Raw genomic sequence first — 115,343 nt, forward strand, 5'->3', positions numbered from 1 at the left:
AGGGATGGAAAGGATTATAAGACTGATAAAGGGAGAAAATTGAGTTTCATGAGGGGCATTTTTATAAGTTGTTGGATAAATCACAAAAAAAGAAAAAAGTTAGAGGGTACCCTTTTCGGACACCCTCTTTGGTTTACTGGAGCTTCTATTCTTATCATAAGAGTCTGATAATTTGCTTTTTGCAGTATAATATAGAGATGCTTACTAAATTCCTCATTTGTAATTGTTGGATTTGGAAAAGCGGCGTTAAGTTGGCAGAAAGAAGCGGAAATGTTTTGAGCCGATGAAAGGGAGTGTAATGCGCCCTTTCATCGGCTCTTCGTAAACTGTCTTGTTCCGTTTAACTGTTAGGCGGTGGGATCATCTACAATATCACCACCTTCCTCTCCGGTAGCAGCATCTTTGCCTCCCCATTCTACCCAGAAGATGTTGTCACTAATGAGGGTGCGGGTCATTGTAGTGCTGCCTCCCTTGCGATGGGCTTCGGGGATAAAGCGTACACGTACGCCATTGATCTGGCTGGCTTTCACCAAGTCGGCGCTGTCTACGCCGTTACCACCCGCTTGGCAGGTGTAGTAGAACGTGCCCAACCCGTCTAGTTTTACAGTACGGCCTTGGGCCATATAGTCGCCCAACACTCCGCCAAGGGCTTTAAGTACGGCCAGCGTGTCGGCTGGGCTGACGGTGGATTCGGCGGCAAGGCGTTGCGATACTTCGTCGGTCGTGACCGGCTTTCCTACTGTAACAGTCTGCGGATACCATTTACTGTTGATCTTTTTCATTACTTTCTTAAAAAATGCCATAAGCTTTGGTTTTTAGTCTTCGAAACCTTTGTAGGGGCTTGTGGGGCGGGTCGCTCTCGATAGATGTCACTGTTGGGCAGAGAGATGGTCACTGTTGGGCAGAGATGTGGTCACTGTTGGGCAGAAGCATGATTATTGTTGAGCAGAGACGCATCTACGACCCGGTTATAGGTCCGAAGGGGTTTATACTGTAATTTATAATGATACCTCTGGGGGATTGTTCCCTTCGGGTATTGTCGGTTTTTAATCTTGATATACGCATATCTTTCGTCAGGTTTGCTGAAAGCGGCATACCGTTTTCAATGGTGTAGTTACAAAATTAAAAATAATTTGCTTATGGACAAGCGTTGAAGGCACTTTTTATGGCTGTTTTTTCATAGGAAAGATGGTTACTGAATATCTATTATTAGATAACTGGCAGAGTTTTGTTTTCCTGGGGGACTAAAAAGAATCTGTTTAACCTCTCCCATCATAAGAAATAGACGAAAGTGATACAGTCTATCGGCCGGATTGGACTAAGTAAACAAGAGCAATTTAAGGGCTTCTCTTTTTTTCTTTTCAGTATGGGCTATTTTTTTTGCAAATGTAATCCAGATTACATTTTTTTATATTAAAAATCCCTTTCTTTGCATAAATACATAGCATACATACTATGAAGGTAAAAGAATATATCCAATGGTTACTCCCTTCGCGTAAGTGGAGAGTACTTGCGATCATTATAACAGGTGTGATTGTAGGTGGAGGGGCTCTGACCCTTTATATGCTTCGGGCACATACCTATCTGACCGATGATCCGGCTGCTTGTGTTAATTGCCATATCATGGGACCGTATTATGCGACGTGGTTTCATAGTTCGCATAGCAGGAATGCTACATGCAATGACTGTCATGTTCCACACGAAAATGCAGTGAAGAAATGGGTATTCAAGGGAATGGACGGTATGCGTCATGTTGCCGTATTCCTCACCCATGGAGAAAAAGATGTGGTTCGTGCCAATGGTGAAAGCTCGGAGGTGATTATGAATAATTGTATTCGTTGTCATACACAACTGAACACTGAATTTGTAAGTACAGGACGGATAGATTATATGATGTCTCAGGTAGGTGAAGGGAAAGCTTGTTGGGACTGTCATCGGGACGTACCGCATGGAGGAAGTAACAGTGTCGCATCCACTCCTAATGCGTTAGTCCCTTATCCGGATTCTCCTACACCGGAATGGTTGAAAAAAATGATCGAATAATATAGAAAATCAAGATAACAGAATTATGGAAAAGAAACTGAAATCATGGCAAGGATGGTTGTTGTTCTGCGGAGCGATGGTAGTCGTTTTTGTGCTTGGGCTTGTTGTCTCGGCGCTGATGGAACGCCGGGCAGAGACGGTAAGCGTTTTCAATAACAAACGGGTGGAAATTACCGGAATAGAACCACGAAACGAAGTGTTTGGGGATAACTACCCACGTGAGTATGAAACATGGAAAGAAACGGCTAAGACCGATTTCAAGAGTGAATTTAACGGTAACGAAGCGGTAGATGTACTTGCACAACGTCCCGAGATGGTGGTGCTTTGGGCCGGCTATGCATTCTCAAAAGATTATTCGACTCCGAGGGGACATATGCATGCTATTGAGGACATTACACATTCACTCCGTACCGGTGCGCCGATGGATGATAAAAGCGGGCCGCAGCCTTCTACCTGCTGGACTTGTAAGAGTCCGGACGTTCCTCGCATGATGGAAGCTATTGGAGTGGATTCGTTCTATAATAATAAGTGGGGAGCTTTCGGTAGTGAGATCGTCAATCCGATAGGTTGCGCCGATTGTCATGAACCGACAAATATGAAATTGCATATCAGCCGTCCGGCTTTGCGCGAGGCATTTGCCCGTCAGGGGAAAGATATCGATAAAGCGACTCCGCAGGAAATGCGTTCGTTGGTATGCGCACAATGCCACGTGGAATATTATTTCAAGGGAGATGGCAAATACCTGACTTTCCCTTGGGATAAAGGATTTTCGGTAGAAGATATGGAAGCCTACTATGACGAGGCCGACTTTGCCGATTATACACATGCACTGAGCAAAGCCCGTATACTGAAAGCACAACATCCGGATTACGAGATCTCTCAGATGGGAATTCATGCCCAACGCGGAGTGTCGTGCGCCGATTGTCATATGCCCTACAAAAGCGAGGGAGGCATGAAATTCAGCGATCACCACATTCAGAGTCCGTTAGCTATGATCGACCGGACTTGTCAGGTTTGTCATCGTGAGAGCGAAGAGACATTGCGGAATAATGTATATGACCGTCAGCGTAAAGCGAATGAAATTCGTGGCCGTCTGGAACAGGAGTTGGCTAAAGCGCATATTGAAGCTAAATTCGCCTGGGATAAAGGTGCGACGGATACTCAGATGGCAGAGGCGTTGAAGTTGATTCGCCAGGCCCAGTGGAGATGGGATTTCGGTGTGGCTTCACACGGTGGTGCGTTCCATGCTCCGCAAGAGATACAGCGCATTCTGGGACACGGACTTGATAAAGCTTTGCAGGCCCGTCTTGCCATCTCAAAAGTGTTGGCTCAGCATGGCTATACAGCCGATGTGCCGATGCCTGATATTTCGACTAAAGAGAAAGCGCAGCAGTATATCGGTCTCGATATGCAGAAAGAGCGTGAAGCGAAAGATAAATTCCTGAAAACAGTAGTACCCGAATGGTTGGAGAAAGCGAAGGCTAACGGTCGTCTGGCTAAACTGTAAACTATGTGGCAGAAACCTTGGGGATATAAAGAAGGGTTCGCCATCTGTGGCGGACTTTTTCTGACAGGCATTTTCCTGCAAATGACGGTGGGGAAGTGCACGCTTTCCATTCTTTCTTACCCTGTGAATGTGTGTGTAGGGTTGCTATATGTCGTTATCTTGTTATCGGCCTACACCTTTTCACAAAAGAGTTATTTTATCCGGTGGATGGGGAGCTGTCAGGCTGCCGTTTCATCCATGGTGTCAGTGGCCGTGCTCACTGTAGTGATGGGACTGATCCGCCAGGTGAAGTCCGATATACCTTTGTCCGGTATTGAAAACTGGTTGGGATTTTCGCAAATGTTGTCCGCCTGTTCGTTTGTGCTGTTGTTCCTCTGGATGGTCACTTTGTTGGGGTTGACCACCATTCGGAGGATTCATCATTTCCATTGGCGGGACGTTCCTTTTGTGCTGAACCATCTGGGACTTTTCCTTGCACTGACCGGAGCTGTATTGGGAAATGCCGATATGGAGCGTCTGCATATGACTACAAAGATAGGACAAGCCGAATGGCGGGCTTCCGATGAAAATCAGAAAATGCGGGAGCTGCCTTTGGCTATCGAGCTTCAGAACTTTACGATCGATGAATATCCCCCGAAATTGATGTTGATTGACAATGAAACAGGTAAAGCACTGCCGGTCGGGAAGCCGGAAAACCTGCTGATTGAAGATGATTTTCATGCCGGGCATTTGCTCGATTGGGAAATCCACATAGAGAAGAAACTCCCTTTGGCAGCCAGTGTAGCGACTCAGGATACTTTAAACTTTGTGGACTTTCCTTCAATGGGAGCTGCTTATGCTGTCTATCTGACGGCAGTGAATGATAAAACAGGCCGGAAACATGAAGGATGGGTGAGTTGTGGCAGTTTTATGTTTCCTTATAAGGCTATCCGTCTCGACGATCAGACCAGTCTGGTAATGCCCGAGCGTGAACCTCGCCGTTTTGCATCCGAGGTGAAAGTTTATACAGAGTCGGGACGCCGTGATTCGGCCACGATTGAGGTAAATAAACCTTTTGAGTTGGAGGGATGGAAAATATATCAGTTAAGTTATGACGAGTCGAAAGGTCGCTGGAGCGATATAAGCGTGTTTGAACTGGTTCGTGATCCGTGGTTACCGATGGTTTATACCGGTATCTGGATGATGATAGCCGGAGCTGTCTGCCTGTTCGCCCTGTCACAGAAAAGAAAGGAGGACAACGTATGAGTTGGGATCATTTTGTGATATTTGCCATGGCAGCTCTTCTGTGTTGGGCTATCGGTGCCGTTGCCGCATGGAAAGAGAAACGCCAGTTTGTTGTTTATGCAGCCACGTTGGCAGGACTGGCCGTCTTTTTTGCTTTTATCCTTGGGATGTGGATTTCATTGGAACGGCCTCCGATGCGTACAATGGGTGAAACCCGATTGTGGTATTCTTTCTTTTTACCTTTGGCGGGCATCATCACTTATAGCCGCTGGCGATATAAGTGGATTCTGAGTTTCAGCTTTGTTCTTTCGCTTGTATTCATCTGTATCAACCTGTTTAAACCCGAGATACATAATAAAACCTTGATGCCTGCTTTGCAAAGTCCTTGGTTTGCACCGCATGTCATTGTATATATGTTTGCTTATGCTATGTTGGGCGCAGCGGCCGTTATGGCGGTATACCTGCTTTGGATCAAGAAAAAAGCTACCGAAGAACGTGAGATGGAACTGTGTGATAATTTGGTCAATGTAGGACTATCCTTCATGACATTGGGAATGTTGTTCGGAGCTTTGTGGGCTAAAGAGGCCTGGGGGCATTACTGGAGTTGGGATCCGAAGGAAACCTGGGCGGCAGCCACGTGGATAGGCTATCTCTGTTATATCCACTACCGGATGAACAGGCGGCAAAAAGTACGTGTGGCACTTGTCGGGCTCCTCATTTGTTTTGTATTGCTGCAAATGTGTTGGTATGGCATTAATTATCTGCCATCGGCACAGGGAACCAGCGTACATACGTATAATTTGAATTGATAAATCGCTAACTACTAATTACTAATTGAGTTATGAGAATCACGAATCTAATCTGGGCAGCAATGCTTTTTGCACCGCTGTCCGCCTTTGCACAGCAACAAAAGGAGAATCAGTTTACAATTGATGCACAAATACGTACTCGTGGTGAATACCGCAATGGAGTGTTGAACCCCCGTCCCGAAGGCACAAGTCCGACTTTCTTTATCAACGAGCGGGCACGGCTATCCTTAGGTTATCAGCGCGATCGCCTGCAAATGAAACTTGCTGCACAGCATGTAGGGGTGTGGGGGCAGGATCCGCAGATCGATAAAAACGGACGGTTTATTTTGCACGAAGCTTGGGCACGGCTTGATTTTTCAAAAGGTCTGTTTGCGCAGTTGGGGCGTCAGCCACTCTCGTATGATGATGAGCGTCTGCTTGGCGGACTGGACTGGAATGTGGCAGGCCGCTTCCACGATGCATTGAAGTTGGGGTATGAAAGCAAGATGCACAAGTTGCATTTGATACTGGCTTTTAATCAGAATAATGAAGATCGCTCCTATGGTGGCACTTATTATGCTCCCGGTGGACAGCCTTATAAAACCATGCAAACGGTATGGTATAATGGCCGGTGGGCTAAAGATTTCACTGCTTCACTGCTTTTTATGAATACCGGATTTGAAACAGGGACGGAAGAAAAGGGTAAAACTGCTAATATGCAGACGATGGGTACTTATCTGGTGTATACACCCGGGGCATGGTTGCTGAACGGTAGCGTCTATTACCAGTCGGGTAAAAACAAAGCCGACAAGAAGGTATCTGCTTATATGTTCAGCTTGAAAGCCGGGTATAAGATTGATCCAAAGTGGAGTGTAAGCCTCGGCACGGACTACCTGAGCGGAGATCCCGACAGTAAGAAGGTAACTACTTTTGATCCGCTTTACGGGACACATCATAAATTCTATGGAGGAATGGATTATTTTTATGCATCGGCTTATAACAAAGGTTTGTGGGACAAAATACTCAGTGTTGATTTCAAGCCGACCCAAAAGATAGGGCTTTCACTGAATTATCACCATTTTTCTACGACTTATGACGTAACGGCCACAGACGGTAAAGAAGGACGTAGTCTGGGATCGGAGTTCGATTTGCAGGTAGATTATGCTTTGATGAAAGATGTAAAACTGACAGCCGGTTATTCGACCATGCTTGGAACTAAATATATGGACATTGTAAAAGGTGGCAGCCATAAGAGCTGGCAGGACTGGGGATGGCTGACACTGAACATCAATCCGCGTATTTTATTTACCAAGTGGTAGGATTGGTACGGGAGAAAATGCTATCTTTGCTAAAAAGACAAGCATTGTGGTAAAAGTAGAGTTTACAGACGAATATCAAAAAATCTTGTGGCAGATATCTTTATTTAAGGATATGGATGTCAGTTTGCAACGTCGGCTGCCTTTGGAACTGGAACTTTCGGTGTACGAGGTTGCCAGGAAAGAGGTCGTATTGAAGCAGGACACCTATTGCAATCATTTGTATGTATTGCTGAAGGGAGAACTGGAGGTCAATATCGTTGATGTGGCAGGAAATCTGGTGAAGGTAGAAGATATCCGTGCTCCCCGTGCTTTTGCCACACCCCATCTGTTTGGCGATAAAAATCTCTTGCCTGCTACGTTTACTGCCAGCGAAGATTCTGTTTTGCTGATGGCTACCCGTACTTCCGTTTTTAAGTTGATCAGTTCCGTACCCGATTTACTGCACCGTTTCCTGTGTGTCACAGGCAATTGTAACAAGTGTACGGTCACCCGTCTGAGGATTCTTTCTTACAAGATGCTGCGCAGCCGTTTGGTTTATTACTTCATGGAGCATAAGACTTCTCCGAATACGGCTATATTGGAGCATAATCAGGTCCAGTTGGCAGAATATCTGGGGGTAACCCGCCCTGCACTTTCGAAAGAAATAAATAAGATGATGAAGGAGGGCCTGATTTCAATCAATAAGAAAGTGGTGACGCTGGAAGATATGGCGGCACTTAAAGAATATATTTGAAAGGGCTGTGCCAAGAGTCTTTTCACCACAGATCACCACAGATTATCAATATTGATAATCAATGGCTTAAAATTTACTCTGTGCCTTCTGTGGTGAGTTTCGACACACCCTTCTCAATGCTTTGCTCCAAATCTTGTAGCCTTCCTCCGTCAGATGGAGTCCGTCCGTAGTCAGTTCTTTCCGCATCACATTGCTACCTTTCTCCGTAAATAGAGGGAAAAGGTTGATAAAAGGTATTTTCCTGTCTTTGGCAAGTGCTTCCAACTTACTGTTGATTTCGGGTATCAGGTCGGTTTTACCGGTCATTGTTTTGTATCGTCCGAACGATTCGTTAATGGGTAAAAGACTCTGCAGATAGAGTTCGGTGGATGGTGATCCGGTTCCTATTTTGTCTATGACCAGAGTAACCAGTTCTACCACACTATCGGCACTCAGGTTGTGTGACACATCGTTTATTCCTGCCATCAGGAAAATCTTCCGGGGAGTGCCGGGCAATATCTGGAAAAGACGTTGGTAAATTCCCATTGCTCCGTCACCGATGATTCCGCGGTTTCTTATATTCTTTTTATTCAGGCGTATGCTCCAGTCTCCGCCGTTTTCGGTGAGGCTGTTGCCCACCATTACGATATCCTTCGGCCCGATGGGAGCATCTGCTTCAAATTCCAGGAAACGTTTGTAATAATGATCCGTATATACTTGTGCGGGCGGGCAGATAGAAGCGGCTACTGCATTGGCAACCAGCGAACGGAGGCGGACTACACTGTGTCCGTCTTCAGGATGCACGGCGTTGATGAGCAGGATGACGGCCGTGTCGTTATCTGGGTCAATCAGGATGGAAGTACCCGTATATCCTGTATGCCCGAAGGTGTTCGGGCCGAAGAGATCGCCATGATTTGAGGCATAGGCTGAGAAGACATCCCATCCCGGAGTGCGTCCCAGTCCGGCTACTTCGCGGGGAACGGTACGCATGGTTTTTACCCCCAGTGGGCTGAGAATACGGCGACCATTATATTCGCCCCCATTCAGCAAGGCAGCTGCGAGAACGGCAATATCATTGGCGTCCGAGAAGACCCCTGCATTGCCGGAGATTCCTCCGTTCAGGATGCGCGCCAACGGATCGTGCACCTGTCCGCAGAGTACACTTCCGTCTTTTTGCTTCTCGGTAGGTGCAATCAAATCCATCCAGGGGTAATCTACGGTATTTATCCACTTTCCGTCTTTCTGCTGTACGGTGGGCAGATAATCGGTGTGCTGCATGCCCAGGACATTGAAGATATTCTCTTTGGCAAAGTCTCGCAGGTTTTGTCCGGTAATGACTTCGATGACATGTTGCAAGGTGATATAGTTGAGGCAACTATACTGAAAATTCGTTTGAGGCTTGAAGTCACGTTTGCAAGTGGAAATATACTTCATGAGCCCTTCCGGATTGGGTGAACCGTACTCTTTCTGTAACTCGGCTACCGGTGCGTAAGGTGGAAGGCCCGAAGTGTGAGTCATAAGGTCTACAATGCGGATGTCCTGTTTCTCTCCGTTCTCTCCCTGCCATTCCCGGAAGTCAGGCAGGTAGAGGTTGACGCGATCGAGTAGGCGCAGTAGTCCGCGTTCAATCAGAATCATGGCAGAAACAGCAGTCGACATCGGCTTGCTGCAAGAAGCCATATCGAAGACGGTATTTATCTCCATCGGTTCTATATTGGGATAGATCCGCCGGTTACCATAAGCCTTGAGATAGGCCATTTTGCCATGACGGACCACGGCGAGTACGGCTCCCGGTATTTCTTTGTTAAGGATCGCCTTCTGAATAGCCTCGTCGGCATGCAACAGACGGTGAGAATCCATGCCTACTTGCTCGGGGGCAACGCGTGGCAGAGGTTGTGCGACAGCTTGCAGACTGCAGAACAGAAGCGCCAAAGCGGTGAGCAGAGATTTCGTCCCTTTTCTTTCCTGCAGGGAGATGGGGGAGAAGTGAACTTTGTTTTTCGTATTCATGGTATTGTAAGTTTAGGAGGGTTCGGTTTTGTTATCCGGCTTTATATGCATCTACCGCTTTTTTCACGGAACCGTGCATCAGCAACAGTGCTTTAGCCTTGTCATATTCTAACCCGAGTTCTTCGACAATCATGCGTGTGCCGCGGTCCACCAACTTCTGGTTGCTAAGCTGCATATTGACCATCTTGTTGCCTTTCACGCGTCCCAGTTGAATCATAACCGAGGTTGTGATCATGTTCAGAATCATCTTCTGTCCTGTTCCTGATTTCATGCGCGAACTGCCTGTTACATATTCGGGACCTACGATCATTTCGATGGGTACATCGGCTTCTGCGGCCATCGGCGAGTTCGGGTTGCTGGTGATGCAACCGGTGAGGATGCCGTGCTCGCGTGCCGCATGCATGGCTCCGATCACATAGGGAGTCGTACCTGAGGCTGCAATACCGATGACGGTATCTTTACTGTTGATGTTATGTTCCGTCAGTTCTTCCCACCCCCGGGTGGTATTGTCTTCGGCATTCTCTACCGGATTACGCAAGGCGGTATCTCCGCCTGCAATCAGCCCGATGATCAATGTGGGAGGCATCCCGAAAGTGGGAGGGATCTCTGAAGCATCGAGAACCCCGAGGCGTCCGCTGGTTCCGGCCCCCATGTAGAAGATGCGTCCCCCCTGTTTCATGCGGGGGACAATCTGTGTGACTAACTTTTCAATTTGAGGAATAGCTTTCTGTACGGCAAGAGCCACCTTTTGGTCTTCAGTATTGATATCTTCCAGTATTTCGCGGACCGACTTCTTCTCAAGATCACTGTAGAGCGAGGGTTGCTCGGAAATCTTGACGAAGGATGTTTTATCTGATTTTTCTATATTACTATTCATGTTTTTGTTCTATAATTCGTATACGTTACTCGTGAAATTTAATCAGTCCTTCCATCGGACTCTTGATAATCGTTCCCAGGTGAATCCCCATTGCCTTACACGCCTCCGACAGTAATTCTTTGTAGTAGAACGCTACTGAACCGATGAAATGGACCCGGGCATGCTGGTAGTCGTATTGCATTACATTGCGTTTCAGGAACTTTTTAAAGCTGTTCAGAACCAGTTCGCGTATGGCCGGTTCATCGAGGTGTTCGACCAGGAATGGAGAGAAACTTGCCAGGAAACGATTTGGAAACGGTTGGCGATATACCCGGTCGATAATTTCGGCAGGCGTCAGGTTGTATTGTTCCAGGAACTTTTCTTTAAGTCCCGGAGTCATTTGATTCTTAAGGATATCGCCTACCAGCAGCTTGCCCAAAACCGCTCCACTGCCTTCGTCACCCAGAATAAATCCTAATGGCGATACATTGCTGACTATGTTTTTACCGTCATAATAACAAGAGTTCGATCCTGTGCCCATGATGCAGGCGATGCCCGGTTGATGGCCACACAGTCCCCTGGCGGCAGCAAGCATGTCCGTACTGACCTCAATCTCTCCGCTGACTTGCAGATGCGCAGCTATGGCTTTGCGCACCGTTTCTATTTTGTCGGGGAAAGCGCAACCGGCTCCATAGAAGTGAACAGTCTCGAACTTGTTTGTCTTTAATTGAGGAATCAGGGCGGTTGCTATTTCATTACTGATTTCCTCTTCAGACTGAAAGAAAGGGTTAGTGCCTTTCGTAAAAATCTGCTGGACTAACTGTCCATGCTCTACTACACACCAATCGGTCTTAGTAGAACCACTGTCTGCTATTAGTATCATATCTTTATATATATTTTTTTCTTATACAGGATGTATCCGATACACCAGTTCAGCCCTACGAATAAGATGGCGAATGCTAAAGAACCGGGATAATCGCCGAGCAGGGGGTGGAGGATGATCTTATACACAAATCCGTGAAGGCTGATGGTATGACCGTCATAAGGTATCAGTATGTTGCCCAACAGAATAGAGAGAACGGCTCCGGTCACATAGATGAATAGTGGGTTGACTCCGAACGATTCGAAGAACCGGCTCCATCGTGTATAACCTTTCACGTCGATAATCCATACGAGGAGTGCCAGGAAACTGGATGCCAGTCCGCAAGTGACAATCGCGAATGTCGGTGACCAGATCTTCTTGCTGATTGGACAGCCGTAGCTGAGTAGGAAACCCGCAAAGGTGAGGATAGTGCCAACCAGGAACAGGCGTTCTATTTTTTCATTGATGTCTTTTACTTCCATCAGCAGTTTGCCTACGCAGAAGCCTATCAGCACATGGGCTATCGAAGGTATGGTGCTTAATACACCTTCCGGATCGATGCCGTTGTCTTTGTACATATGTGCCTCGCCCAATACGGCACGGTCCACCACCGCCAGGATGTTGGTACTGTTGTATTCAAATCCGTTTCCGGTGATCAGGATGATGAAGTAACCGATTAGCAAGGCGGCTATCAGGTATGGGATGTATTTATGCTTCATGATTAAAGCGATGATAGCCGTTGCGCCGTAGCAGAGGGCCAATCGCTGCATGACACCCAGGATGCGAATGTGACCGAAAGTCCAGACTGATTCCCCCAGACGGGAGAAGAATGGAATATCTTCGCCGGATAGTGAATTCCAAGTGTGGCAAAACATGGAGAACCATGCGATTCCCAAACCGATGGCAAAGATCACAATGGTTCTTTTAAGTATTTTCAAGGCTGCAGAATGACTGAATTCGAAGTTATACTTTCTTAATGATATATAGGTGGAAATGCCCATGATGAACATGAAGAAAGGAAAGACCAGGTCGGTCGGAGTCAGGCCGATCCATGCCGCATGACCGAGGGGAGCATATACGTAGCTCCAGCTGCCGGGATTGTTGACCATAATCATTCCTGCGATAGTGATACCCCGCAACACATCGAGGGCAAGTAGACGTTTGTTGGCTGTTTGATTCATTGCATTCTTATTTAAGTGTTAAGTTATTCTTTTGTTTCACGTGGACGAGTGCACTGATCCACCAGATAGGCAATCGATACATAGGGGATGCCGGTGTTAGTGGCTAAACCGATTTCACAGGTGCGGCTGTTTGAATAGCCGATACTGATTCCTGCTTTCTCCAGTTGCGGACGTAGTTTGCGTAAAGCATAAGTGTTGAGTTCCGGCCGGGTGAATCCTTTATCTCCGGCAAAGCCGCAACAACCCACCTCTTCTGGAACAAGCACTTGCGTTGAACATAGTCCGGCCAGTGAAATCAGTGTATTCGACAATCCCATTTTACGCATGGAACATGTGATGTGTACGGCTACGGGACGGTCTGTGGGAGTGAATTCCAGTTTATCCCGCAGGAACGTATAGATAAATTCAGCCGGTTCGTATAGCTTCATCTTTTGGATAGTGGCACGCATACGGTGCAGACAAGGGCTCTGGTCGCAAAGTACCGGATACCGTCCCTGTTCGCTGGCCTCCCATAAGGCGGCTTCCAGTTCAGCCGATTTGCTGTCGGCTATATCCAGCATACCTTTGCTTTCCCAAATGGTTCCGCAACAGAGTTTCTCCATCTTGGGCGGGAAGATGACTTCGTATCCCGCTTTCTGAAGCAGAGAGAGCATTTTGTTAATCAAAGGTTGCTCTACGGGAGAATTTTTTGCCAATCCCATAGTTTGGTTGATGCAACTGGGGAAGTAGACCACCTTGTTCTTTGCATCCGGTGCCTTGTTGTTGTCCTTCTTGTGTATCTTATAGCTCATAGGCATGGCCGGTGTCCATTGCGGAAGTCCCCATACGTTGTGCATCTTTCGAGTAATGGAAGTCATCCTGGAAGTTCCCAGCAGGCTGTGTGTCGTATTGGCAAGTGACAGTACCGGTCGCAGGGCATTTTTTATTCCTGCGAAATGATTGGCGGCAAATTTCCCCGCCTTATAACCGGTGCTGTTGGACGGTAGCTCTGCCTGACGCAGGAGGTGGGTCAGGTCACCGGTATTGATACCCATCGGACAAGACGTGGCACACAGGCCGTCACCGGCACAGGTCTGATTACCCGGATACCGGTATAACTTGGACAGTGTTTCCAGTAACTGCGGATTTTCCCCGCTTTTTTTCAGGCGTGAGATTTCCCTCTGTATGACAATACGCTGGCGTGAGGAGAGCGTGAATCCGCACGAGAGACAGTTCACTTCGCAGAATCCGCATTCGATACACCGGTCTATCTGGCGTGTCACTTCGGAGCCTTCTCCTATTGCCAATGGTGAGAGAGGCTTGAAATGTTTGATATGGCATTGAGGGTCGTCGTTGAAGATAACGCCCGGATTAAATAATCCTTTGGGGTCAAAGAGTTGTTTTACCGCCTTCATGATAGCGAAAGCTTCTTCTCCCCATTCCTGCTTTACGAACGGAGCCATGTTTCGTCCTGTGCCGTGTTCTGCCTTTAATGAGCCGTCATATTTGTCCACTACCAGTTCTTTTATGTCGTTCATCAGGGCTTCATACCGTTTTATTTCAACTTCATTACTGAATGACTGGTTGATAATGAAGTGGTAATTGCCTTCTAACGCATGACCGTAAATGCAGGCGTCATCGTATCCGTGCCGGGCAATGAGCTGTTGCAGTTCGGCTGTCGCCTCGGGGAGGTCTTCAATGTGGAAGGCCACATCCTCAATCAGACAGGTTGTTCCCGGAGGACGGGTTCCTCCTACAGAGGGGAAAATGCCCGAACGGATTGCCCAATATTTGGAATATTCCTCGGGACGGTCGGTAAAGTGGACCGGGATGTAGGTTTTAAATGCCTTTAATGTATCTTCGATGACAGTGATGTTGTGGTTGAGCTCTTCCTGTGTGCGTGCTTTGGTTTCGGTCAATACGGCTGTTAGCCCTTCTCCCGTCGGATCATTCACAGAAGCCAGGGATTTCCAGTCGAGCAGTTCCGCACCTTTTACAATCCACTCCCCATCTGTGTTGACGAGTTTTTTCATGGCTACCACTGCACGGCATGCTTCTTTGATGTCGCTGAAATAGAGCATGGCGCTTGCCTTGTGCGGATAGTCGTATTCCGTTTTCATAGTCACACCGGAAAGGAAAGCTAATGTGCCCTCCGAGCCTACCATCAGGTGGGCAATAATATCGAACGGATCATCGTATACGAGGAAGGGAAGAATATTCAACCCTGTTACGTTCTTGATTGAGTATTTATAACGGATACGTGCACTCAGTTCTTTGTTGCTACGTACCTGGTCACGTAGCTCGCAGATGCGGCGGAGGAAATCGGGATGATCTTCTTCAAAGTTTTCTCGGGATTCCTGGCTGGCGGTATTAAGATAATATCCGTCAGGGAGTATGATACGTACCGACAGCAGCATCTTATCACTGTTGGCATGTGTCCCGCAGTTCATGCCCGAAGCATTGTTCATTACGATTCCACCTACCATGGCGCTTTTTATGGAAGCCGGATCGGGAGCAAATTTACGTCCGTAAGGTGCGAGGATCTCGTTTACCCGTTGTCCGATGATACCGGGCTCCAGGTAAATCTGTTCGTGATCGGGTGAGAGTTCGTAGTGATCCCAGCCTTTGCCGGCTATAATCAGAACAGAGTCACTGATGGACTGTCCCGAAAGACTGGTTCCGGCAGCGCGGAAAGTTACCGGTATATTATATCTGTCGGCCAGATAGATCATTTCGAATACTTCATCGTCGTCGATCGAGTTAACTACAATTAGAGGAATCAGTCGGTAGAAACCCGCATCTGTCCCCCATGCCAGGCGATGGAGCTCGTCGGTAAATATTCTATCCTGTGGGATAAATCGGCTGATGTCTCGCAGGAATTCGTCATAGTTTCTTTCCGTTTTCATTGTTTCTTTGTTTGTCGGGCACTCCTCGGTCCCAGTTTTTATTTATACAAATAATACTTCTTCGACAGCCGGCGGAAGTCGTCAACGTCTTTGTACCAATAATCGCGGACGTCTTCCCAGCGGTTGCGCTGACTGAAACGTTCGCGTACTTCTTTGGAGCCGCTGACGAGATCGAACATACGGAAACGTCCTTTATCGGCATGGTCGAATACGGCCCGGCCCGGATAGAGTACAGCTATCTCCTGCATCACGTAAAACTGTATCTCGCTTAGTGCAGCTTTATTAAAGTCCACAATATGTACTTGTACGCCTTGCAGATGTTCCCCTTTGCCTACCGAATAGAAGGGTTTGAGGTGCATCGGACGGAATATCACTCCCGGCAGGTTCAGACGGTTCAGGTTATCAGCCAATCTGTCTGCCTCTATCCAAGGAGCGGCAAACATTTGGAACGGAATGGTATAACCCACACCAATCGACATATAGCCCAGTTCGCCGAGTATCCCCGAAACGGGATAGAAGAAAGCGGAATGCGGATGCGGGATGTGTGGGGACGAAGGAATCCATTGGAGTCCTGTCTGTACATAATCCATTTTTCGCTTCCACCCCTTCATTTTCACAACATGCAGGTTGCATGGCCTGCCCAACATTTGTTCTCCATTGAGCATCAGTGCAAGCTCGCCACAAGTAAGTCCGTAAAGGTACGGAATTTTAAATTGGCTGACAAAAGATATGTATCCATCTTCTACGAGATTCCCTTCTATTTTTAATCCGCCTATCGGATTGGGGCGGTCAAGGACAATAAACTCTTTACCATTTTCGGCGGCAGCTTCCATAGCCACTCCCATGGTGCTGATATAGGTGAACGAGCGGCAGCCGATGTCCTGTATGTCATATACCAATACATCAATGTCTTTTAGCATTTCAGGGCTCGGTTTACGCGTTTTGCCATAGAGTGAATAAACGGGTAGTCCGGTAGTGGGGTCGTTCGTGTTATCCACTTTGTCGCCGGCATGCACATCACCCCGTACACCATGCTCCGGTCCGTACAGAGCCACTAAGTTGACATTGGGCGCTTCATGAAGAATGTCGATAGTGGACCGCAACTGATTGTCTACACCGGTCGGGTTGGTGATCAGTCCTACACGTTTTCCTTCAAGACATTTGAAGTTTTGTTCTTTTAGGACTTCAATACCTGTTTTGATACGGATTCCCGGAGGTTTTACACCTGGTTCCATCCCTTGGGAAAGGGGAGTATTGGAAACAAGGATAAAAAGAATGAGCAAAAGTCTCAATATACTTCTTTTATGTGTCATAATCTTATCTTTTTTTAGTTATCCTACCAATGCCTGGAGTAACTTTATTTCTTCTCCTCGGCAATATTCTCTTTTTTCTTCCCATAATCGGGGTCTATCTTGATGAAGGCACATACGGCAATTGTGGCGGCACAACAAGCCATTACCCAGATAAAGAAGTTTTCGTATCCGATCAGTTCCTGTAACCAGCCGGCGGCCATGCCCGGCAGCATCATGCCTAATGCCATGAAAGCAGTGCAGATGGCATAGTGCGCCGTCTTATGTTCTCCGTCAGAGTAGTAAATCAAGTAAAGCATATAGGCTGTGAATCCGAACCCGTAACCAAACTGTTCGATAAATACGCACAGGTTGATGATCACAAAGTTCTGTGGCTGGAAGTAACCCAGATATACAAAGGTGAGGCAGGTCAGCGACAGGCTCCATGCCATTGGCCACAACCATTTTTGCAGTCCTCCTTTGGCTGCACAAATACCGCCGACGATGCCTCCTAATGTCAGTCCGATGATGCCGATGGTTCCGTAAACCAATCCTACTTCGGCGGTAGTCAGTCCTAATCCGCCTTTCTCGACAGGATCGAGCAGGAATGGGTTGATGAGCTTCACTAACTGTGCTTCAGGGAAGCGATAGAATAGCATAAAGAGGATGGCTACTCCAGCCTGTTTTTTGCGGAAAAAAGAGGCAAAGGTTTCTATGAATCCATTGAAAATGGCGCTTGCGCTGTTCTCACCTACTACTGCTTTGTCACTGTCAGGTTTCGGTAATACACATTTGTGGTAGAGGCAAAAAGCGAGGAACAGTCCTGCAAGGATAAAGAAGGTGATGCTCCATCCGTATTTAATACTGCCTGTCCATATTTCCAGGCCGCCGGCAAGCATCACCAACAAACCTTGCCCGGCAATTGTGGCAATGCGGTAGAAGGTACTGCGTATCCCTACATAAAGTGCCTGGTCTTGTACGTTCAGTGCCAGCATATAAAATCCGTCGGCAGCAATGTCATGCGTAGCCGAACTGAAGGCCACCAGCCAGAAGATGGCAAGGGTGGTCTGGAAAAAATTTGGCATGGGTATGGTGAAAGCGATTCCTGCCAGTCCGGCACCAACCAGCAACTGCATGCTGATTACCCACCAGCGCTTGGTTTTCAATAAGTCGACGAACGGGCTCCAAAAGGGCTTGATGACCCAGGGCAGATAGAGCCAGGAGGTGTAGAGTGCAATATCCGTGTTGGAGATACCCAGATTCTTGTACATAATTACCGAAATAGTCATTACGGCTACATAAGGTAATCCTTGTGCAAAGTACAGGGTCGGAATCCATGCCCATGGTGATATGGTCTTGTTTTTCATGATAAGAGTGTGTGTTTAATAAAGTTTATCTATCGTTGCACCGATGTAGTAATGCAATAAAATAGTATCGTATGGGTAACCTTGTTCGCCCATGACGGCTGCTCCTATTTGGCAAAGTCCTACTCCGTGCCCCCATCCGGCACCGGTGAGGATAAACCGTCCCGGTACGTCATCCACGATATCTGCCTTGTCGATGACGAAAGCGGAACTGTAAAGGTGAGATGTAGAGAGTGTACGGCGTATTTCCAGTTCCTTACCGATAGTCATGGTCCGTTTGCTCCCTCTGATTTTTAACTTGACAAGCCGTCCGGAGGTTCCCCGTTCCACCGGAATCAGGTCGAGTATCTGTCCATAATCAATGCCCGAACGTTTCAGGATAAGCTCGGAAAGTTCGTCTTGTTTATACTCTATTTTCCAACGATAGAAGTCGGTGGTCTCCTGATCGTAGTTATTTAAAACCTGAGACAATATTTTCTTGTCTTTTGTGTTACAGAAAGATTCGGGTGAGGTTCGAATCCATTGGTCGGCTTCGGACTCTACCCGTAGATCGGGCAGTCCGGATCCTGTTTTGCTGTCTCTTTGCTTGGAAAGATACGGATGCTTGATACCTTCCCAACAATATTGGAACTCTTCGAAAGCACCGCCGCAACATTTTGAGAAACGGGCGTCACAAATGTTTCCTTCCCACATAAGTACTTGTCCGCAGGTGGCAGCGATGGCTTGCCTCACCATTTCGGTTGAGGCACGGGTGATGCCTTGGTAGCGCTGGCAATGGTCGTCGGCGCAAACGTCGAAGTGGGTGTGATCTTCACGGTCGTACCATCTGATAAGCTCCTGGTCGGTCTGTGTGAAAGCTGAATAGAGGCTTTGAGATGCCGTAATTGCTTTGTTCTTATGAATTTGGGCCAATAACCAGCTTCTTGAGATCACTGCATGGGCCTTCAGCAGTTCGAGGCTTGCCGTTGCACTCATCTCCGATGAGATGACACTGGTCAGGTAGTCTTCCACATGAATTACATTGATCCCTGTCAGCTTTTCGTTCTCGACAATGATTTTCAATGCTCCCATAAAGCGTTGGTCTTCTTTCCGTTCCCAATGGAAGTTAATGCCGATGGTGACATTCAGTAATTCGAAAGCATCACTTTCTTCGTGCATGGGTTCAAACAGCAATTCGTCATAAAGGTGTCCTTGCCAGCGGATTTGTCCGTCAACATAGGTCACGACCTGTCTGCCGGCAATCTCTTTTCCTTTGATATGGTAAGAGTTCAGCAGTATGAATTCGATTTGAGGTTCGGACAAAATTCCGACCTGTACTTTAGGCTCTTTCATGATCGTTGTTTTATGCGTTCTATCAATGCACGGAAGTCTGCCGGTTTCAAGCATACCTCACTGAGAATGTCGGCAATATCATTTGCTGTGATTTTCTCAAAGTCCTTCTCCAATGGGGTGATGAAAACGCCACCCATATCTACTGAAGCCGGGCTGATCAGTATATTGGTATCCCCTTGGGCCATATAACATGCAGGGCGGTGTCTGGCGCGGGGAAAGATACAGACAATCTGTTTGCCTCGTTCTTTCCATGCCAATACATTCATCATCGGCTCCTCTTCGCCGGATTTGAGATTCATGGCTCCGTATACGGCGTTGAACAGTGTGACGGCTGCCTCTTTACTTTCCGATTCAATTAAGAGTGTTGTACGGGGAGAGTCGTCCAGTGCCCATAGAGTGGCAGCTTCATTGGTAATTATTTTCTCTGCCCTTTTCTCCTTCCATTCTTGTTCGATGGGAAGGAAGCCTTTGCTACCGGCCTGGAAATGCATATGGTCCGGGGCTGATGCGCCACATTGGGGGCCGTTGTAGAAGACAATATAATCTTCCGCACAATCAGCCAGATCGAGCATATCAGCAAAACGGTACAAGATGCGCTGGTCGACGTGCTGTAGTTCGGAAACTGTCAGGTGCCTGGGGAATATGGGAAACGGATTGACCAATATCTGATAATGGTCTCCGAAAGGAATCCCCTTTTGCATTGGCGGAAGATGGGCCGGACACAGAAAACACTTACGTTCCTGAATCGACTTGTTGTCTACTTTGGCTGCCGATGAAACAATGCGTGCCGGGTTGAACTGCACTTTGTAAAGACAGCCATTCACTTCTACCTCTTTTACACGTACACGCTTCAACGCATCGTAATTCTTTTGCGCCATTTCCCACGAGGTGAGCTGCTCATTCAGCAGGTTCTGTAATTCCTTGTTCATCTTTGTTTTTTGTTTAATGCGATCCGTGCCTGCAATTCCCAGGTACGGATGCGATCTTTGTAAAGGTTGTGTCCATTCATCTTCACAATGTCGAGTGAGGCGTCCGAGTTATCGTCCCATCGGCGGCAGAGGTAGACAACTTCGTATATACGGCCGATCTGGTAGCGGCGTGAGAAATTCAGTCCCAATGCGTAATCTTCACCATAGCTGGTATTGGGGACTTTCACTTCGCGGAGCATCGGTGTATAGAATGCACGGGGAGCACCCAGACCATTAATACGGAGCGCATTGTTGCGTCCGTTTTCCGGGGTCCACTCTTTATGGTCAATGACGCCCGGCGGAATCATGTTCATATCGAAGTCTGTCATCATGTAGGTGCCTACTACCATGGCACAGTTCTGTTCGTAGAAGGCATTGACCATCAGTTGCAGCGCTCTCTCGTGAGCATATACATCGTCACTGTCCAGTTGCACGGCAAACTTGCCGCACAGGGGATGGTACACGCCCAGGTTCCAGCAACCGCCGATACCCAGATCGTTACGCTCGGGAATGAGGTGAATCAGGCGGTCATCCTCTTTATATTCGTCGATGGCTTCGGTAGTGCCGTCGGTAGAATGATTGTCGATAACGATCAGATTGAACTTGAATTCTGTTTTTTGGCTGAGCACCGAACGGATGGCATCGCGTATGGTGCGGATGCGGTTACGTACCGGGATTATCACGGAAGCTTCATATTCAAAGTTATCGGCACTGAACTCTATCTTTTCAAACTCCGGTTTCAGATAACCGCCTATCTCTTTCAGGTGTTCGGTGCAAGTTGCTTCCATTTCGATCTGCCGTTCACGATTCTTCGGGTCTACATAATCGAATATTTTTTCACCACTCTTGCGGGTATCATTCTCTATTTCCGAGTAGAGATATTCGTTGATGTGTACCAGCGGATATTTCTGCGATAGTTTGAGGCGCAGGTCATAGAGACCGGCGAAGTCGTAACTGGTTTTCATCCTCTTGACAGTCTCTTTCAGGGCTGAGGCCTTGAATAGGAGTACAGAGCCGAAGTCAAAATCGTCACGGAGGCTTCCGAACTGATAGTCGATGACAGGGGCATTGCTCTGCTTACCTTCCGTCACCTGATAGTGGTCGGCATATACCATGCCGGCTCCCGAGTCTTTGGCGATATGAATCATCCGTTCGAGTGCGAACATGCCCAACTCGAGTGTGGTATGTTTGGTATAGAGTAATGCATAGTCTGCATCGGAACGCTCAGCAATGGCGTACATGGCAGCACTGTCAGTGAGTTTGTCCACATAGAGCAGTTCGCATCCCGGCAGTGGATCGATGTCGGGAGAGGTGGCGAGGAGGTAGATTTTCTTCACTAAATCTGTAGCCTGTAATCCTTGAACTGTTTTTTCTGCTTGTGCCACTCCCGCATAGGGGATGAAGCAATTGATTGTTGATTCCATAAGCGATTGACGGTCTCTCCCAAAATCTCTCCTACATTGGAGGGGCGGAGGGATACTGCCGATTATTATTGTTATTATTTCATTTTTTTCTCTCTTTATTGTCTTCCGGCCTGTCACTAAGGCAGGTAGTCTCTTTTTTTATTCATCCGATAGATGCATAATTCCGATAATCGGAATAAAGCGTTCGTTTCTTTTCACGATCACTCCATTTACATACCGGAGTAAAGAGCTTTACATACCGGGGTAAAAGGTTTTACACGCTGGGGTAAAAGCCGTTACACGCCGAGGTAAATGCTTTTACATCCGTTCGAAAAAGCCGGTAAATGTAACGCGTTGATAAATAGAGTCATTTATTAAACTACGCATTTACCGGATGAACCTCTCTATTCTCCTCATTACGGGAGGGGAGAACAGTTGAGTCTTCCCACTTCGCCGCCGGTAGCTGTAAACAGTACCTGGTGGCGACTGACGGGAATCACGGTATTAATCAGTGAATTACCGATCTTATGTTTCCACAGTACCTGCCCGGTGCTTGCTTCCAGTGCAAAGATAAGTCCTTCTTTGGTACTACTGAACACTATGCCGTCTTTTTCCATCTGCATGGATGGGGCATGTTCATAGCCGAAACCGACATTAGAGGCCCAGAGCTTTTTCGGGACGTGTCCGATGGTGGAGTAACAGACTACGCTGTCATTCATTGTTTTGCTATAGATCCTTTTTTTGTCGGCGGATAATCCGATGGTTTCGCGTACCATCGACTGGAAGGTACGCCATACAGTTTCTCCTGTCTCCAGGTTGATGGCAGTCATGGCACGTTGCGGGTCGGTGATGAATACTTTTCCGTGTGCAGCTACCGGCCATACGGCAGCGGGTGAGAAGTGCATGCGGGTGAGTCCTCCGGTCCATTTCCAGAGTTCCTTGCCGTTAGTCTTGTCAAGGGCATAGAGCGTATTGTCCCATGCACCGAATATGACTTTGTTTCCTTCTATCAGAGGTTTTGTCTCAACATAGCCCTTGATGCCGGCATAGCTCCACAACACCTTTCCGCTTTTGATGTGGATGGCACGGAAGGTGGAGTCGCTGGCACCGATATAGGCAACTCCTTTTTCAATGGTTACGGCTCCCAATACCGGTTCTCCTGCGGTCACTCGCCAACGTTCTTTACCGGTTCGGGCATCCAGACCGTAAATGTTATGGTCGGCAGAGCCAAAGACGACGACTCCGTCGGCTACATCGGGAGTGCCTACAATACGTTTCCCGGATTGGAAATTCCACAATTTCTGTCCGCTTTTCAAGGTATAGCAGGTCAGAAACCCCAAGTCGTCACCGACATAGACTTTGTCTTTCCAGACAGCAGGTGAGCAGTAAATACCGGCTCCGGTCTGCACTAACCAGTCTGCTTTCACTTGTGGATATTCTTCGTTCACCGCGAAACTGGGATATTTCACTGCTTTTCCGGAACGGTCGTAATAAGGTTTAGTGAGTGACAAGGCAGCCCATCGTTTCATCGGTTCACCGATACGCTGTTCGTAAGTGATAATAGAATCCGGAGTGACATCAAATATGCCATAACCGCCTATGCCATCTTTGTCCCGCAGGTTCGAGCGGGTGAGAATGCCCGGAATCCCGTCGTACGAGAGGAGACGGTTACGGTGATAGTGCCCTCCGATAAAGGTGCGGATATTGTAGGGACGCACGGCATCGGTGACATCATACCAGTTGTCAACATCTCCATCCAGCATGGGGTAGTGGGTGACCAGAATCACAGGCTTGTCTTTCCCTGCTTTGTTCATTTCCTGTTTCATCCATGTGATGTCTTGCGGCACTACATGCCCGTAGGCCATGCGCATTAGCGGACCGGAATTGAATCCAAGGAACAGGAAGCCTTTGTGTTCAAATTCAAATCGCTCTCCTCCGAAAATATCGCTGAATGCGGTGCATCCGGAGTCGCTCCATTTGGTTTCGTGATTACCCAGTATGACATAGTATTTCACCTTCAACTGGTCAAGTATGGACTTTACAAGCAACATGGTGGCACGGTCACCTTCTTCGGTGAGGTCTCCGGTGACTAATACAAAGTCTATTCCCGGCGTGGTGTTAATCTGTTCGACAGAACGCTTCAAATCTTCTGCCGGTTTCGGGTTGTTGGGACTGAGGTGTATGTCCGTCAGTTGTGCAAAGCGGAAAGAACCTGTTGCCTGTGCCTGCACGGCGGCAGGCAACAGGAAAAACAAAATGATTACGAATATAGAAAGCCTTCTATTCATAGATGATGATTTTATTTGTTATTACTACACTTTTCAGTTTCTTGTCAGTGGAACGGTTGCTGCCTTGATGAGGGTATGCACCCTATACGTGCAGTTACTCCACCTGTGTTATCATTGTTCAAAGAAAGCTAGTATGGCTTTCATTAACTGTTCTCTCTCTTCGGGGGTACGTACCGATTCGAACGGGAATCCCAATACACAGGTCTTATAATCTCCTTTATAGGCTATACCGGCACTCAGGTTGTTTTCCGAATATCGCAATACGGTGAATGCTCCCCGGACGGCCGGTTCGATGGCATCGGGCGACTCTACGACATACGATTCCGGATTCAACTCCTGATGGTATGTGTAATTTCCCTTGATTGCAGGGAATGGGGAAGCAACGCCTTTGACTTTTCCGTTACGGGCGGCTTGTCCTGTGCGCCATTTGTATTTCAATACTTCCATCGCGAACTTCTTGTCTTTTTCGTCCGCTTTCGCTAAACGATTATCCCATAGGTCCGATGCTACATAGGCTCCCGATACGAAGAAATTACCCCCTGTCCGGCAATAATCTGAGATGGCATTCTGCATTTCTTCGCTAAAAGTCTTAAACTCCAATGGTTTTATTCCTTCCCGTCCCATCTTGCTCTGACATTGTTTACCCAAAATCAGGTCTACGTATTTGTAGTCGTTCATCCGCAAGACCGGAATGCCCCCTGACGCAGCATCCGTCTGGTTGGCGATACTATCTCTCCCGTTTTTCTTCTTGAGTGAGGAGCAGGGAGTGAGACCACACGATACAAATGAATATCCTGCTTTCAGAATCGCCTCTCCATGTACAGCCGGATAGTCGAATGAGTTTCCGGCAATTACCATTGTCTCGTGCGTACCATAGCTGTCGCCGAATCCGGAGGCGTCGTCGTCCATCCATGGGATCTGTCGACGAAACTCTTTCATCGGACCAATATAGCTGATGTCTGTCTGGTAAGGTACTCCGTGGTCCAGTTCGTCAAGGAATCCGGCCAGGGTGTCTGCATCTGCCGTAAAGTCTGCCGGACCACTGACTCGGCTAAACCCGTTCACTACCAGTACTGTTCCCTTTTCGTTGAGGGCTTTCCCGATAGAAAGAATTTCGGACGGGAAACTTTCACCTCCCTTGTTGAGGGCGGTTACTTTGAAACTGCAAACTACGCCTGAAGGGATGTTTGTCTGGTAATCCGGAGTGTCTACAATCACGCCATTATCAAAGTCTCCTTCTCCAATGCGGGTATATACGATGTATTGGTCTGCTTTTGCGGTAGGTTCCAGCGGATCGTCTACCGGTTGCCATGAAAGCATTATCCGGTTGCCCTCTATGAAGCGCAGGCTTATAGAATCGACGGGCAAAGGCTGTACCACATAATCCATTTTATATTGGGAACAGAGGAATTGCAGCATTCCTTTGTAGATGGCACGGCTGACGGTGAAACGAAAACGAGGATCCAGTCCGTAACGCATGTCGGCAAAGTTCTGGTGAGACAGGAGTTCAAGCAACATGGTTGGTACTCGTGGCACACGGGCCTCATAATAGGACTGGTTCCACATTCCCCGGCGGGTCCATTCCGGTTCATGCAAAGTGCGGATGTCTTTCACGATGTTGGACTGTATCAGGTCGCACAAGTCCCGGGAGGCATACCGTGAAGTGCCATTTGCATATATCCCGTCATAGGCAGAGGTTTGGAAAATACCTAATGTGCCGATAATGGTGTCACCATAGGTGGTGCCGGCATCTGAATGGAAGGCGAAAGCCATGTCTATGGGAATATTCAGTCCTTTTTCAGTGGGGTTGGCAGCCGAACCTCCGGCGAGATAGTTCACCCAAATTCCACGTGATTTATAGTCATCGGTATAATCGTTCTTACCGCGACTGTCTGAGTAAACGCTATCCGGTATGCCTGCCCATTGCATCCAGTAGCGTGCTGCTTCGCAGAAACGAGGGTAGTTACTGATCTCATAGGGATAATCTACACCCCCTTCTTCAGAGATGCTGCGGGCGATGTTTCCATAACCACCGCCTATTTTTACAGCATCGGCTGTCACCAGACGGCCCGCTTTGGAGGATTGGTTGCTGAGGACGACTTTGTGATCGGTTTTGCCTGCACTGAAACTAAAAGTGCCTAAGTAGATCCAGGTTCCTCCTCCCATCTGCTGGTTTACTTTGAACTGTGATGTGCCGCCTTGGTGATAGACGGTGTATAGGGCATCGTCTGTACTGTTGTCCACCGTTTTATAGGAGACATAAACAGCATATCGGCCTGACCGGGGGATTTCGGGGATCCATTCGGCAATGCTTGCGGTTCCTTTCTTAATCGTTTCTGTCTGGCGGTAACTGCCTTCGCAAAAGGGATTCTCAAAGTCTTTGTACGTTGCCCTCAGGTGGGCGAATCCTGTTTTGGCTCCGTTGCTCCATGCCTTACTGCCGTTTTGTTCTGTATAAATTGAGTGTCCGTCTCTGCATCCATCGTTGTCGACAATAATTTCAGTTGTCTGCCAGTCTCTTTCACGAGGAAGAAGGACAGTCGCTCCGGCATTTTCTAACATCGGAACAAGGAAAGGGAGTACATAGCTTTGAGTGTAGAGATCTTCTACGGTCTGAAAAATACGTGCACGCTGCCACTCCCAACGGGTTAGCTTCGGTTCGTAATAAAAGCCGTGACTTTGCCATAAAGCGATGTGCCGGTTCTGTAATCCGTTTGTGGGGGCATACGGAGCAGATAACCGGGTAATCAGGGGGTTGTCTACTTTGTGGCTGAATGTCAGAGTTTTCATCTTGCCCTTTTTACTTCGAAGTGCCAGGGGGATCAGTTCTTCGATGGCATGGTGGTCTGTCCGGATCTGTAATTTCCGTTTGCTCAACTCTGGGGGGAGCAGCGCTTTTACGCTCTGATAGATTTCGGCTACGTTGTTTTCGCGGAAAGGAATGTATGAACAGTTCATGTTAGCGAAAAATATCAGTTCGTTTTTTTCCATACTGATAGAATCGATACGGATTTTCCCGATAGAAACTTCTTTCCGGGCAGTTTCATTCAGGAGCTCACCTACTTGGGAGCGTAGGTCTTTGGGCAGGTCTTGCGCTGCTGCGGCTTGTGGGAATAAGCCGGCTGCAAGCAGCAGAATCAGGGAAGTGCGAATTGGTTTCATTGTGATGTTAAGTTAATTGGTTTTCTTAATCAGGAGGCATAGTCCTATAAAAGTGAACAAAGCATTAAATATCAGTAGTTCGTAACTGAATTGATAACCATTGAACCAGGTCTCCGAGTTCTTTTGCAAAATGAAACAGAGGATGGGTGAGAGGATGGCTACCAGGGGGATATATCGGTCACGTACTTGTTTTTTAGTAAAAATGCCAAAGGCGAACAGGCCTAAAATAGGGCCATATGTATAGCTGGCAAGGATGTAGACAGCATCAATAACGCTGGTATTATTCAGTAGATTGAATACGAAGATGACAATTCCCATGACGACCGCCATGCCGATATGTACTCGTTTACGTATCTTTTGTACAGTATTTTCTGTTTTCCCTTTGCTTCCCAGTATGTCTACGGTGAACGAGGTAGTCAGTGCTGTCAGGGCTGATCCTGCTGCGGAATAAGCTGCTGAAATCAACCCAATGATGAACAAGATGCCCACAATGGCTGGAAAATATCCACCTGTAGCGATCATAGGGAAAAGCTCGTCACTTTTTGCCGGATTTGCGATGCCCTGGCGTGACGTGAAGATGTAGAGCAGTACTCCCAGCATCAGAAATAAGAGGATGATGAAAAATTGGGAGATGCCGCTGGTAATCATATTCTTTTGTGAGTCTTTGAAGTTTTTGCAGCTTAGGTTACGCTGCATCATGTCTTGGTCGAGTCCTGTCATGGCTATCATTGTAAACACACCGGCAAGAAACTGCTTGAAGAAGTAACGTTTGTCATTTACGTCGTCAAAAAAGAACATACGTGACAGGGAACTGTCGGAGATACTGGAAATCATCTCTGTGAAACTGAGCCGCAGATCGGTGGCAATGTAGTAAATACATAATACGACGGATACTACCAGACAGAATGTTTTCAGTGAATCAGTCCAAATCAGTGATTTCACTCCTCCACGGAATGTGTAGAGCCAGACCAATGTTACTGTGAGAATGACATTCAGGATGAAAGGCATGTGAAAAGGTTCGAAAACCAGAAATTGTAATGTGAGGCATACGAGGAATAACCGTACAGCTGCTCCCAGCATTTTGGAGATGAAGAAAAACCATGCTCCTGTCTTATAAGAAGAGGTCCCGAAACGGCTCTCCAAGTACTCATAAATGGATACCAAATTCATCCGGTAGAACAAGGGTATCAAAACAAAGGCTATAACGATTTGTCCGGTTACAAAACCAAGTACCATTTGCAAGTATGAGAAATTACTGACTCCAACCATGCCGGGAACCGATACAAAGGTGACTCCGGATATGCTGGAACCAATCATGGCAAAGGCTACCACATACCAAGCCGACTTGCGGTTACCCACAAAGAATCCTTCGTTATCAGCTTTTCTTCCTGCAATGTATGAAATGGTAAACAATATCAGGAAATAAGCAGCAATAGTGATTAATACCGCTATAGGTGTCATGCTTTTCAGATTAATGAATATAATATTTCCGGTTAAGAGTTAATCAATTGTCTGGATAGAGTAGATAAGGCTTTCGCTGTACTTTGAACTTTTCGACATCCTCTTTCCATCTTGCTTTTATTTCGTCGGCATTTTTGCCCTCTTCTATCATTTTACGTACATAGTCCGTACCGATCAGCAACTCAAAAAATGGTCTGAAGAAATGGTCCCCCATATTTAGATTACGATAGGCATCGATTATGTAGGTTAGGTTTACTCCTTTTTTCCATATATCTTCGTCGCTGAGATTGCTTAGATTTACTCCATGACACAATTTATTGAGTTGTGGTGGGTTCTTTGCTCCTGGGACACTTCGAGGAGTAAAACTGTAGTTGTATCCGGTCATATTAGGATGTCCGTAAACTTGGAAAGGTAAACTGGTCCCACGTCCCAAACTTACCGGGGTCGCTTCAAAGAAGCAGGTAGAAGGATATAGGTAGATCGCTTTCATATTCGGCAGATTAGGTGAAGGAGGAATGGGCAGGCGATACATCGTCTGGTGAGTGTAGTTCTTACAAGGAATGACTGTCACATCACAAGTCCGTGAGGAGGGCAACCAACCCTCACCGTTGACCATCAGGGCTAACTCACCCAGTGTCATTCCATGTACAATGGGAATAGGTAATCCGCCTACTCCTGATTTATATTTCATATCCAATATTGGTCCATCGACATAATGCCCGTTCGGATTGGGGCGATCCAGGATAAGAACCTTGCGGTTGTATTCAGAACAGGCATCCATCAGCCGTACCATGGATATGTAATAAGTATAGAAGCGCAGCCCTACATCTTGTATATCTACAATCAATATGTCGAACTTTCGTATGGAACTCTCACTGGGTTTCTTGGATTTTCCATCGTAGAGAGAAAGAATGGGGACTCCTGTTTTTGAATCTACTGTACTGGATACATGCTCACCGGCATCGGCATTCCCTCGGAAACCATGTTCGGGAGAGAAAATAGCGACTACATTGAACTTGTTTTCCAGCAAAACATCCAGAAGATGCTTGTTTCCTATCATTCCGGTATGATTGGAAAAAATAGCTATTCGCTTATTTTTCAGGATAGGAAAGTATTCATTGGTTTGCTCGGCACCTACAATTACCTCCTTCTTTTGTGCCTGACAAAAGAGAGTACTGCATAATAAAGTGAGTATAAGTAGGATCTTTTTCATAAAAATAGTATTAGCAGGAATTTCTTTGTAGCAAAGATAGTCTTTATTTTAATATCAAAAACATATATTTAGATATATTTTATATTATAATCAATAATTTGCAAATTGAATCTTTATCTGAAGCTATAAGGTAAAATATAAAACTCTTCCTATTTCTATGGTTCAAATCGTTATAGGAATAGAATGGGCTTTGTATTTTGCTGAGTATCCCTGATTACCAACCGGGGATGTTGAGGCCTAATTGCGGATTTTACGCAATTGATAATGTCTTAAAGTATAATTCTCCGCAGCCTGTGCCATTATCATATCCTAAGAGTTGTTCATAAAATGTATTCACATAGCCGGATATATTTCTTTCATTGGGGCATTTAGTTCATGAGAATTGTCACGTACTGAGTTCTGATCTACTCTGCATCTTCATTGACTTCTGTTGGGGGGAGAAGTATTTATTTTTTTCTCCCTGGGAATTTCAATACACTGTCGGCAATCTACTGGTTTAATGGCTGTATTATTGAGGTTAAATATATAGTTGACATTTGAAGTTAATCCTTTGATAGTATTTGCTTTAAGGAAAGCTTCTATACGGGTATAAGAACTGTTGGTTTAGTCATTTACTGTTTGCTTGAGGATATGAGGCAATGTTCTTTATGCCAACTTCCTGATAAGTTCCATTAGAACTTATATGAAAATTAGTGTACTTATATATCTGCACCTGTTCTGAGTAGTGAATCTTCTAATTAGCACTAATAATATGCGTCCAATCCAACACAGGTCCTGTAAGTATCTGGCAACCTGTTTTTTGATATTGATAGTTCTAAAATAAGTCATAATATATCAATGTTATGTTAAATCAAAGTGTCTTTTAATGAACTGATGACTTCTATTGCATATAGATAATCATCACATTATTATATATATAAAAGATTCTCGGATATTAGGTTATGGATAAAAGAGTATATTAAATAATATTGTTTTTGACGATCTCAAATATTCGGCATATGCAGAAAAAACACATGGATTTTTCTACCAACTATAAATAAAGTTTTGGGGTGGTTATTGCGTTATAGAAAAACTTTCCGATCAAAATAAATTAAATTACAAAAAATGTTATATATTTGTATCCAAATCAAAAAAAACTGCGAAATGAAACTTATTGCGGAAAGTGGTTCTACAAGAACAGAGTGGGCATTGGTTGAAGACAATCATCTCGTACAACGTGTGTTTACCGAGGGGTTAAACCCTTTCTTTCAGACCAGAAGAGAAATTAGCAGAAGTGTCAGACTGGGATTACCGGAGTCTTTCTTCAAAAAGAAACTGGACCAAGTATATTATTATGGTGCCGGATGTAGTTCATATGAAAAGAAAAACATTTTAGGTGCTTCCTTAGTAGCACAGTTTAAAACTCCTATCCAAGTTGAAAGTGACTTGTTGGCGGCGGCTCGAGGACTATTCAAATGTGAATCTGGAATTGCCTGTATTTTAGGTACCGGATCAAACTCATGTTTTTACGATGGTAAAATCGTTGTCAAAAATGTGAAAGCTGCAGGATATATTCTCGGTGACGAAGGCAGTGGAGCTGTTCTCGGAAAACTATTTCTGGCTGATCTTCTTAAAGGGTTAGCTCCCAAAGAATTGGCGAGTGAATTCCATGAAAAATTTCGCATATCTGCCAATGATGTGATGGAATCTGTATATAATTTACCTTTCCCTAACCGTTTTTTAGGTACGATTGCATATTTTTTAGGAGATTATATGGACAATGAATACGTATATAATTTGTTAACCAATAATCTGCGAAGCTTCTTTAACCGTAGCGTGTGCCAATACGATTATATGAATTATCCCATTCGGTTTGTAGGATCACTTGCCTATGCGTATTCAGATACTTTGCGTAAAGTAGCCAGAGAATTTGGAGTGGAGATTGACGTTATAGAAGAAACTCCAATGAATGGCTTAATTGAATTTCATTCAATGAACATTGAAGAACCTTAAAAATACACAGCTATATCTAAATAATAGTTTCGAACTCTTAAATACCGCATTTTTATCTGTCAGTATGAGCCAAAACTCTTAAAGTCATATCACTCTCTATGTGAATATATAGATATAAATCTAAAATATAATAAATATTTGTTCTTGATATTAAAATAATATATATCTTTGCTATGATGAAACTCGGAAGGGTTTTGAACCTTTGTTAATAATGGACAATTTATCTCTTAAAAGAACCATAAAGCTAATTGACATTAATTAAACTGGCGAAAACCAAAGTTCTAATGGAACTTTAACTCAGTCAATAATAGAGATAATATAAAAATTAAAACCTTTAAATGACAAGAAGCCTATGATGAATAAACAACCTCTTGTGGTGGGATGATTCCCACTTCCTAATTTTACCTTACCTGCATTTTGAGAAATCAATCGATTAACAAACAATTTAATCATCTATCTTTTATGAATGAAGATCGCAAGAAACGAGGACTAGCAAATAGCAAGCTCCTTACGGCCGTGGCAATAACTGCTTTGTTTATAGGCAGTGGTAATGCGGTGGCTGCTTCAACTGCTTCCGGCAGTGCTTATGAAGTGACAGAACAATTACAGTCGCAAGCTATTAGTGGTGTAGTGACTGATGCAAACGGAGAGCCTGTTATTGGTGCCAGTGTTTCAGAGAAAGGGACAACAAATGGTACTATTACAGATATTAATGGCAAATTCAGTTTAAATGTTAAACCCGGGGCTGTCTTGAAAGTCACATTTGTGGGCTATAAGCCACATGAAGTGAAAGCTACAAGAACAATGAAAATCATTTTGACAGAAGACAGTGAGCTTTTGGATGAAGTTGTCGTTGTAGGTTATGGCACTCAAAAGAAAGAGAACCTGACAGGTGCAGTAGCATCGGTAGATGTGAATAAAACGTTGAGTAGCCGCCCGATTGCGGATGTCGGACGTGGTCTACAGGGGACGACTCCAGGACTTTCTGTTGTAATCCCGAGTGGAGAAATAGGTTCGGATCCTACTATGAAGATCCGTGGCCAGATTGGGTCTATTAACGGAGGTTCCGCTCCGCTTATTTTAATGGACAATGTTGAGATTCCAAGTATTCAGATGGTCAATCCGGACGATATTGAATCTATTTCGGTTTTGAAAGATGCGGCAGCATCTTCTATTTATGGTGCAAAAGCTGCGTTTGGTGTTGTATTGATTACTACTAAAAAAGGAGCTAAGCAGGAAAGTATAAATGTGAGTTACTCCGGAAACTTTTCTTGGCAGAATATTTCCAAGAAAATGGAGATGGGAGGAATTGATGCCTTGGAGTATTCGGTCGAAGCTTTTAAACGTGTGGGAGGAACCGTAGCCGGTGCATTTGTTCAGATTACTGAAGAGGGTCTTGTCAAAGCCAAAGAGTGGGACCAAAAGTATGGTGGCAAGTTAGGTCCTAATGATCCTTACGTGTATGGTCGTGACTGGTATGTAGACGCTAATAACCGTAAGATTGGTTTGAGAACTTTCGATCCATATGATTATATGATTAAAGAGTGGACTCCCTCAATGACTCATAATCTCTCGGTTAATGGTAAAAGCGGACGTACGACTTATAATATTGGCTTCGGTTATCTGGATCAAACAGGACTGATGAAACCGGCGAAAGATGATGATTTTAAGCGCTATAATGGTTCTTTGAGAATCAGTACCGATATTAATAAATATGTCACAGTGAGAGCTGGAGCCATGTATTCTAAACGTGAAAAGAGATACGCCTATGCTACCTCCTCTACTACTGCTGATCCTTGGTTGTATTTATACCGCTGGGGACCGAACATGCCGATGGGGTATGATGATGAAGGAAATATTATCCGCAGCCCGCATTCGGAAGTAGCTCAAGCCAATACGGCATCACGTGCATACAACTATATAAATGTAAACGTAGGGGCTACGGTCAATATTATGAAAAACTGGAAGTTGGATATTGACTATACACATGCCGCCAATGAATATGTACTTAAAACTCCTGGTACCCGCTATACAGCTCTTAATTCATGGGGTGGAGCAGTAGCTAAAAATGATGCCAGTGGTAATCGTATTTATGTCAATGAAGCCGGCGAAACAGTTGCTGCCGGAACTTCGGGAGCAATGCCTGCCTATAAATTAGGTATGACAGAGTATACGGCTCATGGAGCGAATCCCGACCATATGTATCGACGTTCTGAGACAACGAATCAGGACACTTGGAATATTTCTACTACATATGACTGGAAAGTAGATAAGAATAATGCGTTTAAGTTCTTGGTCGGCATGAACCGGGTGACTTATGATGAAGAATACAACTGGTCGCGGAAAGGTGACTTATCTGATATTACCAATCCACAGTTTGACCTCGCTGTAGGTTTACAAGAGGCAAGTGGAGGATACGATTGGGAGGGTCAACTCGGGTTCTTCGGACGTATCAATTACGCTTTAAAGGATAGATACTTATTGGAGGCTAATCTCCGTTATGATGCAACTTCCAAATTTCCGGATAACTTGCAATGGCGATGGTTCCCATCTTTTTCAGCCGGATGGCGTGCAAGTGAAGAAGCTTTCATGCAGTGGATGAAACCTGCTGTCACATCATTGAAATTCAGAGGGTCGTGGGGTATTATCGGTGACCAGACTGTATCCAATTCTTTATATATCCCCACCATGTCTACCGGTCAACTGAATTGGCTGGACGAGAGTGGAAATAAGCTGGTTTATGTAAGTACACCCAGTGCAGTGGCAAGTAACATCACTTGGCAGGACATTCAGACTGTCGATGTTGGCTTGGATGCACGTTTTCTGGATGGCGAACTCGGTTTAACTGTTGACTGGTATCAACGTGATACAAAAAATATGATTGTCCCGGGTGCCGGTGTTACTTTGGCGTTTGGTACCGGAGCCCCGAAAGGAAATTTTGGATCTTTGAGAACCAGAGGATGGGAAATCGCACTTGATTACAATCACCGTTTTTCTAACGGATTAGGTATAAATGCGATGGCTACCCTGTCTGATGCTGAAACAGAGATTACAAAATATAGTGATACCCGGGTCGTTAGTGATTGGTATGTTGGTAAAAAGTATGGAGAGATCTGGGGATATCAGACGGAACGTCTATATCAGAAAGATGATTTCGTATATAATGGAGATCAGATTGTGACAACTTGGGCTTTGAATGGTAAAGAGGTTGCTCAGGGAACTAAAGGTGCTAAAAAAGTGAATAAACTGAAAGGGGATAATCCTGTTTATCAGGACTTTTTGCAGAGTGGCAACTTTGTTTTTGGTCCGGGTGACGTAAAATTTGCTGATTTGAATGGCGACGGATTGATCGATTCCGGAAGTGGAACTGTCGATGATCCGGGTGACCGCAAAGTAATCGGTAATTCTACTCCGCGCTACGAATATGGTTTCCGTTTGGGAGCCGACTATAAGGGGTTTGATTTTTCTGTATTCTTCCAAGGTGTTGGCAAACGCGAAGTTTGGGGTAATGGTTTTCTTGCTATTGCCGGATATAACTCTTCGGATGGTGCCATGCCTCAGGCTATTGCCGGAAATTATTGGCGGGAAGACCGTACTGATGCTTTTTATCCGCGTCCTTACAATTTAGCCGGTTCCAATAACTCTTTGAATATGGTAACTCAGTCGCGTTACCTTCTCGATATGTCTTATTTGAGAATGAAAAATATCACGATAGGTTATTCCATACCTGCCGATATCCTACGAAAAGTGCGGATGCAGAAAGCGCGTATCTATATGTCTTTAGAGAACTTTGTGACTTGGGATAATTTGAATGGTCTGCCTATCGATCCGGAAGAGGTACAAGGATTTTCGATGTTTAATACAGATAATTATAATTCGGGTCGTACCGGTGTCGGAACTCCTACTTTTAAGAGCTTGTCCGTTGGTATTCAGTTGAATTTCTAAAATAAAGAAGAATATGAAAAAATATATATTTACTTTACTTTCACTTGCCGCACTGAGTTTCACCAGTTGCGATGATGTGTTAGACCGTCCTCAGTTGACGAAACCGGTTGATACGAACTATTGGCGAAGCGAAACAGATTTCCGTCTGTATGCCAATGAATGTTATCCTAATTACTTTGTTGGCTATAACAATACATGGGGAGTGGATTATGCTCCGTTGCGTGGATATTATTTTTCGGATGATAACGCATGGGCAGGAAAGCAGTCTGTGATGGAAAATGCCGTTCCGTCCAGCAGGGGATCGAGCAGCTTGTCTACCGGTAGCGACCTTTGGTTGACTAAGTATGGAAGTGCAACTTGGAATTTTGCATGGGTACGTAAAATTAATACGATGATCGACAGACTTGATATGTATGGCAAAGTAAACCTGACAGAAGAAGCATACAATCACTGGATGGGGGTTGCCCGCTTCTTCCGGGCATTCGAATATCATCGTTTGGTCTGGTCTTTTGGAGACGTCCCCTATTTTGATAAGGTTTTTGTGGAGACAGACGCAGCTCAAATGTATAAAGACAGGACGCCGAGAGCTGAAGTCATGGAGAAGGTTTATGACGATTTGAAGTTTGCTTTTGAGAATCTTCGTTTGTCAGACGGTGCGATGTATTTGAATAAAGACATAGCAGCCGGCTTTATTACCCGGATTATGTTGTATGAAGGCACTTGGCAGAAATATCATAATTTAGATCAGGCATTGGCAAAAAAATATCTGGAATTTGCCAAGGAAGCGGGTGATTATGTGATTGGTACCGGGAAATATGCGATTTCCGGAGATTTCAGAAGCCTGTTCGGTTCTCAGGACTTGAAGGGACACAAAGAGATGTTGATGTACAGGCACTATGATGCTGCGAATGCGACACATCACGTGGCTTCTTATTCGAATGGTTACGAGGGGCAGTCCCCGTCTCCTAATCTGGCATTGGCTAAGTCATTCTTATGTAATGATGGTAAACCGTATGAAGCATCAGCAGTGCCTGATGCCGCGAAACTGGATATCAAACACATGGTTAAAACCCGTGATCCCCGTTTTGAAGCTACCTTCTGGGATGAACCGAGAGTACAGGCCAGTACGCTTTTATACGCTTGCAAATTTATCGACCGCACCGGGCCAACATACTGGAATGCTGCAACTATACCACCCCAGTATGGGAGTATGACCAACACCAACGATGCTCCTGTTATGCGTTATTCCGAAGTGCTTTTGAACTGGATAGAAGCTAAAGCAGAGTTGGCAATCATGGGAGAAGCGGCAGTCACACAAGGTGATATTGATATTTCAATCAATGCGATTCGTAATAGAGATCTCGACGTTGAGGCTATTGCTAAAGGGGTACAGAAAACAGCTCCGATGAAACTTGCCGATATCACTGAAGCTTTTGCACCCGATCGTGATGCCGATGTGCCTGCTTTGATTTGGGAGATCCGTCGTGAACGTCGTATGGAATTTGTATACGAGCATACTCGTTTGGCTGATATCAGACGTTGGAAGAAACTCGACTATATGGATAATAATAAATACCCGGATACAATGTTAGGATTGTGGATTAATCTGAAAGAAGAACTTCCTTCATATCTGGAACAGGGTAAAGACGGAAAGTATACCGCTTATCAGGTTCGCAAGATGGACGGTACCGTGGTTACTTATGATGGTAGTAATGCTGACGATATGGTTGGCTTCTTTGTTCCGCTGAAGGCGGTAGCCCGTGATGTGTTTGGCGATGAATGTTATTTGGCTCCTGTGGGCAAAGCACAAATCGATCAGTATGCCGATCAAGGCTATAAATTGAGTCAAACTCCCGGTTGGGAGAATAAGTAAATAAAAAGGGGAAGCAATTGCTTCCCCTTTTTTGATATGAATATTTTGGCTTATCCGATATTTCCTTCTTTAATCAGGTATTCGGCAATCTGAACAGCGTTCAGTGCGGCACCTTTCTTAATCTGGTCACCTACAATCCAGAAAGTCAGTCCGCAGTCATTGGTCAAGTCTTTGCGGATACGGCCAACGTAAACAGGGTCTTTGCCTGCCAGGAACAGCGGCATCGGATAGTCTTTTTCTGCCGGATTGTCCTGAAGTACCAATCCTTCGCCTTTGGCAAAAGCTTCACGAGCCTCTTCTACGGAAATAGGACGTTCTGTTTCTACCCAAATGCTTTCAGAATGTGCACGAAGTGCCGGAACACGTACGCAAGTAGCACTAACCTTTACGTCAGAATGCATGATTTTGCGGGTTTCGTTAAACATCTTCATTTCTTCTTTTGTATATCCGTTTTCTGTAAATACGTCAATCTGAGGAATCAGATTGAAAGCCAGTTGGTATGCAAACTTCTCAACAGTGACAGGTTCATTGGCCAAAACCTGGCGATACTGTTCATAAAGTTCGTCCATAGCGGCTGCGCCGGCACCACTGGCTGCCTGATAAGTAGATACATGCACGGTTTTTATATGAGAAAGCTCTTCGATGGCTTTCAGTGCGACAACCATCTGGATGGTTGTGCAATTCGGGTTAGCGATCACGCCGCGCGGACGATCTTTAGCATCGGCTGCATTCACTTCGGGCACCACCAAAGGTACATCTGCATCCATACGGAAAGCGCTGGAATTATCGATCATTACCGCACCATATTGGGTAATGGTTTTCTCGAATTCCTTGGATGTGCCTGCACCGGCCGAAGTGAAAGCAATGTCCACCCCTTTAAAGTCATCGTTGTGTTGCAGAAGTTTGACCTCGATCTGTTTACCGCGGAAAGTATATTTGGTCCCGGCACTACGTTTAGAGCCGAACAAAACTAACTCGTCCAACGGGAAATTTCTCTCATCGAGCACGCGCAGGAACTCTTGTCCTACGGCTCCGCTTACGCCAACAATAGCTACTTTCATCTTTTTCTTTTGTTTTATGTGAATACTCATCCTCTACAATTTAAATCAATCGTAAGGATTTGGCTGCAAAATTATAACATTTTGCAATATAATAAGCATTTTAGGGAGAAGATTTCTCATTGAAAATCTCTTTCCTAATGAATTGGCGGTGTGATAACTTTTTTGTTATTTTGCAGTTAAATACAAAAATCCCGATATATGCACTGGTTTGATCTCAGTTTACAACTTCCGATAACAGACCCTACATGGGTGTTTTTCTTGGTTCTGATCATTATTCTATTTGCGCCGATGATACTGGGACGCTTGCATATCCCCCATATCATTGGTATGATTCTGGCCGGGGTAGTTATTGGTGAATATGGTTTCAATGTTCTCGAACGGGATAGTAGTTTTGAGCTGTTTGGGAAAGTGGGACTCTACTATATCATGTTTCTGGCCGGGCTGGAGATGGACATGGAAGATTTTAAGAAGAACCGGACCAAAGGGCTGGTCTTCGGGTGGTTTACATTTATTATTCCGATGGCATTGGGCGTATGGAGCAGTATGGAGTTGTTGGGGTATGGATTTACCACAGCTGTGCTCTTGGCCAGCATGTATGCTTCCCATACATTGATTGCCTATCCCATTATCAGTCGTTATGGCCTATCTAAGCTAAGAAGTGTAAATATAACGATTGGGGGGACAGCCGTAACCGTTACTTTGGCTTTGATTATTCTGGCTGTCATTGGAGGTATGTATAAAGGGACTGTCGACGGCATGTTCTGGATTCTGCTGGTGGCAAAGGTTGCATTCCTGAGTTTTTTGATCGTATTCTTTTTTCCGCGTATCGGCCGTTGGTTTTTCCGTAAGTACGATGATAGCGTGATGCAATTTGTTTTTGTACTTGCAATGGTGTTTTTGGGTAGCGGCTTGATGGAGTTTGTTGGCATGGAGGGCATTTTGGGGGCTTTCCTTGCAGGGTTGGTACTGAATCGTCTCATTCCGCATGTCTCTCCTTTGATGAATCGTTTGGAATTTGTCGGAAACGCTTTGTTTATTCCCTATTTTCTTATTGGTGTGGGGATGATTATTGATGTCCGCACTTTGTTTGCCGGAGGCGAAGCTTTAAAGGTTGCGGTAGTGATGACCGTATTCGCTACTTTGAGTAAATGGCTCGCTGCCTGGATTACACAGAAGATTTATCGTATGCAGCCCAATGAGCGGAGCATGATGTTCGGTTTGAGCAATGCGCAGGCGGCTGCTACTCTGGCAGCAGTGCTGATAGGGCATGGCATTATAATGGAGAATGGGGAACGTTTGCTGAATGACGATGTGCTGAACGGTACGGTGGTGATGATTCTCTTTACATGCGTAATCAGCTCACTTGTGACCGAACGCTCTGCACGACGTTTCGCTTTGCATGAAGAGATGCAGTTCGAAGATAACAAGGAGAAAACAGAACAGGAACAAATCCTGATTCCGGTAGCGAATCCGGATACTATTGAAGATCTGATTAACCTCGCATTGGTTATCAGAGATACCAAACAGAAGAAAGAACTGATTGCACTCAACGTAATTAATGATAATAACAACTCGGAAAATAAGGAGTTACAGGGTAAACGGAATCTGGAAAAAGCAGCGATGATTGCTGCCGCTGCCGATGTTTCGGTTAATATGGTGAGTCGTTACGACCTTAATATTGCTTCAGGCATTATCCATACCATTAAAGAGTATGATGCGACGGACGTAGTAATCGGTCTGCACCGTAAGGCAAATATTGTCGATTCATTCTTTGGTAATCTGGCTGAGAGTTTGCTGAAAGGTACTCACCGGGAAGTGATTATTGCCAAGTTCCTTATGCCGGTCAATACACTTCGGCGGATCATTATTGCCGTACCCCCAAAAGCTGAATACGAGACCGGGTTCTCTAAATGGGTGGAACATTTCTGCCGTATGGGAAGTCTGTTGGGTTGTCGGGTACATTTTTTTGCCAATGAGCAGACCCTGATGCGGTTACAGCAGTTAGTGAAGAAGAAGTATGGAAGTACTCCCACCGAATTTTCCAGACTGGATGAATGGGACGACCTGCTTTTGCTGACCGGGCAAGTGAATTTTGATCATTTGTTAGTGATTATCAGTGCGCGGCGCGGATCTATTTCGTATGATCCTGCGTTTGAGCGGTTACCCAACCAACTTAGCAAATATTTTTCTAACAACAGCTTGATCATCCTGTATCCCGATCAGTTTGGCGAGCCTCAGGAGATAGTTTCTTTTTCTGATCCACGGGGGTACAACGAGTCTCAGCATTACGATAAGGTAGGTAAATGGTTCTATAAATGGTTAAAAAAGAATTGATGGAAAACTGGCAGCAGAGAACTAAACTTCTTTTAGGAGAAGAGAAAACGGAACGTTTAAGAAAATCACATGTGTTGGTTGTTGGGTTAGGTGGAGTAGGCGCTTATGCGGCCGAAATGATTTGCCGTGCAGGTGTAGGCCGAATGACGATAGTGGATGCCGATACTGTGCAACCTACTAATATCAACCGCCAGTTACCGGCTACGCATGCCACCTTGGGTATGGAGAAAGCAAAGGTGCTGGAAGTAAGATTCAGGGATATTAATCCGGAGATAGAGTTGAACGTATTGCCTGTTTATCTGAAAGACGAAAATATACCGGAGTTGCTGGATGCCTCAAAATACGATTTTATAGTTGATGCCATTGATACCATCAGTCCGAAGTGTTACTTGATTTATCACGCTCTTCAGCGCCGTATAAAGATAGTATCGAGTATGGGTGCCGGAGCGAAAAGTGATATCACTCAGGTGCGTTTTGCCGATCTTTGGGATACGTATCATTGCGGTCTTAGCAAAGCTGTCCGCAAACGTCTGCAAAAGATGGGAGTGAAACGTAAGTTGCCCGTCGTCTTTAGTACGGAACAAGCCGATCCGAAAGCAGTGTTGCTGACGGAGGACGAGAGAAATAAGAAATCGACTTGTGGAACAGTGAGTTATATGCCGGCTGTGTTTGGCTGTTATCTGGCAGAGTACGTTATAAAAAGATTGTAAGATTATGATTCATTTAGAAGGTATAACCAAGAGTTTCGGTTCGTTGCAGGTGTTGAAAGGGATAGATCTGGAGATAGCCAAAGGAGAGATAGTAAGTATCGTAGGTCCCAGCGGAGCCGGAAAGACCACACTGCTTCAGATTATGGGGACTTTGGATAGTCCGGATACAGGTACGATAAATGTTGATGGTACGAACGTAAGCAAGATGAAGGAGAAGGAACTTTCTGCTTTCCGGAACACACACATTGGCTTTGTGTTCCAGTTCCATCAATTACTGCCTGAGTTCACGGCATTGGAAAATGTGATGATCCCTGCATTTATTGCGGGTGTGTCTACCAAAGAAGCTTCTATACATGCCATGGAGATACTTGATTTTATGGGATTGACGGAGCGTGCATCACATAAGCCTAATGAACTTTCGGGCGGAGAAAAACAACGGGTGGCTGTAGCTCGTGCATTGATCAATCAGCCGGCGGTTATTCTGGCCGATGAACCTTCGGGAAGTCTGGACACCCATAACAAGGAAGAACTGCATCAACTCTTTTTTGACCTGAGAAACCGGTTTGGACAAACCTTTGTGATTGTGACACATGACGAAACATTAGCAAAAATCACCGACCGTACGATTCATATGGTGGATGGAAAGATCATCTGATTATTCAAAACAGACGTAATGACTGATCCGTTCCAGATCCTGAGTCGTGAATTCTTCGTAAAGGGATAATTGTTTCAGGCTCTTCAATGTTCTTTTTTTCTTTCTGTATTCTACGATTACTTTGGCTTGATAAAAGTTGATATAGGGATGAGCTCTGAGTCGTTCAATGCCGGCTTTGTTGAGGTTTATTCGTTGAGTCGTTCCGGCTGTCACACAGAGCCAGGGACGGAGTTTATCCACATCGAGATGTATCTCTTCCAACTGGGCTATATCGTAGAATCCACCTAATCGTTTGCGATATCCTGTTATCATACGCGCAATCCCACTACCGATGCCGGGAATCTTTTTCAATTCTGTAGTATCTGCCTGGTTCAGTTCGACTACTGTTCCGGCTTCGTATTTAAAATCTTTCAGTGTATCCTTCTCCGCTTTCCGGATGTAGAGGTGAAATGTATCTTTTTGTTCTATGATCGGAGCTATACGGATATAAGGCTGGAGAGTGGCGTATTGTTCTTGTGTCAATCCATATACTTTCCGGAAGTCTTCTACCCGGCGGAATTTTCCTCCTTTATTTCTGTATCTGAGTATATTCTTTGCCATCCATGCAGGAATCCCTAAGTTGAGAAATCCTGTAGAATCTATTGTGTTAGGATCGAAAGGTGCCAGAACTATTTCCCGTCGGTGCCGGAAGTGGCTGTTGTGTGTATATCCTCTTTCTTTTTTTTCTTGTATGGAGGCCATGAACTCTGCATATTCCTTTTTGAATTTCTCAGTATCGTTCGTGGCGGTATTCTCTTTGTCGGGTATCAACCATCCGCCAATGAATATCAGCATACACAAAACGGCAAGTATCAGGATACCTTGCCGTTCTGTACGTGTAAAGTAAAAGAAGTCTTTCCACATTTTTATTTTAGCAGCCCCAGTTCATTGATGAAGATTACTGAAATGGCAATCGGGGCTACATATTTCAGAATAAAGATAATCAGTTTATAGATAGGTACTTTCAGTGTACCATTATTGGTTATTTCCGACCAGACAAGCTTCTTGTCCAGATACCATCCGGTAAAGATGGAGATAAGCAATCCTCCCAACGGCAACATCAGTTTGGCGGTCACGAAGTCAAATAAGTCAAACATGCCTAATCCGAATATGGTGAAATCTTTGGTAACTCCCAAAGAGAGTGAACAGAGTATCCCCAGCAGAATACAACCGGCAGTCACCAACCGGGCCGCTTTTCCCCGGGTAAAGTTGAATTCTTCGTGTAAGTAGGCCGTTACTACTTCATGCAACGAGATGGTAGAAGTAAGGGCCGCCAATGCCAACAATACGTAAAACATCACCGAAAAGATGTATGCCAGGACAGGTATTCCACTGAAAGCCTGTTGGAATACATTGGGCAGGGTGATGAAGATCAAGCTTGGACCTGCATCCGGCTGGATGCCTACCGAGAAAGCCGCAGGGAAGATGATAAATCCCGCCAGTACAGCTACAAATGTATCGATAATGCCTACACTGAAAGCAGTCCGGGTTAGGTTGGTGTCTTTGCTGAAATAAGAAGCATAGGTACATAGACATCCCATGCCCAGACTAAGCGAAAAGAATGCCTGTCCCATAGCTCCCAGAAACACGTTACCGTCCACTTTGCTGAAATCCGGTTTCAGTAGAAATTCGATGCCTCTGCTTGCTCCGGGTAAAGTGACGGAACATCCCACCAATACAAGAATAATGATGAAAAGGGTCGGCATCATAATTTTGGATGACTTTTCGATACCCTTCTCCACTCCTTTTACAATGATGAAGTGGGTAGCGAGTAAAAACAGAGTGAGCCACAAGGCCGGACGCCAGGGATTGCTGGAGAAGCTTTGGAAAGAAGAGATGAACTCTGCCGGAGTTTTACCTGCAAAACTATTGCTGACAGCCTCAAATATATACTCTAATGTCCATCCTGCTACTACGGAGTAATAGCCAAGAATAAGGAATCCTGCCAAAACTCCCATTCGCCCTACCCAACGCCATTGAGTGCCTGGAGCCAGTATCTGGTAGGCACGGGCGGTGTTGGCTTGTGAGTGTCGTCCGATTAAGAATTCGGCTATCATAATAGGTAACCCCAGTAGAAGGATACATCCCAGGTAAATAAGGATAAAAGCTGCTCCTCCATGATTACCTGTTTCATAAGGGAATCTCCATATATTACCCAGCCCGACAGCTGAACCTGCAGAAGCTAATATCACACCTAATTTACTACCAAAATTACCTCTGTCTTTTTTTGTCATAGAAAGCGTATGTTATCTTACAATTCGATAGATTTTATTGTTTTAAACGTGCAAATATAGAAAATGTTCCTTATATTTGCGACTCATCTGTAATTTATTTAGGTATGCTATCTTATATTAAGAAATATCCCGTATCGCTCTTTATTATTCTTGCGGTCATCTATTTATCGTTCTTTAAACCTCCTTCAACGGAGATCAGTAAAATTCCTAATATCGATAAGATTGTTCATATTTGTATGTACTTCGGCATGTCCGGTATGTTGTGGCTGGAGTTTTTGCGGGCACACCGTAGAGATCATACCCCGATATGGCATGCATGGGTAGGAGCTTTCGTTTGTCCTGTATTATTCAGTGGATGTGTAGAATTGCTACAGGAATATTGCACTACTTATCGCGGAGGAGATTGGTTGGACTTTGCCGCCAATACCACAGGAGCGGTATTGGCCAGTCTGATAGGGTATTTTGTGGTTCGTCCACGGATGGTAGCCCCAAAGTAACTTATTATAGGAACTCTACGACCGTACTTAGCTTAATGCCATTTGAGCCTTTAATCAGGATGGTGTAGCCTTGGGGTTTTTCCGTTTGCAAGTCCTTTATTAATTCCTGTGCGTTAGCATATGTAGGATAGGGAGGATTGGTTGATGCAAATAATTCTCCTACCAGCAGGACTTTTTCAAACGAACACTCTTGCAGGTATTCTACGATTTTATGGTGTTCGGCTGCGCTTTCTGCTCCTAACTCGCGCATATCACCTAATATCAGCATTTTCCGTTCCACAGTCATGTTACGGAAGTTCTGCAGAGCGGCCATCATGCTGGTCGGATTGGCATTGTAAGCATCTATAATCAGTGTATTATCCGCGGTCTTTTTTAGTTGCGAACGGTTGTTGCGGGGAGTATATCCGGCCAAAGCTTCATCTATCTTTGAGGATTCTACTCCAAAGAATCGTCCGATCGTGACGGCAGCCAGTGCATTCGGAAAGTTATATTCACCGATAAGTTGTGTTTGTACCTGATGTAAATTTCCATCTTTGCCTGCTTTCCATTCGAAAGTCAGGTAAGGAGAATTACCGGTTACGTGGCCGTTGACGTACAGCGAATTTTCACTTCCGTAAGGAATCAGGTTCAGCCCCCGTGAGATGTCCATCAGATAAACATTATCATGGTGGATGAATACGGTAGAATCATCCTTTTCACGGAGGTAGTCATATAATTCCCCTTTTGTCCGAATCACTCCTTCGAATGAACCGAAACCCTCTAAATGGGCCTTACCCACGTTGGTGATGATTCCATAATCCGGTTCAGCAATATGTACCAGAAACTTAATCTCTCCCGGATGGTTAGCCCCCATCTCGATCACTGCCAGGTCGTGTTCCGCCTTTAGGCGAAGCAAGGTCACCGGTACGCCAATGTGGTTGTTCAGGTTACCTTCCGTGTAAAGCACATTGTGGGCTTTCGCCAGAACAGCAGAAATCAATTCTTTAGTCGTCGTCTTACCGTTGGTTCCGGTGATACCGATCACCTTCGTACCCAACTGCCGGCGATGGTAATTGGCAAGTTGTTGCAGGGTTTGCAGACAGTTGTCCACAAGTATGATGTGTTTATTATCTTCCGGAGCATATTTCGCTTCATCCACCACAGCATAGGCACAACCGTCCTTCAAAGCCTGGGCGGCAAAAGCATTTCCGTTGAACGATTCGCCTTTCAAGGCAATAAACAGTGAACCTTCAGGGCAGTTACGGCTGTCGGTGGTCACTACGGCACAATCCAGGAATATCTGGTAGAGAGCAGAAAGTTTCATAATAATCCGTTTTTACGGAGGGTGTTGCAAAAGCTCATCACAGACTTTAGTAACACCCTCTTCTGTTGTTGCTGCAAAATTACATTTTCTATTTCAGATTATCATTAAACAGGAACGAATTTCGTTTGGTATAAGAAATGACGAGCATCACAATGCTGATACATAAATTGAATACAAAAGCAAACTGTTGGGATTTGATATGAAACACGGTCGACTGGAAGAAATCGATAATGAAAGGGCACAACAGGATGGCGAGGTAATTCATCGCCATCACAAATGCCAATGCCAATGTCACTTTGCGGGGGATTGCCGTGTGGGTTGTCTGATTGTAGACAACAGGTTGAATGACTCCGTATCCCAATCCTACCAAGATACATCCCGGAGCTATCATCCATTCCTTGGGTGAGATCCAGATCAGTGCCAGCCCGATGCCGATACTGAGGAAGCTGTAGAATTTAGTTTTCTCCTTCAGTGTACCAACGATGCGACTTAAAAAGAAGCCGGGAGCCATGATGGCCAGAAAAAAGAGTGAGATCATAATGCCGGAGTTACCGCTGGTGAAATGATATTCTTCCATCAGGAACGGCAGGTTGAAACTGACTACCAGTACCAGGAAAGTGGCAAGCCCGTAAACAGACATGATTCCTGCAAGATGGCGGATATGAATGCCGTATTTACTGTTTCCCGTATCTACATCCTCCTCTTGGCTTGCCGTATCTTTATCATTGGTAAGTGAGGTGCTTCCTTCGCTTGCCATGCTGCGTTGCAGATATACTGACAGGATAAGTGAGACAATCGGCAACAGGTAGACCACAAATGGCAGATGCCAGTTGACTTCAGCCAGATATCCGGTGACCACCGTAGCTATCACAAGGGTTATATTCGTAATGGCGGAACTTAATCCGAACTGTTTCACACGATATGAACCGGTGAAGTATTTTGAGATCAGGCCGGTGGACAACGGAACGATCAGCCCCGATCCTACTCCCAGTAAAGCACTTACAGCAATCAGTTGCCACATTTGTCCCGAAAGTAGATAAAGTATTCCGCTTAAGGCAAAGATGGCAAGCCCGGCTTGTAATAGATGTATGAAATTGACCCGTTCGGTCAGTTTGCCCGCCAGAAGGATAAATGGGATAATCAGTAGTGAGGGCAGAGACGAAAGCATCTGTATGTCCAGTTCGGTGGAGTGTGGAAAGATGACGGATAGCTTCCCCAAAATAGGAGAAACCGCCAGACCGGGTAGGGCATTCAGGGCCGAGATAGACCAGATGCCGATAAGGGTGATAAGGGGTATAGTCCCTTGGCCAGTTTGAATACGCATAGTTGTATAGGTATTATAAAGTTTAGGTGTGTAAAGAACAAACGATTCGTCAGAATGTTCGGCATCTAAGCAGCAGAAAGTGTGTTGGGATATCTTCCTGCAGGATTGAAGATAACTTATTAACTTTTCCGTTTCCCTCCCTTTTTAATAAACGCCAAATAATGTAAAACCGAAGAACTTTCATATCCCTTCGATGTTGTTGTGGGAAATTCGACGGGGAAAATCCCCATCGCCTAAACCTAATTAAAAATAAGAGTAATTATGGAAGATTTAAATTTCAGAAAAGGTGATGCTAAAACCGATGTATTTGGTTCAAACAAAATGTTGCAACCCTCTCCGGTGGAGAAAATACCTGATGGACCTACGACTCCGGAAATCGCCTACCAGATGGTGAAGGACGAAACTTTTGCTCAAACTCAGCCCCGTCTGAATCTTGCTACATTCGTGACTACTTATATGGATGACTATGCAACGAAGCTGATGAATGAAGCTATCAATATCAACTATATTGACGAGACAGAATACCCGCGTATTGCCGTAATGAATGGTAAATGTATCAACATTGTAGCCAACTTGTGGAATTCTCCGGAGAAAGATACCTGGAAGACAGGTGCGTTGGCTATCGGTTCTTCAGAAGCCTGTATGTTGGGTGGTGTTGCAGCTTGGCTGCGTTGGCGTAAAAAACGTCAGGCACAGGGCAAACCGTTTGACAAACCAAACTTTGTGATTTCAACCGGCTTCCAGGTAGTTTGGGAGAAATTTGCGCAGTTATGGCAAATTGAGATGCGTCAGGTTCCTCTGACATTGGACAAGACCACACTCGATCCGGAAGAAGCCTTGAAGATGTGTGATGAAAATACAATTTGTGTAGTTCCTATCCAGGGTGTTACATGGACAGGCCTGAATGACGACGTTGAAGCGCTTGACAAAGCCCTCGATGCTTATAACGCCAAGACCGGTTATGACATTCCTATCCACGTAGACGCTGCCAGCGGTGGTTTTATCCTTCCGTTCCTGTATCCGGAAACCAAGTGGGACTTCCGCCTGAAATGGGTACTCTCTATCAGTGTATCCGGTCATAAGTTCGGTCTTGTATATCCGGGTTTAGGTTGGGTTGTCTGGAAAGGTAAAGAATATCTGCCCGAAGAAATGGCTTTCAGCGTAAACTATTTAGGAGCTAACATTACTCAGGTAGGTTTGAACTTCTCACGTCCGGCTGCTCAGATTCTGGGACAGTATTATCAATTCATCCGTTTAGGATTCCAGGGTTACAAGGAAGTACAGTATAACTCTCTGCAAATAGCTAAATATATCCACAGCCAGATCGCTAAGATGGCTCCGTTTGTCAACTACTCTGAAGATGTAGTGAACCCGTTGTTTATCTGGTACATGAAACCGGAATATGCAAAGAACGCCAAATGGACTCTTTATGATTTGCAGGATAAACTGGCTCAGCACGGCTGGATGGTTCCGGCATATACACTGCCTTCTAAACTGGAGAATTATGTGGTTATGCGTGTGGTAGTTCGTCAGGGATTCAGCCGGGACATGGCCGATATGCTGTTGGGAGATATCAAGAATGCTATTACCGAACTTGAAAAACTGGAATACCCGACAACCACTCGTATCGCCCAGGAAAAGAATCTGCCGGTAGAAACCAAAGTGTTTAATCATACCGGTAAACCGCAAGTTGCTAAGAAATAAATAACATTATTGGTATGGACAAAAAAATATCTATTTCCCAAATAAAAGAGGTAGTACAACAGGCCTATGAGCAAGTCAAGGGTAATACCGGTGGTAAGAATGCCGATTATATTCCCTATCTTGCTAATATTGACAAGAACCTTTTTGGTATCAGTGTCTGTTTGCTGAATGGTCAAACTATTACCGTAGGGGATTTTGACTATCGTTTCGGTATCGAATCCGTATCTAAAGTACATACAGCCATTCTGATTCTCCGTCAATACGGGGCGCAGAAGGTGTTGGAAATGATTGGAGCGGATGCTACCGGACTGCCTTTCAATTCTATCATTGCCATCTTATTGGAAAATGATCATCCGTCTACTCCGTTGGTCAATGCCGGAGCCATCTCTGCTTGTTCCATGGTGACGCCGATTGGTAATTCCGATAAGAAGTGGGATGCGATTGTGCAGAATATTACCGATCTTTGCGGCTCTGCTCCACAGCTGATTGAAGAACTCTATAAGTCGGAAACAGCTACCAACTTCAACAACCGTTCCATTGCCTGGCTGCTGAAGAATTATAACCGTATCTATGATGATCCGAATATGTCGCTCGACCTCTATACCCGTCAGTGCTCTTTGGGAGTTACTGCACAGATGTTGTCGGTGGCTGCCGGTACGGTTGCCAATGGTGGTGTGAATCCTGTTACCAAGAAGCAGGTATTCGATGCCGAACTGACTCCTAAAATCACTTCTATGATTGCCACCGTAGGTTTCTACGAACATTCGGGTGACTGGATGTATACTTCTGGTATTCCTGCCAAGACCGGTGTAGGTGGTGGTGTGATGGGGGTATTGCCGGGCGTATTCGGTATTTCTGCCTTTGCACCTCCTTTGGATGGTTCGGGCAACTCTGTGAAAGCACAGTTGGCCATTAAATACATCATGAACAAGTTGGGGTTGAATGTATTCAATGGTGCAAGAGTAACCATTGTTGAGTAGTAGCGGTAACGCTTTACCGTTTTTTTGTTTAGGTTGCTCCGAGGGCGGTTTCCGCCTGAGGGGCAACCTTTTTCTTTTCACACATTGGCCCGGATCAAAGGAAGGGTGAAGATAAAACGGCATCCTCCTGTATAGTTCTTATCTATGATGAGGCTGCCACCTAACTTTTCTGCGATAATACGGCATATAGGGAGTCCCAGTCCGGTACCTTGAGAAAAGTCGTTCAGTTTGGCAAAACGCTCGAATACATATTCCTGTTGTTCTGCAGGAATGCCTTTTCCCGTATCGGTAACGGTGTATATGATCCGGCTTGGACTTTCCGCTATAGTGTAGGCCAGAATAATGCTTCCTCTATCCGTAAATTTAGCTGCGTTGTGTAGCAAATGGGTCAGCACTTGCGCTACTCTTGTCGGATTAGTCAATATGGTGAGCTGTCTGCATTGTGGCTCAAAGTAAAGGCTGACCCCCGGTTTCACAGAATCTCTTGACCGCTCGATACTTGTCTGGCAGCAATTGTTGATGTCGTCGGGTTTATTGTATGGCAATTCTTCCGACTGATCAAGATACGAAATGTCGAGTACGTCACTCACAAGCCGCAATAAGTTAGTGCTGCTTGTCTCTATGATAGAGGCATACTCTTTTGTTTCATCTTCGTTTTTAAAGTAAGCACTCAGTACTTGCGAGAATCCTACAATCGCATTCAACGGCGTACGTATTTCGTGTGACATACTTTGGATGAATGTTGTTTTCATCTGGCTTGCAGTTTCCGCACGTTCTTTGGCTTTGCGCAGCTCCTCACCGTTTTCTGTCAATTCCTTGTTCTGTTGTACCACAATTGCTTCCGACTTCTTTAATTTCTGATTCAGTTTAGAAATGCGGCAGAACATCATTGCTACTACTAACAGGACGACAACGAGTGAGATCAGGATTGTATAAATAGTCTGTAGCTTTTCCTCTTGCATGTGAAGCAGCAAATCGCTTTTTTCTTTCTGTAACTGTTCTACCTCCAGGATGGCGTAGAACTCACTGGTAGAGTTCTGTATTTCCTGGGTGCGTATCGAATCTGTAGCCAGGATGTAGTCCCGGTAAAATTGGGCCGCCCGTGCTCTGTCGTTCATTGCCCAGTAAATATTTCCTTCTTTTTGAGTGATGCTGTAGTTCAAGTATTTGTTTGAAGAGAGGGAGTCAGCTTTGATCCGGTCGATCACTTCGAGCGCTTTATTATATTCTCCGGTAGCCAGGTAATACTCAGTCTGTACATAGTATAATCCGTTTCTGTAGATGGTAAGTGTTTTGTCCTCTTCGAATAGTTGTTCCATCTTCCGAAGTATTTTCTTCGCTTTATCGTATTCTTTCGTTTCGATGTAGTACAGAATGTAAGCCTTGTTTATTGTAAAATTCTGATAGGCACTTTTTATCTTTTTGCTTCCTTCGTCCAGCGCTTTTTTGGCATCCTCAGGTTGGTGCAATTCAAGGGCACACTGGGCAAGCGATGCGTATTGGGTAGGCAGGTTGATGTCTTCTATTCCGTTTTGCTCGATAAGCTCTATTTGTTTTTTGAAATTCTCATATGCCAGTTTGGGATTCGACTGAGTCATATAAATGGTTCCCAATGCCCGATAACACTGTACGATTCCGGGGATGAAATTATCAGCTTCGGCCGACCGGAGCATTTTTTGCGCCTCATAAATGGCCGTACTGGTTTGATGTTGCTTTATGTAATAAGTAATCAGCCGGCTTCCCCAGGCAAAATAGAAGTATTTCAACTGGCCATTCTGTTTGCTTATCTTTTTCACGTTCTCTACTTCAATCAGAATGCTGTCGAGATCATTTTTATAATAATAATAGTCCAGCTTCAGCGAAGCGGCAACAGCTTCCATGTGTCTGTCCTTTTTCTGTTTTGACAGGCGGGCAAGGGTATCGTTTATTTGCAGGAAGGCCGGACTGTTGATTTCTGCCTTACATTTTAAGAAGTAGCTACGCAAAACGCTGTCCGTCTTTGTAAGCGTGTGTTCAGCTCTTGTCTGATATTGAAAGCAGAACAAAACCAGTATAGGTAATATGATGTGACGGCATAATTTGATAAACATTGTTTCAGTAGTCTTGATACCTGCAAAGATAACTTTATTTTTAGTGTGCAGATAGCATAGGGACATTTATTTTTCTTTATCTTTGCGACAATCAACTGTAAAAACAGAAAATGGATTCAACGATTCTCAAAAGTCTGAATGTAAACGGACGTTTACTCGATCTTTCCACTCCGCAGGTCATGGGAATACTCAACGTCACGCCCGATTCTTTTTATGCAGGCAGCCGTAGCCGGACTGAAGCCGAGATCGCTGCGCGTGCATGTCAGATATTGGATGAAGGTGCATCAATTATTGATATCGGTGCTTATTCGTCACGTCCCAATGCCGAGCATATCTCACCGGAAGAAGAGATGCAAAGGCTGCGTACCGGGCTGGAAATATTGAACCGTAATCACCCGGATGCTATTATTTCCGTGGATACATTCCGTGTCGAAGTGGCGCGGCAGTGTGTCGAGGAGTATGGAGCCGCCATTATCAACGATATTTCGGCGGGTGAGATGGACGAGCAGATGTTCCCAACCGTAGCCCGTCTGAACGTACCCTACATCATGATGCATATGCAGGGCACTCCCCAGAACATGCAGAAGGAACCCCACTATGAAAACTTGTTGAAAGAGGTTTTTATGTATTTTGCACGGAAAGTCCGGCAGTTGCGTGATTTGGGAATGAAAGATATTATTCTTGATCCCGGTTTCGGTTTTGGCAAAACACTGGAGCATAATTACGAACTGATGGCACATCTGGAGGAGTTCGGTATCTTCGAATTGCCTTTGTTGGTAGGAGTCTCGCGCAAATCGATGATTTATCGCTTGTTCGGAGCTACTCCGCAAGAGGCACTCAACGGGACGACTGTGCTCGATACGGTGGCATTGATGAAGGGAGCCGATATACTACGTGTCCATGATGTACGTGAAGCAGTGGAGGCGGTCCGGTTGATTGAAAAACTGAAAAGCGTATCGTTTCATTCCTGATATCCGAATATTTAACTCTTAATATTTTAATCCGTGTTTTTTGAATTTGGCATAAAAGATTTTATTGATATCCTGTTGGTGGCTTTCCTGCTTTACTATACATACAAGCTGATGAAAGCCTCCGGATCTATCAATGTGTTTACCGGTATTCTGGTGTTTATCCTTATCTGGCTGGTTGTTTCGCAAGTGCTCGAGATGAAACTCCTCGGTTCTATTTTCGATAAGTTGGTAAGCGTGGGAGTATTGGCACTGATCGTTTTGTTTCAGGATGAGATCAGGCGTTTCCTTCTCACGCTCGGTTCGCATCAACATGCCAGTGCCTTGGTACGTTTCCTTACCGGAAATAAAAAAGAAAAACTTCAGCATGATGATATCATGCCCATCGTGATGGCCTGTATCAGTATGGGAAAGCAGAAGGTGGGGGCCTTGATCGTGATGGAACGTAATGTCCCTCTTGACGATGTCATTCGTACCGGTGAGATTATCGATGCCAATATCAACCAGCGCCTGATAGAGAATATTTTCTTTAAGAACAGTCCTTTGCATGACGGTGCAATGGTAATCAGTAAGAAGCGTATCAAAGCTGCCGGATGTATTCTTCCTGTGTCACATAATTTGGATATACCCAAAGAACTGGGACTCCGTCATCGGGCAGCAATGGGCATATCTCAAGTCTCGGATGCTTTAGCCATTATCGTTTCCGAAGAAACCGGAGCAATTTCTGTAGCATGGCGCGGACAGTTCTATCTTCGCCAGAGTGCTGAAGAACTTGAAAGTCTGCTGACAAAGGAAAGCTAAATATCACGCTCTCATACAAAAAATGCATTTCGATCTTCCATCTTCCACCTTTTAAGAATCTTGGTTCTGATAAACAGACTCTTAGCGGGTGGAAGATGCTGTTTTTAAGGGCTTTTATCTTCCACCCCTATCTTCCATCTTCCACCCTTCATTTTAGTAAAGGAAATAAGCGTAATCTATTTATATATAGCATGATGGGTGGGCTGTTCTTTCTGCTTATACCTATAAAAGCATTTTGTTTTCCTTAGTATCTTTAGCGAAAATGGTCTGAATCTTATCCGGGCCCGCATGTCTGTGCCCATGAGCCCGGGTACGTGGGCCGATAAGCCCCGGTATGCGGGCCCATGAGCCCACGTATGCGGGCCGGAGTAAAGATCGTATGAAAAATGGTAATTATCTTGTTCATAAAGGTTTATGATATGGGGGAAATCAAGTTGGTCTCTTCCTTATTTGTGCAGGGGGAAAGGTCTTTGGGAAATTGTGTGAAGAGTAATGAATCAATAGTGTATTTGCATGTAGCTCAGTTGGATAATGCCGGACTGTTATTGATAAGATTTATAGATGAAACTGGAGGTAGAAAAATTATATTTTATTTGCAATCAACTCTTTTTTTGATTTTCTTTGCAAAAGAAAATGATGAACAATGAAATTTATCTATAGTATCTTATTTGCTTTACTTTGGATAGGGGTTACAATTACTTTTGGATCCTATCTTTATCGTATGGGTCTGCCTATTGTAAATGCAAGTGCACAAAAACTCTTGTTGCGTACAATTGATGAAGACTTGGAATGTAGATTCCGAAAATTGAATCCCAATCATGCGTACGCTACCGGAAAGAAACAAACAAAGCATAAGAAAGTAACCCTTACAGATAAAAGTGGGACTTGCAATGTATGTCAATTTGCCATTGATACTGTTTATACGGATACATCTTTTATACAGAAAGCCAAGCAATCTTTCCTGATAGAACGAAACCCTATTCATGTAGATTCTCTGAATCAGAAATGGCAGTTGAAACTTCGTATGGATGGAATCTGTGCTAAGACCGGAATAAAACTAACAAATTCTCTAAAGAACGGAGAGCGGATATCAGTGTCGAGTGGGTTAAATGAACCTGATTGTTTTTTATTAGCCTATAGTACAGGAGTCGGTTATTGCATAAAAATGGATGCTTTTATAAGACCTTTTTGGGTGGACGTTATTTTAAAAGCGCATTGGAATAATATTCGTACTTGGTGTTATGTCCTTTTCTCACTGATCTTTTGTTTGTTTTATATTCCGAGTGTTCGTCTCTTTCTTGTTCGAATTTTATCCGGGTCCAGAATAGAAGATGATCATGTTGAATCGTCGCAACCACTTGCTCAACAAAAAAGTGAATTTGTTTGGGAAGTCAATGGACTTACATTTGATTATCTGCAGAGGAGTATCACTTATCGTAAACAGACTTGTATACTCCGAAAACAAGTTGCTGAGGTATTGCTGGCATTTCTTAAAGCACCCGGCCATTTGCTGTTGAATGAAGATTTGAAAAAACTATTCTGGAAAGAATTAGAGGATGTAGATTCTTGTATGGAACGCAGGAACCGACTGATTACTGATTTACGTACTGATTTAAGGAAAATAGGGGCTAATCTTGGTGTTACTTTGGTAAATGGAGGCTATCAACTCCACTTTCGTTCAGAAAATAGTAAGAAATCAGTGAAAAATCAGTGAGAAATCAGTCTTTCTCACTGGCGGTGGGCGGGATAAGCCATACCTTTGCAAAAAAACATAGAGTATGAAAAACGCAAAAATTACTATTGGACTTATCGGGCTATTGCTAATAGGTCTTGTTTCTGTGAGAAAAGAAGGAAAGGTACAAGAAGCCGGTTTACTATTGCAAAATGTGGAGGCTTTGGCTACAGGAGAGTCGTTTCCGGATGGAGAAATAGCCTGTTTCGGTGACGGATCTGTGGACTGTCCGTTCACATATCTGAAAGTTGAGGTAGTATACCGTGAAGAATAATGGGCCGTCCCATTAAACTTATCGGCTATTTATGCTTTCTGATGGCACTTTGCTCATGTAAAGAGACCAAAGAGCAGCAAATATCCCGTTTGATTCACGAATGGGAGGTAGAACGATTGTCTATCCCGCTGATTGATATAACATTCAGTGTTTTGGGAAAGGGCAGTGCCGACTATTCGTTTCCTCAAAATGAATATACCATAATGATTTGCATATTTCAAAGGGAGAAAAGGAAGCTTCAATACACATACACAGACTTGCAACCTTTGTTAATGAAGCTCCTCATACCCCATCATTATCAACCAATACGAAAGGAGGTGATGTGTGCAAAAGTAGCAAATTTTATCAAAACAGGAAAAAGTTTTTGATTCCACCTTAAGAGGAATGAGTGTCATGTTTTGGCACAAATGTCTATAATTTTTCCACATGTCGTTTAATAGTATGTAAACCTATGCAGAAACAGTTTTTTTTTATAGTAATTTTTTCATGCTTATTGTCGAGCTGTAATTTGAGGGATAATACGAATATCTCAACATTCGATAAGGTAATAGAAGTAAAATGCGAACAATCAGATACAGAATTATTGATTAATATGGGATGGATTGGTTGTGTTGATACTTTTTTAGTAATGACCCATATCGCCCAAAAGGACTTTTGCAGTGTATATTCGATACCTTCAGGAATGAAAAAAATATATGCTTATGGATCTTTAGGAAATGGTCCGGGTGAATTTCTTCAACCGATGATTACATACGCTCATGAAAACACATTTGGTTTGAACGATATCAATACGCAAACTTTGGCTGTAATGTCTTTGAATGATAGTAAAGATGGTATGGTTATTAAAGAGTTATCAAGAAATAGAGTACCTTATAAGCGTAAGAAAGGTGAACTAAATCCGGCAGATTATAACTTTGTGAAATTGGATGACAGACATTTTGTTTCGCTATTATGCGGAAAAGATGGAAGTTTCTTTTCGCTGTTAGATAGTAATTTACAACCATTACAAAGATTTGGAAATTCTCCTATTGAAGGAGAATTGTCTATGCAATCGTCACGAATGAATTTAAAGGGGTGTTTATCTGCTTATGAGGGCAATATGGTATTTACTCCTAACAAATTGCCATACCTTGCAAAATACCATTTGGAAAACGATGTCATGATAAAAGATTGGAGTTTTTATTTTGATAAATCTTTTTATGAATGTAAAAACAGCGACCTTCTGTTTAGTAAAGAAAGAAGTTTTGGACAAGTATTAGATTTAGCAATGGATGACAAGTATATTTATGTATTATATTTAGACCAGCTATTAAGTGATTATGATTTTAAAGACCCACATAAATCAATGGCAAACAAAATATTAATTTTCGACTATAAAGGATTGCCTATTGCAAAATTATTATTAGATAAAAGAATATACCGGATAGCTTTATGCACGAAGTTGCATAAAATAATAGGATTGGGTAATATGCCTGAACCTACTTTAGTATCGTTCGATAACATTCCATAATTTCAGAAGAGAGTGGGGCATTTCGCTGCGACTAAGTCCCTATATTCAAATTTATCATTTGGTCCTGTTAAGCATCATTTGTATCATTGTTAGGTATATCATGGTTTGTGAAGTTTCTGGAAGTACTTCGTTGTCTTTACTGAGCCTTCTAAAACTTTCGAACCATGAAAAAGTTCTGTCCACAATCCATCTTTTGGATGGTACTGTGAACTGTTTGGCGGCATCAGGCCTGAGTATGTTTGCAGTGTGAATAACTACCACCGGAATTATGCCAAGCGTATCAATGTGATGAGAAGTTCTTACAGTTTTGGAATCTATGGGGCTGATAGCTTTGCCAAAAGCTTTTCGGACCGATTCTCGGAGATGGTGCATCAACTCCTCAAAGACTCTTTCCAACTTCCATTTACGGAAATAGAAGTAAATGGTTTACCAAGGGCCAAATTCCTTGAGAAGCATTCGCCACTGACAGGCGGTCTTAGTAAGGTACAGCATAGCATTTATCATCTTACGTAAAGGATGTTTTCGTTTCCTTTCTTTGGTTTCTACTATATTTTTTATAACTTACCACTGTTTATCAGTTAGGTTGGTTGGATAATTACTCATAACTTATGTTTTGGTAGCCATAAAGTTAAGAAATGATATTTAATTAATCTGCTGATAAATAATATGTTATATTAATGTTTTATAATTCAAAAACAGCTTCTAAATATCTTAAAAACAATAATTGTGAATAGAAAGAATTGTCAGTTTTTTTTTTCGCTATCATGATAGTCGTTTGTTATCTGTTTTTTTATTCAGATGCAGTTCGGGTGTTAATGACGGAAGTGGTGAGTAAAAGTCTTGCTGCTTCTAAAGAAATTTATTTTCGATCGGCTAAAATTGATTCGGTATATAGGAAGCATGAGGGGTATAAATACTTTCGGTTTGTGAAGAAGCTTGATGATGTGGAATTATCAAGTAACCTTGTTGAAGGCTCAGACTTGGTACTGGTTATAGTTGATGATAGATATAAATTACCTGATTGTGAACATTTGGTTAGTCTTTCTGCCGATGCATTTCCATTTGTTCTCCTAGATAGTGAAGAGGATGTCTCTTTTGTTGTGTCATGTGTGGTGAAAGATTCGTTATATCGTTATCGGTTGAAAAGAGAATAGAAGGAAGGAAAGAGCTGACTGTTGTGTGGTGATGGCATTTACTGGTTGTTTTGAATTTATTGAATCATCACAACTGCCAGCTCAACAAAAAGGTGAATTTGTTTGGGAAGTCAATGGACTTACATTTGATTATCTGGAGAGGAGTATCACTTATCGTAAACAGACTTGTATACTCCGAAAACGAGTTGCTGAGGTATTGCTGGCATTTCTTAAACCCGATCATTTGCTGTTGAATGAAGATCTGAAAAAACTATTCTGGAAAGAATTAGAGGATGTAGATTCTTGTATGGAACGCAGGAACCGACTGATTACTGATTTACGTACCGATTTAAGTAAAATAGGGGCTAATCTTGGTGTTACTTTGGTAAATGGAGGCTATCAACTCCACTTTCGTTCAGAAAATAGTAAGAAATCAGTGAAAAATCAGTGAGAAATCAGTCTTTCTCACTGGCGGTGGCCGAGATAAGCCATACCTTTGCAATAAAAACATAGAGTATGAAAAACGCAAAAATTACTATTGGACTTATCGGGCTATTGTTAATAGGTCTTGTTTCTGTGAGAAAAGAAGGAAAGGTACAAGAAGCCGGTTTACTATTGCAAAATGTGGAGGCTTTGGCTACAGGAGAGTCGTTCCCGGATGGAGAAATAGCCTGTTTCGGTGACGGATCTGTGGACTGTCCGTTCACATATCTGAAAGTTGAGGTAGTATACCGTGAAGAATAATGGGACGGCCCATTAAACTTATCGGCTATTTATGCTTTCTGATGGCACTTTGCTCATGTAAAGAGACCAAAGAGCAGCAAATATCCCGTTTGATCCACGAATGGGAGGGTAGAACGATTGTCTATCCCGCTGATATGACATTCAGTGTTTTGGGAAAGGACAGTGCCGGTTATTCGTTTCCCCAAAATGAATATACCATAATGACTTACGTGGATTCGGTGGGCTGCACCAGTTGTAAATTGCAACTTCCTACATGGAAATATTTCATTTCTATGGTCGACACAATGGCAAATGGAAAGGTATCTTTTCTCTTTGCTTTCCATCCGAAAAACAAAAATGAAATCTCTTTTCTATTGAAAAGAGATCGATTCCTTTATCCGGTTTTTATCGATGAAAAGGGAGGTTTTGATGCTTTGAATCATTTCCCTTCGGATGTGAACTTTCAAACTTTCCTTTTGGACAGTCAGAACAGGGTGATTGCGATTGGTAATCCTGTCCATAATAAAAAGGTGCGTGACCTTTATTTGCAAATTATTACCGGACGGCAAACCGGAGTCGCTACCTCTTCCCAAACAAAAGTGGTTTTGGATAAAAACCTCGATGAAATGGGCGATTTTGATTGGAAAACTCCCCAGACTGCTACTTTTAGTTTGCGGAATCTTGGCGATCATCTTCTGATTATCGAGGACATAAATGCTTCGTGTGGCTGTACATCCGTCACTTACAGCAAGGAGCCTGTGCCTTCGGGGAAGTCTGCCGATATTCAGGTTACTTACCGTGCAGAACATCCCGAACATTTTGAGAAGACCATTACTGTATATTGTAATACTCCCACCTCTCCAATACGTTTGAAGATTCGGGGTAATGCAGTTGATAAAGAAAACTAATAGTTAACCTTAAAAAATTATGGAGAACGTTAGCCTATGGAAAAAGTTTGATTTAGAAGGCAATTGGATTGCTTTTCCGTGGAAATGATAAACGGAATAAATAAAATGATAATAAACTAAAGTAAGAAAATACAATGAAAATAAAAAAGAGAATTTTGACTGTGCTTGCAATTTATGCGGTATTATTTGCAGGTTATAATGTATATAAATCACAGAACATCCGTTTGTCTTCAGATATTTCTTTAGCTAATGCTGAGGCATTAGCGTTTGGTGAGTTTGATGAGTTAGATTGCACAAGTTATTTAGGTGTTTATCAAGGTGCCTCTTCTTCTTCTGGTAATACTTATATTCATAAATATCGTTGTGGAGGAACTGGGACAGAGTGTCATGCGAGGGATGAGATCCATTCTTATTATCAAGGAAAGTTATCAATAACAGTACAAAATGTAGCAGGCATTTGTAGGTAAGTAGAGATGATCTTTTAAACAATAATGCGAATAAGTAGTTGGTTTACTGATTCAGAAAGATAGACATAGGTTGCCTGATTTTAGATACGATACAACTTGTGAGAACAAGTCCCTGTGGCTTTCTCTTTCTTTATGGCTTGTACTTCTGCCTTAATCTCTTATGTGGTGTAAATATTTGTACTGGAAAGTTTTCATCAAAGAAAGAAAAATTATTATGTGTCTTATTTTTCAAGTCTGTTTTTTACTTAACTATCCTGCACATTCTCTTTTGAATACGGTCGGGGCATTTTCTGAAGCAGCTGTTAGAATAATCATTCCGGGAAAGTAATGATTCTTTCCTGATTCTTTCTTTTGTAGGTGATAATTGGTAGGAGACCAAGGATTGAGAGGACCACAATCTTCTGACTTGAATAATTGTATCGTGATTTCTGACGAAGTTTTAAATGCTTCTGAAAGTATGTTTAAATGATGTGTGTTGAATGTTTCTTGTAAGAAAACAACTGGCGTTATTTTTCTTATTTGTTGGTTTTTAAGTAGGCTCAAAACAGTGGGTTGATAAACTGAGTAATAACATTTTGAATCATGGATTAGAGGTAAATAACTCCTAATTCGCATTAATAGTCTAATTATTAGCTTATGAAGACAGTATTATTTTTAATTATAGGCTTTTGTCTATTCTCTTGTATAAACAAAGGAAGGATGGCGGGAGACAAAGCTATCTGTTTGGATTCTATCGTTATACAAAAGGAGCTTCGATTTTCAAGTCTTTTTGAAAAACCGGAAATTATTATTTTGGATGATGATACCATTGTTGGCAACATTGACAAACTGTTGGCAAAGGACTCTTTGCTTCTTATTTTAGATAAAGAATTGAATGCTCTCCACGTATTTGATCGAAGCGGAGAATTTAAGTATAATATCGGAAGCCAGGGGAGTGGTCCGGGAGAGTATACGTTGCTGTGTGATTTTACCCTTGATAAGGAAGGGAATGTCTATGCCTTAGATTTTACCAGGCAGATTGTGTATTGTTATTCTTTATCCGGTCAGTTTTTCAGCTCTTTATCGTTGAATCGTGATGAAGGTCAAAGCCATTATATACACTATAATCAGGGTGATTTATACACAGATTTACATTCAAAATCGGGTGAAGACGCCATGATGAGGAAAGTTGATTTGAAGGGGGGGCAAACAGAAAGAAAATATTTTTCTGTAAATGTTAATAATGAAGGATGGAGGCAGATTCAAGGGCATTCTCCTTTCTGTTTACCTTTGGAAAAGGAATTATGCTTTTCTCCTTTGTATTCAAAGGATATATTATGTTTACAGGGTGACCGGGAAGATATCTGGCTGAAATTTGTAACGGATGCTTGGATGGATAAAAAGACACTTGATAAAATAGATGTGAATAAAGGAGAAACTCTTCGGTATTTAGTAGAATCCGGTAAGGTACATAGCTTGATATTTTGGGCTCATGTGAAAAATGATTATCTTTTTAAGTATCAGAAAGGTTATCAAACTTATTATGGTTTATTGAGTGCGTCTCGGGACTCTTGTTCTATATTCAATGGGTGTGTTGATGATTGGGTGTACAGGGCGAAGGGGGACGATGTACATATCATTCCTAATTTGATAACTTATGACGAGAAGGGAGTGTATGGCTGTCTTGATATGTACACTATGCCTTTGTTTTTGTCGTTAGTGAGATCGGGGCAAGTGAATGAGAGTTTGGATAGGATTTTAGAACTGAAGAATTTGACAGAGAATTCTAATCCATTGATATTTTATTATCCTGCAAAAGAATAAATATCTTAGAAATAATAATTATGAAAAGAAAAAAGGATCTTTTGATTGGAGATTGAATCTTTAAATATTATCTTGGCGTTTGTTATAGGATTTATCTTTTTGCAATGGTAAGATAATGACTTCTAACTAAATAAACAAAAAGAACTATCCGGTTTTTGCTACAGCATTTTGTGAAAAAAAATAATAATATTGAACCATGATCAAACGACCGTACTTAAGCGTCACCCTACTTCTGTTGTCATCTATGTGTATCTTGGGGGCATGCGAAAAAGAGAAATCCCATACAGTTCTGGAATTGTTTTCTGAATCCCAATCTCTGTCTCAAAAGAAGGACTTTTATGTTAATGAAGATTCTATAGCAATAATAGAGGGATTAAGTTGTGACGGAAAGAATCTCATAGTTAATGACTATCACTCGGGATGTTGCTATACGCTGTTTGACAAAAAATCAGGTGAATATATCGCTCGTTTTGGGACTATCGGACAGGGTCCGGCTGAACTGCCTTCACCCTGTTATGGCTACTTAACGAAAAGCGGTTTCACTGTTTTTGATGACCAAACACGTATTGTGATGAAATACAGTCTCGACTCTTTACGCAACAGTCGCAAGAAGGATGGTTCACCGGTACGTCTGGCGCAATATAAAATTCCGGAGGCGCAGATTTCAAGGCTCATAGCGATAGACGATACGACTTTTTTGTGTACCGGGACATATAAATCCCGTTACCAATATCTGTTATTCAACAAAAATGACAGTGTGCTGGATTACGGTGTGGATGTGTATAATGCTGCGGATAGCGCTTTTCAAATATACACCAGATATCTTTCTAATCAAGGAAATTTAGTAATGAACCCTGAGAAACATACATTTGCCGGTTCAATTAACTTCTCGTCCAACATGGACTTTTTTGAAATAGTAAACAATAAAATTGAGTTGATAAAATCGTTGAGGTTGGGAGATCCAATCAACAAACCCGTTAATGAAGAAGGAATTTATTATGTAGATCTAACAGAAAATACTCAGGCGGGTTATATAGATCTTAGTGCTACCTCTAAGTATGTTTATGCTTTGTACTCTGATAAAAAAATGTACGAAAACAACCGAAGATCGAATACTGTATTGGTTTTTGACTGGGAGGGTAATCCGATTAAGAAATATTCGTTAGATACTGATGCTTATTATATTGCAGTGGATGGTACTCAACAGAGTTTGTTTGCTGCTGTGAAAAATAGTTCAAGTGGATGGAAAATAGTATGTTACACGTTAGATTAATGGTTCACACTATATATGAATTTAGTCTTCCTGCCGATACATTTCCATTTGTTTTCACAGATAGTGAAGAAAGTATTTCTTTTGTCGTTTCATGTGTGGCGAAAGATTCGTTATATTGTTATCGGTTGAAAAAAGAATAGGAGGAAGAAGAGAATTGGCTGTTTGGTTGTGACAGTATTTACTGGTTAAATTTTTATATTATGAAAGACTTCTGTTTAGTTGTATTGGTAATATTGTTTACGTGTTGTGTTTCATCTTGTCAGAAACAGATTGATAAGGGATTTGAAATGACGGTCGATCTGTCTATTTCTAATCCATATCTGCCGATGTCTGTATTGGTGGACACCATTGAGTCTGTCAGGCTGCAATTACCTTCTCCTTATTTTTGGGGTATGGTCGATAATGTAATTTCAAAAGATTCTTGTTATTACATTTCGGATAGAAAGCAGGAAATGGCATTCCGGTTTGATAAGAATGGTACTTTTTTGAATACGATTGGTCAGCGGGGTGAGGGACCGGGAGAGTATAGAGAGATGGACTCTTTTTTCGTAGGAAAAGATTGTGTTTATGTCTGTGATATGGGTAAACGAACGATTTATTCTTACAGTTTTGATGGAGAATTTCGTCATTCGTTGAGCTTCCCTTATTCTCTTGTTTTCAATGATGTTGTTGAGTTGCCGGATGGCCGTTTTCTCTGCCATCGTCCTTCTGAAGATGAGAATTGTAAGGGACTTTGGATTCTGGATCAGAAAGGGAGAAGAGTGAAGAATTTGTTAGAATATGAAAAGGGGATTCCTTATGTGCATTCTGCTTGGAATACACTGTGTGCTCAAGAGGATAGAACCATAAAAATCTATAATCCGGTGGATGGAAGCTATTATCAATATGATGCTGTGAATGATACAGTGGTAAGAACCATGAGGCAGAAGTCTAATTTGCCTATGTTGGCGGATTTTCACTGCTCGGACCGGGAATTGTACGAGACGAAAGAGGAGTGCACATACAGTCTTTTCACGGTGGATGGAAAGAATCTTGTTTTCTCTCTTTGGTCTTTTAATTCAGCAAATAAGGGAATGTGGTCTGTCTATTTTAAGAAGGATGGGCGGATAGAGCAAGGAAATTTGACCAAGATGGATATTCCGGGATATTCGGAAATGGGACGTCCGGTTTCATCTAATATCCCTAATACATTTGTCACAGTTTATACGGATGAATTCCCGGATGATGCATTTCCGTCCGCTTATCAGCAACAGGAGATAAATGAGCAAACTGCGATACTTAGTCTTTTGAGATTAAAATGACTATTCTGTTGATTTTTAAATAATAATCACAATATAAACTAAATTAAAAATATGCATATCATTAAAGTGATATTTAGTCTTGCACTAATATTGAATATTTGCGTTAGTTGTCATGAAAATGATGACACCGCATACTTCAATGGTAAAATTCAAACGATTGAAGATAGTATCAAAGACACGAAGAAAGCTACATTGAAAATACTTCCATTGGATGGAGCGAATTTTGGATGGCTATCCACATACGACTCACTGATGTTTTTTATGAATCCTAAATTACCGGATCGCTTTTATAATATATTTAATATAGACACCGGAAAAGAAATAGGCACTTTTTGTTATAGAGGAAGTGGTCCTGGGGAAGTTGCCGCTTTGGGTCCGATTTTTCATTTCTTTAAAGAAAAAGGGGATCTGAAAACTCTACTGTTCGCTCCTAATGAAGAGAAGCTATTTATCTGGAATATAACTCAGTCGATCAAGCGGGACACCACTGTTATGGATAAGCAAATCTCCTATCCCTGGAGAGAGGAGAATGGAGGTGCTCCATACTATTTGATGTTTCTGAAGGATGAAAATACATTAATTACAGAGTTACAGTCGTTCCCGCTTAATGATAAAGAAGCTACTTTGCCCGTTTATCAAAAACGGACACTTGACACGAATAAGTTGCTGAAGAGCTTTTCAAGCTATAAGAAGTCGATAAGGAATGATGAAGCTTCCATTCTGCCGGAGTCTTTTTTCTACTCGAATGATGCCATTAAACCGGATGGAACTAAAGTGGTGCAAGCTATGGTTCATCTTGCGCAATTGAATATTCTGGATCTTGAAACAGGTCATGTGAGCGGCTATCGTTTGGAAGGTGAACCGGACTTTTCTGTTTTTAAAAGTGATGAAAAAATAAAGTCGTATTTTACAAGGGTTCAGGCGGATGACAATTACATATATGCAGTATATTGGGAAAAAGAGCGTTGGGAACGTTTTGAGACTCCACACATGAATATCATTCATGTATATGATTGGGATGGGAATCTGATACAAAAAATAGAGACGGATTATAGCATTGGGCAGATGTGGATAGATCCTATCCGAAATAGATTATATGTGACAAATCCCCAAATAGATGACGTGCTTTATTTAGACCTGGATGATTTCTTGGTTCCTAACACAGGTTTATGAATTCATCAACTAAAATAATAGGATTGCCTCCGATGTCAAATTCAATCCTAAAACATGAATATCTTAGAAAGAATAAGTCTGAATAGAAAATAAGCATTTTTTTTACTATGAAATATATACTGTTTATCCTGTTAGTTTTAACTTTGGCAGCTTGTCAATCGGAGAAAGATAGGCGGTTGGAATATGCTTTGGAATTTGCCGGCGATAATCGCGTGGAGCTTGAAAAGGTATTAGAACATTATAGAACTGATCCGGAAAAATTGGAGGCAGCTCGTTTTTTAATTCGTAATATGCCGGGATGGTATTCTTATGAAGGAAATGAACTTGATTCTATTCACCATTTATTAGTTGGGGTTTGTGAAGGGCGTCCTATATCTAAAAGGGAGAAGAATAAATGGAACAGAATTTCCTTTGACTCTCTCTTCAAGATATATGACGCCCAAGTGATAACAGCGGAATATTTGATAGATAATATAGACCTGGCTTTTGAAGTTTGGAGGAAATATCCTTGGAATAGAAATTTGTCGTTCGATGATTTTTGCGAACTGATATTACCTTACAGAATAGCCGATGAACCTTTATCGGATTGGCGTAAATTGTATTATGAAGATTATGGAACTCTACTCGATTCTCTTTATAAGGGGGATGATGTTATTGAAGCTTCTAAGATCATTGACGGGAAACTGAGAAAGCTGTATTACATCTACAATACTGATTTTCGGATACCTCACTTGGATGCTGTTTTTCTTTATCATAATCGGATTGGTTATTGTCGTGAAGCATGCGACCTGACAATATATGCTATGCGTGCTTGTGGAATTCCTGTTGCGACCGACTATTTTGTTTATTCACCCGATTATCAACATTATCATTGTTGGACGATGTTGCGTGACACAACAGGAACTTTTCTTCAATTCGGATTTAATGAGTTTGAAGCGTCACGTGATACCTTACGGCATGACGGAAGGAAAAAGGGGAAGGTGTATCGCTATTGTTTTGGCGTACAACCTAAGAAAATCTCCGGGATTTCGGGCAATAAACGGTTGTATCCTGTGTTTAGAAATAGATTTGTGAAAGATGTGACATCTGAATATTTTGGAAGCAATGATACGACAATACCGATACAAATACCTGGAGAGCAATACATCTACTTAGGGATATTCAGTCCCGGCGGATGGATTCCTGTAGATATGGCACTTGGTAATGCGGGTAAGGTTACTTTCCGGGATATAGAACCCGATGTGATTTATCAGACTCTTTATCAGGGAGATGGAGGAAAACTTTATCCGGCGGGATATCCGTTCATATCTAAAAGGGGGGGTGAGTTTGTTTTGCTGAAACCCAATATCGATTTGATGAAGGAAGCTATATTAAGGCGGAAAATGCCTCAGCAAAAGACAATTGCGGAATGGGCTTATCGAGCAGTTATAGGGGCAAAGATTGAAGCTGCCAGTGATTTGTCATTTATACATGCAGATCTGTTATGGCAATTTGAGGATACGCTTACCACTAATTATTGCATATTAACTCCGCCTTCAAGAAAGAAGCATAGGTATGTGCGGTATGTTGCTCCGGCAGGGAAAAGAATGGAGTTGGCGGAACTGGCACTATTTAAGGATTCACTGTGTCAGGAGAAGATTCGGTTGAGGAGGATAAACAGTATAGAACCGATTGCAAAATTAGAGTATGTTACAGATGGCAATATATTGACTTATTTTCAGGCACGTGATACATCTTCTTATCTGGCCTATGATCTGGGAGAAAGTATGCCGATTGAAAGAATTGTTTTCTCTCCGCGTAACGATGATAATTACATTTGGCCCGGGGATAATTATGAGTTATTCTATCAAGACGGAATCAATGGATGGAAGTCATTAGGCAGGAAAGTGGCGACGGAAAGAAAAATTGAATTTTTAGTTCCGCAGAATGCCTTATTGTGGTTGAGAAACTGTACCAAAGGACGGGAAGAACAGGTTTTTATCTATAAAAATGGAAGGCAAACTTTTACGTTTGATTTATAAAAGTCGGGTGTGCGATGGTGTATGAGGAGGTTGTTTCCGGAAAAGGAAATATGAGATAATTGATGTTTTATTAGCTATATTCCCCAGGACTGAAAGGTTTAGTTCATCATCAGACTCATATACGGTTGCATCTCGCACAGTATTTTTTCTGATAGTTCACCGATGGTCATTCGGGTGTGTGCTCCCGGTAAGCGGACCTCACTGGTCATGCACTTTCCATTGCAAAGATAATAATATCCGTTATTGGCTGACAATTGTTCATCGGTCAGTTCAATGTTCATTTCTATTTCTGGATGACTGGCTGCATAGAGCTGAAGAACTGTCCGGGCATCAATGACACGTGCCATTCCTAATGTTTCGTTAGGCAGGGAGGCTACAGGAGGAAGTTGAAGAATGATCCGGTCGGTGCCGTTCCTTAGCCCGGCCCGGCAGAGCAATTGTGCCCGGACAGCTTCATTGTCAGCAAATAACTCGTTGATATACGAGGTATTATCGTGTTTATAGACAACAGCTATACCCGTTATTCGATTGTCCTTTCGGGCTACGAGAGCGGTATTTTGTGTCAAGGCAAGATCGGCAAGAACTACTTTGAAATCAGTAGACGTATGTTGTAAACAACAGGTACGTTCTGATAATTTGCCGTTCAAATATTGATAAACATCTTCTTGGTATTCTGTAACTTCCTCAATGCTGCCCGTTTCCGAATCGGCAGGTAATTCTGAAAGAGAGAAGGATTGGTGAGAGATGCGGAAAACCGGGGCATAACCTGCTTTTGCATAATAACCGAACAACCAGGGTTCAGCGGGAATAAGCGTACTAAACAGGACACCGTTGCGGAGCATACGTGCAAAACTTTGTGACAGTAGTTCGCGCATCACTCCTTTGCTTCGATAGTCGGGATGAGTGCATGCGCCGGATATGTATGAAGTAGGCACGGTTTGACCACAAAACGTCATGGGATAAGGGAGCATTTGGAGCGCAGCAATCACTTCTTCGCCACTTTGGATGGCTAAGTTGACTTCGTTGTTATAACGAAGCCGGAAGTAGAGTTCGATGAATGCTTCGCTATCATCGAAACACAATTTCCATAATGATTTTACCTGTTCTCTTATCATCAGTATGCTACCATTTTATCATTTCTACAGGTTGTTCTTTCAAACAAGCCATATATTTCTCCAGAATCGTTTCCGGGTGATATGAGAGCTTAGCTTTACGCAACCCTTCTATTCCCAAATCTTCTTCACGGTTGATGTAAATATATTGTTCGGGGATGTGGTTGGCAAATTCGTAATTGATCATGGCATAAGCTCCATCAATATTCGTATCTGCTTTTTCCACATGTACACCGAAGGTTTCTTTATTGATCGGCATGCCGAAAGTAAAAGCTACAATCTGACCATTGACATGCAGGATACCTCCCGTTAATCCTAACTCTTCGAAATGGTTGAGGGCATAGAGCAAAGCACGGCGCTCGTTTCCGGTTCCCTCCTGCTGGTCACAGTCATTGGCTTTGCACCATTTTGCTTCCAGTTCCAGACATTCCTGAATTCTGTCTTTGGTGATCGGAGTGTATTCGTAATCAGGGTATGTGTTGCGAAATTTGTTGATGTGATTCCGCTTTGACTGGAATTTTTTTCCCTTCAGTGTTGCGAGATCGCTGCGCAAATAAATGTAGTCGGCATAATCACGGTCAACCGTGAATCCGAACTGACCGGGCATGATAGCCTCAAGGTCTTCGCGCATACACGAACAGACACCCAGCATACAAAAAGGTTCGCCCTCCTGCCGGGCATCCTCAACCAGTTCGTTCAATACCTTTTCGAGGTTTCCTTCACCGACAGGCATCATATAAGCCAGTTCATCACCGGCCCAAAATTTGAAAACCAGAAAATTGTCGACTATGGCAAACTTGGTGTGATACAAGAACCGCCAGCTGCATAAGTTTGAAAAAGATAGGTCGCAGTTGCGGCGACAACTATTCATCGTGTAAGCTGTGATGGTATCCTTATCCTGGATCGTTATATCTTTGAATGCGATCATAAAGTTTTTGTTTCCTAATTAACTGTTTATATATAACAAAGATAAAACGATTTTGTTAGAGAATGCCTAACATTCGTAAAATAGTTGGAGTCAACAATGCGGTAAATATACCGTTGAGCGTTAAGCCAAGACTTGCATAGGCTCCGTATTTGCTACTGATGTCCATAGCCGTTGAGGTGCCGACGGCATGTGCGGCCGTACCCATGGAGAGTCCTTGAGCTATAGGACTACCTACGTGCATGATTTTCATGGTCTTGAAACCTAATACAGCACCCAGCAGACCTACACATACTACTACAGCTGCTGTCAGTGACGGAATTCCCCCCAATGTTTTAGTGACTTCCATAGCAATCGGAGTGGTTACCGATTTAGGAGCAAGTGACAGAATTACTTCCTGCGAGGCTCCCATTAACTTGGCTATCAATACTACTGATATCACACCGACGATACAGCCGGCCAATTGGGACAGAATGATGGGAAGCAGCTGCTTTTTAATGGTTTCAAGTTGCAGATATAAAGGAACTCCAAGCGCTACGACTGCCGGCTTCAGCCAAAATTCAATCAGATGTCCACCCTGATTGTAAGTCTCAAAAGAGATGTTTGTTATTTTGAGGAAGATAATAATGACTGCAATAGTCAACAGGATCGGATTTAGCAACAGAATTCCTGTCTTTTTCTGTAAAAGCTTGGCAAAGAAGTAAATCCCAAAAGTGATTGCCAACAGGAAAAATTCATTTTCTAAATAGTTCATTTGAGTTTACGTGTTAATTGATGAACCCATCCGGTGATGACAAGCACCAGCAGGGTACTGACTAAGGTAGCTATCACAATCGGCCAGAATTGCGCCGCAATGATGTCGAAATACAACATCAGGGCCACTCCCGGGGGGATGAAGAAGAAACCAAGATTAGCAACCAGAAAGTCGGACATTCCTTGCACCCAATGCAATTTGATCCAACCTAATTTTAAAAAAAGGGTGAGCAGCAACATCCCGATGATGCTGGACGGGAGCTTAATTCCCGTGAGATAAACAATCAATTCACCCAAAGCCAAACAGCCAAATAAAATGGCACACTGACGTATCATACTATTACCTATTGAATTTTGAAAACGTTGCAAAGTTATGAAAAATAGAGTTAGGGTATCAACTAATATGGTACGAAGATTCTTTTTTAACAGTGGGCAACTACAAAAAAATCAAGAAAAAGTAAACGAAATGGATTACTTTATCTATTTTTGCAAAATGAAAAACGAATATACATAACGAATATTAACTACTAAAAACAGAATTGACATGAAAAAGAGTTTATTAATCAGTGTTTTTGCAACACTGGCAATGATGATTTCTTTAAATGCATTTGCACAAGAAAAAGCGACAGGTAAGGCTTATAAAGCAATTCAAAAGGACGAAAAAGTAATCAACAAAGATTTGCAGAAAAAAGCGATTAAAGAAGCCCGCAAAGAGGCGAAAGCACTGGCAAAAGAAGGCTTCAAGACTCCGGTTGGAAAATTGCCGTTGGACAAACAGCTGGAAAATTCATGGGAAAAACAGATGGAAATTGATATGAATGGCAATCCATATTGGTATATAGCAACTGCAAGAGTGATTGGTGGAAATCAGTCGGCTGCGGCTATGCAGGCAACCAATACTGCTAAGATTGACATTGCCGGACAGGTTCAGACAAAGGTGACTCAACTGATTGAATCGAAGGTTGCCAATGACGATATGGGACAGGAAGAAGCGGCCAGCCTGTCGAGTGCTGTAGCTGCCGGAAAAAGTATTATCAGCGGAACATTGGGGCGCACTATTCCTTTGGTGGAAGTGTACAGGACATTGCCAAATAAAAATGTTGAGGTAATGGTTACCATTGGTTACAGTCTGGAGGCGGCAAACAAAGTTGCTGTCAAAGCGCTTAGCGAAGAATTGGCTAAAAAATCACCGGAACTGGCTAAAGAACTGGATAAACTTGCTCAGTGAGTTTTAATATAAAAAGGCAAACTGAATGAACGTAAACAGGCTATTAGGAATTTTAGCTGTACTTTTATTGACCGCTGCCAGCGCTCTTTACGCGCAGAAACCCGTAAAAGTGAAAGGTGTACAAGGGCGTTGGCAGGTCAGCGATGACATCACATTGAAGCAGGCGGAAGAGCGTGCTTTTATGGAAGCAAAGAAAGCTGCTTTGCAAAAGGCGGGCGTGATGGAGAATGTGTGGTCTGTTTTTGGGCAGATTACCCAGGAAGACGGACAGGAGCTTCACGAAGCTTATTCGCAAATGAATGTGCTTGCTATCGGAGGAATGGTGAATATTACTAATAAAAAGGTAGAAGAGGTTTGGGACACAGATACACGCAGCTTGTATAAGGTAATAACCATCGATGCCGAAGTGCAGAAAGAGGATAAACCGGACAGTTCGTATGCTCTCGAAGTGAAAGGGGTGGAGACACTCTATCGTGAGGGGGATGTGTTTCACTGTAAATTGACTGTACATGGTACGGATTCATACTTGAAGTTTTTCTGGTTCGACAGTAATGGGGGAGCTTTGCTTTATCCTAATAGTTACGAACCCAATACGTTGTTGAAAGCCGGCAAAGAATATTCGATTCCTTTCAGTAATGCTGTGGACTATCGTATGGAGAAACAGCATAACAAGGAGAGCGAGAAGATAAATATGATGATGGTGGCAACTAAAGAGGATATTCCGTTTACTAAAGAGGTCACTTATCAGAATGTATTAGAGTGGGTGTACTCTATTCCGGCAGTTCAGCGTTGTGCTTTTTATGATATGGTACTTATAAAATAGTGGTTCCCGAACTACTGACCGTTAATCATTAATCACTTATTATGATGAAAACGAAATATTACTTTTCTTTCGTTTTTGCGTCACTCTTTCTGGTTCCATCCGTTGCTATGGCACAGGATGTGAACTATCAGAAGGAGTTTGATAATTTCCAAAAGAAACAGCAGAAAGAATATAAAGACTTTAAAAATAAAGCAGACGAAGAGTTTGCCACATTTCTGAAGGAAGCGTGGCAAAAGTATAATGCCTCTGTGGGGGATTCAATGCCGACACGACCGGAACCGGTGAAACCGACACTTTTCGATAAAAAGAAACCTGTCCCTGCTCCGGTAGAGATTAAGCCGGCGGCTCCCAAAATACCTGTGTCCGATAGACCGGGAGTAGGGGATAAAGTAAATGTGGAAGTTAAAAAGCCGGATCTGCCTGCGGTAGCAGATAAGCCGGCACCCGGTGTCTATGTACCGGGTAAACCTTATACTCCTGTGAAAGTTGATATCCCGGTTCCGCTGCCCGGAAGTTCGGCCCGTCGCAATGTGATTGAGTTCTATGGTACTCATTTTGAGGTGGCTACGGATATTATTGAAGACTTTGTACTGGGGGGGACAAGCGAGAGTAAAGTTGCGGCTGCTTGGAGCCGGTTGTGTAAAGCCGATCACGAGCAATTGATTAACGATTGCGTCCGTTTGAAGAATGAGCACCGGATGAACGACTGGGCATTCTTGCTGTTCATTAAACAGTTAGGGGTACAAATGTGTGGTGCTGCCCGGAAAGATGATGTTGCTTTTTTACAGATGTTTATTCTCAATAAATGTGGATATAAGGTGCGTCTGTCTAAAATAAACGATAAGCTGAAGTTGTTGGTGGCTCCGGCAGGAACTATATTCGGTGTTCCGTATATTACTTTCAAGGGCGTCAAATACTATGTGTTTGAAGCAGATAAGGGCGGTTCGATGGCTGTTTATACCTACAGTCAGGATTTTGCCAATGCCAAGAATCTGGTGTGTATGGATTTGAACGCTGTGCCACAGTTCGGTATGCAAGAGTTGGGTAAAACAGTGTCTCCTTCGGAAAAATCTCTTCTTCAAATCAATGCGGTTGTCAATAAGAACCTGATGGACTTTTATAAAGATTATCCGCAATGTGAAGTTGCTGTCTACTATAAAACACCCATGAGCAAAGAGTTGAAGAGTGCCCTTTACCCGTCTTTACAAACAGCTATAAAGGGAAAATCAGAGAAGGATGCTGCGAACATTCTGATTGATTTTGTACAGAATTCATTTCAATATCAGACAGATGGTGAACAATTTGGCTATGAAAAGCCTTTCTTCATGGACGAGAACTTTTATTATCCGGCTTGTGACTGTGAGGACCGTGCCATCTTGTTCTCCAATCTGGTGAAAGACTTGATGGGATTGGACGCTGTGCTGCTCGACTATCCGAACCATATCGCTTCGGCTGTCCGGTTCAACGAAGAAATCTCGGGTGACTACATCTTGCTGGATGGTAAAAAATATCTTATTTGTGATCCTACTTATATCGGTGCACCGATAGGAATGTGTATGGATCGTTTCAAGAGTGTAGCTCCGGAAATAATCCGTTAGTGTTAAATATTATAATAATTGCAGGTTCGGGGTAAAAAATACCCCGAATTGCAATGTTGATATTGCAATATTGTGTACTTTTGCGGCGTGAAATAACACACCCTACTGAATTTATATACAATATTAAATATCTATGCTTAATTTAATTAACTCTATCGTTGCGCGTGCGCAAGCTAATCGCCAGCGCATTGTCCTTCCCGAAGGTACAGAGGAACGTACCTTGAAAGCTGCCAATCAGATTTTGACAGATGAAGTTGCAGATTTGATTCTTTTGGGTAATCCGGAAGAAATTAATGCTGCCGCTGCCAAATGGGGACTCGGAAATATCAACAGGGCCACTATTATTAATCCTGAGAATCATCCGAAGAAAGAAGAATATGCGCAATTGTTGTGCGAACTCCGTAAGAAAAAAGGTATGACTATCGAAGAAGCCCGTAAATTGGTACTCGATCCGTTGTATCTGGGCTGTCTGATCATTAAAAGCGGTGACGCTGACGGACAATTGGCGGGTGCCCGTAATACTACGGGAGATGTGCTTCGTCCGGCTCTCCAGATTATAAAGACATCTCCGGGGATTACATGTGTGTCGGGTGCTATGCTGCTGTTGACACATGCACCGGAATGCGGTCAGAATGGTCTACTGGTGATGGGGGATGTTGCTGTCACTCCGGTTCCGGACGCTTCACAACTGGCACAGATTGCCGTTTGTACAGCGCGTACTGCTCAGGCGGTAGCAGGAATAGCTGATCCGAAAGTAGCAATGCTTAGTTTCTCTACTAAAGGTTCGGCAAAGCATGAAAATGTGGACAAGGTGGTAGAGGCATTGAAATTAGCTAAAGAGATGGCACCCGATTTGAATATCGATGGTGAAATGCAGGCGGATGCCGCTCTGGTTCCTTCGGTAGGTGCGAGCAAGGCTCCCGGTTCTCCGGTTGCCGGTGAGGCAAATGTGCTGATTGTGCCGAGTCTGGAAGTTGGTAATATTTCTTATAAACTGGTGCAGCGTTTGGGACATGCCGATGCTGTAGGCCCGATTCTTCAGGGTATTGCCCGCCCGGTAAACGATCTTTCACGCGGATGTTCTATTGAAGACGTATACAGAATGATTGCAATCACAGCCAATCAGGCGATTGCTGCAAAGAATGGTAAATAATTAAATCGAAAATCAGATATGAAAGTTTTAGTGTTGAACTGTGGTAGTTCATCTATCAAATACAAGCTGTTCGATATGGACAGCAAAGAAGTGATTGCCCAGGGAGGAATCGAAAAAATCGGTTTGAAAGATTCATTCCTGAAACTGACTTTGCCCAACGGTGAGAAGAAAATCCTTGAGAAGGATATTCCGGAACATACTGTAGGGGTAGAGTTCATCCTGAATACCTTGGTAAGCCCGGAATATGGCGCTATCAAATCACTTGAAGAGATCAATGCCGTAGGTCATCGTATGGTACACGGGGGTGAACGCTTCAGTAAATCAGTATTACTGACTAAAGAAGTGCTTGAAGCTTTCGCTGCCTGCAACGATCTGGCTCCCCTCCACAATCCTGCTAACCTGAAAGGAGTTGATGCCATTACGGCTATTCTGCCGAATGTTCCGCAAATCGGTGTATTCGACACTGCATTCCACCAAACCATGCCGGAATATGCATACCTGTATGCTATTCCTTATGAATTGTACAAAAAGTACGGTGTACGTCGTTATGGTTTCCACGGAACTTCCCATCGTTACGTTTCACAGCGCGTGTGCGAATATCTGGGGATTAAACCGGAAGGACTGAAACTGATTACTTGCCATATCGGAAATGGTGGTTCGATCGCCGCTATCAAAGATGGCAAATGTATCGATACCTCTATGGGATTGACACCGTTGGAAGGTTTGATGATGGGTACCCGTTCTGGTGATATCGATGCCGGAGCTGTAACATTCATTATGGATAAGGAAGGCTTGACAACTACAGGCATTTCCAACCTGTTGAATAAGAAAAGCGGTGTGGCTGGTATGATGAACGGTTCAAGTGATATGCGTGACTTGGAGGCTGCCGTTGCAAAAGGTGATCCTCAGGCTATCTTGACAGAACAGATGTATTTCTACCGCATTAAGAAATATATTGGTGCATATGCTGCTGCTTTAGGAGGCGTAGACGTTATCCTGTTCACAGGTGGTGTTGGTGAAAATCAGGCAACTTGCCGTGCCGGTGTTTGTGAAGGACTGGAATTTCTGGGCGTGAAACTCGACGCTGAAAAGAATAAGGTTCGTGGCGAAGAGGCCATTATCTCAGCTGATGACTCAAGAGTGAAGGTAGTGGTGATCCCTACAGACGAAGAATTGCTGATTGCGTCTGATACAATGGCTATCCTGGATAAATAAAGGTTGATAAGTAATATAGAGGAAAGGCCGGAGGCGGAGATTTATTCTCTGTACTCCGGCTTTTTATATAGTTTGGGTGTGGAGGGAGGCAATCCGTTTTTGAGCGCTAAGCAGCCGGGGACGAGCTATTTAACAGAATATTCATATCCCTTTCTCCTTTTCTTCATTTTAAAAGTTTTATCTTTGCTATCACTAACTCAAATAAACTTAAATGATACAAGAATGAAACGACTTTTTTATTTCTTTCTTTTTGTCTGTGTGGCAGTTATTGCGAATGCTCAGGCAAAATATGTTTTCTATTTCATTGGTGATGGAATGGGTGTGAACCAAGTAAATGGTACGGAGATGTACCGTGCCGAAATCCAGAAAGGGCGCATTGGTGTGGAGCCTTTGCTTTTCACCCGGTTTCCCGTCGGAACGATGGCTACTACTTTTTCTGCTACCAACTCTGTGACTGATTCTTCTGCTGCCGGGACAGCCCTTTCAACCGGTGAAAAGACCTATAATGGTGCTATTGGCATGGATGATCAGAAGAATCCCTTACAGACTGTTGCCGAGAAAGCTAAGAAAGCCGGCAAGAAGGTTGGGGTTACTACCAGTGTAAGCGTCGATCATGCTACTCCTGCTGCTTTCTATGCACACCAGCCGGATCGTAATATGTATTATGAAATAGCTACCGATCTTCCTAAAGCCGGTTTTGACTTTTATGCCGGTGCCGGTTTCCTGAAACCGACTACTACTTACGACAAAAAAGAAGCTCCGAGCGTTTTCCCGATGTTTGAAGAAGCCGGTTACACCATTGCCCGTGGATATAACGATTATAAGGCTAAAGCTGCCACAGCCGGTAAGATGATTTTGATTCAGGAGGAAGGTGCCGATGCGGGTTCTTTGCCTTATGCTATCGACAGTAAAGAAGGTGACTTAACCCTCACACAGATAACGGAAAGCGCGATTGATTTTCTGACCAAAGGAAAAAATAAAGGTTTCTTCCTGATGGTAGAAGGTGGTAAGATAGACTGGGCATGCCATGGAAATGATGCTGCTACAGTGTTCCACGAAGTAGCCGATATGGATAATGCGATTAAAGTTGCTTATGAATTCTACAAAAAACACCCGAAAGAAACCCTGATTGTAGTAACTGCCGATCATGAGACAGGTGGTATAGCATTGGGAACCGGAAGATACGCTCTGAATCTTAAAGCACTTGAAAACCAGAAGGCATCTGCTGAAGAATTGTCTAAGAAGATCAGTGATTTGCGCAAAGCTAAGAACAACCATGTGGCTTGGGAAGACGTTAAAAATCTGTTGTCCGAACAGATGGGCTTCTGGTCTGTACTTCCTATCTCGTGGGAGCAGGAAAAGAAACTGCGTGACGAATATGAAAAGTCATTCGTGAAAAATAAAGTAGAATTTGCCGAGAGTATGTATGCCAAGACCGAACCGATGGCAGCCAAAGCCAAAGAGGTGATGGATCAGATCGCTATGGTAGGCTGGACCAGCGGTGGGCATTCTGCAGGATATGTGCCGGTGTTTGCTATCGGTGCCGGTTCTGATCTGTTCATCGGTAAAATGGATAATACAGAGATTCCGAGACGCATTGCAAAAGCGGGCGGATATAAGTAACCGGCAGGTAAGTTCACCATAGAGCACGCAGAGTATACAGAGGATTTGTTGATATACGTATTAATAAACTCTGTGTACTCTGTGTGTTTTGTAATGAACTTGCCTCGTTGACGTTAATTTATCCTCAATATTCTCTATCTTTCAAAGAATTTCTTTAGCTTTGTCTTGTAAACTTTCAAAGAAATATAGAAATGACTAAGTTTGAAATAGAAGAAAAGATAGTAGATATGCTCAAAACCGTATTCGATCCCGAGATACCGGTAAACGTATACGATCTGGGACTGATCTACAAGATAGACGTCGCCGAAGAGGGAGAGGTTTCTATCGATATGACCCTGACTGCTCCTAATTGTCCTGCGGCAGATTTCATTATGGAAGATGTACGGCAGAAAGTAGAGTCAATTGAAGGAGTGAATTCTGCCACTATCAATCTGGTTTTTGAGCCGGAGTGGGACAAAGATATGATGAGTGAAGAGGCTAAACTGGAACTGGGCTTTTTATAATCGTTACTGTTTTACCTCTATTCTTAAACGATCCATTCTTACAGTATGAAGAACGTATATTTCCTTTCTGATGCCCACTTGGGTTCACGTGCCATAGAGCACGGACGTACACAGGAGCGGCGCCTGGTCAATTTTCTCGACAGCATAAAACATAAAGCTGCCGCGGTATATCTGCTGGGTGACATGTTCGACTTTTGGTATGAGTTCCGTTTGGTGGTGCCCAAAGGTTATACCCGTTTTTTAGGAAAACTCTCTGAACTGACTGATATGGGAGTAGAGGTGCATTTCTTTACGGGCAACCATGATCTTTGGTGTGGCGATTACTTGACCAGGGAGTGTGGGGTGACGATTCACCGTGAGCCGGTGACTACGGAAATCTATGGGAAAGAGTTCTATTTGGCGCATGGTGACGGACTGGGCGATCCGGACAAAAAGTTTAAGTTACTGCGCACGATGTTCCATAGTCGTACGTTGCAGACTTTATTTTCCGCCATTCATCCCCGTTGGAGTATGGATTTAGGACTGAATTGGGCCAAACATAGCCGATTGAAACGTGAAGGGGGGAAAGAACCGGATTATATGGGTGAAGATAAGGAGTTCTTGGTGCTTTACACAAAGGAGTATCTGAAAAATCATCCCGATATAAACTTCTTCATCTACGGTCACCGTCACATTGAACTTGACTTGATGTTAAGTGCTACTGCACGTATACTTATTCTGGGCGACTGGATCAATTATTTCTCCTATGCGGTGTTTGATGGTGAGAACCTGTTTCTTGAGAATTACATCGAGGGAGAAACACAGCTTTAATTTTCCGGAGTCAGTTGCCGGAGACGAATCAGATAAGCCCTTCGTCAGCAAAACTATAAAAACAACCGTCGCAGACAATGATATGATCCGTCAGGGTAATGTTCATTGTTTGCGACGCTTTTTGTATAGCTGCCGTCAGGCGTTTGTCTTCCTGGCTTGGTTTTGCATTGCCCGACGGATGATTGTGAATCAGAGCTATCTGCGTGGCACGTCCTATCAGGGCTTCCCGCAAGATGGTACGTACATCGGCGTATGTTCCGTCAATCCCCCCTGTACTGATACGTAATTTGCTGATTACTTTGCATGCCTGATTTAAAAGTAGGATCCAGAACTCCTCTTGTGGCAGGTCGCACATTAATGGGTGGAACAGCCTGTAAATGTCCTCTGAGCATCTGACTTGTTCACGCTCTTTGCTTTCCTGTAGTTTGCGCCTTTTCCCCAGTTCAAGAGCTGCCATGATAGTAAGACTTTTGGCGGGTCCCATGCCCTTGAACGAGGAAAAGTCCCGTACTTCCCATTTTCCCAGTTCATTCAGGTTATTGTCGCAAGAGGCAAGTACCCTTCTCATCAGTTCAACGGCACTCTCTTCCGTATTGCCCGAACCTATCAAGATGCCCAACAGCTCGGCGTCGCTCAATGCTTCGGCACCTTTTGCCATCATTTTTTCGCGTGGCCTATCGGCTTTGGACCACTGGTTGATGTTTAGTTTTTGTTTGTTTTTCATAAGTCGGATAGAGAGTGTTTGTATTCTTTTTATATCAACAACTGAAAGACCGCCTTTTTTATTTATAGAAGTTCTTGCGGAAAGCTTCAAACTCGTTTTTTCCCAATACACAGCGTTCCCACCACGCACGCCAGAATCCCGTTCCGTATCCGATAAGTTGGATGAAAGAGGCAGCGATGGAATAGATGCCGATGCGTAAACTTTTGTTTTGCAGCGCAGAATCCAGACAGACCAGCAATGTATAAAGCAGAATCGGGACAAGACTGAACAGGCAGAAGGGAGTACATAATAGCAGAAGTGTAACTCCTAATGTGAATGCAGCCGGTAACAGGTGGACGACTTTCAACGATTCGGGATATTTTTTATAGAGGTTGATACGCGCAATGCCGGAGTTGTGTACCTGCTTGAAGAACTTCTTAAAATCTGTGCGCCGTTTGTGGTATACCCAGGCACCGGGAAAGAGACGGCATCGGTATCCTCCTTTGAAAATGCGAATGCTGAAATCGATGTCTTCGCCGAAGCGCATATTAGAGAAGCCTCCCAATGCCTGATAGACTTCACGGCGGACACCCATATTGAAACTTCGCGGATAGAACTTATCCATTTTCTTTTTACCCCCGCGTATGCCTCCGGTAGTGAAGAAAGAAGTCATCGAATAATTGATCGCTTTCTGTATATCAGTGAAAGAACTATGTGCCCGGTCCGGTCCGCCAAAGGCATCGGCCGGGGTGGCAGAAAGTTCCTGTTCCACTGCATCGAAGTATCCTTCGGGAAGGATACAGTCCGAATCTAATATGATAAGGTAGTCCCCTCCGCTGCGTTCGGCCCCGTAATTACGGGTCTGTCCCGGGCCGGAGTTTGGTTTGGCGTAATAATGTATGTCCAGTTTCCCTTGATATTTATTTACTATCGCTTCGCAAGGGACAGATGATCCGTCTTCTACCACTATGACTTCGAAATCCTTGAAATGTTGGGTAGTGAGGCTTTGCAATAATTCGTCCACTTCATCGGGACGATTGTAAACGGGGATAATAACGGAGTATCGCATAGGTTTAATGATAATCGGTTGTTGACTTGCAAATATATGCCATTATTTTTCGATAACCGTCATGGATGGTAATAAAAAAATGCGGCCCCTATTCCCGTAAGGGATAGAGACCACATTTTTTTCGGCAGTTAACCTGTTTATGCTTTTACACGACCTACATAAGAGCCGTCACGAGTATCGATTTCGATTGTTTCGCCTTCGTTGATAAATAGCGGAACACGAACGGTTGCACCTGATTCTACAGTAGCCGGTTTCAATGTGTTAGTAGCTGTATCCCCTTTCATACCCGGTTCTGTATAAGTAACCTTCATCTGAACTTTGATAGGCATATCAGCGTAAAGTACGGTTTCAGTAGAAGCATCAGATACTACTTCCAGAACGGCACCTTCCAACAGGAAGTCTACACCGTTGATCAAGTCGTGGGCAATCGGGTGTTGGTCGAAAGTTTCCTGATTCATAAAGATATAGTCTTCACCTTCTTTATATAAGAACTGGTAGGGACGACGTTCTACACGTACATCTTCCAACTTTTCACCGATGTTGAAGCGACGTTCGAGAACGTAGCCGCTTACCACATCTTTCAGTTTAGTACGCATGAAAGTGTTACCTTTTCCAGGTTTAACGTGGAGGAATTCGATACAGAAATACAGTTTGCCATCCATGCGGATACAAGTTCCGTTCTTGATGTCTTGAGCATTAATCATACTTGATATTCTTTATTTTATAGATTGTTATTGAGTTATCTTCGAACCTTTTCGGGTGCAAAAGTAATCTAAATCGGCAAAAAACACAAAATGTTTTGACTAAAAATGACTTAACTCTTGGTTTATTTAAAAAAAGTGCCTATTTTTGCAGCCCGAATCCGTAGAAATAATAACATAAAACAAGATACAGTAATGAAAAGAACATTTCAACCCTCTAACAGAAAGAGAAAAAACAAACACGGTTTCCGTGAGAGAATGGCTACAGCTAACGGTCGTAGAGTATTGGCTGCGCGTCGCGCTAAAGGTCGTAAGAAACTGACTGTTTCTGACGAATACAACGGAGTGAAGGCATAAGTATTAGCCATAGCAAACGAATAAGAAGAAGTGAAGGAGGATTCCTTTGCTTCTTTTTGTTTTAATAAGCTTTTATCAAAAACTCAGTGAAACTCTGTGATACTGTGTAGCGAAAATAGTATCTTTGTCCGGATTAACAGCTTATAATTATGACGATAAAAGAATTTTTTTCTTTCAAAGCCAATAGATTCTTCTGGGTAAACATCATAGCCATGGTTGTGGTGGCTGTGCTCATTGTGTTTGGCGCACTTAAAGGATTGGATATATACACACGCCATGGCCAAGCTGTAGTGGTGCCCGACGTAAAAGGGATGTCTGTAAGCGAGGCTGAAAAGATGTTCCGGGATCAGGGACTGACTTATGTTGTGTCCGATTCCAATTATGTAAAGAACAAACCGTCCGGCATCATTCTTGATCTTAATCCGTCGGTCGGGCAGAAAGTGAAAGAAGGACGAACGATCTACCTCACAATAAATACACTCAGTACTCCTTTGTGCGTAGTGCCCGATGTGGCCGATAACAGCTCCGTGCGTCAGGCACAGGCAAAGTTAATGGCTGCCGGCTTTAAGCTGACCGAGAACCGGATGGTGAGCGGAGAGAAGGACTGGGTATATGGTGTCATTTATCAGGGACGCCAGTTGCAGATTGGAGATAAAGCTCCTATTGGTGCTACTTTGACTCTGATGGTGGGTGACGGGGTGCAATCTGCCGGAGCCGATTCGGTCGATATGGTAGAAGATGCTGCCATTTCTGCTGATGATTCCGGTACTGAAGACGATTCCTGGTTTTAATGTAAGAAACGTATACGTAGAAAAAACGCATGATAGAAGAATTGCCTGACGAACTTGAACAGGACGAATTGGATGATATAGAACCTGTAGGTGACGAGAACCAGCTCTACGAGCATTTCCGTGTGGTAGTGGACAAAGGGCAGGCGATGGTCCGGGTAGATAAATATTTGTTTGAACGCATCGTCAATGCTTCGCGCAATCGCATACAGAAGGCTGCTGAAGACGGTTTTGTCATGGCTAACGGCAAGCCCGTGAAGAGTAGCTATAAGGTGAAACCGCTGGATGTGATTACGGTGATGATGGATCGTCCCCGCTACGATAATGAGATTATTCCTGAAGACATTCCCTTGAATATTGTCTACGAAGACAAATACCTGATGGTGGTGAACAAGCCTGCCGGGCTGGTTGTGCACCCCGGACACGGAAACTATCATGGTACATTGGTCAATGCCATCGCCTGGCATCTGAAAGATAATCCGGACTATGATGCTAACGACCCTCATGTGGGATTGGTACATCGCATCGATAAGGATACTTCGGGGCTGCTGGTCATTGCTAAAACTCCGGATGCCAAAACCAATCTGGGCATTCAGTTTTTCAACAAGACTACCAAACGCAGATACCGTGCACTCGTATGGGGAATTGTCGATCAGGACGAAGGTACCGTCGTGGGGAGTATCGCCCGTAATCCGAAAGACCGGATGCAAATGGCCGTTATGCCCGACCCGGCTCAAGGAAAACATGCTGTCACCCATTACCGGGTACTCGAGCGTCTGGGATATGTCACTCTGGTGGAATGTATTCTTGAAACAGGGCGTACGCACCAGATACGCGTACACATGAAGCATATCGGTCACGTACTCTTTAATGACGAACGGTATGGAGGTCACGAAATCCTGAAGGGAACTCACTTTAGTAAATACAAACAATTTGTAAACAATTGCTTCGACACTTGTCCGCGGCAGGCCTTGCACGCTATGACGCTGGGGTTTGTGCATCCCGTCACTGGTGAAGAGATGCATTTCACTTCGGAGTTGCCGGATGATATGACCCGGTTGATAGAGAAGTGGCGAGGCTATATTAGCAACAGAGATTTAGAATGAAACGCAACATTGCCATCGTGGCAGGAGGCGATACCTCCGAAATCGTAGTTTCCCTGCGTAGTGCACAGGGCATTTACTCCTTCATTGATAAGGAGAAGTATAATTTGTACATCGTAGAAATGGAAGGCCGTCGCTGGGAAGTGCAGTTGCCGGACGGAAGTAAAACGCCGGTAGACAGAAACGACTTTAGTTTTATGAATGGGGCGGAGAAGGTTGTATTCGACTTTGCCTATATCACCATTCATGGGACGCCGGGTGAAGACGGACGTTTGCAGGGGTATTTCGACATGATGCGCATTCCGTATTCGTGTTGTGGTGTATTGGCTGCTGCCATCACTTACGATAAGTTTGTCTGCAACCAGTATCTCAAGGCATTTGGCGTACGTATCTCCGAATCATTGTTGTTGCGTCAGGGACAGACTGTTTCCGATGAGGATGTGATAGAGAAGATCGGTCTGCCTTGCTTCATCAAACCCAATTTAGGAGGGTCCAGTTTTGGAGTGACAAAGGTAAAAACGCGCGAACAAATTCAGCCGGCCATCGCTAAAGCTTTCGGCGAAGCGGAAGAGGTAATGATAGAAGCTTTTATGGCCGGAACAGAATTGACTTGCGGTTGTTATAAGACGAAAGAAAAATCGGTCGTTTTCCCGTTGACTGAGGTAGTGACGCATAATGAGTTTTTCGATTACGATGCGAAGTACAACGGACAAGTAGACGAAATCACTCCGGCACGTGTATCGGAAGAACTGACCAAACGGGTACAGGCATTGACTTCGGCTATCTATGATATATTGGGATGTTCGGGCATTATCCGCGTAGACTATATCATTACGGAAGGTGAAAAGATTAATCTTTTGGAGGTGAATACCACACCGGGTATGACCGCTACCAGCTTCATTCCCCAACAGGTGCGTGCTGCCGGAATGGATATAAAAGATGTAATGACTGATATTATTGAGAATAAATTTTAACTGTAAGCTGTGAGCAATGGGCTACAGGCTGCACAAACCGCAAGTTTGGTGTGGTATAAGATAGCGTGGCTCTCGTAGCTTATACAAAGAATGAAAGCTATGAATACAACCGAGTTTGATGAAATCCGTCCTTACAACGACGAAGAGCTCCCCGGAGTTTTCGAAGAACTGATTGCCGATCCGGCTTTTCAGAAAGTGGTTGCCGGGGTGATACCGGATGTTCCCTTTGAGATGTTGGCACAAAAGATGCGTGCCTGCAAAACGAAACTGGAATTTCAGAAGACCTTCTGTTACGGTCTGCTGTGGAAACTGGCGGGGGAGTGTACTGATGGTATCTCATTAGATCATACGGCTATTCCGGACAAGAGTAAGGCATACACATACATTTCGAATCACCGGGATATAATCCTCGATTCCGGCTTCTTGTCGGTACTGTTAGTCGACCAGGGGATGGATACGGTGGAAATTGCCATTGGTGATAACCTGCTGATTTATCCGTGGATCAAAAAGTTTGTCCGGGTCAATAAATCATTTATCGTACAGCGCGCACTGACTATGCGGCAAATGCTTGAATCATCGGCACGTATGTCCCGTTATATGCACTATACGATTGGTCAAAAGAACCAGTCCATCTGGATTGCACAGCGTGAAGGACGTGCCAAGGACTCCAATGACCGCACTCAGGACAGTGTGCTCAAGATGCTTGCGATGGGTGGAGAGGGTGATGTAGTGGATCGTCTGATGGAGATGAATATTGCTCCTCTTGCTATTTCTTACGAATATGATCCTTGCGATTACCTGAAAGCACAGGAGTTCCAGTTGAAACGTGATATAGAGGGGTATAAGAAGACCATGGAAGACGATCTGAAAAATATGCAGACCGGTCTGTTTGGTTATAAAGGTAAGGTACACTTCCAGACCGGGGCCTGCCTCAATGATTTGCTTTCGACAGTGGATCGTTCTTTGCCTAAGCCTGAGTTGTTTACACGCATCTCTACATGGATCGACGAACGCATTCATGGCAATTATCGACTTTACCCGGGCAATTATGTGGCTCATGACTTGCTGACCGGCAAAAATGATTTTGAGTCCCATTATACATTGGCCGACAAACAACGTTTCGAAGCCTATATGGAGAAACAGCTTGGAAAGATTGAGATACCCGATAAGGATATTCCATTCTTGCGTGAAAAGTTGTTGCTGATGTATGCTAATCCGCTTGTGAATTACTTAGCTGCACGTCAATGAAAATATGGGTGCTGCATATCGCCCGACTTGTATTGCTCTCTGCTTTCCTGATCTCCTGTAATGAAGAAGAGGGAGCCTCTTACCCTCCTGTGAAACTGGAGTTTCTGACCGCTGAGGCGGGAGCAGACGGTACTTTGCAAACATTGGTAACGGATAAGGGAGAGCGTCTGGTGGTGGCAGAAGACCGCACCCGGACGGAATTATTCCCGAATGGAAGTAGCCGCGTGGTGAGTAATTATGAAGTAATCTCGTCCGCCGGTGGGCAGAAGGAGGTGCGGATTTATGCATTGGCCAATACTGTATCTCCTGCCCCGGTATCCGCTGCAAAGTTCGGGAATGGTTTGAAACTGGACCCGGTTGATGTGCTGAGTATCTGGATGGGGCGTGATTTTCTGAATATGACCCTCTCTATCAAAGCACAAAGTGAGAAACACAGGTTCCATTTCATTGAAGAGTCCGTTGTGAGGGATGCCGTAACAGGGCGGTTAACTGTCCGCTTGATGCTCTATCATGATAATGGAGGAGATATGGAAGCCTATACCAAGCGGGCTTATGTCTCGGTGCCGTTGGGCCGGTATGCGGCAAGTGCTGCCGAACCGGCAATGATTTATTTCAGCTTGCATACGTATGACGGGAAGGTGAAGACCTATCAGTTTGAGTACGTACCCAGTCACTAATCATTAATTACTAAATTATATGTCGAAAATGAATTCAATGCTTATGGGAATATGGTTTTTATTGTCATCTCTCTTTTCTTGCCAGCAGTCGAAAGGGGATTTCAAGACAGTGCCGGTAAAGGAGTTTGCTTCACTGATTCAGGACGAGAGCGTACAGCGGTTGGATGTCCGTACAATGGCCGAGTACTCTGAAGGCCATATCCCGGGGACTATCAATATCAATGTGCTTGATGATTCGTTTGCCGCTATGGCAGACTCTACGCTTCAGAAAGATAAGCCGGTAGCTTTGTATTGCCGTAGTGGTAAGCGCAGCAAGAAAGCGGCTGCCATCCTCAGTGAGAAAGGTTATAAAGTTTACGAACTGGATAAGGGATTTAATGCCTGGCAGGAAGCGGGAGAGAAAGTAGAGAAATAACGATCAACGATGAACAGCAATCATGTGCAACCCTGTTCATCGTTGATCGTTCATTGTTATTATAGATTTTCCAACAGTCTTTTCAATACTACTGTTGCTGATATTTCGCGGTTTGCAGCTTCCGGGATTACAATGGATTGCGGGCTCTCGATAACATCGTCCGTCACAATCATGTTCCGTCTTACCGGAAGGCAATGCATGAAGTAGGCGTTGTTGGTTACGGCCATTTGGCGTTCGCCTACGGTCCAGTTGCGGTCTGTACTCAAAATCTGTCCGTAGTTGTCACCTGTGTAGGCTGCCCAGTTCTTGGCATATATAAAGTCGGCTCCTTCGAATGCTTTCATCTGGTCATATTCTACCCGTGCGTTTCCTACAAACTTCGGGTCGAGTTCATAACCTTCAGGGTGGGTGATGACAAATTCATAGTCAGTGGCATTCATCCATTCGGCAAACGAGTTGGGGACTGCCTGTGGCAATGGACGCGGATGCGGTGCCCAGGTCATTACTACTTTCGGACGGGCAGTCTTTTTATATTCTTCGATGGTGATAAGATCGGCAAAGCTCTGCAACGGATGGTGGGTGGCCGCTTCCATGGAGAATACCGGGCGTCCGGAATGTTGTATAAACTGATTGATGATTACTTCGTTATAGTCGTACTCGCGGTTCTCGAAGCGGGCAAACGAACGTACACCGATAATGTCGCAATAACATCCCATGACCGGAATGGCTTCCAACAGATGCTCTGGTTTGTCGCCGTCCATGATGACGCCACGTTCCGTTTCCAGCTTCCAGGCTCCCTGGTTGATGTCCAGCACAATTACGTTCATACCCAGGTTAAGCGCAGCTTTCTGAGTGCTGAGGCGGGTGCGGAGGCTGGAGTTAAAGAAGATCATCAACAGGGTTTTATTACGTCCCAGTTCTACATATTTAAACCGGTCTTTCTTGATCTCGAATGATTCGGCCAGGGCTGATTTCAGGTCGCCGATGTCTTGTACGCAAGTAAATTTCTTCATAATTGTCTTTGTTAGAATGAATATACCTTTCCGCAAAGGTATGATAAAATTTTCAATTGGCAGACTGTGCCCATGAAAGATACTCCGTTTGCCGTGGGGACAGGAAAGTGCTGTTGGCCAGATAATCCTTATTATTGGCATAGATAAAGAGCACACTGCCCTTTTTAATCGTGTCGATTATCGGTTTGGCAAGTGCCTGCGGCAGGGCAGGACAACCCAGGCTTCGTCCCAGGCGGCCGGCAGAAGCGGCTATGTTAGGGTTGGCATAAGCGGCGCCGTGCATTACGATGGCACGTTGTTTGGCTTGGTCATTAATTCCTTTTTCCAGTCCGTTCAGTACCAGAGAGTAGCCGTTGCGCCCCTGATATGTATTTTCTGTCAGGTAAAAGCCAAGTGAACTTTTGTATGAACCGTTTTTATTGGAGAAAGAAGTTGCATAGTTCTCTCCGCTGTTTCTGCCATGTGATACGACAGAGGTATAAAGCAATTTCTTATTCTTCATATCGAGCACATAGAGGCGCTTCTCGGTAGATGGTTTAGAAAAGTCTATCAGCGTCATGATAGACTTGCTTTTCTGCTCGATTTTCCGGTAGCCGGTGACTGCCTGACGGAAGGCTGTATAGCTTACGATACCATCCAGGTACATATCGTCGAACAGTTGATCCACTTCGTCCGTTTCGGGAGTGGAGGCAACGGATACAGGTTCACTGACCGGTACACGGCTGGGTGTTTCTGCCAAAGGAAGAAGAAACAACAGGAGAAATAGAAATACTTTTTGCATAGGAAACAGAGAAAAATAACGGCGCAAAGATACGGATTTCTATTCCAAAACAAAAATAATTGTCTCATTTACAGGTGCCCAGTCGAAAATAAACTTCGAATGTGAGGTGGCATTCCGTACACACATGTGCGAACGGGGGGTGGTGCCCAGTGACGGACTGTACTCGATGAGTGCTTTGCGTGGCTCGTTTACCGGGACTCCGTGAATGTATCCTCCGTCCGAGAACCGGCTTGCGTAAGGTGCAAAGCCTCCGGTAGTGGTAGAACCGTCTTTGAGGAATATCATACGTGCTTTTTTCTCCTGCAATACGAAGATGCCTAACGGGGTTTCCTGTGCATACGGCGGGCGGTGTCGTCCGGTGGTGGCGGGGTTCATGCTGCGTACAGCCCATCGGGCCTCGCCGGTTTGTTCCAGTGTTGCTATGTTCTGGTCTCTCCGGTCTATCATGATTGCTTTGGTGAAACGGGTCGTATCCGGGAGTACTTTGACGTATTTCTTGGGTACATACCACTCTTCGCCTATGTAGATGGGAGATACCTTGACGAACTTTTCTCCGTCTGCCAGAAAACGTACCAGCGAACCGTCTTCTCCATAACGTTCGGGTACCAGTGTATCGGTGAGCAGATAGAGCGGAACGGACTGGTAACGCTCTATGCCCAGGGTGTCGGCAATGCGTTTGTAAGCATTCCGTTTGTAGTGGCGCACCAATGGGGCTTCACCGTTCCGATTCTTATAGTTTTGCAGGATACCCCATCGAGAGGGCTCTTGCTGGATATTTTCGAGCAGAGCCAGACGTTCTTTGATCTTATCCCACTGGAAACTGCGGGTGGTATCTTTGTACGGGTAAGTATCTTCAAGGGTATATTTGTCGTAGAGCAGGTCTTTCACAATCTCTATCTGCTCTGCCGAGATAGCCTTGGGCTTCTCTTCGGGAGGTGTTTGTTCCAGTGAATCTGCTACAGCAACCGTTTCGGGCTGTAGCGGATTTGTTTTGTTTTCTCTGTTGCATGCGCAGAAAAGGAAGAGGAGGGAGAACAAGTATATATGGGCTGTTTGCTTCATAATGGGATGGGTTAGGGGTTCATTTACAAATATAATATTTTTTATAAGGAATAGCAAAGCGTTTTGTTTTCGTATTATTAATAATTTGCATATTTACCCTTTGTTTTGTCAAGAGCAAGTTTACACTTCTTTAACGTGAGGCCCTGCCGGATTAAACTATTTATACTTTTCGGATTTTGCGCGGAGGAGTTATGCCGGATGTAACCGCGATAATAAGGTGAAGATGCCGTCTCCGTCTCCGGAAGCAACCGTCTTCGGGCCGGAACACCGGCTCTTCCGGCACGGAATACCGGCTCTGTTGAGGGGAAACACCGGCTCTGTCTTTCGGAAATGCAGCCTTTGAAAAAAAGAAAGGGGGAGGCAGCGGCCTCTCCCTTTTATCGCATTCTAAATAGAATGTAATGTATGATTGTATTTACAAAGATAGCATAATCCGGGGGCAAAGTCAAGTTTTGAACCGATTATTTTGCGGATTTCGCCTGAATAAAGATCATCGGCGCGTTTGTCCGTCACCTTCGATGATCCATTTATAGGAAGTGATCTCTTCCAGCCCCATCGGGCCACGGGCGTGCAACTTCTGTGTACTGATGCCGATCTCTGCTCCCAACCCAAATTGTGCTCCGTCGGTAAACGCCGTAGATACATTGGTATATACACATGCTGCATCTACCATCCGGGTGAAAAGGGCGGCGCGTTCCCGACTTTCAGTGACGATGCTCTCGCTGTGGCGGGAACTGTACTCTTGAATATGTCCGAGTGCGTCTTCAAAACTACAGACTGTCTTGATCGCCATTTTATAGTCCAGGAACTCTGTCCCGAAACTTTCGGGTGTAGCCGGTTTCAATCCTTTGGCAGGATAATGTCCTTCAAGTGCCTGATAAGCCAACGGATCAGCGTAGATAATCACATTGCTTGCTTTGAGCTTCTCGCATAGCGCAGGCAGGTCGGACAATCTGCTTTTATGAATGATCACACAATCGAGTGCGTTGCAGACGCTGACACGGCGTGTTTTGGCGTTGTGAATGATGGCTGCTCCCTTAGTAGTGTCTCCGTATTCGTCAAAATATGTATGGCAGATGCCTGCACCTGTTTCTATCACCGGTATGGTGGCATTCTGCCGCACGAAGTTGATCAGGCTGCTGCTACCGCGGGGAATAAGCAGATCTACATATCCGGCGGCATGCAAAAGTTCGTTGGTCGCTTCGCGGTCAGCCGGCAGCAACTCGACGGTGTGGGTGTCTGCATCAAACAGCCGGAGCACATTATGTATCACTTCTACGATGGCGCGATTCGAAAAGTCGGCATCGCTACCGCCTTTTAAAATACAGGCGTTACCACTTTTCAAGCAAAGCGAAAAGACATCGAAACTGACGTTAGGACGTGCTTCGTAGATGATACCGATAACTCCGAAGGGCACACTTACTTTTGTCAGCTTCATTCCGTTGGGCCGGATGCTTTCTTTCAGGACCCTGCCCAGCGGTGAGGGGAGTGTCGCTACGTTCCGTATGTCGGAGGAAATTCCTTTCAACCGTTCTTCGGTCAGTTTCAGCCGGTCGTATTTCGGATTGTCGGGTGACATCCGATCCAGGTCTTTCCGGTTTTCGGAAAGGATATACGGCGTTTGTGCCAAAGCAGCATCCGCTACGGCGTTCAATATCCGGTTTATTTGTTCGTCGGGCAATAATGCTAAACGACGGCTGGCTGCTTGTACGGCAGCAAATGTATCATTCAGGTTCATACGCAATTCGTTTATTCGATGTAAAGGTAGTCATAATGGACTACTGCTTTTTTCCCATGCTTTCCGATGGCGTCCCGTGCTTGTGTCGAGTCACAGTTGGCTTTGCCCACACCTATGGGAACGCCCCGGTTATCGATGATCCGCACGATGTCATCTTTCTCAAACTCCCCTTCGATGCGGGTGATTCCGATGGGAAGGATGCTGACTGCCTTGTCCGAGTTCAAAACTTCGGAGGCTTGTTCATTGATGTGTATCTCTCCTTTGGCGAAACCTTCGCTGTGGGCTATCCATTTCTTGATACTCGACACCGGCTGTGGGGCGGGGATGAAACGGGTGCAAATGGTTTCTTCCGGATGTTCCGTCAGGTTGATGAGTATATTGTCACGTTTGCCGTTGGCAATGATTACGGTAATACCTTCGTCTGCCACTTTGCGGGCAATGTTGGTTTTAGTCAGCATACCACCCCTCCCAAAACTCGATTTGCTGGTCTGGATATAGTTTGTCAGGTCTTTCCCTTGCCCTATTTCCCGTATCACGGATGAAGCCGGATCGGCAGGAGAACCGTTGTATATGCCGTCAATATTGCTTAGGATGATAAGAGCCTGCGCATCCATCATCGAGGCGATGAGTCCCGATAATTCGTCGTTGTCCGTGAACATCAGTTCGGTGACGGAGATGGTATCGTTTTCGTTGACAATGGGGATGACTCCGTTCTCGAGCATTACCGTCATGCAATTTTTCTGGTTGAGGTAATGCCGGCGGGTACCGAAATTCTCTTTGGTGGTGAGTACCTGGCCTACGGCGATACCGTGATCACGGAACAATTCGTAATATCGGTTGATGAGTTTGGCTTGTCCTACAGCAGAAAATAACTGGCGTTGGTCAACGCTGTCGAGTTTCCTGAGGGTGCGTATTTCACTTCGTCCTGAGGCGACAGCCCCCGAAGAGATAAGAATGATTTCCATTCCGGCTTTATGCAGGGCAGCTATCTGGTCGGTTAGGGCAGACATCCGGGTGACGTCCAGCGTTCCGTCTTGCCGGGTAAGTACGTTACTTCCCACCTTTACAGCTATTCGTGTAAACTCCTTTTTCATTATGCTAACGATTTGAAAGCACAAATATATGGATTTTTGTCGAAATGTAACCTAAGGGGTACATTAAATGAAAGGTCTTATCATCCGGGTGCCTAAAGAGAGGGATTAGGTGCCGGTAGTACATACCTCTCCCACGTGGGTATGCCTGACGGACATGTCTGCGTGGGAGGAGAAAAAATGTTTGGTGATTTATTCGTTCGCCTTTTCCCGGTTTCTCACTATTTCCATAGCCTGCTCATAATCGTCTTCATTGACGAGGACGGCTATTTCCTGTCCGATGTAGTAAGGTGCCAGAGCCGCAAGGCCGCCTCCGTCCTTCAGAATGGATTCTATTCCATTGCTTTCAAGTAATCCTTTGGTAAACTCTGCTTCCCAAGGTGAACCGGTGAAGACTTCTACTAAGCGGGTGTCTTTATCTTCTTTCATAATGGTAGGGATATTATGTGGTTATCTCCTACAAATATAACAAAAAGAACCTGGATAATGTTGTTTTACATATAGATTATTCCAAAGATATCCGTTGTACCGTAATGTCTTGGTTGAGGAATGTTGAGGCCGATTCAATAAATTTATCTTCGGCTTCTGTGGTACAAAAGCTGCAACTGCCTCCCCGAGTGCATTTCCGGTCCATTTCGGGGTGCCTGTAGAGGTAATCTTTCAGGCTGGCGGCTACATATTCTCCCTGTGCAACCACTTTCATACTTTGGGGCACGAACTGTTGTATCTTGGGCAGCAGCAGCGGGTAGTGGGTACATCCCAAAATGATAGTGTCTATCTGTCCGTCTTTGGCAAGCAGATTGTTGATGTATTTACGGATGAAAAAGTCGGTTCCCTTACCATTGGCTTCGTTGTTTTCGACCAGAGGTACCCACATTGGGCAAGCTTCTCCACTTACTTTTATGTCCGGAAAGAGTTTATGTATTTCGAGCGGATACGATTCCGATTTGATGGTGCCGGCTGTGGCCAATACTCCGACATGGCGGGTTTGGGTTATGCTGCCGATGCACTCTACCGTTGGACGAATGACTCCCAGGACTCTTCGGCTGGGATCGATATCCGGAAGATTGTTCATTTGTATGGTTCTTAATGCCTTGGCCGAAGCTGTATTGCAGGCAAGTATCACTAAGTGGCAACCCATCTCAAACAGTTTGTTAACCGCCTGCAGGGTAAATTCATATACGATTTCAAAAGAACGGGTACCGTAAGGGGTACGGGCGTTGTCGCCCAGGTAGATATAGTCATAATCCGGAAGAGCCTCCCGGATTTTACTCAGGATGGTCAGTCCGCCATATCCGGAGTCGAATACTCCGATAGGACCGGGTTTCTGGGAAAGGGATTGTTTCATAACGGAGATGGGTTAAAATGTTACGAGCTACAAGTGACAAGTCGTAGCGTATTTTCCGCATAGTACTTGTAGCTTGTAGCTCGTAACTTTATAGCTTCCGACTCTTATTTAATGCCCAATTGGGTCTTTACTTTCGGAGTCAGGTTGATGCTCTGATTTTCGTTAACGTAAGGTATCGGAGTACGTGCCATGTCGAAAATGTAGATAACACCTTCTGCTGCGCCTACTGCTTTGATAGCATCGTCCAGCTTCTTGTATACCGGAGCCATCAGGTCGTTATTGGCTTTCTCCATATCCTGTTGCGCCTTAGCCTGGAATTGTTCTTGTCTCTGCATCATGTCTTCCAGCTCTTTTTGTCTTCTTTCTGCAATCACAGTAGGAAGAGAGTCTTTCTGCTGCATGAACTCCTGATATTTTTTGTTGAATTCTTCTTGAGTTCTCTGAAGGTCCTGTCCGAGTTGTTTGTTCAATGCCTGCAATTCAGATTGTGCTTTGGTGTATTCCGGCATAGCCGAAACAATTTCCATTGCATTGATGTGACCGAATTTAAGATTTTGTGCGAATACGCCCATCGGGAGTACCAGCATCATTAAAAGTGCAATTTTTTTAAGCATAGTTCTATTATTTATTTGAATGATTACTTTTTAGTTATCGGCTGCAAATGTATGAAATTAATTTGAATATCCTAATTTCGCCAGCACTTCATTGCTCACATCAATGCGCGGAGTGGCAAAAATAATGCTCGAAGCTGAAGCTCTGTCCACTACTACAGCGTAGCCGTTTTCTTCGGCTACTACTTTTACGGCATTGTATATTTCATCCTGAATGGGCTTCATCAGTTCTTCTCTCTTCTTAAAAAGCTCGCCTTCGGGACCAAAGTACTTCCGTTTCAACTCTGAGGCAGCCTTTTCTTTTTCTACGATGGCATCTTCTTTTTGAGTTTTCTGCGCAGCCGTCAGCTTTGCAGATGCAGCTTGATATTCTTTAAACATGGTTTGTGCTTCCTTTGCCAATACTTCGACTTCACCCTGCCATTGTTTGGTGGCTTGGTTCAATTGTTCGTTGGCACGTTCGTAAGCCGGAATGTTCTTCAGGATATACTCCATATCGATCAGAGCAAACTTTTGTGCTTGAGCTGTCATACCTACGGCAAACAGCAAGATGATAAATAGAACAGACTTTTTCATAACGCTTAGTTTTTAATGAAACAATTAGAATTCCTGACCCAATACGAAGTGGAATCTGCTTCCGCCTGCGCTCTTGTCGCCAAGTACTTTGTCGAAACCGTATGCCCAGTCGATACCCATCATACCGATCATCGGGAGGAAGATGCGGACACCTACACCGGCCGAACGTTTCAGGTCGAACGGATTGAAGTTCTTCACATCATGCCATGCATTACCGGCTTCCAGGAATGTTAACGCATAAATATTGGTACTTGTTTCCAGCATCAGCGGATATCTTAATTCAAATCCGATACGAGTGTAGGCATATCCTTCCTGTCCACGGTACGGAGTTAACGAACTGTTTTCGTAACCACGAAGGGCGACACTCTCGGTTGCATAGCTTGAATATCCGGTCATACCGTCACCACCGACGTCAAATGTACCGAACGGAGATTTCTTATATTTGTTGTAGTGGCCCAATATACCGAATTCCACACGTGTCATCAGCACCGGAGTCTTTTTCACGGTTGTCGGGTTCAGCAACGGAATATATGTTTTTGCTTTGAACTTCCACTTATGGTATTCTACCCATTTGTGCATTTTGTTCATATCGTTCTGGTTGTACTCGTTATATTTACTGTAGTCTACTCCGTCGAACAGTGAGTAAGGCGGTGTGAACTGTACAGACAGAGAGAAGTCTGAACCACTACGCGGATAAATCGGGTTATCGTAAGAAGCACGGGCCAATGTCAAGCCGATGCTTAAGTCGTTACATTTACCGTTAGTTACCGGGAAGTACTGCCAGTCTTTCAAGATATATCTTTGATAAGAAAGCTCGGCTGAAAGCTGGAAGTAGTCATCTGGCCAGTTCAGGCGTTTTCCCCAACCTGCTGACAGACCCCACATTTTGATTGACTTGTCAGGGTCATAATAGTTTTCGTAGTTGTTATAGTTACCATAATTGTACATACCGTAACCGCCTAAGCCGCTGTAATAACTGTTGTAGTAATTGTTATAGTAGCTTGAGTTATAGTAACGGCTGCTGATATCAGTCTGAACTGAGAAGAATGCCGACAGGGAGAATGAATTCGGACGTTTACCTCCGAACCAGGGATCAAAGAACGAAATGCTATACTGCTGATAGTATTGTGCATTGGTCTGTCCACTGATGGTCAGTGTCTGTCCGTCACCCTGAGGCAGGATACCACGATAGTTTTCTCCCGGGTGCAATAGGTTTGCCAAAGAGAAGTTCGTAAATTTCAAACTTAATTTACCGATAACACCCGTCTGTCCCCAACCGGCAGAGAACTCTACCTGGTCATTTGCTTTGGATACCAGATCATAGGCAATATCTACCGTTCCGTTCACTTGGTCCGGCTGAATATCCGGTTTGATGTTTTCCGGGTCAAAGTGTCCCATTTGTTGGATCTCACGCATAGAACGCATCAGGTCCTCACGGCTGAACAACTCGCCCGGGCGGGTACGGAGTTCACGGCGAACAACGTTTTCGTACAAACGGTCATTACCATTGATCTTGATCTTATTGATGCTGGCTTGCCGGCCTTCGTAGATTCTCATCTCCAGGTCGATAGAGTCGTTGTCGATATTCACTTCTACCGGATCTAACGTGTAGAACAGATAACCATTGTTGTAATAGAGGTTACCGATAGCGTCTTCATCGGTTGACAAACGTTCATTCAGCAATTTCTGGTTGTATACATCTCCTTTCTTCATGCGGAGCATAAAGTTCAGTTGTTCTGAGGGATAAAGAGTGTTACCCACCCATGTTACGTTGCGAAGGTAGTATTTATCGCCTTCCTCCAATTCAATGTATACATCTACCGTTTTATCGTCAAATTTGGATACGCTGTCTTTCACGATACGTGCATCGCGATAACCCAGTTCGTTGTACTTATCAATAATCAGTTGCTTGTCCTCTTCATACTTCTCATTAACAAACTTCTTGGTGCGGAACAAGTTCAGCAGTTTTCCCTTTTCGTTTGTTTTCTTCATCACACGTTTCAGCTTCGATGTTTTGATAGCATGGTTACCGGCAAAAGTAATGGCATGGACTTTTACCTTTTCTTTCTTATCGATATCTATGTCGACCAATACTTGATTTTCATTTGCAGGATCATCTCTTTGAGTGATGGTTATTTCTGCATTCTTAAATCCTTTATCGTCAAAGTAACGTTTACTTAAAACCTTTGCACGGTCCACCAGATTCGGAGTGATCTGACTGCCTTTTATCATACCCAGTTTGGTCTGTAGGTCTTCACGCTCCGACTTTTTCACACCGTGATAACGTATGTCTGAAATGCGCGGACGTTGAGTCAGACTGATCTTCAGCCAGATTTTATTGCCTTCTACCTTTTCGGCTGTGATTGACACGTTGGAGAACAGACCGTGACGCCAGTAGCGTTTGATTGCCCCCGTGATCTCATCACCCGGTACGGTAATAGTTTGTCCTACAGAAAGTCCGGACAGTCCGATAAGAACATAATCTTCGTAGTTCTTGACACCTTCGACCTTGATGTCGGCTATTTCATATTTTTTCGGTGTCCCGGAATACATGATAACGGGTTTTGATTCGTCAGTGTTAGCATCTTGTGCTACGCCCGGCAATGCAAAGCAAAACAGGCTGATAAACGTTACGAATATGAAGGAAATACGATAATGCATTTATGTTATAATTAAGTTTTGAGTTAACTGATTTGTTCGCTGGTCTTTCCGAATCTGCGTTCGCGTCTCTGGTAGTCACAGATAGCCTTGTGCAATTCTTCTTCCTTAAAGTCTGGCCAGAAGGTTTCACAAAAATAAAGCTCCGAATAAGCACATTGCCAAAGTAGATAGTTGCTTAAACGAATCTCTCCGCCTGTACGGATTAAGAGGTCCGGATCGGGCATGAAATTGGTTGTCAGATGCGTCTGGATGCTTTCCGAAGTAATTTCTTCAGGAGTCATTTCTCCTTTCTGAACCAATGTGGCAATCTGCCGTGCGGCCTCGGTTATTTCCCATCTGGCAGAATAACTGAGGGCAAGTACCAGACACATTCCTGTGTTTTTGGAAGTACGTTCGACACAGGCATTCAAGCGCTTCCGTACATTTTCGGGTAGTTTGTTGATGTCTCCGATGATACGGAAACTTATATTGTTTTTCATAAATGTTTCCTCTTCGATAGAGTCGAATAGGAGGCTCATCAATGCAGCGACTTCGTCCGATGGCCGGTTCCAGTTTTCGGTTGAAAAGGTATATAAGGTAAGGAATTTGACTCCTAACCTGGCTGCCTCTTCAGTGATGATATGCACAGTTTCGGCTCCGGCCTGATGTCCAAAACTACGTTCGCGTCCGCGTTGTTTGGCCCATCGTCCGTTACCGTCCATGATAATGGCTACATGCTTAGGTATCCGGTTTAAATCTATTTGTTCTTTATAGGACATTTCTTTAATTATTTGTTCTGTCTGGCAAAACCAAATTTATTAAGTCGTCCACGCCATACTTCGTTGGCATCGCCGTTACTCCATATTACCCAGATAAAGTTATCTTTGTCCACTACAGTAGAGTAGTTGTTCCCTCTGTCTTTGAATTCAGTCGGTAAGAAGATTTTCTTATCGGCTTTATACCAGGCAAGTCCTGCTTCCGATGTGTAGATCGTTTCGAACTTTCCTCCGAATGTCCAGAAAGCGTTGCCATAATAGAAGAAAGACGGTTTGTCGAGCTTCGGACAATAGGCAGTGGTCGATGACGTTTTTAAAGGAATCCAAAGTAAACCGTCCTGTGAACTCCAGGCCACCGAAGTTGTATCGCTTGCATTGCGATTATTGCCCATTACGGCTATTGTCTGTATTCCTGTAGCATTGAGATAAGACGTTGCTGACAAATTATCCAGCGGGAAGTCAGAACCGACTTCTTCTGAACTGATATTCCATGCGGTTGCTTCAGGATTGCTTATCGCAAATGTAGATTGACTACCATTATTAATAATACCGGCAATTCCGGAGATATCCAGCAGATTGCCCTCATTCTTGGGGAAAGGAGCGATCAGCATCTCTACTTTACCGTTTTTATTCAAATCGGTTGCAAGACTCCATGATGCCCCATCTGAAGAAACATATACTTTCTCACCGTTTGTGGCATACAATTTTTCACCAAAAGCTATGAGGGAAGAGAGTTTTATGTTTTCCGGAAGCCCGGTAACAGATACCTGTGCCCAACTTCTTCCTTTGTTGATTACGTCTCCTGATGATTTGTAGGCAGTAGTGTTTGCTGTATACACAAGAATGTCTTCACCCAGAATTACGGACTTCTGATACCCACTGTAGTTAGCAAAGTTATCTGTCATTTTAGTCCAGTTCATGGAGTCCGGATCCTGTCGGTGTACGCGCACTGAAATGGTGTACTCTTTGGTATATTGCATATCCGCGGCCCATACCTTTATTCTCATGGGCTTTTCCATAGTGCCCCTGAAGTCAATAGAGTCGGAGTAATTAAACAAGGTGTCTTGACCCTCTGCGTTTTTAGCCGTGATTATTCCGGACGCTGTGGTCAATGTCTTTATAAGAATACGGTCAATAATTGTATCGGAGCCCACAGGCAGTGAATCCTGGTTATAAATAAGTCCAACTCCGTCAGGTCCAAATTGATCTATTGTAAATTTATAGTTTACCCCATGTACGGTATCAAGTGCAAATGCATGTATGGTAGCATCCGGGCTGTATTCAATTTCTTCAGTGTCAAGGCACGAAGTAACGGCAAACGATACAAGGAAGAAACTTACAATTACTGATAAAAACTTTATTCTCATTTGAAAGATTGTGTTTATTTACAAGTTGCAAAAATAGGAACATTTTTCTCTATATTGAACATTGAAGGGAAGTTTTATATAAAATTATAGATAATCTGCTCGATTTTGTCGATATAAAACTCCCTGAATGCTGCGAATTTAGGTATTTCTCTTTAAGTAATGCCTGAAGGTTGTAGCGAAATGTTTTTCTTCTGAATAACTAATTTTATCGCTTATTTCAGGTGCTTTAACACCGGAATAAAGCCGTTTGTCGCTTCTTTCTATAATAATTTCATCCCATATTCCGGAGCAGATAAATGATTCCAGCAATATCTTGCCTCCTTCGACCATCAAGGATTGTAGATTACGCTGATAGAGGGTTGCCAGTATTTGTGGCAGAATATCTGTTTGATAGTCCAAGGGGATATATTCCAGATTCTTTTTACCGGGGCGGTGGCATTCCGTAAAAATGAGTGTAGGCACGCTACCATCCAAAAGGTGTGAAGTCTGAGGAAGCGAATGATTACGGTCCAGAGCTATGCGTACCGGGTTATGTCCGTACCAGTGACGTACAGTTAATGCCGGATCGTCTAATAATGCTGTTCGGGTACCTACCATAATAGCATCCGATTCTGCTCTTTTTTTATGTACCAACATGGAAGTGAGGGGAGTGGATAATAGCACAGGATGTCCTTCTGTACGCTCTAAGTCGATGAAGCCATCAGCCGATTCTGCCCATTTTAAAACAATATAAGGGCGATGAAGGGTGTGGAAGGTGATGAATTTCTGTATAAGTTCGCGGCACTCCTTTTCCAGGACTCCCACTATGACCTCACGTCCGGCATTCCGTAATTTTTGGATGCCTTTACCCGCAACTTTGGAAAATGGGTCCTGGCAACCGATTACGATTTTGGGAATTTGCTTTTCTATGATTAGGTCAGCACAGGGAGGTGTCTTTCCATGATGGGAACAAGGCTCAAGGCTTACGTATATAGTACTGCGTTTCAGTAAAGAGGGGTCTTTAACAGAACGGATAGCGTTGACTTCGGCATGGGCTTCTCCACAACGGACATGATAACCTTCGCCGATGATTTGTTCATCACATACGATGACGGCCCCCACCATTGGGTTGGGAGATACGTTGCAAAGACCGTTTCTTGCCAATTGGATGCAACGTCTCATGTATTTTTCTTCTTCCATCTTTTAGGCTTATAGCTATATTATTTGTATTTTTGCACCCCAAAATAATGAGAATGAACTGCGTCACCACTTATATCCGCCAGTCTTTACACCATATTTATCCACCGGGAGAACTCAGGAGCCTCACAAAAATGATTTGTTGTGATCTGCTGGGGCAGGATGCTATTGACTATTATTTGGGCAAAGATATAATTTTATCTGCAAACGAACAGCGTGATTTAGAAAGCATTGTTGAACGGTTGAAGAAAAACGAGCCAATTCAGTATATTCAGGGAAGGGCAAATTTCTACGGATCCATGTTCCGGGTAGCTCCGGGAGTCTTGATCCCTCGTCCCGAAACTGAAGAACTGGTGGATTTAATAGTAAAAGAGTCTGCTACAGGTGTCCGTCTGCTTGATATAGGAACCGGAAGTGGGTGTATTGCTATAAGTTTGTCTAAGCATATTCCTGGAGTGGAGGTTACGGCGTGGGATGTGTCGGAAAATGCACTTGCCATTGCCAGGCAAAACAATCAGGAACTGAAAACTAAAGTGAATTTTGAGAAAGTGGATGTCTTTTCTACGGAGTTTTCTGGAGACAGACGATATGATATTATTGTAAGTAACCCTCCTTATGTGACAGAGAGCGAAAAACATGAAATGGAACCTAACGTCTTGGATTGGGAGCCCGGTCTGGCTCTGTTTGTTCCGGATAATGATCCTTTATTATTTTACCGGCGTATTGCCTCTTTGGGGAGAGAGATGCTAAGTCTGCATGGTAAACTCTATTTTGAGATAAATCGGGCGTATGGTGAAGAAGTTTTGCAAATGCTTGGCGGAAAGGGATATAGAGACCTTCGTTTGATAAAAGACATATCGGGTAATGATCGAATTGTAACTGCTAAACGATGAATATAATAACAGAAGAAGATGCGTTAAACCGCATGGCTGGCTATTGCTCTGCAGCCGAGCATTGTAAAGCTGAAGTGAGTGAAAAACTACAGAAGTGGGGCTTGCCTTATGAAGCGGTCAATCGGATTATTGATCGGCTTGTGGTTGAGAAGTTTATAGATGAAGAACGTTACTGTAGGGCATTTGTCAATGATAAGTTTCGTTTTGCCAAATGGGGTAAAATGAAGATTGCTCAAGCACTTTACATGAAAAAGATATCTCGTGAAGTGTCTTATAAATACCTGAATGACATTGATCAGGAAGAGTATCTTGCTATTTTGGGAGATTTGATGGCTGCTAAACGTAAAAGTATACACGCCAAAGATGAATTCGAGTTGAATGGGAAGTTGATCCGTTTTGCCATGAGCAGAGGATTTGAAATGGATGATATCCGCCGTTGTGTGCAAGTGGAAGAAGAGTAAGTGACAAATAACAAAAAAATAATACGGCTTCTTCTTTTTAGTCTCGTTCCATTTCCGTATTTTTGCATCCTGTAATTATCATAGTTAGTTTAGTTATGAAAAATTTAGAGAGATTATTCGCCGAGAAGTTGTTGAAGATTAAAGCTATTAAGCTTCAACCGGCAAATCCGTTTACATGGGCTTCCGGATGGAAATCACCGTTTTACTGCGACAACCGTAAAACCCTTTCTTATCCTTCTCTTCGTAGTTTTGTTAAGTTCGAAATTACACGTCTGATTCTGGAACGTTTCGGACAGGTAGATGCCATTGCCGGAGTTGCAACAGGTGCTATTCCTCAAGGTGCTTTGGTAGCTGATGCATTGAATCTTCCGTTCGTGTATGTCCGTTCTACCCCTAAAGACCATGGCTTGGAGAATCTTATCGAAGGCGAACTTCGTCCGGGTATGAAAGTCGTTGTAGTAGAAGATTTAATCTCTACCGGTGGAAGCAGTTTGAAAGCCGTAGAGGCTATCCGTCGGGATGGTTGTGAAGTAATTGGTATGGTAGCTGCCTATACTTACGGATTCCCGGTTGCCGAACAGGCTTTTAAAGATGCTAAAGTACCTTTGGTAACGTTGACTAATTATGAAGCAGTGTTGGATGTTGCATTGCGTACCGGTTACATTGAAGAAGAAGATATTGCAACGTTAAACGAATGGCGCAAGGATCCAGCTCATTGGGAAACCGGAAAATAAGACTGATTTTTTTGATGATTAAAATATAGAAAGAAGGGCCATTCGGACAGAGTTTGTTCGGATTGTTCTTCTTTTTTCTTTATAAGTAAGATAGAATAAGATGACTAAATTTGAGAGTAGTGTCAAGGTAATACCTTATAGCCAGGAACGTGTGTACGATAAACTTGCGGACCTTAGTAACCTGGAATCCATAAAAGACCGTTTACCACAAGACAAAGTGAAAGATATGAGTTTTGATACGGATACACTTAGTTTCAATGTAGATCCGGTGGGACAGCTAACCCTTAAGATTATTGAACGTGAGCCCTGTAAGTGTATTAAATTTGAGACGATTAATTCTCCTCTGCCTTTTAATATGTGGATTCAGATTGTATCTTCAGCCGATGAAGAATGTAAACTTAAAATAACCATTGGGTTGGATATTAATCCATTTATGAAAGCAATGGTACAGAAGCCTTTACAGGAAGGACTGGAGAAGATGGCTGATATGTTATCCATGATACAATATTAAAGAATATGGCACAGAAACTTTGGGAGAAATCTGTTGAGGTAAACAAGGATATAGAACGCTTTACCGTTGGTCGTGACCGTGAGATGGATCTTTATCTTGCTAAACATGATGTACTTGGTTCAATGGCACATATCACTATGCTTGAGAGCATAGGTTTATTGACAAAAGATGAATTATCTTTATTGTTAGCCGAATTGAAAGATATTTATGTTTCTGCCGAGAAAGGTGAGTTTGTAATAGAAGAAGGAGTTGAGGACGTTCACTCTCAGGTGGAGTTGATGTTGACTCGTCGGTTGGGAGATGTGGGTAAGAAAATTCATAGTGGTCGTTCACGTAATGACCAAGTATTACTTGACTTAAAGCTTTTTACCCGCACACAGATAAAAGAAGTGGCAGAGGCGGTGGAGCAACTCTTTCATGTTTTAATTCGTCAGAGTGAACAATATAAAGATGTATTAATGCCCGGGTATACTCATTTGCAGATTGCGATGCCCTCGTCATTTGGCCTTTGGTTCGGGGCATATGCCGAAAGTTTGGTGGACGATATGCTCTTTTTGCAAGCTGCATTTAGGATGTGTAACCGTAATCCTTTGGGATCGGCTGCGGGATATGGTTCTTCATTTCCTTTGAATCGTACGATGACTACCCAGTTGCTTGGTTTTGACTCTTTGAACTATAATGTAGTTTATGCTCAAATGGGACGTGGCAAGATGGAGCGTAACGTCGCTTTTGCACTGGCAACAATTGCAGGAACCATTTCAAAATTGGCTTTCGATGCCTGTATGTTCAATAGCCAGAATTTTGGTTTTGTGAAACTGCCGGATGAATGTACTACCGGTTCCAGTATCATGCCGCATAAGAAGAATCCGGATGTGTTTGAATTAACACGAGCTAAATGTAATAAGTTGCAATCTCTCCCACAGCAAATTATGATGATTGCCAATAACCTGCCTTCCGGATATTTTCGTGATCTGCAAATTATCAAGGAGGTTTTCTTGCCGGCTTTTCAAGAACTGAAAGATTGCTTGCAGATGACTACATACATCATGAATGAAATTAAGGTGAATGAACATATTCTTGATGATGATAAATATCTTTTTATCTTTAGTGTAGAAGAAGTGAATCGCCTTGCACGTGAAGGTATGCCTTTTCGGGATGCTTATAAAAAAGTAGGCTTGGATATTGAAGCTGGTAACTTCTCGCATAATAAGAAGGTGCATCATACTCATGAAGGGAGTATTGGTAATCTTTGTAATGATGAGATATCCGCTTTGATGCAAAATGTAGTGGAAGGCTTTAATTTCTACAGCATGGAACAGGCTGAAAAGACCTTGTTAGGGCGTGTTTGATAGATTATTGCTATGTGAAGATAACTTCTATCTTTACATAGCTTTTATGATAAAAATAGTTTTCCGTTTCTTTGAGAATTTTTTCTTTGGAAAAAGTTTGGCAGAAAGCAGGAAACTACTTATCTTTGCACCCGTTGAAAAAACGCGGAAATAGCTCAGTTGGTAGAGCATAACCTTGCCAAGGTTAGGGTCGCGAGTTCGAGTCTCGTTTTCCGCTCTCTTTGAAAGGATGCTCGAATGGTGGAATGGTAGACACGAAGGACTTAAAATCCTTTGGCCATTGCGGCTGTGCGGGTTCAAGTCCCGCTTCGAGTACTATAGTTGCATCCTAAAAAGCTCCATAAGTAATGAACTTATGGAGCTTTTACTTTATTCATGGAGATGTTATCTATATGCCGTTTAGTTATGCAATAAGGATAACATTCGCATGCATTGATGGACAGTTCTCTCTATGTTGCTGCAGGTCCTTGATTTTTCCATAGCTTGCTCTTGAGAAACCGGACCTTCTACAATAGGATATACAGCCAGAAAACCTGCATTATTCAGCAATTCGGTTTCATCCACACATCCGGCAATACCAATTACAGGAATATTTTTTCGTTGGGCTGCTTTGAGAACTCCCATAGGGGCTTTTCCCATTATAGTTTGGGCATCCATTTTCCCTTCGCCTGTAATCACAAGATCGGCTCCTTGTAGTTTTTCATTAAAATGGAGAGCATCCAATACAGTATCAATTCCCCGGGATAACCGAGCGTTGAAGAAGGCTATAAAAGCGCCACCCATGCCTCCGGCTGCTCCTGCTCCAGGGGTAGCATCAATATCCTTATATAGGGTTTGGGCAATCAACTGTGCAAAATGCTTCAGTCCTGTGTCTAATATGCGTATTTGTTTTGCATCGGCTCCTTTTGGGGAAGCAAAAATAAATGCGGCTCCTTGTGGTCCGGAAAATGGGTTGTTTACATCGCATGCGATGGTGAATGTACACTTTGCCAGTTTATCTTCCGGGAAATCGTTGCTATCAATCATCTCTATCTTTTGAAGTATTTCTCCTCCATACCCTAATAAATTCCCGGCTATATCCCGGAACTTCATGCCTAATGCCTGCAACATTCCCGTGCCTGCATCATTGGTGGCACTACCTCCGATTCCTATCAGAAATTTCCTGCAACCGTGTTCCAAGGCATCCTGTATTAATTCGCCTGTACCATAAGTGGTTGTTTTCATCGGATTTCTCAGATGGGGTTCAATCAATGTCAGTCCACTCGCGGCTGCCATTTCGATGACAGCAGTTTCTCCATCTCCCAAAACGCCATACCGGGCTTCTATTAACCGCATTAATGGATCGTGTACGTGACATGAATGTATCCGCCCATTTGTTGCACTGACCAGTGCTTCAATTGTTCCTTCTCCGCCGTCCGCTATAGGGAGTTTTATGATTTCGCATTTCGGAAATACTTTTCGAATACCTTTTTCACATGATACAGCTACCTCTGCGGATGACAGGGAACCCTTAAACGAGTCGGATGCAATGATTATCTTTTTCATGCTTGGAGAAAATTGTTTTTATTTAGAAGATGTGATAATAATCATAAGAAGCGTTGAAAATAAAAAGCCGGAATGTAACACGAATCATTCCGGCTTTTGTCCCTAATCAAACCTAATCTAACAAACCTATGAAGCTATTCTGTTGCTGATAACCCGCATTGCTGCAGTGTAATATTCACAGGGTACAGAAAGCAGTATGCAATCTATTCCTTTGTCCTTCATCACCACTTCGATAGATGCAGCCTTTAGAAGGGTTCTCACACTTGCCACTTCCCATGGGCTACCAGCGAATACTTCAACCTGAGAAATCTTTCTACTTACTACCATTTGCTTTTTAGTTATTAAATGAATATGTTGCAAATATAGCAGGTTGTTTTCTTTCAGAAGAGCAATTTTAGTTCATATTATAGCACTTATGTTGCAAACGTTTGCTGATTTGTTGGTTTGATCAATTTTTTATGTACGAATTTTGTATAATTGGGCTATTTCTCATCATTCTTACGGATTTCCACCCGCCGGATTTTGCCACTGATAGTTTTGGGTAATTCATCTACAAATTCAATGACACGTGGATACTTATAAGGAGCCGTTACTTTTTTCACATGGTTCTGGAGTTCTTTTATCAATTCTTCACCTGCACGTTCTTTATAATCTTTTGCCAGCACAATAGTTGCTTTTACCACTTGCCCTCGAATTTCATCGGGTACACCAGTGATGGCACACTCCACTACAGCAGGGTGAGTCATCAGCGCACTTTCTACTTCAAACGGTCCGATACGGTAACCGGAGCTTTTTATTACGTCATCGGCACGCCCTACAAACCAAAGATAGCCGTCTTCATCTTTCCAGGCCACATCACCTGTATAATAGATGCCGTCATGCCATGCTTCGTGTGTACGCGCAGAGTCGCGATAATACTCTTTGAACAGTCCCAACGGTTTACCGTTAGTAGTCCGAATAACAATCTGTCCTTGTTCGCCAGCCTCTACCGAACGGCCTTCATAGTCTATCAGGTCAACATCATATTGGGGGTTAGGGACTCCCATGCTTCCCGGTTTCGGTTCCATCCAGGGGAAGGTGGCAACCGTTAGTGTTGTTTCCGTTTGGCCGAACCCTTCCATCAGTTTGATGCCTGTCAGTTTCTTAAATGTATCGAATACTGCCGGATTTAATGCTTCACCGGCAATCGTGCAATATTCCAAGGAAGAAAGATCGTATTTGGTCAGATCTTCGTGAATCAGAAAACGGAAGATTGTGGGAGGGGCACAAAGTGAAGTAACATGGTAGTTTTGTATTTTCTCCAATATGTCGGCTGGAGTAAACTTCTCGTGGTCGTAGACGAAAACATTAGCTCCGGCTATCCATTGTCCGTACAGCTTTCCCCATACAGCTTTTCCCCAACCTGTATCAGCGATGGTGAGATGAAGGCTGTTCTCTTTCAGATTGTGCCAGAAACTACCGGTGACAATATGTCCCAACGGATAGGTGAAATCATGTGCAACCATTTTGGGCTCACCGGTCGTTCCGCTGGTGAAGTACATCAAAGAGATATCATCGTTGGAGTTGGGATGTTCCGGTTTAGCGAAAGGGGCTGCATCTTTAATGCCTTGATGAAAATCTTCGAATCCTTCTGCTATTTCAGGGCCAACACTTACCAAATGTTTCACTGTAGGAGAGTCCGGCATGGCATCTATGATATGTTTAGTAATAACCTCTTCTCCGGCTGCTACGATCATCTTTATATCGGCTGCATTGCAGCGATATACAATGTCTTTCTTGGTTAGCAGGTGGGTGGCAGGGATAACAACGGCTCCCAGCTTATGCAAAGCGATGATGCTGAACCAAAATTCGTAACGTCGTTTCAATATCAGCATGACCATATCACCATGTCCGATGCCCAGACTTTGAAAGTAGGATGCTGTCTGATCTGTATATTGTTTTATATCCGCAAAAGAGAACTGGCGTTGTTCACCTTTGTCATTGGTCCATAACAAAGCCGGTTTGTCTGGCTGTTCAGCAGCCCAGGCATCTACTATATCGTATCCGAAGTTGAAGTTTTCCGGAACATTTATCTTTAAGTTCTTGACAAAATCTTCCTGTGAACTGAAGGAAGTTTTCGATAAAAATCTATCTATCATTTTCTTCATTTAAATAATTACATGATTACTGCCAGAAAACGCACTGTTTTTCCATCCAGTGCTTTCATTCCATGGGGCAGTTTTGAGTTGAAGTACAAGCTGTCTCCTTCGTTTAGTATCAGGTCTTTTCCATCTATGCTGATCATCATGCGACCTTCAAGTACCAAGTTGAACTCCTGGCCGCCATGGCTATTATAGTGTATCGGTTCGTTGTCCGGTTTTGGTTCGACAGTTACGATAAACGGGTCGGCGTTTCGGTTCATAAAGCCCGCCGCTAATGATTGGTATTTATACGCCTTTGTACGTTCTATACTGGTTCCTTTACCTGCACGTGTCAGGAAATAGCTGCTCATCTTAGGCTCTTCTCCGAACATCAGAGCATCAAGAGCTATGCCGTATTTACGTGCGATTTTTTGCAGCATACTTACTGAGATGTCGTAATCTCCGGTTTCTGCAAGACGATATTCTTCCGCTGAAATCTCACAATCACGGGCGATGTCTTCAGCTGTCAGTTCAAGTACGTCACGTAGTCCACGCAGACGTTCTGCTATTTGTTTAATTTGGTCGTCCATATAAATTTAGTGTTTAGTGATTAATGTTTTTGTTTTTTGTGATTAAAATTAGATAATCACTATCTTGATGCTTTCATTGCTTTAATAATGGCAGAGGTAAATCCATTATGCTCTAACTCATTGATACCTTTGATTGTAATTCCGCCGGGAGTAGTCACTTTGTCAATCTCTACACTCGGATGGGTATCGTTGTTCAGTATCAGTTCGGCAGCCCCTTTTACAGATTGCGCAATCATATCCATGGCATCCGACGGGCGGATTCCCATTTCAATACCTGCTTGCATAGCAGCCTGAATATATTTCAGTACATAAGCAATGCCACAAGAGGTTAGAGCAGTAGCTGCTTCCAGCTTGTCCTCAGGCAAAATCATAGCCATCCCCATCTCACTGAAGAGGTTGACCATCAGTGTTTCCAGATCGTGTCCGGCATTTCGTGAAGCTATCAGTGTCATACTTTGTAGTTCGCTGATAGCTGTATTGGGGACAATACGGAACATGGGCATCTCTGGTTCAACGACATCATGCGCCAATTGTTCGAAGCTGATTCCGGCTGCAACGGAAACGAGAATCTGTTTGCTTTTTAGTTTCATTTCGCGGAGCACACTTCTGATTAGCCAGGGTTTTACGGTCAAAATCACAATATCAGCACCGATAGCAGCTTCTGCATTATTGCGAGTGGTAGTGATAGAAGGGAATTCTTTTTTCAACGCTTCCAGTTTTCCGGCACTGGGGTTGGACACTATAATATCGGAAGCCGAGATCAGCTTGCCTTTTGCCAGTCCGCAGGCAATGGAGCCTCCCATATTTCCTGCACCAATGATAGCTACTTTCATATTTTATAATTATTTAGTCTGTTTCTGACAAAGGTATAAGTAAAAAGTGAAAATACGAGCAAACGTGGCAGGTATTTTCACTTTTTCACTTTCCTTATAAGGATGCTGATTATTAACCGAGTACTTTTCTTAGCCGGACAAGGAATTCATCGGCTTCTGCCTTGCTGAGGCAGAGAGGAGGTAGCAAACGGATTACATTCGTACCACTGGCACCGGTAAATACTTTTTGTTCGTGAATCAGGCGGTTGCGGATTTCCTTTACCGGTTGGTCGAACTCCATTCCGATCATAAGTCCGCATCCGCGAACTTCTTTGATTTCTCTGAATTTTTTCAATTCTTCTAACAGATAGGTACCGATGTCGGCTGCATTTTCTACCAACTTTTCCTGTTCAATGACATCCATTACTGCCAGTGCAGCGGAGCAAGCCAGATGATTGCCACCAAAAGTAGTCCCGAGCATGCCATATACCGGTGTGAATATCGGGCTGATCAGTACCCCTGCCATTGGAAATCCGTTTCCAATGCCTTTGGCAACAGTGATTATGTCAGGTTTGATTCCGGCATACTGGTGGGCAAAGAATTTGCCACTACGTCCGTAACCGCTTTGTATCTCGTCCAAGATCAGGATTGTGCCGTTGTCAGTGCAGGCTTTACGGAGTTCCTGCAGGAATTCGGTTGTTGGTATTTTGATACCGCCTACTCCTTGTATGCCTTCAATAATGACAGCACAAACATCTCCTTTTGCCAGTTCGGCTTTCATCGTCTCCGTATCGTTTAGCGGAAGGTAGGTTATATGCCCGTTGGCATTGATCGGAGCTATAATCTTAGGATTATCTGTAGCTTCTACCGCCAGCGAAGTACGCCCGTGAAAAGCTTTGCCGAAAGATATTACTTTGGTCCGTCCGTTATGGAACGAGGCCAATTTCAGTGCATTTTCATTTGCTTCGGCACCACTGTTGATCAGGAATAGGGAGTAATCTTCATATCCGGATAGTTTTCCAAGACGTTCGGCTACCTGTTGCTGTAACTTGTTGATTACAGAATTTGAATAGAAGCCCAGTGTTGCCACTTGCTTGCTAATCATGTCAACATAATGCGGGTGAGCATGTCCGATCGAGATGACAGCATGTCCTCCGTAGAGATCCAGATATTCCGTGCCGTTTTCATCCCAAACGTGACAACCTTTTCCTTTTACTATGTTTATATCAAAAAGGGGATATACGTCAAATAGGTTCATTGCTTTTTAGAATGCAGAGGGTTTAAGGCGCAGGCCTACCGTCTCCTCCAGATTAAACATCAGGTTCATGTTATGGACTGCCTGCCCGGATGCACCTTTCAACAGATTGTCAATACAAGAAATGATCAATAGTTTATCACCGTGTTTTTCCAGGTGAATCAGACATTTATTGGTATTTACTACCTGTTTCAGGTCTATGTTTTTGTCTACGATGTGTACAAACGAGTCTTTGGAATAATATTCCTCATACATGCGTACAATTTCCTCTAATGCTACCTTTGTTTTTACGACTAAAGTAGCAAAAATACCGCGGGGAAAATCACCCCGGTAAGGGATGAAGTCAATTTCTGAATCAAAACTATTCTGTAATTGTTTCAGTGATTGCCTGATTTCGGGAACGTGTTGGTGTTCAAAAGCTTTGTACACGCTCATATTATTGTTTCGCCAACTGAAATGACTGGTGGCTCCAGGTTTTACTCCTGCTCCTGTGCTTCCTGTAATAGCGTTTACCATTACATCTCCGTTTAGCATCAGATGTTTTGCCAATGGAAGTAATCCTAATTGGATACAAGTAGCAAAGCATCCCGGATTGGCTACATGTTTTGCTGTGCAGGTTGCACGGCGATTTAATTCCGGCAGGCCATAAATAAAGTCATGATCCGGTGAAGCAATGCGGTAGTCCATTGATAAATCAATGATTTTCAGATCCTCCGGAATGTTGTGACTTTCTATAAATTTCTTTGTATCTCCATGGGCGGTACAGAAGAAAAGCACATCGATGTCTTCTAACGGGAGTTCGTCGGTAAAGACCAGATCGCACTCTCCGTAAAGTCCTTCATGCACATCGGTAATTTTGTTTCCGGCATTACTGGTACTGTTAACGAATATGATTTCGGTTTCGGGATGGTTGATAAGCAGGCGGATAAGTTCGCCTGCCGTGTATCCTGCTCCGCCAATTATTCCTGCTTTTATCATACTTCTTCGTCTTTATGGTTAGCATAGTAAACACGTAGCGGGGTAGAAGTTACTTTGATGAAGCCTTTAGCGTCTTCGGCTGTCCAACCCTTTTGCATTTCTCCATATTCACCAAATTTGGTTTTTACCAGATCGTCTTGTGACTCTACACCAACGGTGGAGAATGACAAGGGGCGGAGTTCAAGGATTGCAGTACCGTTTACATTGCGCTGAGATTCCTGTAGCATTGCTTCAATATCACGCATTACCGGTTCCAGATACTGGCTTTCGTGAAGGAACATGCCATACCAGTTGGCTACTTGGTCTTTCCAATATTGTTGCCATTTGCTCAGCGTATATTTTTCGAGGAACCGGTGTGCGCCGATGATAAGCATCGGGGCAGCTGCTTCAAATCCAACACGTCCCTTAATGCCGATGATGGTATCTCCTACGTGCATATCACGACCAATACCGTAAGCTGCACCTATTTCTTCCACCTTCTGGATGGCTGCAATCTTGTCTTCAAAGACTTCACCGTTTACAGCATGAAGCTCACCGTTTTTAAATTCAAGACGCAGTAGTTCGCTACCTTCTTTGGTGACTTGTTTCAGATAAGCTGTTTCGGGCAATCCCTGTGCGCTGTCCAGAATTTCTCCTCCACAGATGGAAGTACCCCATAATCCGACGTTATAAGAGTATTTCAGCTTCGTAAAGTCGGCTTCGAAACCATTTTTGTTCAGGTAATCGATTTCCTCCTGACGACTTAGGACCATATCACGAGTCAGCGTAATGATTTCTACACCTGGAGTCATGACAAGGAAAGTCATGTCAAAGCGAATCTGGTCGTTTCCTGCTCCGGTAGAACCATGTGCAATGGCTTCTGCACCAATCTCCTTGGCATAACGTGCAATGGCCAGTGCCTGGAAGATGCGTTCGGAGCTAACAGAAATCGGGTAAGTGCCATTACGCAGTACGTTGCCGAATATCATGTATTTCAAACTCTTTTCGTAGTATTCCTGAGTGACATCGAGGGTGACATATTTCACAGCACCCAGTTTGTAGGCATTCTCTTCGTTCTGCTTCAGTTGTTCTTCGCTGAAACCGCCTGTGTTGGCGCATGCAGCGTACACTTCATATCCTTTTTCCTTAGCCAGGTACATTACAGTGAACGAGGTATCGAGACCTCCGCTGAATGCAACCACTACTTTCTTTTTCTGTTCCATAGTGCTGTATTTTTTAAATGTTATTTCTTTCTTGTTCCTTTTTAATGTTATGCGGATCTGCCGGATCATATAGCATGGCGGTGCAAATACAGAATTTACGATTCTTTGCCACCAGGATTTCATGGTTAGTGCAACCTTCACATCCTTTCCAGAAAGCTTCGTCATCGGTCAGTTCATTAAATGTGACCGGTACATATCCCAGTTCCGTGTTCATTTTCATCACGGCCGCACCACTGGTCAA

General features: G+C 43.8%; 102 protein-coding genes, 2 tRNA genes and 2 pseudogenes (1 of these 106 running past the window's edge). 54 read left to right on the top strand and 52 right to left on the bottom strand.

Translation table 11 applies throughout. The features are described from left to right. Positions 1 to 347: 347 nt before the first annotated feature. On the bottom strand, positions 348 to 803 hold the full coding sequence (locus tag KO473_RS15480; RefSeq protein ID WP_044299791.1) for an HU family DNA-binding protein: 456 nt from the start codon (positions 801 to 803) through the stop codon (positions 348 to 350). A 652-nt stretch (positions 804 to 1,455) separates the two neighbouring features. Between KO473_RS15480 and nrfH the strand changes: the two genes are divergently transcribed. The 6 genes from nrfH to KO473_RS15510 are packed head-to-tail and all read left to right on the top strand — an operon-like array spanning position 1,456 to position 7,614. Further along, positions 1,456 to 2,043 (top strand): cytochrome c nitrite reductase small subunit, encoded by a 588-nt coding sequence (gene nrfH / locus KO473_RS15485; protein WP_005779097.1) that lies wholly within the window; start codon positions 1,456 to 1,458, stop codon positions 2,041 to 2,043. Positions 2,044 to 2,068: 25 nt separating this feature from the next. Beyond that, positions 2,069 to 3,550 carry an ammonia-forming cytochrome c nitrite reductase gene (gene nrfA, locus KO473_RS15490; protein WP_005811939.1) on the top strand — a complete coding sequence of 494 codons (1,482 nt, stop codon included), beginning with the start codon at positions 2,069 to 2,071 and terminating at the stop codon, positions 3,548 to 3,550. Between the two features lie 3 nt (positions 3,551 to 3,553). After that, positions 3,554 to 4,795: a cytochrome c biogenesis protein ResB gene (locus KO473_RS15495; protein ID WP_032542875.1), complete on the top strand. Its 1,242-nt coding sequence runs from the start codon at positions 3,554 to 3,556 to the stop codon at positions 4,793 to 4,795. Next, on the top strand, positions 4,792 to 5,583 hold the full coding sequence (gene ccsA / locus KO473_RS15500) for a cytochrome c biogenesis protein CcsA (RefSeq protein ID WP_005779093.1): 792 nt from the start codon (positions 4,792 to 4,794) through the stop codon (positions 5,581 to 5,583). The genes KO473_RS15495 and ccsA overlap by 4 nt, the downstream gene beginning before the upstream one ends. Positions 5,584 to 5,615: 32 nt before the next feature. Beyond that, complete coding sequence (locus KO473_RS15505; protein WP_122130421.1) at positions 5,616 to 6,881, top strand: alginate export family protein; 1,266 nt, start codon at positions 5,616 to 5,618, stop codon at positions 6,879 to 6,881. 46 nt (positions 6,882 to 6,927) lie between these two features. After that, complete coding sequence (locus KO473_RS15510; RefSeq protein ID WP_005822874.1) at positions 6,928 to 7,614, top strand: Crp/Fnr family transcriptional regulator; 687 nt, start codon at positions 6,928 to 6,930, stop codon at positions 7,612 to 7,614. A gap of 66 nt (positions 7,615 to 7,680) precedes the next feature. Here the strand turns inward: KO473_RS15510 and KO473_RS15515 are convergent, their stop codons facing one another. From KO473_RS15515 to KO473_RS15580, 14 genes are all read right to left on the bottom strand, one after another. Beyond that, complete coding sequence (locus tag KO473_RS15515; protein WP_005822877.1) at positions 7,681 to 9,603, bottom strand: serine hydrolase; 1,923 nt, start codon at positions 9,601 to 9,603, stop codon at positions 7,681 to 7,683. Positions 9,604 to 9,634: 31 nt separating this feature from the next. After that, positions 9,635 to 10,480, bottom strand: a complete 846-nt coding sequence (murQ, locus tag KO473_RS15520) for an N-acetylmuramic acid 6-phosphate etherase (protein WP_005811927.1) — start codon at positions 10,478 to 10,480, stop codon at positions 9,635 to 9,637. Between the two features lie 25 nt (positions 10,481 to 10,505). After that, positions 10,506 to 11,342: a BadF/BadG/BcrA/BcrD ATPase family protein gene (locus tag KO473_RS15525; protein ID WP_005822879.1), complete on the bottom strand. Its 837-nt coding sequence runs from the start codon at positions 11,340 to 11,342 to the stop codon at positions 10,506 to 10,508. After that, positions 11,339 to 12,502, bottom strand: coding sequence for an acyltransferase family protein (locus KO473_RS15530; protein ID WP_005822881.1), 1,164 nt, complete (start codon positions 12,500 to 12,502; stop codon positions 11,339 to 11,341). The genes KO473_RS15525 and KO473_RS15530 overlap by 4 nt, the downstream gene beginning before the upstream one ends. 23 nt (positions 12,503 to 12,525) lie before the next feature. Next, on the bottom strand, positions 12,526 to 15,387 hold the full coding sequence (locus tag KO473_RS15535) for an FAD-binding and (Fe-S)-binding domain-containing protein (protein WP_122130420.1): 2,862 nt from the start codon (positions 15,385 to 15,387) through the stop codon (positions 12,526 to 12,528). Between the two features lie 38 nt (positions 15,388 to 15,425). Next, entirely contained in the window at positions 15,426 to 16,700 is a 1,275-nt protein-coding gene (locus tag KO473_RS15540) for an exo-beta-N-acetylmuramidase NamZ domain-containing protein (protein ID WP_032540332.1), read from the bottom strand. Between the two features lie 44 nt (positions 16,701 to 16,744). Beyond that, the gene (locus KO473_RS15545) at positions 16,745 to 18,043 is read right to left on the bottom strand and encodes an MFS transporter (protein ID WP_005779073.1); all 1,299 of its coding nucleotides are present in this window, start codon (positions 18,041 to 18,043) and stop codon (positions 16,745 to 16,747) included. Positions 18,044 to 18,058: 15 nt separating this feature from the next. After that, the gene (locus tag KO473_RS15550; RefSeq protein WP_122130419.1) at positions 18,059 to 19,372 is read right to left on the bottom strand and encodes a SpoIID/LytB domain-containing protein; all 1,314 of its coding nucleotides are present in this window, start codon (positions 19,370 to 19,372) and stop codon (positions 18,059 to 18,061) included. Then, positions 19,369 to 20,301 carry a DUF4922 domain-containing protein gene (locus tag KO473_RS15555; protein ID WP_122130418.1) on the bottom strand — a complete coding sequence of 311 codons (933 nt, stop codon included), beginning with the start codon at positions 20,299 to 20,301 and terminating at the stop codon, positions 19,369 to 19,371. Before KO473_RS15555 ends, KO473_RS15550 begins: the two co-directional genes overlap by 4 nt. Continuing rightward, a complete protein-coding gene (locus KO473_RS15560) occupies positions 20,298 to 21,764 on the bottom strand; it encodes a glycosyltransferase family A protein (RefSeq protein ID WP_005811909.1) in 1,467 nt (488 codons plus the stop codon). Before KO473_RS15560 ends, KO473_RS15555 begins: the two co-directional genes overlap by 4 nt. A gap of 395 nt (positions 21,765 to 22,159) precedes the next feature. Further along, positions 22,160 to 24,031: a PQQ-binding-like beta-propeller repeat protein gene (locus KO473_RS15565; protein WP_122130417.1), complete on the bottom strand. Its 1,872-nt coding sequence runs from the start codon at positions 24,029 to 24,031 to the stop codon at positions 22,160 to 22,162. Between the two features lie 111 nt (positions 24,032 to 24,142). Continuing rightward, positions 24,143 to 27,193: a xanthan lyase gene (locus tag KO473_RS15570; RefSeq protein ID WP_122130416.1), complete on the bottom strand. Its 3,051-nt coding sequence runs from the start codon at positions 27,191 to 27,193 to the stop codon at positions 24,143 to 24,145. 12 nt (positions 27,194 to 27,205) lie between these two features. Next, positions 27,206 to 28,654 (bottom strand): sodium:solute symporter, encoded by a 1,449-nt coding sequence (locus tag KO473_RS15575; RefSeq protein WP_101604184.1) that lies wholly within the window; start codon positions 28,652 to 28,654, stop codon positions 27,206 to 27,208. Between the two features lie 43 nt (positions 28,655 to 28,697). Then, positions 28,698 to 29,867, bottom strand: coding sequence for an exo-beta-N-acetylmuramidase NamZ domain-containing protein (locus KO473_RS15580; protein WP_005811900.1), 1,170 nt, complete (start codon positions 29,865 to 29,867; stop codon positions 28,698 to 28,700). A 1,143-nt stretch (positions 29,868 to 31,010) separates the two neighbouring features. On the opposite strand from KO473_RS15580, the gene KO473_RS15585 reads away from it, so the two are divergent. The 3 genes from KO473_RS15585 to KO473_RS15595 all read left to right on the top strand — a co-directional run bounded on the left by KO473_RS15585 (position 31,011) and on the right by KO473_RS15595 (position 37,677). Continuing rightward, positions 31,011 to 31,859: a hypothetical protein gene (locus tag KO473_RS15585; protein WP_005783329.1), complete on the top strand. Its 849-nt coding sequence runs from the start codon at positions 31,011 to 31,013 to the stop codon at positions 31,857 to 31,859. A gap of 462 nt (positions 31,860 to 32,321) precedes the next feature. Continuing rightward, complete coding sequence (locus KO473_RS15590; protein ID WP_032541610.1) at positions 32,322 to 35,804, top strand: TonB-dependent receptor; 3,483 nt, start codon at positions 32,322 to 32,324, stop codon at positions 35,802 to 35,804. Between the two features lie 13 nt (positions 35,805 to 35,817). Then, a complete protein-coding gene (locus tag KO473_RS15595) occupies positions 35,818 to 37,677 on the top strand; it encodes a RagB/SusD family nutrient uptake outer membrane protein (RefSeq protein WP_005822900.1) in 1,860 nt (619 codons plus the stop codon). Between the two features lie 50 nt (positions 37,678 to 37,727). On the opposite strand, the gene KO473_RS15600 is transcribed toward KO473_RS15595, so the two are convergent. Continuing rightward, positions 37,728 to 38,738: an aspartate-semialdehyde dehydrogenase gene (locus tag KO473_RS15600; RefSeq protein ID WP_005779051.1), complete on the bottom strand. Its 1,011-nt coding sequence runs from the start codon at positions 38,736 to 38,738 to the stop codon at positions 37,728 to 37,730. Positions 38,739 to 38,936: 198 nt separating this feature from the next. Between KO473_RS15600 and KO473_RS15605 the strand changes: the two genes are divergently transcribed. From KO473_RS15605 to KO473_RS15615, 3 genes are read left to right on the top strand one after another with little or no spacing between them, the layout of a single operon-like run. Beyond that, positions 38,937 to 41,072: a cation:proton antiporter gene (locus tag KO473_RS15605; protein WP_005779049.1), complete on the top strand. Its 2,136-nt coding sequence runs from the start codon at positions 38,937 to 38,939 to the stop codon at positions 41,070 to 41,072. Beyond that, positions 41,054 to 41,782 carry a ThiF family adenylyltransferase gene (locus tag KO473_RS15610; RefSeq protein WP_005811888.1) on the top strand — a complete coding sequence of 243 codons (729 nt, stop codon included), beginning with the start codon at positions 41,054 to 41,056 and terminating at the stop codon, positions 41,780 to 41,782. The genes KO473_RS15605 and KO473_RS15610 overlap by 19 nt, the downstream gene beginning before the upstream one ends. Positions 41,783 to 41,786: 4 nt before the next feature. Next, positions 41,787 to 42,437 (top strand): ABC transporter ATP-binding protein, encoded by a 651-nt coding sequence (locus KO473_RS15615; RefSeq protein WP_005779045.1) that lies wholly within the window; start codon positions 41,787 to 41,789, stop codon positions 42,435 to 42,437. Here the strand turns inward: KO473_RS15615 and KO473_RS15620 are convergent, their stop codons facing one another. Next, positions 42,438 to 43,340 carry a helix-hairpin-helix domain-containing protein gene (locus KO473_RS15620; RefSeq protein ID WP_122130415.1) on the bottom strand — a complete coding sequence of 301 codons (903 nt, stop codon included), beginning with the start codon at positions 43,338 to 43,340 and terminating at the stop codon, positions 42,438 to 42,440. Between the two features lie 2 nt (positions 43,341 to 43,342). Continuing rightward, positions 43,343 to 44,710: a sodium-dependent transporter gene (locus KO473_RS15625; RefSeq protein ID WP_005811883.1), complete on the bottom strand. Its 1,368-nt coding sequence runs from the start codon at positions 44,708 to 44,710 to the stop codon at positions 43,343 to 43,345. Between the two features lie 104 nt (positions 44,711 to 44,814). On the opposite strand from KO473_RS15625, the gene KO473_RS15630 reads away from it, so the two are divergent. After that, positions 44,815 to 45,207, top strand: coding sequence for a VanZ family protein (locus KO473_RS15630; protein WP_122130414.1), 393 nt, complete (start codon positions 44,815 to 44,817; stop codon positions 45,205 to 45,207). 4 nt (positions 45,208 to 45,211) lie between these two features. On the opposite strand, the gene murF is transcribed toward KO473_RS15630, so the two are convergent. Together murF and KO473_RS15640 are read right to left on the bottom strand one after the other, a co-directional pair. Next, positions 45,212 to 46,510, bottom strand: coding sequence for a UDP-N-acetylmuramoyl-tripeptide--D-alanyl-D-alanine ligase (murF, locus tag KO473_RS15635; protein WP_122130413.1), 1,299 nt, complete (start codon positions 46,508 to 46,510; stop codon positions 45,212 to 45,214). Positions 46,511 to 46,598: 88 nt separating this feature from the next. After that, a complete protein-coding gene (locus KO473_RS15640; protein ID WP_005779036.1) occupies positions 46,599 to 47,834 on the bottom strand; it encodes an MFS transporter in 1,236 nt (411 codons plus the stop codon). Positions 47,835 to 48,095: 261 nt separating this feature from the next. Here KO473_RS15640 and KO473_RS15645 point away from each other — a divergent pair, with 261 nt between their 5' ends. Next, positions 48,096 to 49,538: a glutamate decarboxylase gene (locus KO473_RS15645; RefSeq protein ID WP_005779031.1), complete on the top strand. Its 1,443-nt coding sequence runs from the start codon at positions 48,096 to 48,098 to the stop codon at positions 49,536 to 49,538. Positions 49,539 to 49,552: 14 nt separating this feature from the next. Further along, a complete protein-coding gene (glsA, locus tag KO473_RS15650) occupies positions 49,553 to 50,518 on the top strand; it encodes a glutaminase A (protein ID WP_005822914.1) in 966 nt (321 codons plus the stop codon). Positions 50,519 to 50,595: 77 nt separating this feature from the next. Here the strand turns inward: glsA and KO473_RS15655 are convergent, their stop codons facing one another. After that, positions 50,596 to 52,608 carry an ATP-binding protein gene (locus KO473_RS15655; RefSeq protein WP_175636595.1) on the bottom strand — a complete coding sequence of 671 codons (2,013 nt, stop codon included), beginning with the start codon at positions 52,606 to 52,608 and terminating at the stop codon, positions 50,596 to 50,598. A 110-nt stretch (positions 52,609 to 52,718) separates the two neighbouring features. Between KO473_RS15655 and folP the strand changes: the two genes are divergently transcribed. The 7 genes and pseudogenes from folP (at position 52,719) to KO473_RS15685 (ending at position 57,893) form a co-directional block, all read left to right on the top strand. After that, positions 52,719 to 53,579: a dihydropteroate synthase gene (gene folP / locus KO473_RS15660; RefSeq protein ID WP_122130410.1), complete on the top strand. Its 861-nt coding sequence runs from the start codon at positions 52,719 to 52,721 to the stop codon at positions 53,577 to 53,579. Between the two features lie 33 nt (positions 53,580 to 53,612). Continuing rightward, positions 53,613 to 54,377, top strand: coding sequence for a diadenylate cyclase CdaA (gene cdaA, locus KO473_RS15665; protein WP_005779023.1), 765 nt, complete (start codon positions 53,613 to 53,615; stop codon positions 54,375 to 54,377). 419 nt (positions 54,378 to 54,796) lie between these two features. Beyond that, the gene (locus KO473_RS15670) at positions 54,797 to 55,024 is read left to right on the top strand and encodes a hypothetical protein (protein ID WP_005811873.1); all 228 of its coding nucleotides are present in this window, start codon (positions 54,797 to 54,799) and stop codon (positions 55,022 to 55,024) included. Then, entirely contained in the window at positions 55,021 to 56,091 is a 1,071-nt protein-coding gene (locus KO473_RS15675; RefSeq protein ID WP_005779016.1) for a hypothetical protein, read from the top strand. Before KO473_RS15670 ends, KO473_RS15675 begins: the two co-directional genes overlap by 4 nt. A gap of 64 nt (positions 56,092 to 56,155) precedes the next feature. Next, the gene (locus KO473_RS15680; RefSeq protein ID WP_005779008.1) at positions 56,156 to 56,383 is read left to right on the top strand and encodes an NVEALA domain-containing protein; all 228 of its coding nucleotides are present in this window, start codon (positions 56,156 to 56,158) and stop codon (positions 56,381 to 56,383) included. Then, positions 56,383 to 56,589 (top strand): annotated as a pseudogene (locus KO473_RS23805) (hypothetical protein); the annotation flags it as partial. The gene KO473_RS15680 and the pseudogene KO473_RS23805, both read left to right, overlap by 1 nt. A 245-nt stretch (positions 56,590 to 56,834) precedes the next feature. Next, positions 56,835 to 57,893: a BF3164 family lipoprotein gene (locus KO473_RS15685; RefSeq protein WP_005779014.1), complete on the top strand. Its 1,059-nt coding sequence runs from the start codon at positions 56,835 to 56,837 to the stop codon at positions 57,891 to 57,893. 54 nt (positions 57,894 to 57,947) lie between these two features. Here KO473_RS15685 and KO473_RS15690 read toward each other — a convergent pair whose 3' ends face one another. Together KO473_RS15690 and KO473_RS23810 are read right to left on the bottom strand one after the other, a co-directional pair. Beyond that, positions 57,948 to 58,265: a transposase gene (locus tag KO473_RS15690; RefSeq protein WP_122296863.1), complete on the bottom strand. Its 318-nt coding sequence runs from the start codon at positions 58,263 to 58,265 to the stop codon at positions 57,948 to 57,950. 54 nt (positions 58,266 to 58,319) lie between these two features. After that, the gene (locus tag KO473_RS23810; protein ID WP_080546258.1) at positions 58,320 to 58,397 is read right to left on the bottom strand and encodes a transposase; all 78 of its coding nucleotides are present in this window, start codon (positions 58,395 to 58,397) and stop codon (positions 58,320 to 58,322) included. A 260-nt stretch (positions 58,398 to 58,657) separates the two neighbouring features. Between KO473_RS23810 and KO473_RS23815 the strand changes: the two genes are divergently transcribed. The 10 genes and pseudogenes from KO473_RS23815 (at position 58,658) to KO473_RS15740 (ending at position 68,695) form a co-directional block, all read left to right on the top strand. Then, positions 58,658 to 59,047, top strand: a complete 390-nt coding sequence (locus KO473_RS23815) for a hypothetical protein (RefSeq protein ID WP_032537638.1) — start codon at positions 58,658 to 58,660, stop codon at positions 59,045 to 59,047. Positions 59,048 to 59,099: 52 nt separating this feature from the next. Then, a pseudogene (locus tag KO473_RS15700) lies at positions 59,100 to 59,477 on the top strand (hypothetical protein); the annotation flags it as partial. Positions 59,478 to 59,542: 65 nt separating this feature from the next. Next, positions 59,543 to 59,770: an NVEALA domain-containing protein gene (locus tag KO473_RS15705; protein WP_005779008.1), complete on the top strand. Its 228-nt coding sequence runs from the start codon at positions 59,543 to 59,545 to the stop codon at positions 59,768 to 59,770. Then, positions 59,770 to 60,657 carry a DUF1573 domain-containing protein gene (locus tag KO473_RS15710; RefSeq protein ID WP_005779007.1) on the top strand — a complete coding sequence of 296 codons (888 nt, stop codon included), beginning with the start codon at positions 59,770 to 59,772 and terminating at the stop codon, positions 60,655 to 60,657. Before KO473_RS15705 ends, KO473_RS15710 begins: the two co-directional genes overlap by 1 nt. Positions 60,658 to 60,791: 134 nt before the next feature. Further along, a complete protein-coding gene (locus tag KO473_RS15715; protein WP_005779006.1) occupies positions 60,792 to 61,124 on the top strand; it encodes an NVEALA domain-containing protein in 333 nt (110 codons plus the stop codon). A gap of 636 nt (positions 61,125 to 61,760) precedes the next feature. Further along, complete coding sequence (locus KO473_RS15720) at positions 61,761 to 62,927, top strand: 6-bladed beta-propeller (protein ID WP_005779005.1); 1,167 nt, start codon at positions 61,761 to 61,763, stop codon at positions 62,925 to 62,927. A 196-nt stretch (positions 62,928 to 63,123) separates the two neighbouring features. Further along, positions 63,124 to 64,200, top strand: coding sequence for a BF3164 family lipoprotein (locus KO473_RS15725; RefSeq protein ID WP_005779004.1), 1,077 nt, complete (start codon positions 63,124 to 63,126; stop codon positions 64,198 to 64,200). 200 nt (positions 64,201 to 64,400) lie between these two features. Continuing rightward, a complete protein-coding gene (locus KO473_RS15730; RefSeq protein ID WP_005822965.1) occupies positions 64,401 to 65,501 on the top strand; it encodes a BF3164 family lipoprotein in 1,101 nt (366 codons plus the stop codon). Between the two features lie 51 nt (positions 65,502 to 65,552). Further along, positions 65,553 to 66,674: a BF3164 family lipoprotein gene (locus tag KO473_RS15735; protein ID WP_122130408.1), complete on the top strand. Its 1,122-nt coding sequence runs from the start codon at positions 65,553 to 65,555 to the stop codon at positions 66,672 to 66,674. A gap of 107 nt (positions 66,675 to 66,781) precedes the next feature. Further along, positions 66,782 to 68,695 (top strand): discoidin domain-containing protein, encoded by a 1,914-nt coding sequence (locus KO473_RS15740; RefSeq protein ID WP_005822968.1) that lies wholly within the window; start codon positions 66,782 to 66,784, stop codon positions 68,693 to 68,695. Between the two features lie 98 nt (positions 68,696 to 68,793). Here the strand turns inward: KO473_RS15740 and eis are convergent, their stop codons facing one another. The 4 genes from eis to KO473_RS15760 are packed head-to-tail and all read right to left on the bottom strand — an operon-like array spanning position 68,794 to position 71,821. Further along, complete coding sequence (gene eis / locus KO473_RS15745; RefSeq protein WP_005778999.1) at positions 68,794 to 69,810, bottom strand: enhanced intracellular survival protein Eis; 1,017 nt, start codon at positions 69,808 to 69,810, stop codon at positions 68,794 to 68,796. Positions 69,811 to 69,817: 7 nt separating this feature from the next. Continuing rightward, complete coding sequence (locus tag KO473_RS15750; RefSeq protein WP_005778998.1) at positions 69,818 to 70,735, bottom strand: DUF2156 domain-containing protein; 918 nt, start codon at positions 70,733 to 70,735, stop codon at positions 69,818 to 69,820. 55 nt (positions 70,736 to 70,790) lie between these two features. Then, the gene (locus tag KO473_RS15755) at positions 70,791 to 71,486 is read right to left on the bottom strand and encodes an LrgB family protein (protein WP_005778997.1); all 696 of its coding nucleotides are present in this window, start codon (positions 71,484 to 71,486) and stop codon (positions 70,791 to 70,793) included. After that, positions 71,483 to 71,821, bottom strand: a complete 339-nt coding sequence (locus KO473_RS15760) for a CidA/LrgA family protein (RefSeq protein ID WP_005784314.1) — start codon at positions 71,819 to 71,821, stop codon at positions 71,483 to 71,485. Before KO473_RS15760 ends, KO473_RS15755 begins: the two co-directional genes overlap by 4 nt. Positions 71,822 to 72,029: 208 nt before the next feature. Between KO473_RS15760 and KO473_RS15765 the strand changes: the two genes are divergently transcribed. The 8 genes from KO473_RS15765 (at position 72,030) to KO473_RS15800 (ending at position 80,438) form a co-directional block, all read left to right on the top strand. Next, positions 72,030 to 72,713: a hypothetical protein gene (locus KO473_RS15765; RefSeq protein WP_005778995.1), complete on the top strand. Its 684-nt coding sequence runs from the start codon at positions 72,030 to 72,032 to the stop codon at positions 72,711 to 72,713. 25 nt (positions 72,714 to 72,738) lie between these two features. Beyond that, positions 72,739 to 73,536, top strand: coding sequence for a DUF4384 domain-containing protein (locus KO473_RS15770; RefSeq protein ID WP_122130407.1), 798 nt, complete (start codon positions 72,739 to 72,741; stop codon positions 73,534 to 73,536). 44 nt (positions 73,537 to 73,580) lie between these two features. Then, positions 73,581 to 75,134, top strand: a complete 1,554-nt coding sequence (locus KO473_RS15775) for a hypothetical protein (protein WP_181996036.1) — start codon at positions 73,581 to 73,583, stop codon at positions 75,132 to 75,134. Positions 75,135 to 75,267: 133 nt separating this feature from the next. Then, positions 75,268 to 76,287 (top strand): phosphate acetyltransferase, encoded by a 1,020-nt coding sequence (gene pta, locus KO473_RS15780; protein ID WP_122130405.1) that lies wholly within the window; start codon positions 75,268 to 75,270, stop codon positions 76,285 to 76,287. Between the two features lie 18 nt (positions 76,288 to 76,305). Next, on the top strand, positions 76,306 to 77,502 hold the full coding sequence (locus tag KO473_RS15785; protein ID WP_005810807.1) for an acetate kinase: 1,197 nt from the start codon (positions 76,306 to 76,308) through the stop codon (positions 77,500 to 77,502). Positions 77,503 to 77,724: 222 nt separating this feature from the next. Then, a complete protein-coding gene (locus tag KO473_RS15790; RefSeq protein ID WP_005822972.1) occupies positions 77,725 to 79,125 on the top strand; it encodes an alkaline phosphatase in 1,401 nt (466 codons plus the stop codon). A gap of 191 nt (positions 79,126 to 79,316) precedes the next feature. Then, positions 79,317 to 79,628, top strand: a complete 312-nt coding sequence (locus tag KO473_RS15795) for a metal-sulfur cluster assembly factor (protein WP_005778989.1) — start codon at positions 79,317 to 79,319, stop codon at positions 79,626 to 79,628. A 45-nt stretch (positions 79,629 to 79,673) separates the two neighbouring features. Further along, on the top strand, positions 79,674 to 80,438 hold the full coding sequence (locus tag KO473_RS15800) for a UDP-2,3-diacylglucosamine diphosphatase (protein ID WP_005810803.1): 765 nt from the start codon (positions 79,674 to 79,676) through the stop codon (positions 80,436 to 80,438). A 28-nt stretch (positions 80,439 to 80,466) separates the two neighbouring features. Here the strand turns inward: KO473_RS15800 and radC are convergent, their stop codons facing one another. From radC to efp, 3 genes are all read right to left on the bottom strand, one after another. Continuing rightward, positions 80,467 to 81,162 carry a DNA repair protein RadC gene (radC, locus tag KO473_RS15805; protein WP_005822973.1) on the bottom strand — a complete coding sequence of 232 codons (696 nt, stop codon included), beginning with the start codon at positions 81,160 to 81,162 and terminating at the stop codon, positions 80,467 to 80,469. 58 nt (positions 81,163 to 81,220) lie between these two features. Continuing rightward, a complete protein-coding gene (locus tag KO473_RS15810) occupies positions 81,221 to 82,210 on the bottom strand; it encodes a glycosyltransferase family 2 protein (protein WP_005810799.1) in 990 nt (329 codons plus the stop codon). A gap of 137 nt (positions 82,211 to 82,347) precedes the next feature. Next, positions 82,348 to 82,914 (bottom strand): elongation factor P, encoded by a 567-nt coding sequence (gene efp, locus KO473_RS15815; protein WP_005778982.1) that lies wholly within the window; start codon positions 82,912 to 82,914, stop codon positions 82,348 to 82,350. Positions 82,915 to 83,106: 192 nt separating this feature from the next. On the opposite strand from efp, the gene rpmH reads away from it, so the two are divergent. The 7 genes from rpmH (at position 83,107) to KO473_RS15850 (ending at position 88,473) form a co-directional block, all read left to right on the top strand. Beyond that, positions 83,107 to 83,268, top strand: a complete 162-nt coding sequence (gene rpmH, locus KO473_RS15820; RefSeq protein ID WP_004292199.1) for a 50S ribosomal protein L34 — start codon at positions 83,107 to 83,109, stop codon at positions 83,266 to 83,268. Between the two features lie 149 nt (positions 83,269 to 83,417). Further along, positions 83,418 to 84,059 carry a PASTA domain-containing protein gene (locus tag KO473_RS15825; RefSeq protein ID WP_005822974.1) on the top strand — a complete coding sequence of 214 codons (642 nt, stop codon included), beginning with the start codon at positions 83,418 to 83,420 and terminating at the stop codon, positions 84,057 to 84,059. Between the two features lie 29 nt (positions 84,060 to 84,088). Further along, entirely contained in the window at positions 84,089 to 85,162 is a 1,074-nt protein-coding gene (locus tag KO473_RS15830) for an RluA family pseudouridine synthase (RefSeq protein WP_005822975.1), read from the top strand. Further along, complete coding sequence (locus tag KO473_RS15835; RefSeq protein ID WP_005778975.1) at positions 85,159 to 86,133, top strand: D-alanine--D-alanine ligase; 975 nt, start codon at positions 85,159 to 85,161, stop codon at positions 86,131 to 86,133. The genes KO473_RS15830 and KO473_RS15835 overlap by 4 nt, the downstream gene beginning before the upstream one ends. 99 nt (positions 86,134 to 86,232) lie before the next feature. Then, positions 86,233 to 87,381 carry a 1-acyl-sn-glycerol-3-phosphate acyltransferase gene (locus KO473_RS15840; RefSeq protein WP_005778973.1) on the top strand — a complete coding sequence of 383 codons (1,149 nt, stop codon included), beginning with the start codon at positions 86,233 to 86,235 and terminating at the stop codon, positions 87,379 to 87,381. Then, positions 87,378 to 88,058, top strand: a complete 681-nt coding sequence (locus KO473_RS15845) for a NigD-like protein (protein ID WP_005778970.1) — start codon at positions 87,378 to 87,380, stop codon at positions 88,056 to 88,058. Before KO473_RS15840 ends, KO473_RS15845 begins: the two co-directional genes overlap by 4 nt. Before the next feature lie 19 nt (positions 88,059 to 88,077). After that, positions 88,078 to 88,473 carry a rhodanese-like domain-containing protein gene (locus KO473_RS15850; protein WP_005778968.1) on the top strand — a complete coding sequence of 132 codons (396 nt, stop codon included), beginning with the start codon at positions 88,078 to 88,080 and terminating at the stop codon, positions 88,471 to 88,473. Between the two features lie 59 nt (positions 88,474 to 88,532). Here the strand turns inward: KO473_RS15850 and KO473_RS15855 are convergent, their stop codons facing one another. The 13 genes from KO473_RS15855 to ribD form a co-directional block, all read right to left on the bottom strand. Then, entirely contained in the window at positions 88,533 to 89,486 is a 954-nt protein-coding gene (locus tag KO473_RS15855) for an acetylornithine carbamoyltransferase (protein WP_122130404.1), read from the bottom strand. A 52-nt stretch (positions 89,487 to 89,538) separates the two neighbouring features. Then, positions 89,539 to 90,267 carry a murein L,D-transpeptidase catalytic domain family protein gene (locus KO473_RS15860; protein WP_101604387.1) on the bottom strand — a complete coding sequence of 243 codons (729 nt, stop codon included), beginning with the start codon at positions 90,265 to 90,267 and terminating at the stop codon, positions 89,539 to 89,541. A gap of 39 nt (positions 90,268 to 90,306) precedes the next feature. Then, entirely contained in the window at positions 90,307 to 91,329 is a 1,023-nt protein-coding gene (locus KO473_RS15865; protein ID WP_005822978.1) for a L,D-transpeptidase, read from the bottom strand. Positions 91,330 to 91,819: 490 nt separating this feature from the next. Next, on the bottom strand, positions 91,820 to 93,067 hold the full coding sequence (locus KO473_RS15870) for a glutamate-5-semialdehyde dehydrogenase (RefSeq protein WP_005822979.1): 1,248 nt from the start codon (positions 93,065 to 93,067) through the stop codon (positions 91,820 to 91,822). Positions 93,068 to 93,078: 11 nt separating this feature from the next. Beyond that, positions 93,079 to 94,161, bottom strand: coding sequence for a glutamate 5-kinase (proB, locus tag KO473_RS15875; RefSeq protein WP_005778957.1), 1,083 nt, complete (start codon positions 94,159 to 94,161; stop codon positions 93,079 to 93,081). Between the two features lie 189 nt (positions 94,162 to 94,350). After that, positions 94,351 to 94,587, bottom strand: coding sequence for a DUF2007-related protein (locus KO473_RS15880; RefSeq protein ID WP_005778954.1), 237 nt, complete (start codon positions 94,585 to 94,587; stop codon positions 94,351 to 94,353). A 76-nt stretch (positions 94,588 to 94,663) separates the two neighbouring features. Beyond that, the gene (murI, locus tag KO473_RS15885; RefSeq protein WP_122130403.1) at positions 94,664 to 95,506 is read right to left on the bottom strand and encodes a glutamate racemase; all 843 of its coding nucleotides are present in this window, start codon (positions 95,504 to 95,506) and stop codon (positions 94,664 to 94,666) included. 104 nt (positions 95,507 to 95,610) lie between these two features. Further along, positions 95,611 to 96,120, bottom strand: coding sequence for an OmpH family outer membrane protein (locus KO473_RS15890; protein WP_005810775.1), 510 nt, complete (start codon positions 96,118 to 96,120; stop codon positions 95,611 to 95,613). A 57-nt stretch (positions 96,121 to 96,177) separates the two neighbouring features. Beyond that, positions 96,178 to 96,693, bottom strand: a complete 516-nt coding sequence (locus KO473_RS15895) for an OmpH family outer membrane protein (RefSeq protein WP_005778948.1) — start codon at positions 96,691 to 96,693, stop codon at positions 96,178 to 96,180. 24 nt (positions 96,694 to 96,717) lie between these two features. Further along, positions 96,718 to 99,354 carry an outer membrane protein assembly factor BamA gene (gene bamA, locus KO473_RS15900; RefSeq protein WP_032531764.1) on the bottom strand — a complete coding sequence of 879 codons (2,637 nt, stop codon included), beginning with the start codon at positions 99,352 to 99,354 and terminating at the stop codon, positions 96,718 to 96,720. A gap of 23 nt (positions 99,355 to 99,377) precedes the next feature. Continuing rightward, a complete protein-coding gene (locus KO473_RS15905; protein ID WP_005778944.1) occupies positions 99,378 to 100,112 on the bottom strand; it encodes an isoprenyl transferase in 735 nt (244 codons plus the stop codon). 8 nt (positions 100,113 to 100,120) lie between these two features. Then, positions 100,121 to 101,476 carry a DUF6242 domain-containing protein gene (locus KO473_RS15910; protein ID WP_122130402.1) on the bottom strand — a complete coding sequence of 452 codons (1,356 nt, stop codon included), beginning with the start codon at positions 101,474 to 101,476 and terminating at the stop codon, positions 100,121 to 100,123. Between the two features lie 138 nt (positions 101,477 to 101,614). Then, entirely contained in the window at positions 101,615 to 102,655 is a 1,041-nt protein-coding gene (gene ribD / locus KO473_RS15915) for a bifunctional diaminohydroxyphosphoribosylaminopyrimidine deaminase/5-amino-6-(5-phosphoribosylamino)uracil reductase RibD (protein ID WP_005778940.1), read from the bottom strand. A 53-nt stretch (positions 102,656 to 102,708) separates the two neighbouring features. On the opposite strand from ribD, the gene prmC reads away from it, so the two are divergent. The 7 genes from prmC to KO473_RS15950 all read left to right on the top strand — a co-directional run bounded on the left by prmC (position 102,709) and on the right by KO473_RS15950 (position 106,915). Continuing rightward, positions 102,709 to 103,545 (top strand): peptide chain release factor N(5)-glutamine methyltransferase, encoded by an 837-nt coding sequence (gene prmC, locus KO473_RS15920; RefSeq protein WP_005822981.1) that lies wholly within the window; start codon positions 102,709 to 102,711, stop codon positions 103,543 to 103,545. Next, a complete protein-coding gene (locus KO473_RS15925; protein ID WP_005778936.1) occupies positions 103,542 to 104,006 on the top strand; it encodes a regulatory protein RecX in 465 nt (154 codons plus the stop codon). The genes prmC and KO473_RS15925 overlap by 4 nt, the downstream gene beginning before the upstream one ends. 95 nt (positions 104,007 to 104,101) lie before the next feature. Then, positions 104,102 to 104,740 carry an orotate phosphoribosyltransferase gene (pyrE, locus tag KO473_RS15930; protein WP_005810767.1) on the top strand — a complete coding sequence of 213 codons (639 nt, stop codon included), beginning with the start codon at positions 104,102 to 104,104 and terminating at the stop codon, positions 104,738 to 104,740. A gap of 100 nt (positions 104,741 to 104,840) precedes the next feature. After that, positions 104,841 to 105,251, top strand: coding sequence for an SRPBCC family protein (locus KO473_RS15935; RefSeq protein WP_005778931.1), 411 nt, complete (start codon positions 104,841 to 104,843; stop codon positions 105,249 to 105,251). Positions 105,252 to 105,256: 5 nt separating this feature from the next. Continuing rightward, positions 105,257 to 106,600 (top strand): argininosuccinate lyase, encoded by a 1,344-nt coding sequence (gene argH, locus KO473_RS15940; RefSeq protein ID WP_005822983.1) that lies wholly within the window; start codon positions 105,257 to 105,259, stop codon positions 106,598 to 106,600. Positions 106,601 to 106,744: 144 nt separating this feature from the next. Beyond that, positions 106,745 to 106,817: transfer RNA gene (locus tag KO473_RS15945), tRNA-Gly, on the top strand. Positions 106,818 to 106,831: 14 nt separating this feature from the next. Next, positions 106,832 to 106,915, top strand: a tRNA-Leu gene (locus KO473_RS15950). Between the two features lie 84 nt (positions 106,916 to 106,999). Here KO473_RS15950 and KO473_RS15955 read toward each other — a convergent pair. The 9 genes from KO473_RS15955 to KO473_RS15995 form a co-directional block, all read right to left on the bottom strand. Continuing rightward, complete coding sequence (locus KO473_RS15955) at positions 107,000 to 108,145, bottom strand: glycerate kinase (RefSeq protein ID WP_122130401.1); 1,146 nt, start codon at positions 108,143 to 108,145, stop codon at positions 107,000 to 107,002. A 126-nt stretch (positions 108,146 to 108,271) separates the two neighbouring features. Further along, entirely contained in the window at positions 108,272 to 108,472 is a 201-nt protein-coding gene (locus KO473_RS15960; protein ID WP_005778894.1) for a DUF2007-related protein, read from the bottom strand. A 155-nt stretch (positions 108,473 to 108,627) separates the two neighbouring features. Next, on the bottom strand, positions 108,628 to 110,283 hold the full coding sequence (locus KO473_RS15965) for an AMP-binding protein (protein ID WP_005822987.1): 1,656 nt from the start codon (positions 110,281 to 110,283) through the stop codon (positions 108,628 to 108,630). 17 nt (positions 110,284 to 110,300) lie between these two features. Beyond that, positions 110,301 to 110,855, bottom strand: a complete 555-nt coding sequence (locus tag KO473_RS15970) for a helix-turn-helix domain-containing protein (RefSeq protein ID WP_005778890.1) — start codon at positions 110,853 to 110,855, stop codon at positions 110,301 to 110,303. A gap of 59 nt (positions 110,856 to 110,914) precedes the next feature. Next, complete coding sequence (gene proC, locus KO473_RS15975; protein ID WP_005810731.1) at positions 110,915 to 111,688, bottom strand: pyrroline-5-carboxylate reductase; 774 nt, start codon at positions 111,686 to 111,688, stop codon at positions 110,915 to 110,917. Positions 111,689 to 111,800: 112 nt separating this feature from the next. Beyond that, a complete protein-coding gene (locus KO473_RS15980; protein ID WP_032542905.1) occupies positions 111,801 to 112,925 on the bottom strand; it encodes an aspartate aminotransferase family protein in 1,125 nt (374 codons plus the stop codon). 6 nt (positions 112,926 to 112,931) lie between these two features. After that, entirely contained in the window at positions 112,932 to 113,900 is a 969-nt protein-coding gene (argC, locus tag KO473_RS15985; protein WP_005778883.1) for an N-acetyl-gamma-glutamyl-phosphate reductase, read from the bottom strand. Then, the gene (locus tag KO473_RS15990) at positions 113,897 to 115,102 is read right to left on the bottom strand and encodes an argininosuccinate synthase (RefSeq protein ID WP_122130400.1); all 1,206 of its coding nucleotides are present in this window, start codon (positions 115,100 to 115,102) and stop codon (positions 113,897 to 113,899) included. Before KO473_RS15990 ends, argC begins: the two co-directional genes overlap by 4 nt. Before the next feature lie 13 nt (positions 115,103 to 115,115). After that, a protein-coding gene (locus KO473_RS15995; RefSeq protein ID WP_005778879.1) for a GNAT family N-acetyltransferase crosses the window boundary here: on the bottom strand, positions 115,116 to 115,343 show its 3' portion. Its footprint extends 351 nt past the window's final position; only the last 228 of its 579 coding nucleotides appear in the window; the start codon falls outside the window, past its right edge — the gene reads right to left on this strand; it ends in the stop codon at positions 115,116 to 115,118.

Source organism: Bacteroides sp. HF-4919 (assembly GCF_018860125.1).

Excerpts from the sequence above, each read along its gene's own strand:
- KO473_RS15880 (WP_005778954.1), bottom strand. The coding sequence starts at position 94,587 with ATGAAAGAAGATAAAGACACCCGCTTAGTAGAAGTCTTCACCGGTTCA.
- pyrE (WP_005810767.1), top strand. The coding sequence starts at position 104,102 with ATGAAAAATTTAGAGAGATTATTCGCCGAGAAGTTGTTGAAGATTAAA.
- KO473_RS15905 (WP_005778944.1), bottom strand. The coding sequence starts at position 100,112 with ATGTCCTATAAAGAACAAATAGATTTAAACCGGATACCTAAGCATGTA.
- KO473_RS15760 (WP_005784314.1), bottom strand. The coding sequence starts at position 71,821 with ATGATACGTCAGTGTGCCATTTTATTTGGCTGTTTGGCTTTGGGTGAA.
- KO473_RS15580 (WP_005811900.1), bottom strand. The coding sequence starts at position 29,867 with ATGAAAAAGATCCTACTTATACTCACTTTATTATGCAGTACTCTCTTT.
- KO473_RS15715 (WP_005779006.1), top strand. The coding sequence starts at position 60,792 with ATGAAAATAAAAAAGAGAATTTTGACTGTGCTTGCAATTTATGCGGTA.
- KO473_RS15980 (WP_032542905.1), bottom strand. The coding sequence starts at position 112,925 with ATGAACCTATTTGACGTATATCCCCTTTTTGATATAAACATAGTAAAA.
- KO473_RS15725 (WP_005779004.1), top strand. The coding sequence starts at position 63,124 with ATGATCAAACGACCGTACTTAAGCGTCACCCTACTTCTGTTGTCATCT.
- nrfH (WP_005779097.1), top strand. The coding sequence starts at position 1,456 with ATGAAGGTAAAAGAATATATCCAATGGTTACTCCCTTCGCGTAAGTGG.
- proC (WP_005810731.1), bottom strand. The coding sequence starts at position 111,688 with ATGAAAGTAGCTATCATTGGTGCAGGAAATATGGGAGGCTCCATTGCC.
- rpmH (WP_004292199.1), top strand. The coding sequence starts at position 83,107 with ATGAAAAGAACATTTCAACCCTCTAACAGAAAGAGAAAAAACAAACAC.
- KO473_RS15590 (WP_032541610.1), top strand. The coding sequence starts at position 32,322 with ATGAATGAAGATCGCAAGAAACGAGGACTAGCAAATAGCAAGCTCCTT.
- KO473_RS15525 (WP_005822879.1), bottom strand. The coding sequence starts at position 11,342 with ATGATACTAATAGCAGACAGTGGTTCTACTAAGACCGATTGGTGTGTA.
- KO473_RS15970 (WP_005778890.1), bottom strand. The coding sequence starts at position 110,855 with ATGGACGACCAAATTAAACAAATAGCAGAACGTCTGCGTGGACTACGT.
- KO473_RS15555 (WP_122130418.1), bottom strand. The coding sequence starts at position 20,301 with ATGAACAAGGAATTACAGAACCTGCTGAATGAGCAGCTCACCTCGTGG.
- KO473_RS15620 (WP_122130415.1), bottom strand. The coding sequence starts at position 43,340 with ATGTGGAAAGACTTCTTTTACTTTACACGTACAGAACGGCAAGGTATC.
- KO473_RS23815 (WP_032537638.1), top strand. The coding sequence starts at position 58,658 with ATGATAGTCGTTTGTTATCTGTTTTTTTATTCAGATGCAGTTCGGGTG.
- KO473_RS15895 (WP_005778948.1), bottom strand. The coding sequence starts at position 96,693 with ATGAAAAAGTCTGTTCTATTTATCATCTTGCTGTTTGCCGTAGGTATG.
- KO473_RS15640 (WP_005779036.1), bottom strand. The coding sequence starts at position 47,834 with ATGCGTATTCAAACTGGCCAAGGGACTATACCCCTTATCACCCTTATC.
- argC (WP_005778883.1), bottom strand. The coding sequence starts at position 113,900 with ATGATAAAAGCAGGAATAATTGGCGGAGCAGGATACACGGCAGGCGAA.
- KO473_RS15910 (WP_122130402.1), bottom strand. The coding sequence starts at position 101,476 with ATGAGAATAAAGTTTTTATCAGTAATTGTAAGTTTCTTCCTTGTATCG.
- argH (WP_005822983.1), top strand. The coding sequence starts at position 105,257 with ATGGCACAGAAACTTTGGGAGAAATCTGTTGAGGTAAACAAGGATATA.
- glsA (WP_005822914.1), top strand. The coding sequence starts at position 49,553 with ATGGACAAAAAAATATCTATTTCCCAAATAAAAGAGGTAGTACAACAG.
- radC (WP_005822973.1), bottom strand. The coding sequence starts at position 81,162 with ATGAAAAACAAACAAAAACTAAACATCAACCAGTGGTCCAAAGCCGAT.
- KO473_RS15845 (WP_005778970.1), top strand. The coding sequence starts at position 87,378 with ATGAAAATATGGGTGCTGCATATCGCCCGACTTGTATTGCTCTCTGCT.
- KO473_RS15765 (WP_005778995.1), top strand. The coding sequence starts at position 72,030 with ATGAAAAAGAGTTTATTAATCAGTGTTTTTGCAACACTGGCAATGATG.
- bamA (WP_032531764.1), bottom strand. The coding sequence starts at position 99,354 with ATGCATTATCGTATTTCCTTCATATTCGTAACGTTTATCAGCCTGTTT.
- KO473_RS15890 (WP_005810775.1), bottom strand. The coding sequence starts at position 96,120 with ATGCTTAAAAAAATTGCACTTTTAATGATGCTGGTACTCCCGATGGGC.
- KO473_RS15515 (WP_005822877.1), bottom strand. The coding sequence starts at position 9,603 with ATGAATACGAAAAACAAAGTTCACTTCTCCCCCATCTCCCTGCAGGAA.
- KO473_RS15600 (WP_005779051.1), bottom strand. The coding sequence starts at position 38,738 with ATGAAAGTAGCTATTGTTGGCGTAAGCGGAGCCGTAGGACAAGAGTTC.
- KO473_RS15790 (WP_005822972.1), top strand. The coding sequence starts at position 77,725 with ATGAAACGACTTTTTTATTTCTTTCTTTTTGTCTGTGTGGCAGTTATT.
- KO473_RS23810 (WP_080546258.1), bottom strand. The coding sequence starts at position 58,397 with ATGATAAATGCTATGCTGTACCTTACTAAGACCGCCTGTCAGTGGCGA.
- KO473_RS15860 (WP_101604387.1), bottom strand. The coding sequence starts at position 90,267 with ATGCAAAAAGTATTTCTATTTCTCCTGTTGTTTCTTCTTCCTTTGGCA.
- KO473_RS15655 (WP_175636595.1), bottom strand. The coding sequence starts at position 52,608 with ATGTTTATCAAATTATGCCGTCACATCATATTACCTATACTGGTTTTG.
- KO473_RS15740 (WP_005822968.1), top strand. The coding sequence starts at position 66,782 with ATGAAATATATACTGTTTATCCTGTTAGTTTTAACTTTGGCAGCTTGT.
- KO473_RS15615 (WP_005779045.1), top strand. The coding sequence starts at position 41,787 with ATGATTCATTTAGAAGGTATAACCAAGAGTTTCGGTTCGTTGCAGGTG.
- murQ (WP_005811927.1), bottom strand. The coding sequence starts at position 10,480 with ATGAATAGTAATATAGAAAAATCAGATAAAACATCCTTCGTCAAGATT.
- eis (WP_005778999.1), bottom strand. The coding sequence starts at position 69,810 with ATGATAAGAGAACAGGTAAAATCATTATGGAAATTGTGTTTCGATGAT.
- folP (WP_122130410.1), top strand. The coding sequence starts at position 52,719 with ATGGATTCAACGATTCTCAAAAGTCTGAATGTAAACGGACGTTTACTC.
- KO473_RS15680 (WP_005779008.1), top strand. The coding sequence starts at position 56,156 with ATGAAAAACGCAAAAATTACTATTGGACTTATCGGGCTATTGCTAATA.
- pta (WP_122130405.1), top strand. The coding sequence starts at position 75,268 with ATGCTTAATTTAATTAACTCTATCGTTGCGCGTGCGCAAGCTAATCGC.
- KO473_RS15570 (WP_122130416.1), bottom strand. The coding sequence starts at position 27,193 with ATGAAACCAATTCGCACTTCCCTGATTCTGCTGCTTGCAGCCGGCTTA.
- KO473_RS15530 (WP_005822881.1), bottom strand. The coding sequence starts at position 12,502 with ATGAATCAAACAGCCAACAAACGTCTACTTGCCCTCGATGTGTTGCGG.
- KO473_RS15925 (WP_005778936.1), top strand. The coding sequence starts at position 103,542 with ATGAATATAATAACAGAAGAAGATGCGTTAAACCGCATGGCTGGCTAT.
- nrfA (WP_005811939.1), top strand. The coding sequence starts at position 2,069 with ATGGAAAAGAAACTGAAATCATGGCAAGGATGGTTGTTGTTCTGCGGA.
- KO473_RS15795 (WP_005778989.1), top strand. The coding sequence starts at position 79,317 with ATGACTAAGTTTGAAATAGAAGAAAAGATAGTAGATATGCTCAAAACC.
- KO473_RS15560 (WP_005811909.1), bottom strand. The coding sequence starts at position 21,764 with ATGGAATCAACAATCAATTGCTTCATCCCCTATGCGGGAGTGGCACAA.
- KO473_RS15935 (WP_005778931.1), top strand. The coding sequence starts at position 104,841 with ATGACTAAATTTGAGAGTAGTGTCAAGGTAATACCTTATAGCCAGGAA.
- KO473_RS15840 (WP_005778973.1), top strand. The coding sequence starts at position 86,233 with ATGAATACAACCGAGTTTGATGAAATCCGTCCTTACAACGACGAAGAG.
- prmC (WP_005822981.1), top strand. The coding sequence starts at position 102,709 with ATGAACTGCGTCACCACTTATATCCGCCAGTCTTTACACCATATTTAT.
- KO473_RS15825 (WP_005822974.1), top strand. The coding sequence starts at position 83,418 with ATGACGATAAAAGAATTTTTTTCTTTCAAAGCCAATAGATTCTTCTGG.
- ribD (WP_005778940.1), bottom strand. The coding sequence starts at position 102,655 with ATGGAAGAAGAAAAATACATGAGACGTTGCATCCAATTGGCAAGAAAC.
- KO473_RS15735 (WP_122130408.1), top strand. The coding sequence starts at position 65,553 with ATGCATATCATTAAAGTGATATTTAGTCTTGCACTAATATTGAATATT.
- KO473_RS15495 (WP_032542875.1), top strand. The coding sequence starts at position 3,554 with ATGTGGCAGAAACCTTGGGGATATAAAGAAGGGTTCGCCATCTGTGGC.
- KO473_RS15850 (WP_005778968.1), top strand. The coding sequence starts at position 88,078 with ATGTCGAAAATGAATTCAATGCTTATGGGAATATGGTTTTTATTGTCA.
- KO473_RS15595 (WP_005822900.1), top strand. The coding sequence starts at position 35,818 with ATGAAAAAATATATATTTACTTTACTTTCACTTGCCGCACTGAGTTTC.
- efp (WP_005778982.1), bottom strand. The coding sequence starts at position 82,914 with ATGATTAATGCTCAAGACATCAAGAACGGAACTTGTATCCGCATGGAT.
- KO473_RS15585 (WP_005783329.1), top strand. The coding sequence starts at position 31,011 with ATGAAACTTATTGCGGAAAGTGGTTCTACAAGAACAGAGTGGGCATTG.
- KO473_RS15670 (WP_005811873.1), top strand. The coding sequence starts at position 54,797 with ATGGGGGAAATCAAGTTGGTCTCTTCCTTATTTGTGCAGGGGGAAAGG.
- proB (WP_005778957.1), bottom strand. The coding sequence starts at position 94,161 with ATGAAAAAGGAGTTTACACGAATAGCTGTAAAGGTGGGAAGTAACGTA.
- KO473_RS15610 (WP_005811888.1), top strand. The coding sequence starts at position 41,054 with ATGGTTAAAAAAGAATTGATGGAAAACTGGCAGCAGAGAACTAAACTT.
- KO473_RS15505 (WP_122130421.1), top strand. The coding sequence starts at position 5,616 with ATGAGAATCACGAATCTAATCTGGGCAGCAATGCTTTTTGCACCGCTG.
- KO473_RS15630 (WP_122130414.1), top strand. The coding sequence starts at position 44,815 with ATGCTATCTTATATTAAGAAATATCCCGTATCGCTCTTTATTATTCTT.
- KO473_RS15575 (WP_101604184.1), bottom strand. The coding sequence starts at position 28,654 with ATGACACCTATAGCGGTATTAATCACTATTGCTGCTTATTTCCTGATA.
- KO473_RS15685 (WP_005779014.1), top strand. The coding sequence starts at position 56,835 with ATGCAGAAACAGTTTTTTTTTATAGTAATTTTTTCATGCTTATTGTCG.
- KO473_RS15865 (WP_005822978.1), bottom strand. The coding sequence starts at position 91,329 with ATGAAGCAAACAGCCCATATATACTTGTTCTCCCTCCTCTTCCTTTTC.
- KO473_RS15755 (WP_005778997.1), bottom strand. The coding sequence starts at position 71,486 with ATGAACTATTTAGAAAATGAATTTTTCCTGTTGGCAATCACTTTTGGG.
- KO473_RS15730 (WP_005822965.1), top strand. The coding sequence starts at position 64,401 with ATGAAAGACTTCTGTTTAGTTGTATTGGTAATATTGTTTACGTGTTGT.
- KO473_RS15535 (WP_122130420.1), bottom strand. The coding sequence starts at position 15,387 with ATGAAAACGGAAAGAAACTATGACGAATTCCTGCGAGACATCAGCCGA.
- KO473_RS15965 (WP_005822987.1), bottom strand. The coding sequence starts at position 110,283 with ATGATAGATAGATTTTTATCGAAAACTTCCTTCAGTTCACAGGAAGAT.
- KO473_RS15800 (WP_005810803.1), top strand. The coding sequence starts at position 79,674 with ATGAAGAACGTATATTTCCTTTCTGATGCCCACTTGGGTTCACGTGCC.
- KO473_RS15955 (WP_122130401.1), bottom strand. The coding sequence starts at position 108,145 with ATGAAAAAGATAATCATTGCATCCGACTCGTTTAAGGGTTCCCTGTCA.
- KO473_RS15675 (WP_005779016.1), top strand. The coding sequence starts at position 55,021 with ATGAAATTTATCTATAGTATCTTATTTGCTTTACTTTGGATAGGGGTT.
- KO473_RS15870 (WP_005822979.1), bottom strand. The coding sequence starts at position 93,067 with ATGAACCTGAATGATACATTTGCTGCCGTACAAGCAGCCAGCCGTCGT.
- KO473_RS15545 (WP_005779073.1), bottom strand. The coding sequence starts at position 18,043 with ATGAAAAACAAGACCATATCACCATGGGCATGGATTCCGACCCTGTAC.
- KO473_RS15835 (WP_005778975.1), top strand. The coding sequence starts at position 85,159 with ATGAAACGCAACATTGCCATCGTGGCAGGAGGCGATACCTCCGAAATC.
- KO473_RS15690 (WP_122296863.1), bottom strand. The coding sequence starts at position 58,265 with ATGCACCATCTCCGAGAATCGGTCCGAAAAGCTTTTGGCAAAGCTATC.
- KO473_RS15625 (WP_005811883.1), bottom strand. The coding sequence starts at position 44,710 with ATGACAAAAAAAGACAGAGGTAATTTTGGTAGTAAATTAGGTGTGATA.
- ccsA (WP_005779093.1), top strand. The coding sequence starts at position 4,792 with ATGAGTTGGGATCATTTTGTGATATTTGCCATGGCAGCTCTTCTGTGT.
- KO473_RS15540 (WP_032540332.1), bottom strand. The coding sequence starts at position 16,700 with ATGACACATAAAAGAAGTATATTGAGACTTTTGCTCATTCTTTTTATC.
- KO473_RS15645 (WP_005779031.1), top strand. The coding sequence starts at position 48,096 with ATGGAAGATTTAAATTTCAGAAAAGGTGATGCTAAAACCGATGTATTT.
- KO473_RS15785 (WP_005810807.1), top strand. The coding sequence starts at position 76,306 with ATGAAAGTTTTAGTGTTGAACTGTGGTAGTTCATCTATCAAATACAAG.
- KO473_RS15775 (WP_181996036.1), top strand. The coding sequence starts at position 73,581 with ATGAAAACGAAATATTACTTTTCTTTCGTTTTTGCGTCACTCTTTCTG.
- murI (WP_122130403.1), bottom strand. The coding sequence starts at position 95,506 with ATGAAACAATCCCTTTCCCAGAAACCCGGTCCTATCGGAGTATTCGAC.
- KO473_RS15565 (WP_122130417.1), bottom strand. The coding sequence starts at position 24,031 with ATGAATAGAAGGCTTTCTATATTCGTAATCATTTTGTTTTTCCTGTTG.
- KO473_RS15855 (WP_122130404.1), bottom strand. The coding sequence starts at position 89,486 with ATGAAGAAATTTACTTGCGTACAAGACATCGGCGACCTGAAATCAGCC.
- KO473_RS15605 (WP_005779049.1), top strand. The coding sequence starts at position 38,937 with ATGCACTGGTTTGATCTCAGTTTACAACTTCCGATAACAGACCCTACA.
- KO473_RS15810 (WP_005810799.1), bottom strand. The coding sequence starts at position 82,210 with ATGCGATACTCCGTTATTATCCCCGTTTACAATCGTCCCGATGAAGTG.
- KO473_RS15960 (WP_005778894.1), bottom strand. The coding sequence starts at position 108,472 with ATGGTAGTAAGTAGAAAGATTTCTCAGGTTGAAGTATTCGCTGGTAGC.
- KO473_RS15770 (WP_122130407.1), top strand. The coding sequence starts at position 72,739 with ATGAACGTAAACAGGCTATTAGGAATTTTAGCTGTACTTTTATTGACC.
- murF (WP_122130413.1), bottom strand. The coding sequence starts at position 46,510 with ATGAAACTTTCTGCTCTCTACCAGATATTCCTGGATTGTGCCGTAGTG.
- KO473_RS15710 (WP_005779007.1), top strand. The coding sequence starts at position 59,770 with ATGGGACGGCCCATTAAACTTATCGGCTATTTATGCTTTCTGATGGCA.
- KO473_RS15720 (WP_005779005.1), top strand. The coding sequence starts at position 61,761 with ATGAAGACAGTATTATTTTTAATTATAGGCTTTTGTCTATTCTCTTGT.
- KO473_RS15705 (WP_005779008.1), top strand. The coding sequence starts at position 59,543 with ATGAAAAACGCAAAAATTACTATTGGACTTATCGGGCTATTGTTAATA.
- KO473_RS15830 (WP_005822975.1), top strand. The coding sequence starts at position 84,089 with ATGATAGAAGAATTGCCTGACGAACTTGAACAGGACGAATTGGATGAT.
- KO473_RS15990 (WP_122130400.1), bottom strand. The coding sequence starts at position 115,102 with ATGGAACAGAAAAAGAAAGTAGTGGTTGCATTCAGCGGAGGTCTCGAT.
- KO473_RS15550 (WP_122130419.1), bottom strand. The coding sequence starts at position 19,372 with ATGAAAGAGCCTAAAGTACAGGTCGGAATTTTGTCCGAACCTCAAATC.
- KO473_RS15480 (WP_044299791.1), bottom strand. The coding sequence starts at position 803 with ATGGCATTTTTTAAGAAAGTAATGAAAAAGATCAACAGTAAATGGTAT.
- KO473_RS15750 (WP_005778998.1), bottom strand. The coding sequence starts at position 70,735 with ATGATCGCATTCAAAGATATAACGATCCAGGATAAGGATACCATCACA.